Annotated in this window: 95 protein-coding genes, 3 tRNA genes, 1 pseudogene and 1 riboswitch (1 of these 100 only partly in view); of the genes and pseudogenes, 39 read left to right on the top strand and 60 right to left on the bottom strand. The window is 74.9% G+C overall.

The window, feature by feature from the left end; genetic code table 11:
• From ACI769_RS16885 to ACI769_RS16875, 3 genes are all read right to left on the bottom strand, one after another.
• Window positions 1-4,295, bottom strand: the 5' portion of a protein-coding gene (locus ACI769_RS16885; protein WP_409142014.1) for a LamG-like jellyroll fold domain-containing protein. It extends 25 nt beyond the left edge of the window; the window shows 4,295 of its 4,320 coding nt (coding positions 1-4,295); it begins with the start codon at window positions 4,293-4,295; its stop codon lies off the left edge, out of view.
• A gap of 128 nt (window positions 4,296-4,423) precedes the next feature.
• Window positions 4,424-5,161, bottom strand: a complete 738-nt coding sequence (locus ACI769_RS16880) for a hypothetical protein (protein WP_137281434.1) — start codon at window positions 5,159-5,161, stop codon at window positions 4,424-4,426.
• A complete protein-coding gene (locus tag ACI769_RS16875; RefSeq protein WP_285678791.1) occupies window positions 5,158-6,129 on the bottom strand; it encodes a glycosyltransferase in 972 nt (323 codons plus the stop codon). Before ACI769_RS16875 ends, ACI769_RS16880 begins: the two co-directional genes overlap by 4 nt.
• A 214-nt stretch (window positions 6,130-6,343) precedes the next feature.
• Between ACI769_RS16875 and ACI769_RS16870 the strand changes: the two genes are divergently transcribed.
• Genes ACI769_RS16870 through ACI769_RS16855 form a run of 4 tightly spaced genes read left to right on the top strand, consistent with a single transcriptional unit; the run spans window position 6,344 to window position 10,455 of the window.
• Entirely contained in the window at window positions 6,344-7,105 is a 762-nt protein-coding gene (locus tag ACI769_RS16870) for a CDP-alcohol phosphatidyltransferase family protein (RefSeq protein WP_114554039.1), read from the top strand.
• Complete coding sequence (locus ACI769_RS16865; protein ID WP_409142013.1) at window positions 7,102-8,142, top strand: glycosyl transferase; 1,041 nt, start codon at window positions 7,102-7,104, stop codon at window positions 8,140-8,142. Before ACI769_RS16870 ends, ACI769_RS16865 begins: the two co-directional genes overlap by 4 nt.
• The gene (locus ACI769_RS16860; RefSeq protein ID WP_409142012.1) at window positions 8,139-9,458 is read left to right on the top strand and encodes a phenylacetate--CoA ligase family protein; all 1,320 of its coding nucleotides are present in this window, start codon (window positions 8,139-8,141) and stop codon (window positions 9,456-9,458) included. The genes ACI769_RS16865 and ACI769_RS16860 overlap by 4 nt, the downstream gene beginning before the upstream one ends.
• The gene (locus ACI769_RS16855) at window positions 9,442-10,455 is read left to right on the top strand and encodes a glycosyltransferase family 2 protein (RefSeq protein ID WP_409142011.1); all 1,014 of its coding nucleotides are present in this window, start codon (window positions 9,442-9,444) and stop codon (window positions 10,453-10,455) included. Before ACI769_RS16860 ends, ACI769_RS16855 begins: the two co-directional genes overlap by 17 nt.
• Here ACI769_RS16855 and ACI769_RS16850 read toward each other — a convergent pair.
• The 8 genes and pseudogenes from ACI769_RS16850 to ACI769_RS16815 form a co-directional block, all read right to left on the bottom strand.
• Window positions 10,386-11,519, bottom strand: coding sequence for a glycosyltransferase (locus ACI769_RS16850; protein ID WP_409142010.1), 1,134 nt, complete (start codon window positions 11,517-11,519; stop codon window positions 10,386-10,388). The two genes, ACI769_RS16855 and ACI769_RS16850, sit on opposite strands and share 70 nt — an antisense overlap.
• Complete coding sequence (locus tag ACI769_RS16845) at window positions 11,516-12,466, bottom strand: glycosyltransferase (RefSeq protein ID WP_409142024.1); 951 nt, start codon at window positions 12,464-12,466, stop codon at window positions 11,516-11,518. Before ACI769_RS16845 ends, ACI769_RS16850 begins: the two co-directional genes overlap by 4 nt.
• A 216-nt stretch (window positions 12,467-12,682) precedes the next feature.
• Window positions 12,683-13,801: pseudogene (locus tag ACI769_RS16840) on the bottom strand (DUF1972 domain-containing protein); the annotation flags it as partial.
• Window positions 13,802-13,964: 163 nt separating this feature from the next.
• Window positions 13,965-14,567, bottom strand: a complete 603-nt coding sequence (pth, locus tag ACI769_RS16835) for an aminoacyl-tRNA hydrolase (protein ID WP_409142009.1) — start codon at window positions 14,565-14,567, stop codon at window positions 13,965-13,967.
• A gap of 121 nt (window positions 14,568-14,688) precedes the next feature.
• On the bottom strand, window positions 14,689-15,315 hold the full coding sequence (locus ACI769_RS16830; RefSeq protein WP_021482199.1) for a 50S ribosomal protein L25/general stress protein Ctc: 627 nt from the start codon (window positions 15,313-15,315) through the stop codon (window positions 14,689-14,691).
• 349 nt (window positions 15,316-15,664) lie between these two features.
• Window positions 15,665-16,807 (bottom strand): acyltransferase, encoded by a 1,143-nt coding sequence (locus ACI769_RS16825; RefSeq protein ID WP_171468277.1) that lies wholly within the window; start codon window positions 16,805-16,807, stop codon window positions 15,665-15,667.
• Window positions 16,808-16,970: 163 nt separating this feature from the next.
• Window positions 16,971-17,693 carry a GOLPH3/VPS74 family protein gene (locus ACI769_RS16820; protein WP_409142008.1) on the bottom strand — a complete coding sequence of 241 codons (723 nt, stop codon included), beginning with the start codon at window positions 17,691-17,693 and terminating at the stop codon, window positions 16,971-16,973.
• Window positions 17,694-17,761: 68 nt separating this feature from the next.
• Complete coding sequence (locus tag ACI769_RS16815) at window positions 17,762-18,406, bottom strand: SIMPL domain-containing protein (protein WP_409142007.1); 645 nt, start codon at window positions 18,404-18,406, stop codon at window positions 17,762-17,764.
• A gap of 137 nt (window positions 18,407-18,543) precedes the next feature.
• On the opposite strand from ACI769_RS16815, the gene ACI769_RS16810 reads away from it, so the two are divergent.
• Window positions 18,544-21,273: a hypothetical protein gene (locus tag ACI769_RS16810; RefSeq protein ID WP_409142006.1), complete on the top strand. Its 2,730-nt coding sequence runs from the start codon at window positions 18,544-18,546 to the stop codon at window positions 21,271-21,273.
• Between the two features lie 3 nt (window positions 21,274-21,276).
• On the opposite strand, the gene ACI769_RS16805 is transcribed toward ACI769_RS16810, so the two are convergent.
• From ACI769_RS16805 to ACI769_RS16795, 3 genes are all read right to left on the bottom strand, one after another.
• Window positions 21,277-22,260, bottom strand: a complete 984-nt coding sequence (locus tag ACI769_RS16805) for a ribose-phosphate diphosphokinase (protein ID WP_021483711.1) — start codon at window positions 22,258-22,260, stop codon at window positions 21,277-21,279.
• Between the two features lie 67 nt (window positions 22,261-22,327).
• Window positions 22,328-24,007 (bottom strand): bifunctional UDP-N-acetylglucosamine diphosphorylase/glucosamine-1-phosphate N-acetyltransferase GlmU, encoded by a 1,680-nt coding sequence (gene glmU / locus ACI769_RS16800; protein WP_086150907.1) that lies wholly within the window; start codon window positions 24,005-24,007, stop codon window positions 22,328-22,330.
• 30 nt (window positions 24,008-24,037) lie between these two features.
• Window positions 24,038-24,109 (bottom strand) — tRNA-Gln (locus tag ACI769_RS16795).
• Window positions 24,110-24,425: 316 nt separating this feature from the next.
• Between ACI769_RS16795 and ACI769_RS16790 the strand changes: the two genes are divergently transcribed.
• The 9 genes from ACI769_RS16790 to ACI769_RS16750 all read left to right on the top strand — a co-directional run bounded on the left by ACI769_RS16790 (window position 24,426) and on the right by ACI769_RS16750 (window position 33,482).
• Complete coding sequence (locus tag ACI769_RS16790) at window positions 24,426-25,028, top strand: TetR/AcrR family transcriptional regulator (protein ID WP_409142023.1); 603 nt, start codon at window positions 24,426-24,428, stop codon at window positions 25,026-25,028.
• A 166-nt stretch (window positions 25,029-25,194) separates the two neighbouring features.
• Window positions 25,195-25,800 (top strand): hypothetical protein, encoded by a 606-nt coding sequence (locus ACI769_RS16785; RefSeq protein ID WP_163188138.1) that lies wholly within the window; start codon window positions 25,195-25,197, stop codon window positions 25,798-25,800.
• Window positions 25,801-25,905: 105 nt separating this feature from the next.
• Window positions 25,906-26,880 carry an ABC transporter ATP-binding protein gene (locus ACI769_RS16780; protein ID WP_085387443.1) on the top strand — a complete coding sequence of 325 codons (975 nt, stop codon included), beginning with the start codon at window positions 25,906-25,908 and terminating at the stop codon, window positions 26,878-26,880.
• A complete protein-coding gene (locus tag ACI769_RS16775; RefSeq protein ID WP_021482857.1) occupies window positions 26,877-28,085 on the top strand; it encodes an ABC transporter permease in 1,209 nt (402 codons plus the stop codon). Before ACI769_RS16780 ends, ACI769_RS16775 begins: the two co-directional genes overlap by 4 nt.
• A 428-nt stretch (window positions 28,086-28,513) precedes the next feature.
• Window positions 28,514-29,014, top strand: coding sequence for a MarR family winged helix-turn-helix transcriptional regulator (locus tag ACI769_RS16770; RefSeq protein ID WP_021482856.1), 501 nt, complete (start codon window positions 28,514-28,516; stop codon window positions 29,012-29,014).
• A 63-nt stretch (window positions 29,015-29,077) separates the two neighbouring features.
• Entirely contained in the window at window positions 29,078-30,406 is a 1,329-nt protein-coding gene (locus ACI769_RS16765; protein ID WP_144723073.1) for a CynX/NimT family MFS transporter, read from the top strand.
• Between the two features lie 137 nt (window positions 30,407-30,543).
• On the top strand, window positions 30,544-31,491 hold the full coding sequence (locus ACI769_RS16760; RefSeq protein WP_409142005.1) for an ATP-binding cassette domain-containing protein: 948 nt from the start codon (window positions 30,544-30,546) through the stop codon (window positions 31,489-31,491).
• Entirely contained in the window at window positions 31,488-32,309 is an 822-nt protein-coding gene (locus ACI769_RS16755) for an ABC transporter permease (RefSeq protein WP_409142004.1), read from the top strand. Before ACI769_RS16760 ends, ACI769_RS16755 begins: the two co-directional genes overlap by 4 nt.
• Window positions 32,310-32,465: 156 nt before the next feature.
• Window positions 32,466-33,482 carry a TetR/AcrR family transcriptional regulator gene (locus ACI769_RS16750; protein WP_128957435.1) on the top strand — a complete coding sequence of 339 codons (1,017 nt, stop codon included), beginning with the start codon at window positions 32,466-32,468 and terminating at the stop codon, window positions 33,480-33,482.
• Window positions 33,483-33,553: 71 nt separating this feature from the next.
• Here ACI769_RS16750 and ACI769_RS16745 read toward each other — a convergent pair whose 3' ends face one another.
• The gene (locus ACI769_RS16745) at window positions 33,554-34,156 is read right to left on the bottom strand and encodes an NADPH-dependent F420 reductase (RefSeq protein ID WP_144723070.1); all 603 of its coding nucleotides are present in this window, start codon (window positions 34,154-34,156) and stop codon (window positions 33,554-33,556) included.
• Between the two features lie 119 nt (window positions 34,157-34,275).
• On the opposite strand from ACI769_RS16745, the gene ACI769_RS16740 reads away from it, so the two are divergent.
• The gene (locus tag ACI769_RS16740) at window positions 34,276-34,761 is read left to right on the top strand and encodes a MarR family winged helix-turn-helix transcriptional regulator (protein WP_021483746.1); all 486 of its coding nucleotides are present in this window, start codon (window positions 34,276-34,278) and stop codon (window positions 34,759-34,761) included.
• 69 nt (window positions 34,762-34,830) lie between these two features.
• Here ACI769_RS16740 and ACI769_RS16735 read toward each other — a convergent pair whose 3' ends face one another.
• The gene (locus ACI769_RS16735) at window positions 34,831-35,157 is read right to left on the bottom strand and encodes a hypothetical protein (RefSeq protein ID WP_034654213.1); all 327 of its coding nucleotides are present in this window, start codon (window positions 35,155-35,157) and stop codon (window positions 34,831-34,833) included.
• Entirely contained in the window at window positions 35,154-37,007 is a 1,854-nt protein-coding gene (locus ACI769_RS16730; RefSeq protein ID WP_137281449.1) for an ABC-F family ATP-binding cassette domain-containing protein, read from the bottom strand. Before ACI769_RS16730 ends, ACI769_RS16735 begins: the two co-directional genes overlap by 4 nt.
• A gap of 161 nt (window positions 37,008-37,168) precedes the next feature.
• Between ACI769_RS16730 and ACI769_RS16725 the strand changes: the two genes are divergently transcribed.
• Window positions 37,169-38,344 carry a WXG100 family type VII secretion target gene (locus ACI769_RS16725; protein WP_409142003.1) on the top strand — a complete coding sequence of 392 codons (1,176 nt, stop codon included), beginning with the start codon at window positions 37,169-37,171 and terminating at the stop codon, window positions 38,342-38,344.
• 13 nt (window positions 38,345-38,357) lie between these two features.
• On the opposite strand, the gene ACI769_RS16720 is transcribed toward ACI769_RS16725, so the two are convergent.
• From ACI769_RS16720 to ACI769_RS16695, 6 genes are all read right to left on the bottom strand, one after another.
• Window positions 38,358-39,332, bottom strand: a complete 975-nt coding sequence (locus tag ACI769_RS16720; RefSeq protein ID WP_409142002.1) for a carbohydrate ABC transporter permease — start codon at window positions 39,330-39,332, stop codon at window positions 38,358-38,360.
• Window positions 39,322-40,209, bottom strand: coding sequence for a carbohydrate ABC transporter permease (locus tag ACI769_RS16715; RefSeq protein ID WP_228485059.1), 888 nt, complete (start codon window positions 40,207-40,209; stop codon window positions 39,322-39,324). Before ACI769_RS16715 ends, ACI769_RS16720 begins: the two co-directional genes overlap by 11 nt.
• A 2-nt stretch (window positions 40,210-40,211) precedes the next feature.
• Window positions 40,212-41,558, bottom strand: coding sequence for an ABC transporter substrate-binding protein (locus ACI769_RS16710; RefSeq protein WP_051028309.1), 1,347 nt, complete (start codon window positions 41,556-41,558; stop codon window positions 40,212-40,214).
• 54 nt (window positions 41,559-41,612) lie between these two features.
• Window positions 41,613-43,244 carry an FAD-dependent oxidoreductase gene (locus ACI769_RS16705; protein ID WP_034650647.1) on the bottom strand — a complete coding sequence of 544 codons (1,632 nt, stop codon included), beginning with the start codon at window positions 43,242-43,244 and terminating at the stop codon, window positions 41,613-41,615.
• A 48-nt stretch (window positions 43,245-43,292) separates the two neighbouring features.
• Window positions 43,293-44,381 carry a LacI family DNA-binding transcriptional regulator gene (locus ACI769_RS16700; RefSeq protein ID WP_034650649.1) on the bottom strand — a complete coding sequence of 363 codons (1,089 nt, stop codon included), beginning with the start codon at window positions 44,379-44,381 and terminating at the stop codon, window positions 43,293-43,295.
• Between the two features lie 249 nt (window positions 44,382-44,630).
• Entirely contained in the window at window positions 44,631-46,622 is a 1,992-nt protein-coding gene (locus ACI769_RS16695) for a DUF1349 domain-containing protein (RefSeq protein WP_085387435.1), read from the bottom strand.
• A gap of 259 nt (window positions 46,623-46,881) precedes the next feature.
• On the opposite strand from ACI769_RS16695, the gene ACI769_RS16690 reads away from it, so the two are divergent.
• Window positions 46,882-47,910, top strand: coding sequence for an acetylxylan esterase (locus ACI769_RS16690; protein WP_409142001.1), 1,029 nt, complete (start codon window positions 46,882-46,884; stop codon window positions 47,908-47,910).
• A gap of 58 nt (window positions 47,911-47,968) precedes the next feature.
• Here ACI769_RS16690 and ACI769_RS16685 read toward each other — a convergent pair whose 3' ends face one another.
• The 4 genes from ACI769_RS16685 to ACI769_RS16670 form a co-directional block, all read right to left on the bottom strand.
• The gene (locus tag ACI769_RS16685; RefSeq protein ID WP_081600140.1) at window positions 47,969-48,919 is read right to left on the bottom strand and encodes a 4-(cytidine 5'-diphospho)-2-C-methyl-D-erythritol kinase; all 951 of its coding nucleotides are present in this window, start codon (window positions 48,917-48,919) and stop codon (window positions 47,969-47,971) included.
• Window positions 48,916-49,857, bottom strand: a complete 942-nt coding sequence (gene rsmA / locus ACI769_RS16680) for a 16S rRNA (adenine(1518)-N(6)/adenine(1519)-N(6))-dimethyltransferase RsmA (protein WP_051028311.1) — start codon at window positions 49,855-49,857, stop codon at window positions 48,916-48,918. The genes ACI769_RS16685 and rsmA overlap by 4 nt, the downstream gene beginning before the upstream one ends.
• Before the next feature lie 132 nt (window positions 49,858-49,989).
• Window positions 49,990-51,444 carry a transglycosylase family protein gene (locus ACI769_RS16675; RefSeq protein WP_409142000.1) on the bottom strand — a complete coding sequence of 485 codons (1,455 nt, stop codon included), beginning with the start codon at window positions 51,442-51,444 and terminating at the stop codon, window positions 49,990-49,992.
• Between the two features lie 341 nt (window positions 51,445-51,785).
• A complete protein-coding gene (locus ACI769_RS16670) occupies window positions 51,786-52,775 on the bottom strand; it encodes a helix-turn-helix transcriptional regulator (protein ID WP_409141999.1) in 990 nt (329 codons plus the stop codon).
• A 138-nt stretch (window positions 52,776-52,913) separates the two neighbouring features.
• Here ACI769_RS16670 and ACI769_RS16665 point away from each other — a divergent pair, with 138 nt between their 5' ends.
• Window positions 52,914-53,300, top strand: a complete 387-nt coding sequence (locus ACI769_RS16665; protein WP_232322722.1) for a VOC family protein — start codon at window positions 52,914-52,916, stop codon at window positions 53,298-53,300.
• Window positions 53,301-53,319: 19 nt separating this feature from the next.
• Here the strand turns inward: ACI769_RS16665 and ACI769_RS16660 are convergent, their stop codons facing one another.
• From ACI769_RS16660 to ACI769_RS16640, 5 genes are all read right to left on the bottom strand, one after another.
• Complete coding sequence (locus ACI769_RS16660) at window positions 53,320-54,486, bottom strand: ubiquitin-like domain-containing protein (protein ID WP_031316670.1); 1,167 nt, start codon at window positions 54,484-54,486, stop codon at window positions 53,320-53,322.
• Between the two features lie 177 nt (window positions 54,487-54,663).
• The gene (locus ACI769_RS16655; protein WP_085387432.1) at window positions 54,664-55,671 is read right to left on the bottom strand and encodes a TatD family hydrolase; all 1,008 of its coding nucleotides are present in this window, start codon (window positions 55,669-55,671) and stop codon (window positions 54,664-54,666) included.
• Window positions 55,672-55,673: 2 nt separating this feature from the next.
• Complete coding sequence (gene metG, locus ACI769_RS16650) at window positions 55,674-57,467, bottom strand: methionine--tRNA ligase (RefSeq protein ID WP_085387431.1); 1,794 nt, start codon at window positions 57,465-57,467, stop codon at window positions 55,674-55,676.
• 142 nt (window positions 57,468-57,609) lie between these two features.
• On the bottom strand, window positions 57,610-58,914 hold the full coding sequence (locus ACI769_RS16645; RefSeq protein ID WP_241769806.1) for a ubiquitin-like domain-containing protein: 1,305 nt from the start codon (window positions 58,912-58,914) through the stop codon (window positions 57,610-57,612).
• A 281-nt stretch (window positions 58,915-59,195) separates the two neighbouring features.
• Window positions 59,196-60,443 carry a sorbosone dehydrogenase family protein gene (locus ACI769_RS16640; protein WP_171468290.1) on the bottom strand — a complete coding sequence of 416 codons (1,248 nt, stop codon included), beginning with the start codon at window positions 60,441-60,443 and terminating at the stop codon, window positions 59,196-59,198.
• Window positions 60,444-60,656: 213 nt separating this feature from the next.
• Between ACI769_RS16640 and ACI769_RS16635 the strand changes: the two genes are divergently transcribed.
• Window positions 60,657-61,466 carry an SDR family oxidoreductase gene (locus ACI769_RS16635; RefSeq protein WP_409141998.1) on the top strand — a complete coding sequence of 270 codons (810 nt, stop codon included), beginning with the start codon at window positions 60,657-60,659 and terminating at the stop codon, window positions 61,464-61,466.
• Here ACI769_RS16635 and ACI769_RS16630 read toward each other — a convergent pair.
• Complete coding sequence (locus tag ACI769_RS16630; RefSeq protein ID WP_076406254.1) at window positions 61,450-62,634, bottom strand: aminotransferase class I/II-fold pyridoxal phosphate-dependent enzyme; 1,185 nt, start codon at window positions 62,632-62,634, stop codon at window positions 61,450-61,452. The genes ACI769_RS16635 and ACI769_RS16630 overlap by 17 nt on opposite strands.
• 126 nt (window positions 62,635-62,760) lie before the next feature.
• Complete coding sequence (locus ACI769_RS16625; protein WP_409141997.1) at window positions 62,761-63,225, bottom strand: MarR family winged helix-turn-helix transcriptional regulator; 465 nt, start codon at window positions 63,223-63,225, stop codon at window positions 62,761-62,763.
• 84 nt (window positions 63,226-63,309) lie between these two features.
• Here ACI769_RS16625 and ACI769_RS16620 point away from each other — a divergent pair, with 84 nt between their 5' ends.
• A complete protein-coding gene (locus ACI769_RS16620; RefSeq protein ID WP_043656105.1) occupies window positions 63,310-63,909 on the top strand; it encodes an isochorismatase family protein in 600 nt (199 codons plus the stop codon).
• A 48-nt stretch (window positions 63,910-63,957) separates the two neighbouring features.
• Here the strand turns inward: ACI769_RS16620 and rsmI are convergent, their stop codons facing one another.
• Window positions 63,958-64,848, bottom strand: coding sequence for a 16S rRNA (cytidine(1402)-2'-O)-methyltransferase (gene rsmI / locus ACI769_RS16615; RefSeq protein WP_076406250.1), 891 nt, complete (start codon window positions 64,846-64,848; stop codon window positions 63,958-63,960).
• 35 nt (window positions 64,849-64,883) lie between these two features.
• Here rsmI and ACI769_RS16610 point away from each other — a divergent pair, with 35 nt between their 5' ends.
• On the top strand, window positions 64,884-66,650 hold the full coding sequence (locus ACI769_RS16610; protein ID WP_409141996.1) for a phospholipid carrier-dependent glycosyltransferase: 1,767 nt from the start codon (window positions 64,884-64,886) through the stop codon (window positions 66,648-66,650).
• Between the two features lie 51 nt (window positions 66,651-66,701).
• Here the strand turns inward: ACI769_RS16610 and ACI769_RS16605 are convergent, their stop codons facing one another.
• The 3 genes from ACI769_RS16605 to ACI769_RS16595 form a co-directional block, all read right to left on the bottom strand.
• On the bottom strand, window positions 66,702-68,390 hold the full coding sequence (locus tag ACI769_RS16605; RefSeq protein ID WP_409141995.1) for a hypothetical protein: 1,689 nt from the start codon (window positions 68,388-68,390) through the stop codon (window positions 66,702-66,704).
• 94 nt (window positions 68,391-68,484) lie between these two features.
• Entirely contained in the window at window positions 68,485-69,972 is a 1,488-nt protein-coding gene (locus ACI769_RS16600) for a family 20 glycosylhydrolase (protein WP_114554158.1), read from the bottom strand.
• Window positions 69,973-70,077: 105 nt separating this feature from the next.
• Window positions 70,078-71,706, bottom strand: a complete 1,629-nt coding sequence (locus tag ACI769_RS16595) for a hypothetical protein (RefSeq protein WP_409141994.1) — start codon at window positions 71,704-71,706, stop codon at window positions 70,078-70,080.
• 199 nt (window positions 71,707-71,905) lie between these two features.
• Between ACI769_RS16595 and ACI769_RS16590 the strand changes: the two genes are divergently transcribed.
• Window positions 71,906-72,421 (top strand): DUF4190 domain-containing protein, encoded by a 516-nt coding sequence (locus ACI769_RS16590; RefSeq protein ID WP_051028544.1) that lies wholly within the window; start codon window positions 71,906-71,908, stop codon window positions 72,419-72,421.
• A 91-nt stretch (window positions 72,422-72,512) separates the two neighbouring features.
• Here ACI769_RS16590 and ACI769_RS16585 read toward each other — a convergent pair whose 3' ends face one another.
• The 6 genes from ACI769_RS16585 to ACI769_RS16560 form a co-directional block, all read right to left on the bottom strand.
• Window positions 72,513-73,364 (bottom strand): formylglycine-generating enzyme family protein, encoded by an 852-nt coding sequence (locus tag ACI769_RS16585; protein ID WP_409142022.1) that lies wholly within the window; start codon window positions 73,362-73,364, stop codon window positions 72,513-72,515.
• Between the two features lie 233 nt (window positions 73,365-73,597).
• Window positions 73,598-73,670, bottom strand: a tRNA-Ala gene (locus ACI769_RS16580).
• Window positions 73,671-73,734: 64 nt separating this feature from the next.
• Window positions 73,735-74,961 (bottom strand): hypothetical protein, encoded by a 1,227-nt coding sequence (locus ACI769_RS16575; protein ID WP_171468296.1) that lies wholly within the window; start codon window positions 74,959-74,961, stop codon window positions 73,735-73,737.
• A 61-nt stretch (window positions 74,962-75,022) separates the two neighbouring features.
• Window positions 75,023-75,673 (bottom strand): GNAT family N-acetyltransferase, encoded by a 651-nt coding sequence (locus ACI769_RS16570; protein WP_043657664.1) that lies wholly within the window; start codon window positions 75,671-75,673, stop codon window positions 75,023-75,025.
• 166 nt (window positions 75,674-75,839) lie between these two features.
• Window positions 75,840-78,296: a GH36-type glycosyl hydrolase domain-containing protein gene (locus tag ACI769_RS16565; RefSeq protein ID WP_043657662.1), complete on the bottom strand. Its 2,457-nt coding sequence runs from the start codon at window positions 78,294-78,296 to the stop codon at window positions 75,840-75,842.
• 72 nt (window positions 78,297-78,368) lie between these two features.
• Window positions 78,369-80,609: an NTP transferase domain-containing protein gene (locus ACI769_RS16560; RefSeq protein WP_114552968.1), complete on the bottom strand. Its 2,241-nt coding sequence runs from the start codon at window positions 80,607-80,609 to the stop codon at window positions 78,369-78,371.
• A gap of 180 nt (window positions 80,610-80,789) precedes the next feature.
• Here ACI769_RS16560 and ACI769_RS16555 point away from each other — a divergent pair, with 180 nt between their 5' ends.
• Entirely contained in the window at window positions 80,790-81,422 is a 633-nt protein-coding gene (locus ACI769_RS16555) for a 5-formyltetrahydrofolate cyclo-ligase (protein ID WP_034654285.1), read from the top strand.
• Between the two features lie 72 nt (window positions 81,423-81,494).
• Here the strand turns inward: ACI769_RS16555 and ACI769_RS16550 are convergent, their stop codons facing one another.
• Window positions 81,495-84,038 (bottom strand): penicillin acylase family protein, encoded by a 2,544-nt coding sequence (locus tag ACI769_RS16550; protein ID WP_409142021.1) that lies wholly within the window; start codon window positions 84,036-84,038, stop codon window positions 81,495-81,497.
• Window positions 84,039-84,327: 289 nt separating this feature from the next.
• On the opposite strand from ACI769_RS16550, the gene ACI769_RS16545 reads away from it, so the two are divergent.
• The 3 genes from ACI769_RS16545 (at window position 84,328) to mscL (ending at window position 86,170) form a co-directional block, all read left to right on the top strand.
• Window positions 84,328-84,642: an FmdB family zinc ribbon protein gene (locus ACI769_RS16545; protein WP_034654287.1), complete on the top strand. Its 315-nt coding sequence runs from the start codon at window positions 84,328-84,330 to the stop codon at window positions 84,640-84,642.
• A gap of 183 nt (window positions 84,643-84,825) precedes the next feature.
• Window positions 84,826-85,551 carry an SAF domain-containing protein gene (locus ACI769_RS16540; RefSeq protein ID WP_085388671.1) on the top strand — a complete coding sequence of 242 codons (726 nt, stop codon included), beginning with the start codon at window positions 84,826-84,828 and terminating at the stop codon, window positions 85,549-85,551.
• A 130-nt stretch (window positions 85,552-85,681) separates the two neighbouring features.
• On the top strand, window positions 85,682-86,170 hold the full coding sequence (gene mscL, locus ACI769_RS16535) for a large conductance mechanosensitive channel protein MscL (RefSeq protein ID WP_186325306.1): 489 nt from the start codon (window positions 85,682-85,684) through the stop codon (window positions 86,168-86,170).
• Window positions 86,171-86,199: 29 nt separating this feature from the next.
• On the opposite strand, the gene ACI769_RS16530 is transcribed toward mscL, so the two are convergent.
• On the bottom strand, window positions 86,200-86,460 hold the full coding sequence (locus ACI769_RS16530; protein ID WP_144723056.1) for a hypothetical protein: 261 nt from the start codon (window positions 86,458-86,460) through the stop codon (window positions 86,200-86,202).
• Window positions 86,461-86,485: 25 nt separating this feature from the next.
• Entirely contained in the window at window positions 86,486-90,523 is a 4,038-nt protein-coding gene (locus ACI769_RS16525; RefSeq protein ID WP_409141993.1) for a hypothetical protein, read from the bottom strand.
• A 771-nt stretch (window positions 90,524-91,294) separates the two neighbouring features.
• Between ACI769_RS16525 and ACI769_RS16520 the strand changes: the two genes are divergently transcribed.
• Window positions 91,295-92,353 (top strand): hypothetical protein, encoded by a 1,059-nt coding sequence (locus ACI769_RS16520; RefSeq protein ID WP_043654257.1) that lies wholly within the window; start codon window positions 91,295-91,297, stop codon window positions 92,351-92,353.
• An 87-nt stretch (window positions 92,354-92,440) separates the two neighbouring features.
• Here ACI769_RS16520 and ACI769_RS16515 read toward each other — a convergent pair whose 3' ends face one another.
• Window positions 92,441-93,070 (bottom strand): PAS and ANTAR domain-containing protein, encoded by a 630-nt coding sequence (locus tag ACI769_RS16515; RefSeq protein WP_051028106.1) that lies wholly within the window; start codon window positions 93,068-93,070, stop codon window positions 92,441-92,443.
• A 294-nt stretch (window positions 93,071-93,364) separates the two neighbouring features.
• Here ACI769_RS16515 and arr point away from each other — a divergent pair, with 294 nt between their 5' ends.
• The gene (gene arr / locus ACI769_RS16510) at window positions 93,365-93,775 is read left to right on the top strand and encodes an NAD(+)--rifampin ADP-ribosyltransferase (protein WP_409141992.1); all 411 of its coding nucleotides are present in this window, start codon (window positions 93,365-93,367) and stop codon (window positions 93,773-93,775) included.
• Window positions 93,776-93,871: 96 nt separating this feature from the next.
• On the opposite strand, the gene ACI769_RS16505 is transcribed toward arr, so the two are convergent.
• Window positions 93,872-93,944: transfer RNA gene (locus ACI769_RS16505), tRNA-Arg, on the bottom strand.
• A gap of 104 nt (window positions 93,945-94,048) precedes the next feature.
• Here ACI769_RS16505 and ACI769_RS16500 point away from each other — a divergent pair.
• Window positions 94,049-95,053, top strand: a complete 1,005-nt coding sequence (locus tag ACI769_RS16500) for a nucleoside hydrolase (RefSeq protein ID WP_409141991.1) — start codon at window positions 94,049-94,051, stop codon at window positions 95,051-95,053.
• Between the two features lie 17 nt (window positions 95,054-95,070).
• Here ACI769_RS16500 and ehuA read toward each other — a convergent pair whose 3' ends face one another.
• From ehuA to ACI769_RS16480, 4 genes are all read right to left on the bottom strand, one after another.
• On the bottom strand, window positions 95,071-95,832 hold the full coding sequence (ehuA, locus tag ACI769_RS16495) for an ectoine/hydroxyectoine ABC transporter ATP-binding protein EhuA (RefSeq protein WP_034654335.1): 762 nt from the start codon (window positions 95,830-95,832) through the stop codon (window positions 95,071-95,073).
• Window positions 95,833-95,917: 85 nt separating this feature from the next.
• Window positions 95,918-96,559 (bottom strand): ectoine/hydroxyectoine ABC transporter permease subunit EhuD, encoded by a 642-nt coding sequence (ehuD, locus tag ACI769_RS16490; RefSeq protein ID WP_034654309.1) that lies wholly within the window; start codon window positions 96,557-96,559, stop codon window positions 95,918-95,920.
• Window positions 96,556-97,284, bottom strand: a complete 729-nt coding sequence (gene ehuC, locus ACI769_RS16485) for an ectoine/hydroxyectoine ABC transporter permease subunit EhuC (protein ID WP_034654311.1) — start codon at window positions 97,282-97,284, stop codon at window positions 96,556-96,558. Before ehuC ends, ehuD begins: the two co-directional genes overlap by 4 nt.
• Window positions 97,285-97,294: 10 nt before the next feature.
• The gene (locus ACI769_RS16480; protein WP_043654263.1) at window positions 97,295-98,254 is read right to left on the bottom strand and encodes a transporter substrate-binding domain-containing protein; all 960 of its coding nucleotides are present in this window, start codon (window positions 98,252-98,254) and stop codon (window positions 97,295-97,297) included.
• A gap of 233 nt (window positions 98,255-98,487) precedes the next feature.
• On the opposite strand from ACI769_RS16480, the gene ACI769_RS16475 reads away from it, so the two are divergent.
• Window positions 98,488-99,252, top strand: a complete 765-nt coding sequence (locus tag ACI769_RS16475) for a GntR family transcriptional regulator (protein ID WP_409141990.1) — start codon at window positions 98,488-98,490, stop codon at window positions 99,250-99,252.
• A 28-nt stretch (window positions 99,253-99,280) separates the two neighbouring features.
• On the opposite strand, the gene ACI769_RS16470 is transcribed toward ACI769_RS16475, so the two are convergent.
• Together ACI769_RS16470 and ACI769_RS16465 are read right to left on the bottom strand one after the other, a co-directional pair.
• Window positions 99,281-99,820, bottom strand: a complete 540-nt coding sequence (locus tag ACI769_RS16470; protein WP_170982201.1) for a dihydrofolate reductase — start codon at window positions 99,818-99,820, stop codon at window positions 99,281-99,283.
• Window positions 99,820-100,614 (bottom strand): thymidylate synthase, encoded by a 795-nt coding sequence (locus ACI769_RS16465; RefSeq protein ID WP_409142020.1) that lies wholly within the window; start codon window positions 100,612-100,614, stop codon window positions 99,820-99,822. Before ACI769_RS16465 ends, ACI769_RS16470 begins: the two co-directional genes overlap by 1 nt.
• Window positions 100,615-100,874: 260 nt before the next feature.
• On the opposite strand from ACI769_RS16465, the gene ACI769_RS16460 reads away from it, so the two are divergent.
• Window positions 100,875-102,296, top strand: coding sequence for an NAD(P)/FAD-dependent oxidoreductase (locus ACI769_RS16460; RefSeq protein WP_409141989.1), 1,422 nt, complete (start codon window positions 100,875-100,877; stop codon window positions 102,294-102,296).
• Between the two features lie 19 nt (window positions 102,297-102,315).
• Here the strand turns inward: ACI769_RS16460 and ACI769_RS16455 are convergent, their stop codons facing one another.
• Window positions 102,316-103,224: an RNA polymerase sigma-70 factor gene (locus tag ACI769_RS16455; RefSeq protein WP_409141988.1), complete on the bottom strand. Its 909-nt coding sequence runs from the start codon at window positions 103,222-103,224 to the stop codon at window positions 102,316-102,318.
• Between the two features lie 53 nt (window positions 103,225-103,277).
• Entirely contained in the window at window positions 103,278-104,021 is a 744-nt protein-coding gene (locus ACI769_RS16450; RefSeq protein ID WP_409141987.1) for an SDR family oxidoreductase, read from the bottom strand.
• A 167-nt stretch (window positions 104,022-104,188) separates the two neighbouring features.
• Between ACI769_RS16450 and ACI769_RS16445 the strand changes: the two genes are divergently transcribed.
• Genes ACI769_RS16445 through ACI769_RS16435 form a run of 3 tightly spaced genes read left to right on the top strand, consistent with a single transcriptional unit; the run spans window position 104,189 to window position 106,135 of the window.
• The gene (locus ACI769_RS16445; RefSeq protein ID WP_083385178.1) at window positions 104,189-104,707 is read left to right on the top strand and encodes an OsmC family protein; all 519 of its coding nucleotides are present in this window, start codon (window positions 104,189-104,191) and stop codon (window positions 104,705-104,707) included.
• A gap of 22 nt (window positions 104,708-104,729) precedes the next feature.
• Window positions 104,730-105,647 (top strand): hypothetical protein, encoded by a 918-nt coding sequence (locus ACI769_RS16440; protein ID WP_241005809.1) that lies wholly within the window; start codon window positions 104,730-104,732, stop codon window positions 105,645-105,647.
• Between the two features lie 11 nt (window positions 105,648-105,658).
• Entirely contained in the window at window positions 105,659-106,135 is a 477-nt protein-coding gene (locus tag ACI769_RS16435) for an SRPBCC family protein (RefSeq protein ID WP_051028110.1), read from the top strand.
• A gap of 108 nt (window positions 106,136-106,243) precedes the next feature.
• Here the strand turns inward: ACI769_RS16435 and ACI769_RS16430 are convergent, their stop codons facing one another.
• On the bottom strand, window positions 106,244-107,179 hold the full coding sequence (locus ACI769_RS16430) for a PadR family transcriptional regulator (RefSeq protein ID WP_249356028.1): 936 nt from the start codon (window positions 107,177-107,179) through the stop codon (window positions 106,244-106,246).
• A 308-nt stretch (window positions 107,180-107,487) separates the two neighbouring features.
• Here ACI769_RS16430 and ddaH point away from each other — a divergent pair, with 308 nt between their 5' ends.
• From ddaH to ACI769_RS16405, 5 genes are all read left to right on the top strand, one after another.
• Entirely contained in the window at window positions 107,488-108,417 is a 930-nt protein-coding gene (ddaH, locus tag ACI769_RS16425; protein WP_034651230.1) for a dimethylargininase, read from the top strand.
• Window positions 108,414-109,718, top strand: coding sequence for an ornithine--oxo-acid transaminase (rocD, locus tag ACI769_RS16420; protein WP_409141986.1), 1,305 nt, complete (start codon window positions 108,414-108,416; stop codon window positions 109,716-109,718). Before ddaH ends, rocD begins: the two co-directional genes overlap by 4 nt.
• Window positions 109,719-109,728: 10 nt before the next feature.
• Window positions 109,729-111,012, top strand: coding sequence for an aminotransferase class I/II-fold pyridoxal phosphate-dependent enzyme (locus tag ACI769_RS16415; protein ID WP_409141985.1), 1,284 nt, complete (start codon window positions 109,729-109,731; stop codon window positions 111,010-111,012).
• Between the two features lie 253 nt (window positions 111,013-111,265).
• Window positions 111,266-112,267 (top strand): daunorubicin resistance protein DrrA family ABC transporter ATP-binding protein, encoded by a 1,002-nt coding sequence (locus tag ACI769_RS16410; protein WP_034651234.1) that lies wholly within the window; start codon window positions 111,266-111,268, stop codon window positions 112,265-112,267.
• Complete coding sequence (locus tag ACI769_RS16405) at window positions 112,267-113,118, top strand: ABC transporter permease (protein WP_051028222.1); 852 nt, start codon at window positions 112,267-112,269, stop codon at window positions 113,116-113,118. Before ACI769_RS16410 ends, ACI769_RS16405 begins: the two co-directional genes overlap by 1 nt.
• A gap of 48 nt (window positions 113,119-113,166) precedes the next feature.
• Here the strand turns inward: ACI769_RS16405 and ACI769_RS16400 are convergent, their stop codons facing one another.
• Window positions 113,167-114,114 (bottom strand): universal stress protein, encoded by a 948-nt coding sequence (locus ACI769_RS16400; protein WP_076406209.1) that lies wholly within the window; start codon window positions 114,112-114,114, stop codon window positions 113,167-113,169.
• A 186-nt stretch (window positions 114,115-114,300) separates the two neighbouring features.
• Window positions 114,301-115,113, bottom strand: a complete 813-nt coding sequence (locus ACI769_RS16395; protein WP_370670915.1) for a C40 family peptidase — start codon at window positions 115,111-115,113, stop codon at window positions 114,301-114,303.
• Window positions 115,114-115,120: 7 nt separating this feature from the next.
• Window positions 115,121-115,310, bottom strand: a riboswitch (cyclic di-AMP (ydaO/yuaA leader).
• Window positions 115,311-115,343 lie beyond the last annotated feature (33 nt).

The raw sequence follows: 115,343 nt of genomic DNA, 5'->3' as shown, positions 1-115,343 counted from the left end.
TCGTCGAACGACACGCGCGTCGTCGGGTTGGTGGACGCCGAGCTCACGGCCACCTTGATGCTCACCGTGCCGGGCGACTGGAGCGCCGCCGTCGTGTCGGTCGCCTCGAGGTGCCACGCCTGCGCCGGGCCGGCCGCCGTGGGCCACACCTTGGCGGAGAGCGTCGTCGGGGACGTCCCGACCGCCGAGATCGACACCGTGTACCGCGTGCCGGGTGCGTACGTCGCGGGGAGCAGCTGGTTCCCGAGGAGCGTCTCGTCCCGGAGCAGGTACAGCCGCATGAGCCCGTTGGGCTCGAGGCGGACACGCGCGGAGTACGTGCTCGTCCCGACCTGCCGGCCGATGAGCGTGACCGACGTCGTCCCGCCCACCGACGCGACGTCCGACAAGAACGTCGTCTCGGTGCGGGCCCGCGACTCCGAGACCCCCGCCAGGCGCGCCTCGCGCGTCCAGGAGGGCGACATTGTCAACGTGCCGGCCGAGTCCGCGACCGAGAAGGCCGCGGCCCCGCCGAGCGCGGACCACGCCGCGCCCGACGTCGTCGTGCCCCAGCCGGAGGTCACCGCGCGGTCGAACGTGTCGCGCGCGACGACGTCCTCCGCCGGCGCGGTCGCCACGACGTCGTGCGACACGGAGGACGTGCCCCCGCGGTCGTCCGTCACCGTGAGCGTGACCGTGTACGTCCCGGCCTGCGCGTAGGTGTGCGAGGCCGTGGCGCCCTCCGCGGTCGCGTCGTCCCCGAAGCTCCACGCGTACGACGCGATCGTGCCGTCCGGGTCGCTCGACGACGAGCCGTCCACCGCAACGGTGAGGTCCGTCGCGGAGGCCGTGAACGCCGCCTGCGGCTTCACGTTCGGCGCGAGCACCTTCACCGAGGTCGTCGCCGTGGCCGTCGCCCCGCGGTCGTCGGTCACGTCGAGCGTGATCGTGTACGTCCCCGGCGCGTCGTAGGTGTGGGTCGCCGTCGCCCCGGTGCCGGTCGCGCCGTCACCGAAGTCCCACGCGTACCCGGTCAGGGTGCCGTCCGGGTCGCTCGACCCCGAGCCGTCGACCGACACCGTGAGCCCGTCGGCCTGCGCCGTCACGACCGCCTGCGGCGGGACGTTCGGCGTGGTGCCGGAGCCCAGCTGGAAGTGCTGCTTCACCTGGGCCGGCGTGAGCGCGACCGGGTAGACGGCCGCCTCGTCGAGGTAGCCCTTCCAGTAGGTGTCGCCCTCCCAGCCGTTGTCGCCGCCGAGCCGCCAGTAGCCGGTGGTGTTCTCCGGCACGGCCTTGTCGTTCGACCCGACCAGCTCGCCGTCGAGGTAGAGCCGCATGCCCTCGCTCGACTGCGTCGCCACGACGTGGTGCCAGGCGTTGTCCCGGTACGAGCCCGTGGTGCTGAGCACCTGCTGCGCGCCGTCGTACGCGCCGAACTTCACCTTGCCGTCGGCCGACATGTACACGTGGCGGTCGTAGTTGGAGCTCGTGCCCGTCCGGCTGCTGCCGAACCCGATGAGCTTCCCGCCGGTCGTGGTGTCGGTCTTGAACCAGGTCTCGACCGAGTACACCGTCGGGTTGGCGTAGCTGCGCTGGCTCGCGACCAGCCCGCCGTTCCAGGTGCCGAAGATGTTCTTCGTCGGCTGGAAGCGCACCGCCGTGTCCGTCACGCCCGTGAGCGCGCCGGTCTGCGACTTCGTCACGGGGCCGGAGTACGAGCCGTCGGACGCGTCGGGGCCGGAGTCCTTCGCGACCGAGCCCGAGGACTCGCCGAGCCGCCAGTACAGCGTCGGCTCGAGCGAGTAGACCGCCTGGCCGTACGCGTCCTGCGGCGCGGTGGCCCCGGCCGCGGGACGGCCGCTCGCCGTCCAGTGGTCGGCGACCTCGCCGCGGGTGAGCGCACGGTCGTACACGGCGACGTCGGAGATGGTGCCGTTGAAGAAGTTCGAGCTCCCGCTGTTCGGCCAGCCCGACTGGCTGTCCCCACCGACGCGCCAGTAGCCCGAGTAGGACTGCGCCGACGTCGTGTCGCTGCGCTGACCCGCCTTGACGCCGTCGACCCAGAAGGTCATGCCGGAGCCGTCGAGCGTGCCGACCACGTGGTGCCACGCGCCGTCGTTGTACGAGCCGGCGGTCGTGATCTCGCGGACCATCCCCGGGTGGACGCCGAACGTCAGGCGCCCCGAGTTGTTCATGTAGATGTGCCGGTCGTAGCTCGACGACGTGCCGGTCTTGGCGTTGCCGAAGCCGACGATCTTGCCGCCCGACGTCGAGGTCGTGCGGAACCAGGCCTCGACGGAGAACCGCTGCGGACCGGTGGACGCGGTCGGGGTGCTCCCGGAGACGCCGTTGGCGCCCGAGAAGCGCGTCGCCTTCGCCGTCGGCGGGACGTCCTTGCCGTCGACGCCGCGGGTCGTGCCGTTCGTGAGCGCGAGGTCGGACAGCGAGGCCCAGTCGGTCGCGCTGCTCCCGCTCGCCTCGTTCATCGGCCAGTAGCTCACCGGCGAGTCGCCGAGCACCGAGTCGTTGTAGGCCGTGCTCGACCCCTGCGCCGCGATCGTGACCGGCGTCCAGTTCGAGACCGTGGAGTTGCCGTCGCCGTCGATCACCTTGACGCGGTACTCGACCGTGCTGCCCGGCGCGAGGCCGGAGTCGGTGTAGCCCATGGTCGGGCGCACCCAGTACGTGGACGACGCCTTCTGCGTGGAGATCGGCGCGGTCGTGCCGCGGCGGTACAGCTCGTAGGTCAGCTCGGCGTTGTCCTGGTCGATGTTCGCCGGCCAGGAGACGCGGGCGCTCCCGCTGACGAGGGACCGCGTCGAGATGACGTACTGCCCGCCCTGGATCGTCGGGCCGATCTTCGTCGGGGCGACGTCGCGCCGCGCGAACCGCACCAGCCCTTGCTGCCGGGCGCCGGCGACGCGCGTGAACTCGCCGCCATACACGACGTACTTGTCGTTGGCCGTGATGTCCCACCCGGCCTGCGAGATCCCGGACGCGCTGCCCGTGCTCCACGTCGGGTACCAGTGCAGCAGCTTGCCCGCCGTCTGGCCCGTGAAGCTGCGGTAGCCCCAGATGTCCGGCGTGATCTTGCGGTCCGACGGCTCCTTGGCGAAGGCCAGCGAGTGGTTCACCGTCCAGGGGTCCGTCTGCGGGAACTCGCCGATGTTGCCGCAGTAGTGCGCGTGCGTCGCGACGTAGACGGAGTCGCCGGCCGGGTACACGGAGTACGTGTCGCCGTGGCAGTCCTCCATCCAGACGAGCGACCCGTCGGACCAGCTCGCGCGGAACGAGCCCTCGAAGTCGTCCTCCGTCTTGCTGCCGCCGTAGTCGTAGCCCGACCCGTAGACGCTGTCGCCGTCGGACGCGAGCGAGTAGATCGCGGCGTTGTCGCCGCCGTTGCGGATCACGGAGTTGACGGCCCACGGGAGCACGGTGCCCGTCGTCGCGTCGAGGGCCGCCATGCCGCGGCCGGGGTTCGTCGACCCGTTGGTGCTCGTGAAGGAGCCCGCGACGACCACCTTGGCGCCGTCGGGCGAGATCTCGATCGCGCGGCCGCCGTACCCGCCGGCGAGCTCCGGCGCGAAGCCGAGCAGCGCACCGGTGGACGCGTCCAGGGCGGCGATGCGGGCGCGCGCGGTGTTGTTGACGTTGGAGAACTCGCCGGTGATGTAGACCGTGGAGTTCGTCGCCTTGATGTCGTAGACCGTGGAGTTCGTGCCCGGGTTCCAGCTCGAGACGAGCGCGCCGGTCGCGGTGTCGAACGCCGCGAGGCGGTACCGCGTCTGGCCGGCGATCTCGGTGAACGCGCCCGCGACGTAGAGCCGCTTGCCGTCCGGCGACGACGAGATCGCGAGGACGCGGCCGTTCGTGCCCGGGTTCCAGGACCCGTCGAGCACGCCGGTCTCGACGTCGTACCGCAGGATGTTCGCGCGCGGGGTCTCCCCCGTCCCGGCCGCCGCACCCGCGGGGCGTGCCGAGGTGAACTGTCCGCCGGCGTACGCGCGGCCGCCGACGATGGTCTGCGCCCAGACGATCCCGTCGATCTGGGTCGTGGGCAGGGGGTCGGCCGTGACCGGGACGGTCGAGTCGGCCGGGGTGGCGGCCGCGGCGACCGGCGCGTCGGGCGCGACGGCGGCGGGGGCCGCGGCAGGCGCCGCGCTCTCGACCGCGCCGGCCGCCGGGGCGACGAGCGCCGTCGCGACGAGGGCGGCGACGGTCAGCCCGGCGACCCGGCCGACGACACGTCGCCGTCCCGGCGGCGCGCCACGAAGAGAGCCCTGGACGACCGTCCGACTCACATCATTGTTTTTCATGGGTCACTCTCTTCGTCGCGGACCCGCGGAAATGCCGGTCCATCAGCCGGACGTTGTGACTGTAGCGCCGGAGAACCGGCCGCAGAACGGCGCGAGCGGGCGAAATTTACCGCCCCTTCCCGCGCGGGTCAGGACAGATCGCCGCGAAATACCACGGTCGACGTGCCCGGCGCGTACTCCACCGCGACGGTGACGTCGTCGCGGTCGGCCTCGGGGATGGAGAACAGGACGACGCCCGTCCCGCTCTCGCCCGGGGCGAGCTCGCCCTCGAAGGGCCGGCCGCCGGGCTGCACGAGGCGCCCGGCCGGCGCGCGGTCCTCGCCCGTGTAGGCGTTGACCACGGCGTAGGAGAGGTCGAGCGGGGCGTCGGTCCCGTTCGTGACCTCGACGGTGAGGCGGACGGCCGGACCCGAGGTCTCGCCCGCGGCCACGGCCTCGCCCTCGACGTGCTCGACCTGCGCGAGCCGGACGGTGACGCCGTCGGGCGCCTGGACCGTCTGGTCGGGCTCGGCCGGCTCGAGCTCGGGGGCCACGGGCACGACGGCGGGGTCCGCCCCGTCGCCCTCGGCCGTCCCGGCGGTCGCGTCGCCGCCCGCCGCGGCGGCGCCGTCCCCGTCGCCTGCGTCGCCCGCGTCGTCCGCGGTCGCGTCCGCCGAGGCGTCGCCGCTCTCCTCCGGGGAGGCGACCGGCGCGGGCGTGACCGTCCCGCCCGGGGACTGGTCGCCGTCGGACCGCCACGGCTGCAGCACGACGAGGGTGACGGCGACCGCGAGCGCGACCGCCGCCCCGATCACGGCGACGGCACGGCGGGAGGGCCGCCGCGTCGGGGTGGCGCCCTCGGGGGCGCCGTCGTTCTCCGCGTTCATCGTCCGCCTCCGGTCGTGCTCCGTGCCGGCTCGCGCCGGTCCGCCGTCGCGGCGCCCTGCCGGGCCGCCCGCCGGCCGTCGCGCAGCCCGCGCCAGGCCGCCCGCAGCGGGACGACCGGCCGCAGGAACTGGCGTCGGCCGCCGCGCCGCAGGACCGCGCGGGCGTTGCCCGGCGCGCTGCGCCGCCAGCGCCGCACGGACACCTCGTCGAGGTGCAGCGCGGCGAACAGCATCCGGTTGCGGATGTTGTAGTAGTAGTACGTCTCCGACTTGGCCTCCGGCCGCTGCCGGCCGTCGCGGTGGGTCCCGCCCTCGTCGTGGACCGCGACGGCGTCCTCGACGACGGCGACCCGGCCGCCCGCGCGCTGCAGGCGGTAGGACAGGTCGACGTCCTCCCAGTAGAGGAAGTAGGCGTCGTCGAACCCGCCCGTGCGCTCCCAGACCTCCCGGGTGACGAGCAGGCACGCGCCGCTGAGCCACTCCACGCGCGCGGCGCCCGGGTGCTCGTCGCGGCGAGACGGCGCGCGGAACGTGCCGTCGTCGAGGTAGACGTCGAGGCCCCCGAACCAGCGGCGCCCGGCGGGCGTGAGGACGACCGGGGACACGAGGAGCAGGCGGTCGTCCTGGACGGCCGCTCGCAGGGTCCGGACGTCGGCCGCGGCGATCGTCGCGTCGGGGTTGAGCAGGAGCACCTCGGCGGCGCCGGCGTCGAACGCCGCGCGCATCCCCAGGTTGGCGCCGCCGCCGAAGCCCAGGTTCTCGGCCGGGGCGAGCAGGTCCCAGCCGCGCTCGCCCGCCAGGCGGGACGCCCGCTCGCGCTCCGCCGTCGTCGAGCGGTTGTCGACGACGAGCACGCGCGCCTCCCCGACCGCGCCGCGCGCGCCGAGGTTGCGCTCGAGGAGCGCGGCGGAGCCGTAGCTCACGACCACGATCGCGAGGTCGCCGGAGGCGTCCGAGACGTCGTCCACGGTCGTCACCTCCAGGTCCTGGCACGTCGGCCGTCGCGGCGATCCTAAGCCCGCCGTCGGGCCGTGACGCCGGAATTCACCCGGGCGAGATACAACCTCACCCGCTGTTCACCCGCCCCCGCCTGGATACGATTCTCGGCACGGTCGGGGGCGGGCAGACAATCCGTCGCCGCCGCTTCCCAGAAGCTCCCCCCGTCTCTTTCGCGAGGTGCCCATGTCCGAGTTCGGCGCGGCGATGACGCGACTGCACGACGCGCAGAAGTCCTCGAGCGGCGCGGCCGCGTACTCGCGCTTCGTCAACCGCCCGCTCGGCCGCCCGCTCGCCGCAGGCGCGTACGTGCTCGGCCTGACGCCGGACGCGGTGACGCTCGTCAGCGCGGCGACCACACTCGCCGGGATCGCGACCATCGCGCTCGCCGAGCCGACGCTCGCGTCGTCGCTCGCGGCCGTCGTGCTCCTCGTCCTCGGGTACGCCCTCGACTCCGCGGACGGCCAGCTCGCGCGGCTCTCGCGGTCGGGGAGCGCGGCGGGCGAGTGGCTCGACCACTTCTTCGACGCCCTCAAGACGGTGGCCCTGCACCTCGCGGTGCTCGTCTGCTGGTTCCGGTACTACGACGTCGACGCCGGCTGGCTCGTCGTGCCCCTCGCGTTCTGCGTCGTGAGCAGCACGTTCTTCTTCGGGATCGTCGCGGTCGACCTGGTGCGCCGCGCCAAGGGCTCGCCGGGCGGGGCCGCGCACGGGACCGGGGGCCGGCTCCGCGAGCACCCGCTCTACACGCTCGCGGTGCTCCCGACCGACTACGGCTTCCTGTGCCTCTCGTTCGCGCTGCTGTGGCTCCCCTCCGCGTTCCTCGTCGTGTACACCGCGCTGGCCGTCGTGAACGCGCTCGTCCTGCCCCTCGCGGCCGTGCGGTGGTACCGGTCGCTCCAGGCCCTGGAACGCGGCGCGGCGACCACGGCGGGAGTCCCCTCGTGAGGCCCGTGCGGGTGATGCAGTCGTTCCGCGCGCCGCGGCCGACCACGAACCCGTACATCACCCAGCTCGACGCGGCCCTCGCGGCGGAGCCGTCCGTGGAGCACCTGCGCTTCGACTGGCGCACGGCGATCGTGGGCCGCTACGACGTCTTCCACTGGCACTGGCCCGAGGGCAAGCTCGAGGGCACCACGTGGTGGAAGGCCGCCGCGAAGCACGTGCTCGTCGCCGCGATCCTCGTGCGGCACCGCCTGAGCCGCGTGGTCGTCGTGCGGACGGTCCACAACGTCGAGCTGCCCGACGTCCCGCGCGTCTCGCGCTGGCTCCTGGTCCGCGTCGACCGCTCGACGGACCACCGCATCGTCCTCAACGAGACGACCGAGCTGCCCGCGGAGCAGCCGCGCACCACGATCCTCCACGGCCACTACCGTGACTGGTTCGCCCGGTACGCCCGGGACGAGCGGGTCCCGGGACGAGCGGGCTACTTCGGCGGCGTGCGGCGCTACAAGAGCGTGGGCGACCTCGTGCGCGCCTACCGCGAGGCGCGCGCCCTGCGCGAGGACCTGAGCCTGGAGATCGGCGGGCGACCGTCGTCGGCCGAGCTCGAGACCTCGCTGCGCGCGGAGACCGCGGACCTGCCCGGCGTCGAGCTGACCCTGCGCTTCCTCCAGGACGACGAGCTCGTCGCCCTCGCCTCGCGGTCCCAGCTCGTGGTGCTGGCCTACCGGTTCATGCACAACTCCGGGAGCGTGCTCGCCGCCCTGTCGCTCGACCGTCCGGTCCTCGTGCCGCGCAACGCGGTGAACGAGGCCCTCGCGAAGGAGGTGGGCGACGAGTGGGTGCTCATGTTCGACGACCGGCTCACGGGCGAGCGCCTCGTCGGGGCGCTCGCCGAGGCGGCCGCGATCCCGGAGGGCGCGCGTCCGGACCTGTCGCGCCGCGAGTGGACGGACGCGGGGGCGGCGCACGCCCGCGCCTACCGCACCGCGCTCGCAGGCCGCCGGTCGCGCCGCCGCGCCGGGCGGGAGGGAGCCGCGTGATCGCCGAGGCGGCGTTCCGCGCCAAGGCGGCCGTCGTGGGCCGGGACAGCACGGCCCAGCTCGACGCGTTCGTGCGGCACGACGCCCTCCCCGCACCGGCGCTGGAGCAGCTCTCGCGCGAGCGCGCCCTGCGGCACGCCCGGTTCGCGTCCGAGCACAGCCCGTTCTACCGGGACCTCTACCGCGACGCCGGGATCACCGCGGCCGACCTCCGGGACGACGCGGTGCTCGCCGCGCTCCCCCTGGTCGACAAGCCCGCCCTGCGCGAGCACTTCGACACGATCCGCACCGACGAGGCGACGGACCGCACGTCGGCGACGTCGCGCACGGGCGGCAGCACGGGCCTCCCCCTGCACGTGCTGCGCGACCTGCGTTTCCCGGCGCGCGCGCTCGAGTGGCGGCTGTTCCGGTGGTGGGGCGTCGAGCCGTGGGAGGACCGCGGGATCATCACGCGGCACATGCTGGAGGGCCTCGCGCGCGTCCGTCACGACCTGCAGTGGCTCCCGAGCCGCCGCGTGCAGCTCGACGCGTTCCGCATCACCGACGAGACGGTCACCGAGTTCGCGCGCCGCTGGAACCGCCTGCGACCGCCCTTCCTGCTGGGCTACGGCGGGGGCGTGCTGGAGCTGGTCCGGCGCACGGGACGGCTCGGCATCGAGCTCGCGCCGCCGCGCGCGGTCGCGGTCACGGCCGCGCCGCTCGCCCCGGGCGTCCGCGCGGAGATCGCGACGGCGCTCCGGGCGCCCGTCTACGACCACTACCGCAGCGCCGAGGTGCCGTGGATCGCCGGCGAGTGCGCCGAGCAGTCCGGGATGCACGTGTTCTGGGACGTGCGCCGCGTCGAGATCCTCGACGACGACGACCGCCCGGTCCCCGACGGGCAGGAGGGCAACGTCGTCGTCACCGACCTGACGAACCGCGTCTTCCCCGTGGTGCGGTACCGCCTCGGCGACGTGAGCAGCATCCACCGCGAGACGTGCGCGTGCGGGCGCTCCCTGCCCCGGCTCGGCGCGGTCTCGGGCCGGGCCTCCGACGCCGTCCGGCTCCCGGACGGGACGACCATCGCCGGGGCGCTCGGCCACATCTTCGACCACGCGCCGCTCTCGGTGCGGCAGTTCGAGATCGTGCAGGGCAGCGACTACGCCGTGACGCTGCGCTGCATCCCGGCGAGCGACGAGCGCGCCGACATCGAGCGGGCCCTCGCGACGCTGCGCCGCGCGACGCGCGGGCTCGTGCCGGTGACGCTCGAGCTCGTCGACCACATCCCGCAGGTGGGCGGGAAGATGAGGTTCATCCGCAGTGACGCCCCCTCCTGAGCTCCGGCTGGTCGTCGCGGTCCCGACGTTCCGGCGCCCCGCGACGCTCGCCGGGCTGCTCGCGCGGCTGCCCGAGCGGGTGGCCGAGGTGGAGGGCGCCCGGGTGGAGGTGCTCGTCCTGGACAACGACCCCGCTGGGTCGGCGCGGCAGGTCGTGCGGGACGCCCCGCTGCCCGTGCGCTACGTCGTCGAGCCGCGCCCGGGCATCGCCGCCGTGCGCGACCGCGCGCTCGACGAGACGGCCGACGCCGACCTGCTCGCGTTCCTCGACGACGACGAGCGCCCGCGCGAGCGGTGGCTCGCGGCCCTCGTGGACACGTGGCGCGAGACGGGTCGCCCGGCGGCCGTCATGGGCCGCGTGATCTCCGTGTTCGCGCACGAGCCCGACCCGTGGCTGCTCGCGACGGGCGTGTTCCGCCGTCGACCGCGCCCGACCGGGATCGAGATCCCCGTCGCGGCGAGCGGGAACCTCCTGCTGGACCTGCGGCAGGTGCGGTCGCTCGGGACCCGGTTCGACGTCACGCTGGGCCTCGCCGGGGGCGAGGACACGCTCTTCTCGCGCGCGCTCGTCGCCGCGGGCGGCCGGATCGTGTGGTGCAACGAGTCCGAGGCGGAGGACCTCGTCCCGGCCGAGCGCATGACCCGGGCCTGGGCGATGCGGCGCGCGTTCAACGGCGGCAACGGCGCGGTGCAGGTCGAGCTCCGCCTCGCCCGGGGGCCCGCGCGCCGGGCTCTCGTGCGGGCGCGCGCCCTCGTCGGGGGCGCGGGACGCACCGTCGCGGGCGCGGCCCGGCACGTCTGGGGCCGCTGGACGGGCGACCTGGAGAGCGACGCGCGCGGTCTGCGCACGAGCCACCGGGGCCGGGGCATGGTCGCCGGCGCGTTCGGGCACCTGCACCGGCAGTACGCCCGCGACGGCGCGACGCCTCAGGGAGCGACGCCCGCCTCCTCGGCGACCGGCTCGAACGACGAGACCGCGGCGGGGATCTCCGCCTGAGCGACGAGCGCCCGCGTGAGCAGCACGTACCGCGCGACGTAGTCCTCCTGCCGCAGGCCCCGCGCCCGGACGTCCGCGGCGCTCGTCGCCTCCCCCGGGCCGAGCGCGTGCCGCACCGCCTCGGCGAGCGCGGCGGCGTCGTGCGGGGCGACGAGCCGGGCCCGCGTCCCCGCGACGTAGTCGCGCACCCCGCCCGCGTCGGTCACGACGAGCGCGCGGCCCGCCGCCATCGCCTCGACGCACGCCGTCGCGCCGGACGCGTGCCGGTTCTCGCGCAGCGGCACGACGACGACCCGGCAACCCACGTAGAGCCGCGCGAGCTCGGCGCGGCCCGTCGCGGGCGCGACGTCGACCCGGCCCGGGACCGCGACCCGGGCCGCGGCCGCCGACCGCGACGCGACGCGCGCGGTCACCCCGGGCAGCAGGTCGAGCGCGGCGCGCAGCACGTCCCAGTCCCGGTCCCGGTCGTTGCCCACAGCCAGCACCTCGGGCGCGGACGCGACACCGTCGGTCCCGGCCGCAGGCACCTCCCCCGTCGCGGGCGCCGTCCCGAACGGGACGAGGACGACCCGCCGACCGGGCACCCGGTCCAGCGCCACGCGCCGGTTGACGTCGCTGTGCACCGCCTCGACCGCGTGCCCGCGCAGCACGGCCGCGAAGAGACGGCGGCGGGCGCGACCGAGGTCGTCCCACCGGTCCCAGAGCCACACGGACTGCGCGAGGACGGCGGGCCTGCGGCGTCGGGGCAGCGTCGCGCGCACGAGGCCGACCGCGAGGTGCTCGCGCTCGGTGTGCGTCCACACGACGTCGGCGCTCCCCAGGAGCGCGCGGTTGCGCCACGCGTGCACGACGTCGGTCCCGAGCCGCGCCGCGAGCGCGCGCCGCACGCGCGCCACGGACGGCCGCTCGCGGTGGGACACGCTCCACGCGAGGTCGACCGTGCCCGCGGCGAGGTCGTAGCCGTAGGGCGTGCGGTCCAGGGTCTCCCCCGCCGCGTACCGCGCCCGCCACGCCACCGGGTCCTGCTCGTGCGCGAGGTGCACGACGACGCGCGGCCGCGTCACGGGACGAGCCCGCGCAGCCGCTCCACCACGCGGTCCCACTCGTACCGGGCGAGCAGCCGCTCGCGCAGCGCGGCGTCCGGGATCGTCCCCCAGGCGGCGTCCAGCGCAGCCGCGACGTCGCGCGACGGCGCGTCGAGCGGGACGAAGCGCGCGAGGCCGTCGGCGAGCTCGCGGAAGACGGGGGTGTCGGCCAGCACGAGCGGCGAGCCGAAGTGCGTCGCCTCCAGCACCGGCAGCCCGAAGCCCTCGTCGCGCGACAGGAACGCCGTGACGGCGGCGCGGGAGTAGAGCCACGCGAGCTCGGCGTCGTCGATCGCGCCGAGCAGCCGCACCGCACCGCTCGCGAGGAGCGCGTCCGTGCCCGGCGGGAGGTCCGGGGCGACGCCGGAGTGCTCGGCTCCCCCGACGACCAGGAGGGGCGCCTCGGGCCCCAGCCGCGCGGACAGCGGGACGGCGCGCAGCACGGCCTCGAGGTTCTTGCGGACGTTGAGGCGCCCCACGCACAGCGCGAACGGGAGCCCCGGGTCGATCCCCGCGGGCGGGCGCGGGACGGCGTCGGTCAGGGTGCGCGGCACGCCCAGCCCCACGGGCGTGACCGGGCGGCCGGAGCGGCCCTCGATGCGGTCCGCCTCCGTGCGCGACGACGTCGCGACCGCGTCCGCCGCACGCAGGAGCGGGATCATCGGCGCGAAGTACGCGCGCTCCGTCCGCGAGAACCACTCGGGGTGGTCGCGGAACATCACGTCGTGGACGAACGTCACCGTCGGGACCCGCCCGACCGGCGTGTAGTTGTGGGCGACGACGACGTCGGCGTGGACCGTCCGCGCGAGCCGGCCGAGCTCGACCGCGTTCGACACCGCGTGCGGGTACAGGCGCGTCCCGATCGTCCGCGCGCCGGGCGGCAGGTCCGACGGCGCAGCACTCTCCCCGCCGCGGACGGCGAGCACGAGCTCGTCCTGCGGGAACCGCTCGTGCCAGTGGTGGATGAGCGCGCGCTGGACCGCCCGGTTCGAGAACGGCCCCCGGTCCCACCAGTAGGCGTCGAACAGGACCCGGCGGGGCGGGTCACCGAGGGCCGGGTCACCGAGGGCCGGGTCACCGAGGGCCGGGTCGTCGGCGGCTGCGGCGGGGCGAGGCGCGTCCTGCCGGTCCGCGGCAGCGGCGCGACGGCGCGCGGTCCGCCACGGCCCGGGCGTGCGCCGGGCCGCGAGGTCGCGCGCGAGCTGCTCGTACCCGTCGGCGACGTCGTCCCACGAGTAGTCCTCGGCGCGCTTGCGGTTCGCGCGGCCGCGCTCGAGCGTCCCCAGCTCGTCGCGCTCGGCTTCCTCGAGGATCCCGGCGAGGTCGTGCGGGCCGCGGAAGTAGAGGCCGGGGTCGCGCACGACCTCGCGGTTGAAGTCCACGTCGAACGCGACGACGGGCGCGCCGGCGCCGATCGCGCGCAGGAGCGACGGGTTGGTCCCCCCGACGGAGTGCCCGTGGACGTAGGTGAACGCGGACGCGTAGAGGTCGTCGAGCAGCTCCTGGTCCCACACCGCGCCGAGCAGCCGGACCCGCGCGTCCCCCTGCGCGAGCCGGTCGATCCGGTCGGTGTACTCCGCGGAGTACGGCGCCGAGCCGACGACCACGAGGGGCTTCGTCGCGGTGGACCGCACGTAGCCCTCGACGATCTCCTGCACGTGGTTCTCGGGCTCGAACCGCGCGACGACGAGGTGGTAGCCCTCGGGCTCGAGCCCCAGCTCGGCGACGCGCGCGCCGCGGTCGTCGTCGAGCAGCGGGGCGCCGTACGCGATGAGCGACGACGGGACGCCGTACTCGCGCGCGTAGTAGTCCTGGATGCCCCGGGCGTCGGCGATGATCGCGTCGGAGCACCGGACGGCCGTCGTCTCGGCCGCGCGGTAGTAGCGGCGGCCCGTGGGCCCCCACTTCGCGCGCCGCCACTCGAGCCCGTCTACGTGGGTCGCGACCGGGATGCGCGCCGCGCGCAGCAGCGGCAGGAACGGGGCGTTCGCCGCGTTGAAGACGAAGGCCGCGTCCGTGCGGTGCGCGACGAGGTGGGCGACCGACACGGCCGTGTGGCTCAGCGTCTCGAGCGAGCGGCTGCGAAGCGCGCCCGCGGTGACGACCTCCATGCCGAGGTGCTCGCGGACGACGTCCTCGGTGTTCCCCGTGCGCGTGTAGACGCGGACGCGGTGCCCGCGCGCCGCGAGGCGCGAGCCGACCTCCTCGACCGCCGTCTCGAAGCCGCCGTACCGTGCCGGGACGCCGCGCGTGCCCACCATCGCGATGCTCAGCGTCGCCGCCACCGTCACTCCCGCCCTGCCGCCCTGTGCCTTCCTGCGAGGCTAGTGGTGCGCGGGGCCCGCGAGGCCCGGTTCGCCGAGCCTCACCCGGGTGATTTCCGCAGGCGGGACGGGGCGGAGGGGCCTCGGCGGGCGGGACCGGTCAGGCTCGGGCGTGGTACTTGCCCTGTGCGGCGAGCAGCCCCTCGGTGAGCAGCATCTCGACGGCGTCGGCCGCGTCGTCGAGGAGGAAGGGCAGCTCCTTCGCCTCGGTGCCCTTGAAGTCCTTGAGCACGTAGTCGGCGGTGTCCATGCGGCCGGGCGGACGCCCGACGCCGCCCCGGACCCGGACGTAGTCCTTCGTGCCGAGCGCCTTGGTGATGTCGCGCAGCCCGTTGTGGCCGCCCTCGCCGCCGCCGACCTTCAGCTTGACGGTGCCGAAGGGGATGTCCACCTCGTCGTGGACCACGACAACGTGCTCAGGATCGATGCCGTAGTACTTCGCGAGCCCCGCCACGGGCCCGCCCGAGACGTTCATGTACGTCGTGGGCTTCGCGAGCACGACGCGCGGCCCGGGACGCCCGCCGGGCAGCATGCCGAGGCGCGCCTCCGCGACGGCGGCCTGCGCGCGCGGGTGCCGCGCGAACCGGGCGCCGGCCCGGCCCGCGAGGACGTCCAGGACCATGTGGCCGAGGTTGTGGCGGTTGCCGGCGTAGCCGGAGCCCGGGTTCCCGAGCCCGACGACGAGCCACGGCTGGTCGCTCATGTGCACCGTTCCTTCGCTGACGTCCTGCACGGTCCCGGCTCCCGACGCGCACGAGGCGTCCGGCACCAGGGTGCCGGACGCCTCGACGAGAGCGTGGCGCGGACGACGTCCGCGCGGGGGGTCACTCGCCCGCGGTCGCCTCGGCGGCGGCCTCGGAGCCGGCGGCCTGCTCGGCGGCCTCGGCCTCGGCGGCCTCGATGTCCGCCGAGTTGTCCTGCGGCACGGAGATCGTCACGACGACGAGCTCGGGGTCCGTCGTGAGCGTCGCGCCGGAGGGGAGCTTCACCTCGCCCGCCGTGACGGTGGTGCCGGCCTCGAGGCCCTCGATGGAGACCTCGACGGACTCGGGCAGGTGCGTCGCCTCGGCCTCGATGGCGAGAGTCTGCAGGTCGACGAGGTGGATGGTGCCGGGGGCGGACTCGCCGGTGACGGCGACCGGGACCTCGACGGCGACCTTCTCGCCCTTCTTCACGATGAGCAGGTCGACGTGCTCGATGACGTTGCGGACCGGGTCGCGCTGGACGTCCTTGGCGATGGCGAGCTGGCCCTTGCCCTCGAGCTCGATGGAGAAGAGCGCGTTCGAGTGCTTGAGCGCCATCATCGTCTGGTGGCCCGGCAGGGTGACGTGCACCGGAGCGCTGCCGTGGCCGTAGAGGACGGCGGGGATCTTGTCGGCGCGGCGGATGCGGCGCGCGGCGCCCTTGCCGAACTCGGTGCGGGCCTCGGCGGCGAGCTTGATCTCGGACACGTGGATCACTCCTGGAAGATGCGTTGCGGGCCGGCCGCCAGTGGGGGACGGTCGGCTGTCCGGACGGTGAGAGGGCCTCCCGGACGGGCGGTTGCGTCGGCGCGGGACGTGTGACGGGCGCGCAGGAGGACGACCGCCCAGTCGATAACGGAGATCCAACAGGTCTGGCTGACACGTGCGGTCCCGCGCCGCCGGTGTGCTCACCGGTCCAGCGCTGCCGGCCGTCAGACGTCCCTCGCCGAGGCAACCTGATAACTGTACCCGGGCGCGGCGCGAGTCGGAAACCCGCTCCCCGCCGCCGGACCCGGAACCGCGGCCGCGAGGCGTGCGGCCGTCGTCGGGACGGACGTCAGGGCGTCGCGTCGGCGCGGGCCGTCTCGGGACGGGGCGCGGGCCGGCCGGCGAGGCGGCGCGCGAGGCCCCGGGGCAGCTCGTACAGCCAGTAGACCGGGGTCCGGGAGACGACGGCGTACACGCCGACCGAGGCCAGGGTCGCGACGAGCGCCAGCACGGGCGGCGCGAGCGCGGCCACCGGGGCGGGCACGGCGTCGAGCGCGTCGCCGCCGACGAGCAGGATCGCGTGGATGACGAGCATGTGCGTGAGGTAGACGGGCAGCGTCCGCGTCCCGAGCGCGCGCAGCGGCCGCAGCCCGCTCGTCGCGACGCCGAGCACGATGCCCGCGGCCACCCCGAGCACGCACACGACCCACAGCAGGACGCCCGACGCCACGTGCGCCGCGAGCACGCAGCCCGCGACCCAGAGCGCGACGACCCCCGCGCCGGTCCACAGCGTCAGGCGCTCGGTCAGCCCCAGGACGCGGTCGCGCAGGAGGAGGCCGCCCAGGAAGAAGACGAAGTACTTCGGCGCGCTGTCCCAGGCGTTGTTCGGCAGCTCGAGCGCGAACGCGAACGCCGCGAGCGACACGGCCGCCGCGCCGACGAGCTGCACGCGCGGGGACAGCCCCGAGAGCAGCTTCGCGACGACGAAGAACACCGCGAGCGCCCAGAGGAACCACCGGATCCCCGACGGCCACACCCACGCCGAGAGCGCGGCCGCGCCGACCTGCAGGGCGGGGCCGCCGTCGTCCGCCAGGCCGGGCGGGAGCTCCAGCCCGACGAGCGCCTCGTGCACCGGGTCGGGGTCGCCCGCGACGACGGCCCCGAGGAGGTAGCCGAGCGCCCGGACGAACGGCCACAGGAGCAGGAGCCAGGCGAAGAGCGCGACCTTCGAGGCGAGCAGCGCGCGCCAGGGCCCGCGGACCCACTTTCCGGCGAACAGGCCCGCGACGGCGAAGAAGAGCGGCATGCGCATCGTGCCGAGCGCCGCGTTCACCCGGTCCCACCCGGCCAGGACCGTGCCCCAGGCGCCGGAGAGGTCGAGGTCGCCGAGCGCGCGCGTCGCGTGCAGCACGACGACGAGCAGGATCGCGAGGCCGCGCGCGGCGTCGGGCCAGCGCAGGCGCACTCGCTCGGCGGTCTGCTGCCGGGGCACGTCGTCACCTCCGGACGCTGCGGGCGGGACCGCGCGGGCGCTGCCACGACCGGACCGGGAGACCCCCGGCCGTCGGGACCGACGCGGACCGTGCGAACCTACCCTCGCGACGGCGACGGCCACGAGGGCCTCGCCGTCATTTCACCCGGGCGAGATCGTGCGCTCAGCCCGTCGCGGTGGTCGTCGCGACGGTCGTGGCCACGGTCGCGCCGACGAGGATCACCGCGGTCACCTCCTCGACGTACGCGCGCACGGCCTCGCTCGCCCAGCTCCCGCGCGCGATCTCGCGCGCCCGGGCGTCGACGTCGCGACGCCCCGCGGCGGTGCGTCCGGGCCCGCCGTCGGCGTCGCTGCCGCCGGTCGCGAGCACCCGGCCGGCCTGGCCCGTCGCGGCGAGCAGCGCGACGATCGCCGCCGCGCGCGCGTCCGGCACCTGCCCCTCGACGAGGACGCGTCGGAGGTCGGCCCGCACCGCGTCCTCGTGGCGGGAGTCCGCCGCGGGGAAGCGCGTCGTGGGGAAGATGCCGAGCACGCGGCCCTCCTCGCGCCGCAGGACGCCGCGCTCCGCGAGCGCCGCGACCGCGCGGGCGGCGGGCCGGAGCCTGGCGATCGGCGCCACGAGCGCCTTCGGCGTGGAGCCCTCGCGCGCCCGCACGACGTCGAGCGCCTCGTCGAGGAGCGCGTTGCCCGTCGGGGACGCGTCCCGGACGACGATGCGGCCCACCCGGCCGCCGTCGCCGTCGCCCGCGAGGTCGGCCCGGCCGAGGAGCGCGAGCTCGACGAGCAGGGCGCCCGCGGCGACCTGCTCGCGGTACGAGGCGTCGACGACGGCCTTCCCGGTCACGTCGTCGAGCGTGAGCAGCAGGTAGTCCTCGAGGATGAGCATGCGTCCACGCTAGGGCCGGGCGACGGGGCCGGGCACCTGCCGTTTGTCACCGGTGCCCGGTGCAGGTCTCACGCCGTCGGCGACGCCGGGCCCCGCTCCGCCGGGTCGGCGAGCTCCCACCGGACGGTGACGGTCGCGCGGATCTCCTGGCTGCCGGGCTCCACGACGAGCGCGTCGCTCGTCGCCTTCGCCGCGAGGACGCGTGCCACCGGGGCGGGTGCGCCGTCGTCCTCGCGGACCTCGACGACCGGGCCGAGCGAGCGTCCGGCGAGGCGGGCGTACTGCTCGGCGCGGGCGCGGGCGTCGGCGAACGCGGCCTCGCGCGCCGCGGCCGCGAGCGGGGCGGGGTCCCCCACGGCGAGGCTGGTCGAGTCGAGCCGGCCCGCCGGGCCGGCGGCGTCGAGCGCCGCGCGCACGACCTCGCCGCTCGCCCCCACGTCGCGCAGCGTGACGCGCAGCGTGAGGCGGGCGGTCGTGCGGGGGCCGTCCTCGCGCTGCTCGGTCCACGTGGACGTCTGCGACGTGCGCAGGTCGGACGGCGCCACGCCGTGCGCGACGAGCGCGTCCCGCGCCGCGGCGAGCCCGGCGTTGGCGCGGTCGAGCGCGTCCTGGACGCCGGGCGCGCTCGCCTCGGCGCCGAGCTCGACGACGGCGACGTCCGGCGTGGCCGTCACCGCTCCCTGACCGGTGGTCGTCACCCCAGAGCCGTTCATGGCCGTCATGCTCGCACGGACCGCCCGGGGTCGCCCCCGTTTCACCCGGGTGAGCGCGGCACGGACGGCCCGCGGCCTGCCACTCTCGTGTCAGAGGGGCACGACGTCGTGCCCGTCCCCGCACCCGGGAGGTCCGCGTGAGACGTCTCCTCGCTCTCGCCGCGCTGCTCGTCGCGCTCGCCCCGGCCCCGGGCGCGGCCGCCGCGGACGCCGCGGGCACCGACCCGGCCGCCACGACCCCGCGCGCGTGCGCCGACGCGCTCGCGCTGCTCGACGACTCCCGCCCCCGGGACGCGGTCGCGCTGGTCGACGCCTACCGCGCGACGGCCTCGTCCCCCGCGGACCCGGCGGCGCGGGCCACGGCGTGCGCCGACGTGCGGGACGCGGCGGTCGCCGCGCGGGACACCGCCGCGACGCTCGCCGCCGAGGCGGAGGCCCTCGAGCCCGGCGGGGTGCGGCCGACGTCCGGGGAGGCCGAGTCCTGGGCCGCTGCGCGGGCCCGCGCGGAGCAGGCGCTCGCGCTCGACGCGCAGGACGCGCGGGCCGCCGCCGTGGTCCGCGCGGCGCAGGAGGAGGAGACGACGGTCCCGGACCGCGCGGCGTCCGCCTGGGACGGGTTCGTCGAGACGGTGTCGCCCCTGGGCCCGCCCCTGCTCGCGCTCCTCGTCGGCGTCCTCGTGCTCGCCGTCGTCGCGCGGCTCGTCGTCCCCGTGACGCTGCGCTGGCCCGTCCTGTCCGCGGGCGAGCGCGTGCGCGCGGGCGCCGCCGGGTGGGGCGCCCTCGTCGCCGGCGCGGCGCTCCTCGTGTGGGGCCCCGCCGCGGGCGCGAGCACGTGGACGGGCTCCGGCGTCGCGGGCGCGACCCTCGCGGTGGTGGTCCTCGTGCTCGGGTTCGTCGCCGGTGTCGTGGCGGTGGCGCTCGCCCTCGGGCGGCTCGTCGCGCCGGGTGCCCGCCACGACCGCACGCGCTGGTGGGCGTGGGCGACCGCCGTGGCCGGCGTCGCCGCGGTCGCGGTCGTCGTGCTGTCGGCCCGCGCCCTCGGGAGCCCGGGCACTGTCGCGGCAGGGCCCGTCGCGGCGGGGTCCCTCGTGGCGGGGGCCGTCCTGGCGGCGCTCGGCGTGCTCCTCGTCGCCACGGTCCTCGCGACCCGGCTGCGGCTGACGATCGAGGTGACGTCGGGCCGCTCGGGCGACCGGACGACGTCGCACGAGGGGACGGGCGGGGCGCGCCTCGTCGCGCTCCTCGGCGAGCTGGGCGCCGAGCCGCCGCGCGGCCTCGAGGTGCCCCGCGGCACGGACATCAGCGCCCTCAGCGGGTCCGCGCTGTCCGAGCTGCCCCAGGGCGCGTTCGTCAAGGCGGTCGTCAGCCTGGCCCAGGGCGTCGTCGGGTCGGTCCCCTGGCGGGTCACGGTCGAGGAGCGGGACACCGACCACCTGGCCGTCGTCGTCACCAGGAACGGACGGGCCGCGGGCTCCGCCGCGCTCGACCGGGCAGGGCTCCTGCGGTTCGACCCCGAGGACCCGTCGTCGGCCGCCGCCGCGGCGCAGGTCGACCTCTACCGTGCCGCCGCGGCCGTCGTGCTGCTGACGCTGGCACGCCACCACGCGGGCTTCGAGGGGCTGTGCGGGGCGACGTCGTGGCGCAGCCTCGCCCTCCAGTACGTCGCCCAGAGCGACCTCACCGACGCGCCGGACCGGGAGCGGGAGCTCCTCGCGCGCGCCGTCGACGTCGACCCGCGCAACGACCTGGCCCAGGTCGCCCTCGCGCACGCCGAGGGCCGGCACCACACCCTGCGCGAGGACCTCGACGCGTACGGCGACTGGCTCGACCGGTTCGTCACGCGGAGCGAGGGCCGCAGCGGGTACCGCTCGCTGCGGCTGCGGGCCCAGTACTCGCGCGCCGCGACGACGGTCAACGCGTGCTTCGCCCCGGGCCGCGACGGGGACGACCCGGCGGGCAGGCTCGACGCGACCGCCGTCGACGCGGTCCGCGCGCTGCTGGAGGCGCTCGCGGTGGAGCGTGCCGCGGGGCGGGAGGACGCGCTCGTCGTCCGGCTCCAGGACGCCGTCGAGAGCCTCTACCTCCAGGCGGAGGCCGCGGCCCCGGAGCTGGAGCCCGTGTCAGCGCAGCGGGTGCCGGCGGCACCGGGGACGGAGCCGGGCGAGCGGGCCGAGCCGACCGAGCCGAGCGATCTGAGCGAGCCGGCCAGGTCGGCCGAGACGCCCCGGGAGCGCCTGCGGCGCGCCTACCGGGCCGCCCTGGCCCGCGACCCCGACGACGACGACGCGGGCCCGCCCTCTCCCACGACCCCGACCGGCGAGTACAACCTGGCGTGCACGTACGCCGTCCGCACGAAGCCGCTCGGTGCCGCGGACGCGCTCCGCGCGACCGACCACCTGCGGCGCGCGGTCGTGCTCGCCGACCTGCGCGCGTGGCTCCACGACGACCCGATGCTGGCCGCGTACCGCGAGCGGCCGGAGTACGCCGCGGAGTTCGGCCAGGACCCGCTCGACCTGCTCGCGGTCGCCCCGTTCGCCCGGTACGCGCCGGCCCTGCGCGCGTGGGGCCTGACGACGGAGCAGCGGATCGTGGCGGTCCCCCCGCCCGACCTGGCGGCGCTCCTCGGGACGACGCCCGAGGAGGCCGCGAGGGTGCGCGCCGCCGCGCACCTCGCGGCGGACCTCCCGGCGCTCCCGGGCCGCTGCGACGTGCTCGACGTGCTGCTCGCGCACGACGTGGGCGCCCTGCCCCAGGAGGGGCTTCCCGACGGCGTCGCCCGCGCCGTGCGGTCGCGCGTCGTGCGCCTGCGGCTCACCCCGTCGGAGCGCGACCGGCTGCGCACCGCGCTGGCCGGGTGGCTGGGCTGAGCCTCAGCTGTTGCCGTCGAACAGCGAGGTGACCGAGCCGTCGTCGAACACCTCGCGGATCGCGCGCGCGATGAGCGGCGCGATGGAGAGCACCGTGAGCTGCGGGAACTGCTTGTCCGCCGCGATGGGCAGCGTGTCCGTGATGACGACCTCGCTCGCCCCGCACTCGGACAGGCGCTGGGCCGCCGGGTCGGACAGCACGCCGTGCGTCGCGGCCACGATGACCGACCGCGCGCCCGCGGCGAGGATGACGCGCACGGCCTCGGCGATCGTGCCGCCGGTGTCGATGAGGTCGTCGACGAGCACGCAGTCGCGGCCCTCGACGTCACCCACGACGCGGTTCGCGACGGCCTGGTTCGGGCGCGTGACGTCGCGCGTCTTGTGGACGAACGCGAGCGGCCCGCCCCCGAGCTTCGCGGCCCACTGCTCGGCGACGCGGATGCGGCCCGCGTCGGGCGAGACGACCGTGACGTTCGACGTGTCGACGCGCGAGCGCACGTAGTCCGTGAGGATCGGCATCGCCCACAGGTGGTCGACCGGCCCGTCGAAGAAGCCCTGCGTCTGCGCGGCGTGCAGGTCGACGCTCATGAGGCGGTCGGCGCCCGCGGCGGTGAACAGGTCGGACATGAGGCGCGCCGAGATCGGCTCGCGACCACGGTGCTTCTTGTCCTGGCGGGCGTACCCGTAGAACGGCTGCACGACCGTGATCGTGCGGGCCGAGGCGCGCTTCGCGGCGTCGACCATGAGGAGCTGCTCCATGATCCACTGGTTGATCGGCGCGGTGTGGCTCTGGAGGATGAAGACGTCCGAGCCGCGCACCGACTCGCCGAACCGGACGTAGATCTCGCCGTTCGCGAAGTCGTACGCGGTCGTGGGCAGCAGGTCGATGCCCAGCTCCCGCGCGACGTCGTTGGCCAGCTCGGGGTGCGCGCGCCCCGAGGCGAGGACGAGGGACTTCTCCCCGTTGCCGGCGATCGTGCTGCTCATACCAGTGGGTTCCTTCGGTGGGGTTTCCGGGTGCGGGGTAGGTCTGAGGTCGGCTGGCCGGTCGCGGTCAGTCTGTCGTGGTGGCGGGGCGACCGCCACGCAGCGCCTCGAGCGTGTGCTCGAGCTCGGGCGCGGGCGGCGGCGGGGTGGGGCGGTCGGCCGTCGCGGCGGCGCTCTGGTCCGCGAGCTGGGCCTGCGCCTGTGCGCCGAGCGGGGGCGCCTCCGGGTCCGCGGCGCGCGCGGCGGCCGCGGCCTCGGCGGCGGGCGTGCCGGCGCGACGCCGCTCGACCCAGCCCTCGATGTTGCGCTGCTGGCCCCCGCTCACGCCGAGCGCGCCCGCGGGCACGTCGCGGCGGATGACGGACCCGGCGGCGGTGTACGCGCCGTCGCCGACGCTCACGGGCGCGACGAACATGTTGTCCGCGCCGGTGCGGGCGTGCGAGCCGATGACGGTGCGGTGCTTGTGCACGCCGTCGTAGTTGACCGTGACCGACGCGGCGCCGATGTTCGTGTGGTCGCCGATGGTCGCGTCGCCGACGTAGGACAGGTGCGGGATCTTCGACCCCTCGCCGATCTCCGCGTTCTTCGTCTCGACGAACGTGCCGATCTTGCCCTGCGCACCGAGCACGGTGCCGGGCCGCAGGTACGCGAACGGTCCGACGGACGTCCCCGCGCCCAGGACCGCGAGCGAGCCGTGCGTGCGGGTCACGGTCGCGCCGGCGCCGACCTCCGTGTCGGTGAGCGTGGTGTCCGGGCCGACCGTCGCGCCCTCGGCGACGACCGTCGCGCCGTGGAGCTGCGTCCCGGGGAGGAGCGTCACGTCGCGCGCGAGCTCGACGTCGACGTCGACCCACGTCGTGGCCGGGTCGACGACCGTCACGCCCGCGCGCATCCAGTCCTCGAGGATCCGGCGGTTGAGCTCGGCGCGCAGCGTCGCGAGCTGCACGCGGTCGTTGACGCCCTCGACGACCGTCGGGTCGTCCGAGACGAGCGCCCGCACGACGCCGCCCTCGGCGCGCGCCGCGGCGACGACGTCCGTCAGGTAGACCTCGCCCTGCGCGTTGTCGCGGCCGAGCGTGCCGAGCCCGCGCCGCAGGACGGCGGCGTCGAAGACGTAGATCGACGCGTTGATCTCGCGGATCGCGAGCTCGTCGGCCGACGCGTCCTTGTGCTCGACGATGCGCAGGACGTCGCCGGTCGCGTCGTCGCGCACGACGCGGCCGTAGCCCGTCGCGTCGTCGAGCTGCGTCGTCAGCATCGTCACGGCGTTGCCGTCGGCGACGTGCGCCGCGAGGAGCTGGGCGAGGGTGCCGCCGTCGAGCAGCGGGGTGTCGCCCGCGGTGACGACCACGGGGCCCTCGAGGCCGTCGCCGACGCCGCGCCCCTCCTCGCCGTCGGGCACGCCGTGGACGAGCGCCTGCGCGTGCGCCTTCGCGTCGAGCGCGGCGAGCGCGCACTGCACGGCGCGGCCCGTCCCCGGGATCTCGTCCTGGTCCACGACGACCGCGTCCGGGTCGACCGACACGGCGTGCTCGGCGACGCGGTCGCGCTCGTGCCGCACGACGACGGCGAGCAGCGCCGGGTCGAGCGAGCGCGCGGCGACGAGCACGTGCCCGAGCAGGCTGCGACCCGCGAGCGTGTGCAGCATCTTGGGGGTGGACGACTTCATCCGCGTGCCCTCGCCTGCGGCGAGGACGATCACGGCAGCGGGGGCGACGGTGGTGTCGGTGCCCTGCTGAGCTTCCATGGGTGTTCCCCTCGGGATCGGTGGCACGAGCTCCGCCCCCAGGACTCGAACCTGGACCAAGGGCACCAAAAACCCTTGTGCTGCCGATTACACCAAGGCGGACCGGACCCGGCGACGCCGTGCTCTCACGCGCTCGGCACGTGCACGTCACCTGCCCGTCGCCGCGCCCCCGGTTCGACCCGGGCCGCGGCGGGCGGGCCGGGTCCGGGAACAGTCTGCCAGGTCGGTCCCCGTGCCCGACGCCGCGCGTGCCCGTCTCGCCCCATCCGCGCCGGACGCGGGGCGTGGCCCGCACCACACCCGTGCGCACGCCCGCCGACGACGCCCGCGCCGGCGGGCGCGGACCCTCCGGCTGCGGCGAGCGCCCGCACGGCATGATGGACCCGTGGCCGACTCCAGACGCACCCCCCGATCCCGCATGACCGCGAGCCAGCGGCGCGAGCAGCTGCTCGCCGTCAGCCGCAGGCTGTTCGCCGAGAAGGGGTTCGAGGGGACGAGCGTCGAGGAGATCGCCGCGCGCGCCGAGGTGTCCAAGCCCGTCGTGTACGAGCACTTCGGCGGCAAGGAGGGCATCTACGCGGTCGTCGTGGACCGCGAGGTGCAGGCGCTCACCGCGGCGCTGTCGGGCGCGCTCGACGAGGGCGGCCACCCGAAGGTGCTGCTGGAGCGCACCGCGCTGGCGCTCCTGTCCTACATCGAGGCGTCCGAGGACGGCTTCCGGATCCTCGTGCGCGACTCCCCCGTCGCGCAGGCGACGGGCACGTTCTCGAGCCTCATCGGCGACGTCGCGACGCAGGTCGAGCACCTCCTGGCGAACCAGTTCCGCACGCGCGGCCTCGACCCGAAGGTCGCGCCCATCTACGCGCAGATGCTCGTCGGCATGGTCGCCCTCACCGGCCAGTACTGGCTCGACGCCCGCTCTCCCAAGAAGACGGAGGTCGCGGCGCACCTCGTCAACCTCGCCTGGAACGGCCTCGCGGACATGGAGAAGCGGCCCCGCCTCATCACCACGAGGTCCTGACGCAGATCCGCTCCCCGAACCCGCGTCATGACAGCGGGGTCAGCCCGTCTCTCTGGCGGCAGAGCAGAACGACGAAGCGGGGCAGCGGATGCACGGGCACGACCGGTCGGCCGACCAGGGGTACGGCGACCCACGGGACGAGATCCGTCCCACGGTCTGGGGGTACGTGACCTGGACGACCGCACGGTGTCTGCAGGGCGACGTCCCGGGCGCGCCCGCGCGCGTCGTCCAGCGCACCGACGTGCTCGTCCCGGGCCTCACGCCCTACGAGCTCGACCGGGTGCGCCGGCACGCGGAGTGGCGCGCGTCGGTCGACGTGGTGCGGGTCGGTCTCGTCGCGGGCGTGACGACCGCGCTCGCCGCCCTGGTCGCCGGGCGGAACCTCGCGACGCCCGAGACCCTGCTCCTCGCCGCCGTCCTCGGCCTCGTGGCCGCGCTCCTCACCGTCGTGCTCCTGCACGTGACGGGCCCGCGCCTCACGCGGGTCGAGCGTCGCGCGCTGCGCCGGGCCGTGGAGATCCGGCGCGTGCGCGTCGCGCCCCCGACGTCGGCCGTGATGCGCGTGCTCGTCGCGATGAGCGCCGTCGAGTCGGTGTCCGGGCGGCTCGACGAGCAGGACGCCGCGCTCGCCCGCGAGCTGCTCTGGGTCTCGCTCGACGCCGTCCGGCGCGACGACGCCGCAGCCGTCGACGAGGCGACCGGGACGATGCTGCGCCTCGCCGTGCGGGCCGCGCGGACGCTGCCCACGGTGCGCGACGAGCACCTCGGCTGACCGGCGGGGCCCGACCTCGGCAGGGGCGCATCCCCTGCCTCCGCACGGTCAGGACGTGACATCTGTCCCGTGCCGCGCGCGCTCGCGCGTGGTTGTGTGGAGCGCATGGCGACACTCGAGATCGACTCGCTGACCAAGTCCTACGGCGACGTGCGCGCCCTGCGCGGCACGTCGTTCGACGTCCGCGCCGGGGAGATCTTCGGCTTCGTCGGCTCCAACGGCGCCGGGAAGACGACGACGATGCGCATCGTCCTCGGCGTCCTCGCCGCCGACGGCGGCGAGGTCCGGTGGGAGGGCCGGCCCCTCGACCTGGCCGCCCGCCGCCGCATCGGCTACATGCCGGAGGAGCGCGGCCTCTACCCGCGCATGAAGGTCGGCGAGCAGCTCGTCTACCTCGCCCGGCTGCACGGGCTGTCCGCCGCGGCGGCGAAGGACGCGATGGAGCGCTGGACCACGACGCTCGGCGTCGAGGCGCGCCGCGGCGACGAGGTGCAGAAGCTCTCGCTCGGCAACCAGCAGCGCGTCCAGCTCGCCGCCGCGCTCACCCACGACCCCGAGCTGCTCGTGCTCGACGAGCCGTTCAGCGGGCTCGACCCCGTCGCCGTCGACGTCATGAGCGGGGTCCTGCGCGACCGCGCCCAGGCGGGCGTGCCCGTCGTGTTCTCCTCGCACCAGCTCGACCTCGTGGAACGGCTGTGCGACCGCGTCGGCATCATCAAGGACGGCGCGATGGTGGAGGTCGGCACGATCGACGAGCTCCGTCGCACCGAGCAGGAGCGCTGGGTCGTGGACGGCCCGCCCGGCGCCACGTGGATCGGTGCCGTGCCCGACGCGCGGGCCGTCAGCCTGGAGGGGTCGCGCACCGTCGTCGAGCTCGTGCCCGGTGGGTCGACCGGCGACGGGACCGGGGGCGTCCCCGGCGGGCGCGAGCAGGCCGTGCTGCGCGCGGCGCTCGCCGCCGGGCCCGTGCACGAGTTCGCGCTCGTCCGGCCGTCGCTCACCGAGCTGTACCGCGACGTCGTGAGCGCCGAGGAGAAGCCGGCCGCGACGGCCGCCGAGACCGTGGAGGTGGGGGCATGAGCACGGGGACCTCGTTGACGTCCTGGGGCGCGATCCGCCTCGTCGCGGGCCGCGAGATCATGACGCGGCTGCGCTCCAAGTCGTTCGTGTGGCTGACCGTGATCCTCGTCGGCGCCGTCGTGCTCGGCGGGGTCGTGCTCAATCTCGCGAACGGGTCGGGCCCGAGCGCCGAGCGCGTGGGGGTCACGCCGCAGACCGCGGCGCTCGCCGAGGCGATCGAGACCACGGGGAGCACGCTCGGGACCGACGTCGAGACCGTCGACGTCGCGGACGACGCCGCGGGCGAGGCCCAGGTGCGCGACGGCGACCTCGACGCGCTCGTCACCGGGAGCGTCGGCTCCCCCACGGTCGTCGTCGACACCGAGCTGTCGTCGGGCCTCACGGCCGTCTTCACCACGCTCGCCCAGCAGACCGCGCTGTCCGACGCCGTCGCGAGCCTCGGGGGCGACCCCGCCCAGGTCGCGGGCGACGTCGCGACCGCCGCGCCGGACGTGCGCACCATCGGCGAGCCGAGCGAGTTCGACCCGGCGCGCTACGTCACCGGCCTGGTCACCGGCATCCTGCTCTTCATGGCCATCATGATCAGCGGCCAGCTCATCGCGCAGGGCGTCGTCGAGGAGAAGACGAGCCGCGTCGTCGAGCTCCTGCTCTCGACCGTGCGACCGTGGCAGCTCATGGCGGGCAAGGTGCTCGGCATCGGCCTCGTCGGGCTCGGGCAGGTCGCGCTCGTCGTGCTCGCGGGCGTCGGGACCGCGCTCGGCCTCGGCCTCGTCGACACCTCGACGATCGACCTCGGGACCGCCGCGGCCTGGGCGCTCGTGTGGTTCGTCGTCGGCTTCGTCAGCTACGCGCTGCTCATGGCCGGCCTCGGCGCGCTGGTGTCGCGCCAGGAGGACGTCGGCGCGGTGACCACGCCCGTCACGTTCCTCATGATCGTGCCGTACATCGTGGGCGTCTCCGTCGCGCCGTGGGCGCCGGACAACCCGCTCGTCGTCTGGCTGTCGTACGTGCCGCTGTGCTCGCCGCTGCTCATGCCGGTCCGCATCGCGCTCGGCAGCGCCGAGACGTGGGAGGCCCTCGTCGCGCTCGGCCTCTCCGTCGCGGTCATCCCCCTCCTCGTGTGGCTCGCGGCGAAGATCTACTCCAACGCCGTCCTGCGCACCGGCGCCCGCGTCAAGCTCACGGACGCCCTGCGCACGTCCTGACGGCGGGGCACGGCCCCGCCCCGCCGAGATAGAGGCGCGGTTCGTCGAGGTAGAGGCCTGGTCCGCCGAGGTAGAGCCCAGGTTCGGCGAGGTAGAGCCCGGGTCGGACGAGGTAGAGCCGGGGTTCGGCGCGGTGGCCAGGTCCGGTGGCCGACGACGGTGGGTCGCCCCACCCTGTGCTCATGTCGCCCTGGTAGGTGCGCGCCCAGGCACGGCCCGCACGACCACGCCTCTACCTCGGCGGACAGCGGCTCTACCTCGCGGGACCACGGCTCTACCTCGCGGGACCACGGCTCTACCTCGGCGGACAGCGGCTCTACCTCGCGGGGCCAGGGCTCTACCTCGCGGCGACGGGTCTTGCGGCGCGCCGCGGTGACTCCGAGCCGTCAAGAGTCTTGACGTCGAGACACGTCGAGTACCCTCGCGTCATGGACCAGCAGCACGAGGACGAGGTCGACCGCATCGTCGCGGCGTGGCAGCGCGAGCGGCCGGACCTCGACGTCGAGCCGCTCACGGTGTTCTCCCGGGTCGACCGGCTCGCCCGGCACCTGGACCGGGCGCGGCGCACGGCGTTCGCGCGCGGGCACCTGGAGACGTGGGAGTTCGACGTCCTGTCCGCGCTGCGCCGCGCGGGCGAGCCGTACCGCCTCTCCCCCGGGGCGCTCGTCACCCAGACGCTCGTGACGAGCGGGACCATGACGAACCGCATCGACCGGCTCGAGGAGCGCGGGCTCGTCGTGCGCCGCCGCTCGCCCGACGACCGGCGCGGCGTGCTCGTCGAGCTCACGCCCGAGGGCCTGGAGCGCGTGGACACGGCGATGACCGACCTCCTCGCCGTCGAGGCCCGCATCCTCGACGCGCTCGAGCCGGGCGAGCGACCTGCGCTCGCGGCGCTCCTGCGTACAGTCGGAGGACAGTTCGACGACTGACCGACGGCCCGGACGACCGGGCGGGCGTCGCCGCACGCGCCCGCACCCGGAGGTCCCCGCCCGATGCCGTCGTCACGGCTGCCCCGCCCGAGCACGTTCCGCGGCGGGATCGACGGGGTCCTGCTCGTCGCCGTGCTGCTCGTGGCCGTCAACCTGCGGGCGCCGCTCACGGCGCTCCCGCCCGTCGTCGCGGACGTCGCGGCCGACCTCGACCTCACCGCCGCCGCGGCGGGCCTGCTCACCGGCATCCCGGTGCTGTGCTTCGCGCTCGCGACGCCCGCCGTCGCGGGCCTGCTCGGGCGGTCGTCGCTCCGGACGGCGATCGCCGTCGCGCTCACGCTGATCGTCGCGGGGACGGTCCTGCGCTCGGCGGACCTCGCGGCGCTCGGCGCGGCCGGGACGTTCGCGGGCACGGTGCTCCTCGGGCTGGGCATCACGACGGCGAACCTCGCGGTGCCGATGATCGCCCAGCGCGACTTCCCCGGCCACGTCGCGACGGTGACGGGCCTGTACACGGCGGCGATCAACGTCGGCACCGTCGCGACGACGGCGCTCACCGCGCCGCTGGCGGACGCCGTCGGGTGGCGCTGGGCGCTCGCGTCGTGGTCGGTGCTCGCGGTCGTCGCGCTCGTGTGGTGGCTGCGCGCGGTGCCGCGCGAGGCGCGCGAGCCCCGGGACGTGCCGGCGGAGACCGTGCCCGGCCCGGCGGCATCGGAGACGGAGGCCAGGGCGGCCGGGGAAGCGGCCGAGGCGGACGCGCTGGCGGCGTCCGCGGCGGAGGGCGTCACGGGCACCGACCCGACGACGGCCCGCGAGCGCCACGTGCTCGCGACGCCGTTCACGTGGTGGCTGTGCGCGATGTTCGCGCTCCAGTCGTCGAGCTTCTACGCGCTCACGGCGTGGCTGCCGCTCGTCCTGGAGGACCTCGCAGGCATCCCGCGCTCCGCGTCGGGCGGTGCGGCGTCGCTGTTCCAGGGCTTCGCGATCGTCGGCGGTCTCGCGGTGCCGCTCGCCGCGCGCCGCCTCAGCCTGCGGCAGACGTTCGTCGGGATCGCGGTGCTGTGGCTGACGCTGCCGGTGGGCCTGCTCGTCGCGCCGGGGCTCTGGGCGGTGTGGGCGTCCGCGGCCGGCGTCGCCCAGGCGGCGAACTTCGTCGTGATCTTCACGCTCGTCGCCCAGCGGTACCCGACGGTCCGGCGCGGCCGGCAGGCGTCGGCGACGGTGCAGTCCGTCGGGTACTGCCTGGCCGCCGTCGCGCCCACCGCGGCCGGGGCCCTGCAGACGGCGACGGGGACGTGGACGGCGCCGGTCGCCGTCGTGCTGGGCGCGCTCGTGGTGATGACCGGGATCGGGCTGGTCCTCACCGGCGCGCCCCGTCGCCGCACGGGCTGAGCGGCAGCCCTCCCTCGTGGAGCACCTCCTCGACCCTTGACCCCCGCTCGCGCAGGTGTTTATGGTGTACACACAGTTTATGGCGCACACAAGCAGTGTGCGCCGCACACGAACGGCCGACGGAGAAGGAGAAGGCGATGACCGGACCGATGATCGCCGCGCAGGGGCTGGAGAAGTCCTACGGCGACCACGCCGTGCTGCGCGACGTCGACCTGACCGTGCGCCGCGGCGAGATCTTCGCGCTGCTGGGGCCCAACGGCGCGGGCAAGACGACGACCGTCAACATCCTCACGACCCTCGTCCGGCCCGACGGCGGCACGGCCCGCGTCGCAGGCGCCGACGTCGTGCACGACGCCGCCCGGGTGCGCGAGACCATCGCGCTCACGGGCCAGTACGCGTCGGTGGACGAGTTCCAGACGGGCCGCGAGAACCTCGTGATGATGGGCGAGCTCGCGCACCTCCCCCGCCGGGCGGTGCGCCCGCGCGCTGCCGCACTGCTCGAGCGCTTCGACCTCGCCGACGCCGCGGACCGGCGGGTCGGGACCTACTCGGGCGGCATGCGCCGTCGCCTCGACCTCGCGATCAGCCTCGTGGCCGACCCGGCGGTGCTCGTGCTCGACGAGCCGACGACCGGCCTCGACCCGGCGTCGCGCGCGCAGCTCTGGGAGGTCGTGCGGGGCCTCGCCGCCGACGGGACGACCGTCCTGCTGACGACCCAGTACCTCGAGGAGGCCGACCGCCTGGCCGACACGATCGCCGTCCTGCACGACGGCCGCGTCGCGGCGCGGGGCACGGCCGCCGAGCTCAAGGCGCTCGTCGCGGGCGACCACGTGCGCGTGGCGTTCGACGATCCGGAGAGCCTGGCCGCCGCCGTCGGGCTCGCGCCCTCGATCGGGCTGGCCCGCCCGACGGCCGACGCGAAGGACCTCTCCCTCACCGCACCGAGCGACGACCCCGTCCGCACTATCCGCGACGTGCTCGCGGCCGCCGACGCCCACGCGCTCGCGGTCGTGGGGGTCAGCGTCGTGCGGCCGACGCTCGACGACGTGTTCCTCGCCCTGACCCGGAAGGAGGGCGCCCGATGAGCGCCGCACCCACGACCACCCTGCCCCGGCCGCCCCGCACCGCGCCGCCGCGCGTGCGGCAGACCCCGGCCACCGCGGCGCGCGACGTCCGCACGATGGTCGGCCGCGAGACCCGCCGCCAGCTGCGCAGCGTCGACGGGCTCGTCACGGCCTTCGCGCTGCCCGTGATGATCATGCTCGTCTTCGTCGTCATCTTCGGCGGGGCGATCGGCGGGGACGACTACATCGACTACGTCGTGCCCGGCGTGCTCGTGATGTGCCTGGGGTTCGGCTCCGCGACGGCCGCGGTCGGCGTCGCGCAGGACATGACGTCCGGCACGATCGACCGGTTCAAGACCCTGCCGATCTTCGGGCCGTCCGCGCTGTGGGGGCACGTCGTGGCGAGCGTCGTGCGCAACCTCGCGTCCGCCGTCGTCGTCGTGGGGGTCGCGCTCGCGCTCGGCTTCCGGCCCGACGCCGGGCCCGCCGACTGGGCGGGGCTCGTCGCCTTCGCCGTCCTCGCCGTGCTGACGTTCACGTGGCTGAGCGTGGCGCTCGGCCTCGTGCTGAGCGTCGAGGCGTCGCAGTCGGTGAACTTCCTCTTCCTGTTCGTGCCCTACCTCAGCTCGGGCTTCGTCCCGATCGACACGATGCCGTCGTGGCTGCACGGGTTCGCCGAGAACCAGCCGTTCACGCCGGTCATCGAGACGTTCCGCGGGCTGCTCGCGGGCGCACCCGACGCGTCGACGGCCCTCACGGCCGTCGCGTGGCTCGCCGGCTTCCTCGTCGCGAGCTGCACCGCCGGCTCCCTGCTCTACCGCCGGCGGACCGCCCGCTGACCCCCCACGCTCTTCCCCCTGGCCCTCCCGCGCGGCCGAGCAGGTGGTCCTGGTGCGTCCTGCCGACCGGACGCACCACGACCACCTGCTCGCGCCACCGGGAGGGGCTGCTCGGCACCGCTGCCCGGATGCGGCGCCGTCGGGGAGGATGAAGCCATGACGGACGCACCCGACCTCCCGCCCCGGCTCGCGCTCGCGTGGGGCGTGGCCGAACGCCCCGAGCGCGCGCCCAAGCGCGAGCTGAGCATCGAGCGGATCGTCGACGCGGCCATCGAGCTCGCCGACGCCGACGGGCTCGGGGCCGTGTCCATGGCGAAGGTCGCGCAGAGCCTCGGCTTCACGACGATGTCGCTCTACCGGTACGTCACGAGCAAGGACGACCTGCTGCTCCTCATGCAGGAGGCCGCGCTCGACGTCGAGTACCCGCCCGCGCACGAGCCCGCCGACTGGCGCACCGAGCTGCGCGAGTGGGCGCAGTTCACGATGGCGGTGTTCGCGTCGCACCCGTGGTTCCTCGACATCCCCGTGACCGGCGCGCCGCTCACGCCGAACAACCTGCGCGGCGCGGACGCCGGGCTGCGCGCGCTGCGGTCCACGCCGCTCGACGACGAGGAGAAGATGTCCGTCATCCTCCTCGTCAGCGGGTACGCCCGGAACGCGGCGCGGCTGCAGACCGACCTCGCGCGCGCCGTCGCGGCGGCCGGGGGCGACGAGGCGGTCCAGGGCGGCGCGTGGGCCGACGCGCTGCGCGGGCTCGTGGACGAGGTGCGGTTCCCCTACCTGCGCCCGCTCGTCGAGGCCGGCACGTACGCGGGCGAGGGCGAGATCGACGACACCGCGTGGGGCCTGGAGCGGGTGCTCGACGGGATCGCCGTCTACGTCGACGCGCGGGCCGCCGGGGCGCCCGGCGCGGGCCGCGCGCCCGGGCGGCAGCCCACCACGGTCACGGAACCCGCACCGGCGACGGACCCGCGCGACGCCGTCGCGCCCGTCGAGGTCGCCGTGCACGTCAAGGACGCACGGGTCAAGAAGGCGACGCTCCGGCGGCGCGACGCGGAGCGGCGCGTGCGCGAGGCCCAGAAGAAGGTGCGCGAGCTCGAGAAGGCCCTGCGGGACGCCCAGAAGGCGGAGCACGAGGCGGCCCGCGCGGCCGTCGAGAAGGCGCGCGGCTGAGGCTCCGCGCACGACGGCGGCCGGTCACCCCCGCGGGGTGGCCGGCCGCCGTCGTGCGTGAGCGGGCGGGGTCACTCGGCGAGCGCGAAGCCCGTCGTCCAGGAGGTCTTCTCCCCCGCCGCGAGCGTGAGCTGCAGGAAGCCGAGAGCCTCGAGCTCGTGCGCGCGCTTCAGCGAGCCGGCGTCGACGACGCGGACCCCGGACACGGCGCCCGCGAGGGCGGCCTTCGCGTCGGCGTCGTCGCCCGCGACGAGGACCGTCGTCGGGAGCGGCCCGACCTGGCCGGTGGCGAGCGTCGCCGCGAAGTTCGTGTTGAACGCCTTGAGGACCCGCGCGCCCGGGACGCGCTCCTGGATCTGCGCCGCGGCCGACGAGCCGTCGGGCACGACGAGGGAGTCGAACGTCGCGAAGTCGAGCGGGTTGGTGATGTCGACGAGCACCTTGCCGTCGAGGCGGCCCTCGTAGGCGCCGAGGACGTCGTCGAGCGCCCCGTACGGGAGCGCGAGCACGACGACGTCGCCGGTGATCTCGTCGCCGACGGTGCCCGCCGTGACGCGCGGGTCGACCTCGGTGGCCTCACGGGTCAGGACCTGCACCTGGCTGCCCGCGGCGAGCGCGAGACCGGCGATGGCCGAGCCCATGTTCCCGGCGCCGACGATGGTGATGCTGCTCATGGTGGCTTCCCTTCCTCCGCCGGCCCGACGGTCGGCTATTAGTTGTTGCTACAACTAACACCGTACGCCGCTAAAGTTGTACCGTCAACTATGCGGATCGCCGCACCGGAGGAGGCACGATGACGACGGAACCCCGCTGGCTCGACGACCAGCAGCTCGACGCGTGGAAGCGGCTCGTGGCGGTCGTGGAGCTGCTGCCGGGCGTCCTCGACTCCCAGCTCCGGCGCGACGCCGACCTCAGCCACTTCGAGTACTACGTGCTCGCGATGCTCTCCGAGGCGCCGCGGCGCACGCTGCGCATGACCGACCTCGCGGGCGCCACCAACGCCACGCTCCCCCGGCTCTCCCACGTCGTCGCGCGCCTCGAGAAGCGTGGCCTGGTCGAGCGCGTGCCGTGCCCCGAGGACCGCCGCGCGACGAACGCGCACCTCACCGACGCCGGCTGGGAGAAGGTCGTCGCGACCGCGCCCGGGCACGTCGGGACGGTGCGCGACCACGTGATCGACGCGCTCACCGACGAGCAGGTCGAGCAGCTGGACGCCATCGCGGGCGCCATCCTCGAGCGCGTCGACCCCGACGACCGCATGGGCTTCCTGCGGCGCTGAGCCGCACACCCGCGCCCGGCTGGGCCCCGGCGACACGCCCCGGGCGTCCGGACCCGGGTCCCCGCGGGGTCAGCGGGTCCGCACGGGCCCCGCGAGGACGAGCCGCTCGCCCGGCGCGAGCGCGCCGAGCGCGACGAGCGGGTCGTCGACCGCGAGCTCGACCCGCCCGGGCAGGGCGGCGAGCACGTCGTCCCACTCCGGGGCGGCGTCGTCCACCTCGACGCTGTGCCCGTTCACGAGGTCGAACGACACGTACCGGGCGGTGCCGCCCGGGGCACCGAGCGCGAACGCGGTGACGCGGCGCACGTCCGCCCACGGCGCGAGGACGCCGCCCTGCCCGTCGTCGACCTCGACGCCCCGCGCGGACACCGCGACGCGCATCCGGTCGGCCGTCACCCGGCGACCTCGGCCGCCTCGAGCCACGCCGCCTCGAGCTCGTCCTTCTCCGCCGCGAGGGTGCGCAGCTCGGCGTCGAGCTCCGCGACCGCCGCGAAGTCGGTCGCGTTCGCCGCGATCTTCTCGTGCAGCCGGACCTCGGCCTCCGCGATCTTGCTCAGGCGCCGCTCGATGCGGTTGATCTCCTTCTTCGCCGCCCGCACCTCGGCCGCGCTCGGGCCCGGGGCTGCCACGGCCGGCCCCGCGTCCGGCGTCCCGTCGGCGCCGCCCGTAGGCGCGAACCCGGTCGACGCCGCGCCCGCGCCCGCGAGCGCCGCGCGCCGCAGCTCGAGGTACTGCTCGACGCCGCCCGGCAGGTCGCGCACCTGGCCGTCGCCGAGCAGCGCGACCTGGCGGTCCGCGACGCGCTCCAGCAGGTAGCGGTCGTGCGAGACGACGATCAGGGTCCCGGGCCAGCCGTCGAGCAGGTCCTCGAGCGCGGCGAGCGTGTCGGTGTCGAGGTCGTTCGTCGGCTCGTCGAGCAGGAGCACGTTGGGCTCGGCGACGAGCAGGCGCAGGAGCTGCAGGCGCCGCCGCTCGCCGCCCGAGAGGTCGCGCACGAGCGTCTGCGACCGCTCGCGCGTGAAGCCGAGCCGCTCGACGAGCTGGGACGCGGAGAGCTCCTTGCCGTCGACGACGACCGAGCGCTTCTCGTCCTCGATCACCTGGATCACGCGCGCGCCGGCGATGTCGTCGAGCTCGCCGACGTCCTGCGACAGCTCCGCGACGTGGACGGTCTTGCCGCGCTTGACCCGCCCGGAGTCGGGCTCGCGCCGCCCGGCGAGGAGCGCGAGGAGCGTCGTCTTCCCGGCGCCGTTGACCCCGACGACCCCGTACCGGTCGCCGGGCCCCAGGCGCCACGTGACGTCGTCGAGCAGCACGCGCTCGCCCTGACCGTCCTGGCGCGGCACCGCGACCGTCACGTCCTCGAGGTCGAGCACGTCCTTGCCGAGGCGCTTCGTCGCGGTGCGCGTGAGCTCGAGCGTGTCGCGCGGCGGCGGGACGTCGGCGATGAGCGCGGCGGCGGCGTCGAGCCGGAACTTGGGCTTGGACGTGCGCGCGGGCGCGCCCCGCCGGAGCCACGCGAGCTCCTTGCGCAGCAGGTTGTCGCGCTTCTCCGCCGCGACGGCCGCGGTGCGCTGGCGCTCGGCACGCGCGAGCACGTACGCGGCGTACCCGCCCTCGTAGCCCTCGACCTGGCCCGAGCCGTCGCCCCGCACCTCCCACATGCGCGAGCACACGGCGTCGAGGAACCAGCGGTCGTGCGTGACGACCACGAGGGCGCCCTTCGCGCCCGGGCGGGCGAAGCGGTCGCCGAGGTGCGCGGCGAGCCACGCGACGCCCTCGACGTCGAGGTGGTTCGTGGGCTCGTCGAGGAACAGCACGTCGTGGTCGGCGACGAGGAGGGCCGCGAGCGCGACGCGGCGACGCTGCCCGCCGGACAGCGTGTCCGCCGGGGCGTCGAGGTCGAGGTCGCCCAGCAGCCCCGCGTGGACGGTGCGGACGCTCGCGTCCGACGCCCACGCGTGGGTCGCGGCGTCGCCGTGCACGAGGTCGCGGATCGTCGCGCCGGTGCCGACGTCGTCGCGCTGGTCGAGCAGGCCCACCCGCAGGCCGCCCACGCGGGTGACACGGCCGCCGTCGGGCTGCTGCGTGCCCGCGAGGAGGCGCAGGAGCGTCGTCTTGCCGGCCCCGTTGGGGCCGACGATGCCGACGCGGTCGCCGTCGTCCAGGCCGAGCGAGACGTCGTCGAGCAGGGTGCGGGTGCCGACGGTCAGCGAGATGCCGTCGGCGCCGAGGAGATGAGCCACACCGTCGAGCGTAGCGACCTCGGCGGCGTCCTCGTGCAGGGCGCCGGGCGCTCAGCCCGACCGCGCGTCTCGGCCCGATGGGGACTCCTCCCCCTTGCGCCGGGCCGCGCCATGACGAAGGGTGACCGTGACAACCGTCCCCCTGCCAGCAGAGGTTCACCATGTCCTTCTACGGTGCCGACGTCGCCGCGCTGCGCGGGCTCGCCGACACGTTCCAGGGCGAGTCCGCGAAGCTCGAGGCGACGACCTCGGCGCTGCGCGCCGCCGTCACGTCGACCCCGTGGGCAGGTCCGGACGCCGAGGCGCTGCGGGCACGGTGGCACGGCGAGATGGAGGCGGCGCTGCGAGCGGCGTCGACCCTGCTCGACGACGGCGCGCAGAAGCTCCGCGTGCAGGCCGAGCAACAGGACAGCGCGAGCGCCGTCGACGGCGGCGGGAGCAGTGGCGGCGGTGCTGGCGGCGGCGGCGGTGGCGGCGGGATCCCTGGTCTGCCGAGCGATCGCACCCTGCCCGACCTGCCGCCGATGACCGAGCAGCAGGAGCCGCCGACGATCGTCGCGACGGAGCACGTGACGTACGAGCAGGGCATCGGGGCCGGCCCGGGGGAAGGGAGCGCCGGGTTCGAGTACCGCATCGACGAGCTCTCCGACGGGACGTTCCGGGTCACCCAGCTCGCCGGGGGCAGCCTGGGGGTCGGAGAGGGCACCCCGACCCCCTACGTCGAGGGGCACGTGAACGAGCACGGCGTCAACCTCGGCGCGCAGGCGGGCGCCTCGGGCGGGGCGGTGCTGAACGTCGGGAGCGAGTACACCTTCGCGAGCCAGGAGGAGGTCGACGCCTTCCTCGCTTACCAGCAGCGCCAGACGATGCACTACATGGGGCCGGAGCTCGGGTCGTACGTGCCGCCGAGGCCCGACGCCACGATCGTCGAGGCGGGCGCCTACGCGACCGGGTCCGCCGGGGGTGCGGTCGTCCCGCTCGCCGGAGGCAGGGCCGAGGTCGAGGTCGAGGGCCTGGTCGGCACCCGAGTGGACAACAACACGGGCACCACGACGGTCTACGTCCGCGGCGACGCCGGCGCAGGCATCGAGGGCACGGGGATCGTCCCGGGCAGCACGGACCTCGGCGGGCCCGGCGTGTACGCGATCACGTACGACGCGAGCGGCAACGTCGTGCCCAACCCGCCGAGCTCGCTCATCACGACGCCCCCCGGCGGGACGGTCGTGAAGGAGCAGGGTGCCGGGTTCTCCGCCGGGACGCCGCTGCCCGTGGTCGGCGGCGGGAGCGTCTCGGTCGGAGGGTCGCGCACCCGCACCGAGTACCCCGAGCAGGGCTGATCGGCGGCCTCTCCTACTTCAGTCCCGTGTGCGCCAGGCCCTGGACGAACTGCTTCTGCGCGACGAGGAACACCGCGAGGACCGGCAGCACCGTGAGCGTCGTCGCGGCGAGCTGGACGTTCCACATCGGGCCGCCGTAGGCGTCGACGTACTGCGTGAGCGCCTGCGGGAGCGTGAACCGGTCCTTGCTGGACAGGTACACGATCGGCTCGAGGTACAGGTTCCACGACTTGAGGAACGTGAAGATCGCGACGGCCGAGATCGCCGAGCGCGACAGCGGGAACGCGATCCGCCAGAAGATCCCCCACCGCCCGAGGCCGTCCATGCGCCCCGCCTCCTCGAGCTCGCCGGGGAGCCCGAGGAAGAACTGGCGCATGATGAACGTCGCGAGGACGCTCGGCGCCCCGAGGATCGGGATGACCACGAGCGGCCAGTGCGTGTCGATGAGCCCGAGCGAGTTGACCATCCGGAACAGCGGGACGATCGTCACCTCCGACGGCACGAGCAGCCCGACGAGCACGAGCAGGAACAGCGCGTTCGCCCCGGGGAACCGAATGCGCGCGAACGCGTACCCGGCCATCGAGGCCACGAGGATCGTCCCGACCGTCACGACCACGGCGATGTAGAGGCTGTTCCAGTACTGCTGCGCGAACGGCTGCAGCCGGAACACCTCGCCGTAGGCCGCGAACGACGGGTCCTGGGGCCAGAGCGTCGGCACGGCCCGCAGGATCTCGCTCATCGGCTTGAGGCTCGACGTCGCCATCCACCACGTCGGGAAGACGAAGGGCACGCTGAGCACCACGAGCAGCGCCACGAGCGTCGCGCGCCCCCAGCGGCGGCGCGTGCGCGCGCTCCCCGTGCGGCGCGCGGGCCGCCCGCCGCGGGTCGCCGCGCCGTCGGCGCCGCCCGTGCCCGACGCCGCGGGCCGGGCCGGGCCGTCGTCCGCGCCCGGGAGCGTGGCCGGGCCGGGCATCACGTCAGACTTCATGGAAGACCCACCTCTTGCGCGTCTGCCACTGCACGAGTGTCAGGACGAGGACGATGACGAACAGCAGGACGGAGATCGCGCTCGCGTAGCCGAAGTCGTTGAACCGGAACGCCTGCTGGTACAGGTAGTAGACGAGCACGGTGGTCGAGTTCCCCGGCCCCCCGCCCGTGAGCACGGCGATCTGCGCGAACACCTCGAGCGAGCCGACGATCGTGAGGATCGAGACCAGCAGGACGGTCGGGCTGATGAGCGGGAGCGTGATCGACCGGAACCGGCGCCACGCGCCCGCGCCGTCGATGCGCGCGGCCTCCTGGATCTCCTCGGGCACCCCCTGCAGGGCCGCGAGGAACAGGATCATGTTGAGGCCCACGTTCTTGAAGACCTGCACGACGATCACCGAGAGCATCGCCGTCGTCTCGCCGCGCAGCCAGTTCGGGCCGTCGACGCCGAGCAGCGACAGGAACCCGTTGATGCCGCCGTCCGCCTGGAGCAGGAAGCTCCACACGATCGTCCACGCCACGAGGGACACGACGACGGGCGAGAAGAAGAACGTGCGGAACGTCGTCGTGCCGGGGAGCCGCTGGTTGAGCAGCACCGCGAGGACGAGCGCGAGGGAGATGTTGAGCACGACGAGCCCGACGGAGAACCACAGGCTCGCGAGGAGCGAGTCCCGCAGCCCGGGGTCGGCGAGCATCCGCTCGTAGTTGTCCCCGCCCGCGAACGTGAACGTGTTCGCGAGGACGTTCCACTCGTGCAGCGAGTACCAGACGACGGCGACCAGCGGCGCGACGACGAACGCGAGCGCGCCGAGCACGGCGGGCGCGACCATGGTGTAGCCCACGGCCGCGTCCCGTCGTGCGAGTGCGGAGGACGCCACGCTCAGTCCCCGAGCAGGGGCTGGATCGCCGCGCACGTGTCGGCGAGGACGCCCTCGACGTCCGCGTCGGCGGTCCACAGCGCGTCGAGCTGGGCGCGCACCGTGTCCTGCAGCTTGGCGAAGTTCTGGTGCGACGGCTTCGTCACGGCGCCCTGGATGCCGTCGACGACGACCGCCTGGAGCTGCTCCTCGCTGAGCTTCGGGTTGGCTGCCCCGAGCGTCTCGGCGGTGAGCAGCGACTCGCGCGGCGGCGGGAAGTACGCGGCGAGCGTCTCGGCGTTCTCCGGGTTGGTGAACCACGCGAGGAAGTCGGCCGCGACGTCGGGGTGCTCCCCGGCCGCGAAGACACCGATGCCGGCCTGGCCGATGACGTTCTGCTGGCCCGCCGGGCCCGCCGGGAGCGGCACGACGTCCCACCCGAACGAGTCGTCGAGCGACGACGCGCGGCTGATCTGCGTGATCGTCATGGCGGAGTCGCCCGCGAAGAAGTCGGCCGTCGTGCCGGGACCGGGCAGCGCCTTGTCGACGAACGTCGCGTCGTGGACCCACGTGAGCGCGTCGACCATCTCGGGGTCGGTGAACGTGCACTGCGTGCCGTCCTCGCTCCACGGCGCCGCGTCCCAGCCGTCCCAGATCGTCGACAGGTTCTCCCAGACCTTGTAGTCGAAGTCGCGCACCACGAGGCCCTGCTTGCCCGACGTCGCGGCGGCCGCCGCCGCGATCTCGCGGACCTGGTCGTAGGTCCAGTCGCCCGACGCGACGAGGTCGGCCGGGTTCGGCTGGCCCGCCGCGGCGACCTGGTCGGTGTTGACGAACAGCGCGAACGGCGAGTTGGAGAACGGGTAGGCGTAGAGGCCGCCGTCCTTCTCCCACAGCGCGAGCGACGAGTCGAGCAGGTCGTCGTACGCGTACCCCTCGGTCTCCTGCAGCTTCGGGCCGACGTCGACGAGCGCGCCGCTCGCCACGAACTCGGGCGCGTAGCTCTCGAGGATCCACGCGAGGTCCGGCGCGTTGCCGCCCGCGAGCTGCGTCGTGAGGGACGTCGTGTAGTCCTCGAACGGGATGGTCTCGAACGTCACGCCGGACACGAGGTCGGGGTTCTCCGCGACGTACGCGTCGGCGATCTCCTGGAACTGCGAGAGCTGCGTCTCGTCGGCCGTCCAGACCGTCATGCGCAGCTCGACCGGCTCGCTCGGGGTGCTCGGCTCGCCCGCGACGTCGTCGCCGCCGCCGGAGCACGCGGTGAGGACGAGGGCGAGCGCGACGCCGCCGGCGGCCAGGGGTGCGCCGACGAGGCGGCGTCGGCGCGGGGCGGACCGAGGGGCCGACCGTGGGGTGAGGGGGTGCATCAGTTCTCCTTCGGACTGAGGGTGGGCGGGGGTGCCGGGCGCGGGGAGCCCGGGTCAGTAGGGGTGGGCCTCGGCGGGCCAGCGCAGCTCGACGCCCGCCCGGACGAGCTCGTCCTGGTAGTCGGCGAGGAGGTCGGCCTTCGACTGGACGGCGTGCGGCGTGCGCCCGGTCGCGAGGCAGTGGGCCGCGAGGTGGCCGGCGGCCTCGCCGACGTTCCACTCGACGGGGTGCAGGCGGTAGCACCCGTTCGTGATGTGCGTCGTGCCGATGTTCTTGTTGGCGGCGAGCAGGTTGGTCACGCGCTGCGGCAGCAGCGCGCCGAGCGGGATCTCGAACGGCGTCGACGCGACGTCGATGTACGTGTCGCCGCCCGTCGAGGGGTGCAGGTCGATCCGGTACATGCCGACGCCGACCGAGTCGTCGTAGCGCGTCGCGCCGCGGTCGCCGCGCACGGCGTACGAGACATCGTTCTCCGTCACCGTCGTCACGGCGCGCAGGCGGCGGGACTCGCGGTGGTAGGCCGCCTGGGCGAGGCCGTCGGCCGAGCCCATGACGTCGGGCCGCAGGCGCAGGCCCGGGAAGCCGGTCCCGCCGTCGGCGCGCGGCGCCTCGGTCTGCATCCAGTAGAGCATCGAGAGGCTGAGCTGCCGGGCGTCGGCGATCCGGGCCTCCTCCACGTCGCGCGGCACGTCGAGCACGGGCTCGAGGAAGTAGTCGATGCTCGGCCAGTTCACGAGGCACAGGTCGCTCGCGTAGTGGCCCGGCGCGAAGAGGTCGCGGGCCGCGATACGCCGGAACGTCCAGAGGTTCCCGTCGCCGGGGTTCTTCGACTGGTCGGCGTCGACGGCGCGCGGGTCGTCGCCCGGGTTCGGGGTGAACGACCGCACGTCCATCGCGAGCGTGCGCGGGTTGGGCGCCTCCCACGACAGCATCCGGCGCCCGTTCCACGGGCCGGGGGTGTACGTGCTCCAGAAGTCGTAGCGCTCGGGGCGGTCGATCGTGTGGTCGCCGTCCACGTGCTCGACGGCGAAGCACACGCTGAGGGCCTGCACGTTGTCGGGCTGCGCCTCGTCCGGCGCGCTCGGCTCCCCGGTCTCGCGGTTCGACTCGAACCCGGTGACGTACTCGGTGCCCGTCAGCGGCAGGAGCTCGCCCGTCTCGGTCGCGTCGACGACGAACGCCGCGTGCACCGTCACGGCCGCGCCCGCGGCGTCGGCGGTGACCGGGGTGAGCGTCACAGAGGTGACGCGGTCGCCGTCGGTGGTGGCCGCCGTCGGGCGCACGCGCTCGAGCAGGCGGATGCGGCCCGCGGACCGCCACGGGGCGAGCATCTCCTCGAGCACGCCCACCGCGACGCGCGGCTCGTGGCACAGCTTGGAGACCCAGCCCGCGCCGGGGTTGAGGGCATCCCACGTGCGCGCGGCGTCCGTGAGCGGGTAGGAGCGGCGGTAGACGTCGCGGATGCCGTCGCGCAGCGCGCGGTAGCGCGCGGTCACGCCGAACCGCTCGACCCACGGGCTCTCGTCCGGCGGTACCGCCTGGGACGTGAGCTGGCCGCCGATCCACGGGTGCTCCTCGGTGAGGACGACGCGGGCGCCGCGCTCCGCCGCCGCGAGCGCGGCGGCCACGCCGCCGAGCCCGCCGCCGACGACGAGGACGTCTGCCTGGAGGTCTGCATGGGTCACGCTGGGGTTTCCGTTTCTCTGGTGCTCGGTGGTGCGGTCTGAGGTCGGTCAGGCGGGTGCCGCGACACCCGACGGCGCGGCGACGGTCTCGCCGTCGACGTCCACGCACTCGAGGAGCTGGTGGAGCTCGTCCTCCGGGACGGCGACGGCGCGCGACGCGCGGCGGTCCGAGCGCCCCGAGCCGGACTCGGCCGCGACGAGGCGGGACAGCAGCACGAGGGCGCGCGCGCCCATCTCCTCGCGCGGGATGGAGAAGCCCGACCAGCGGCGCCCGCCCGGGCGCCCGTGGTGCGGCTGGCCGAGCAGGAGCACGGAGACGTCCGCCGGCACGCGCACGCCCCGGTCCTCGAGCTCGTCGACGAGCTCCTCCGGGGAGTTCTCGGGCGCCACGACGACGGCGGTGAGCCGCTGGTCGACGATCTCGGCCGCCGTCGCAGGGACGTCGTCCAGCTCGACGAACCGGACGGTCAGGCCGTGCGCCTTCATCGTCGCGCGGTAGGCGTCGACGCGGTCGAGCGTGGGCTGGTCGGTGCCGCGCGGACCGACGTACCCGATGCGCTCGTGGCCGAGCTCGACGAGCCGCTCGACCTGGCGCGCGGTGGCCGCGACGTAGTCGGCGCCGACGTAGGGCAGGCGTCCGCCGTCGCTGCCGCGCTTGCCGATGAAGACGAAGGGGTAGTTCGTGTCCAGCAGGTGCTGGAGCTCGCCGCGGTCCTCGTGCTGGCCGAGCAGCAGGCAGCCGTCGGCGATCCCGAGGCGCTGCCAGCCGTCGCGCGTGAGGCGGCGGCGCCCGTCGACGACGCGTGCGCTCGTGAACAGCAGGATGTCGATGCCGAGCTTCTCGGCCGCGTGCTCGATCCCGACGAGGAACGGCCCGTAGAAGTCGCGACCGGAGCGCGGGAACGTCGCCTCGTAGGTGAAGACGCCGAGGATCTGGTTGCGCCCGCCCGCCAGACGCTGCGCGACGGGGTTCGCCGAGTAGCCCGTGATCCGGATCGCGTCGAGCACGCGCTGGCGCGTCTCCTCGCTGATCCGCACCCCCGCGGGCGTGGAGTCGTTCAGCACGAACGAGACCGTCGCCTGGCTGACGCCCGCCATGGCGGCGACGTCGGCCTGGGTGATGCGGTGCCTCGGCATGGATCCTCCTCGATCACGTCGTCGATGACGTGGAAGGAGTCTCGCCAGGCGAGGCCCAGCCGGTCAACGAGGTAATACGCATTATTACGTCGGGACCCGCGCGGCTCCGCGGGTGGACGGGCGTCGGGTGATCCGCATAATGCCGCACGGTCGTCGCCGTGGCCGGGCGTGCGGCGCGGGACGCACGACGGGCCCGGCGCCGCACCGTGGTGCGTCCCCGGGCCCGTCGCCCCCTGCTTGCGCCGCGCGCTACCCGCAGGTCAGCGCGCCGTAGGGCGCGGTCGTCGTGCCCCGCCCGACGCCGTCCGCCCCCACGACCTCGACCGTCGCCTCCCCCGCCGCGACCGTCGTGGCCCGCGTCGCGAACGACTGGTACGCGCTGCGCCCCGGCGCGACGTCGGCCACGGTGCGCTCGCCGAACGGCGTCGCGAGCCGGACCGCCACCGCGTCGTCGCCCACCGGGCGCGCCGTCACGGCCACGTACGCGCGGCCCGCGAGGCACCGCGTGACGGCCTCGACCTCGACGGCGGGCTCGTCGTCGTCGCACGCCGCCGCCTCCTGGGCGGTCGGCGTCCAGCGGAACCAGTCGAAGGACGCGACGATCTCCGGCGGCGTCGCCGAGCCGCGCATCGCGAACGGACCGACGCCGGTCGCCCGGAGCGCCGCCACGTCGACCGTGCGGCCCCACGGCGCGAACTCGACGCCGTCGACCGACACCGACGCCTGCACGGCGGTCCCGTCGCTCGTCAGGCGCAGCCAGAAGGTGTCGCCGAGGCCCGCAGGCGGGACGACCGAGTCGAAGCCGGTGTTGCGGTCCGTACCGTTCTGGCGCCAGATGAACTCGACCCGCGGGCCGAGCGACCCGTGCACCAGGTCGAGCTTCGCGTAGTTCGCGTCGTCGCGGTACAGCAGGAGACCGCCCTGCTGGAACCGCTCCGTCGGGGACACGGAGACGGCCGTCGTGACCTCCCACGGCCCGGCGGGCACGGCCTGGAGCGGCAGCGCGGCGCCCGCGACGCCGGTCGGGTACGCCGGGACGCGCAGCGCGCCGTCCACGAGCTCGTGCCGGGCCGTCCCCGGCCGGACCACGGTCCAGCGCGCCGGGTCGAGCGTCGTGCCGTCGAACTCGTCGGACGCCGCGCCGCTGCACCGCTCGCGCAGCGGGTCGGGGTCCTGGCCCGGCTCGGGGGGCCGCACGGCGTCGGGGTCGCGCTGCGCCCACGCGATCGTCGCGCCCAGGCGGTCGCCGGACTCGTAGAAGAGGTACGTCTCGTCGCCGTCGGTGACGATCTCGGGGGCCGCGACCCGGCCCGTGTCGTCGCCCACGCCGCTCGCGCGGTGCAGCTCCCACCGCGGGCCGACCTGCGTCATCGTCGGGTCGAGCGTGCGGGCGAACGTGATGCCCGTGGAGCCGTGGTAGATCACGTAGAGCTGACCCTCCCACTCCCACAGGTTGCCGCCGGACACGTTGGTGCCGGTCGCGGCGTCGGGCACGACGAGCGGGTCCGGCCGCACGACCCAGGTCTTGCCGTCGACCGACTCGGCCAGCTTGATCCGCCGGATGTTGTCGGTCCGGTTCTGCATGTACGTCATGGCGAACCGGTAGCCGGACGACGGGTCCGGGTGCTCGACGACGCGCGCGTACGACGTCTCCGTGGTGCCCGCGCCGCTGTCGGCGTTCGTCACGGCGACCCCGGAGTCGTCGAACGCGAGCCCGTCGGGCGACGTCGCCCAGCGCGTCGTGGAGTTCTCGCCGTGGAAGTACAGGAGCACCTGGTCCGTCGCGTCGTCCCACAGGACGTCGGGCGACGAGACGTGCGAGACGCGCTCGTAGAACGGCAGCCACTCGTCCGCGACGATCGGGTTGTGCGTGTACTCCGTCCACGGGCCCTCGAGCGAGTCGGCGTACATGACCGAGATGCCGCCCGGGGAGTCGTGCGGGGCGTAGTAGAGGTACCACTCCCCCAGCGGGTCGTCGAGGTGCGCGCCCGCGTGGAAGACGCTCGGGAAGATGAACTCGTCCGTCGGGTTGTACAGCATCGACTCCTTGTCGGTGACCACGCCGCGGTACTCGAACACGGGCAGGTCGGACGCGGACGGGCCGTCGGTCGTCGCTCCGGTCGTCGCCCCGGTCGTGGTGGCGGCCGTGGCCGCGGGCGGCGGTCCCGCGGCGAGGGCCGTCGCGGGGACGACCGCCCCGGCGGCGAGGACCGCCGTCAGGGTGGCGACCGCCGTCGCCACGGCGCGCGGTCTGCGGCGTGGTGCTGCTGCTCGGGTTCTCACAGGGGGACCTCCGTCGGTTCCTCGCCGGCGGCGTCGTCGCCGCCGGGCGCCACGTCGAGACGTGGGCTGGTGGCAGTGTCGCCGGACGAGCACGGTGAAGGTCAAAGGGATGATGCGCATTATTAGCGTGCTCACGGTGCGCCGGGCCGCGACGCTAGAGTCGTCCCGACCGCACCTGAACGTCGGACATCAGACGTATTGACCGGAGGATCGCCCCGTGCCGCTCTTCGACCTGCCCCTCCCCGAGCTCGAGACCTACGCCCCCGCGCTCGACGAGCCCGCCGACCTCGACGCCTTCTGGGCGCGGACCCTCGCGGAGTCGCGCGAGGCGGGCGGGGACCTGGCTCGGTCGGTGCGGCTCGAGCGCGTGGAGACCGGCCTCGACCTCGTCGTCGTCGACGACGTGACGTTCCCCGGGTTCGCCGGCCAACCCGTCAAGGCGTGGCTCGTGCGGCCCGCCGAGGCCGCCCGCGCCGCCGCGGCCGGCGACGGCGCCCCGCTGCCCGCGGTCGTCGAGTTCCTCGGGTACGGCGGCGGTCGCGGGCTGCCCCACGAGCACCTCGCGTGGGCGAACGCCGGGTACGCGCACCTCGTCGTCGACACGCGCGGGCAGGGCAGCCAGTGGGGCAGCGGCGGCGGCACGCCCGACCCTGCCGGGTCGGGGCCCGCCGTCCCGGGCGTCCTCACGCGCGGCATCGAGGACCCGCACGACCACTACTACCGCCGCGTCTTCACCGACGGCGTGCGCGCGGTCGACGCCGTGCGCTCGGTGCGCGGCATCGAACCCGAGCGCGTCGCCGTGCACGGCGTGAGCCAGGGCGGCGGCATCGCCATCGCCGTCGCGGGCCTCGCCGACGGGCTCGTCGCGGCCCTCCCCGACGTCCCGTTCCTGTGCCACTACCGCCGCGCCGTCGAGATCACGGACCGCGACCCGTACCGCGAGCTGACGCGCTACCTCGCCGTCCACCGCGACGCGGAGGAGACCGTGTTCCGCACGCTGTCCTACCTCGACGGGGCGGTGCTCGGCCGCCGCGCCACCGCGCCGGCGCTGTTCTCCGTCGCGCTCATGGACCAGGTCTGCCCGCCGTCCACCGTCTACGCGGCGTACAACGGCTGGGGCGCGGCCGCCGGGGCGGCGCCCGGCGCCGAGCGCGCGATCGACGTCTACCGCTACAACGAGCACGAGGGCGGCCAGGGCTACCGCTTCGCCCGTCAGCTCGCCTGGCTGCGCGAGCACATCCGGTAGCCGCCCGCGGGTACCGCTCGGACGGCGCCGGACCGGGGCCTTCCGCCAGCAGGCCGGGTCAGTGCGCGACGACGCGCGCGCCCGCCGCGGGGGCCGTGGTGCACCACACGGTGTCGCACGCGTCGTTCGCGGTCCACGAGGCCGCGATCGCGAGCGCGTGCTGGCGGCTGCGGGCCAGCGCGGCGACGGTCGGGCCGGAGCCGGACACGATCGCACCCAGCGCGCCGGCCTCCGTCGCGACGTCGATCGTCCGCTGGAGCTCGGGCCGCAGCGCGAGCGCCGGGCCCTGGAGGTCGTTGCGCAGCACCTGCCCGAGCCCGACGGCGTCGCCCGCGCGCAGGGCCTGCATGAGCGCGGTGTCCTCCGCGAGGTCCAGCTCGGCGGGCCCGCCCACGGTCTCGTCGAAGGTGCGGTAGACCTGCGCGGTCGACAGGCCCTCGGCCTGGACCGCGAACACCCAGTGGAACTCCCCGCGCGTCATCGCGGGGGTGAGCACGTCGCCGCGCCCCGTCCCGACGGCGGTGTGCCCGACGAGCCCGAACGCGACGTCGGCCCCGAGCCCCGCGGCGAGGCGGACGAGCTCGGCGCGCGGCACGCCCGCGTCCCACAGCGCGTCGCACGCGACGAGCGCGGCGGCGGCGTCGGCCGACCCGCCGGCCATGCCGCCCGCGACGGGGACCTCCTTGTGGATCTCGAGCCGCACGTCTGGGTCGAGCCCCACGTGCTCCGCGAGCGCGACGGCGGCGCGCCACGCGAGGTTCGTCTCGTCGGTCGGCACGGCGTCCGCCTGGAGGCCCGAGACGCTGAGCGAGACCCCGGAGCCGGGCGGCACCTGGTGCGCGACGACGTCCTCGCTGAGCCCGACGGCCTGGAAGATCGTCACGAGCGGGTGGTAGCCGTCGTCCTGCACCGCCCCGACGCGCAGCGAGAGGTTGACCTTGCCGGGCGCGCGCACGCGGACGGACGGGGGCGGCGCGAGGGAGATGCTCGGCGGGCGCGGGGGTGTCACGCGTCCACTGTGCCAGGTCGGCCGGTGGGCCGCCCCGCGGCGGGGGCGGCGCCGCGCGCCGGACGGTCGGCGAGTCCGACGCGACGGACGAGCTGCTCGGCGACGCGCGCGAAGGCCGCGACGTCGAGCACCTCGCCGCGCGCCTGCGGGTCGACGTCCGCGGCCTCCAGCACCTCGGCCGCGACGCTCGCCGAGCCGGCGAGGCCGGACAGCGCCGAGCGCAGCATCTTGCGGCGCTGCGCGAACGCGGCGTCCACGACGGCGAAGACCTGCTCGCGGGTCGCGGCGGTGGCGGGCGGCTCGCGGCGGTCGAGCGCGACGAGGGCCGAGTCGACGTTGGGGACGGGCCAGAACACGGAGCGCCCGATCGTGCCCGCGCGCCGCGCGTCGGCGTACCAGGCGGCCTTGACCGACGGCACGCCGTACGTGCGCGACCCGGGGGGCGCGGCGAGCCGGTCCGCGACCTCCGCCTGCACCATGACGAGCACGCGCTCGAGCGAGTCGAAGCGCTCGAGGAACGTGAGCAGCACGGGCACCGCGACGTTGTACGGGAGGTTCGCGACGAGCGCGGTGGGCGGCTCGCCGGGCAGCGACGTGACCTCGAGCGCGTCGGCGCCCACGACCTCGAGCCGGTCGCCGACGTCGGGAACGTGCGTCGCGACCGTGTCCGGGAGCTGCCGCGCGAGGACGGGGTCGATCTCGACCGCGACGACGCTCGCGCCCGCCTCGAGCAGCCCGAGGGTCAGCGAGCCGAGCCCGGGCCCGACCTCGACGACGCGCTCGCCCGGGCGGACGTCCGCCGCGCGCACGATCTTGCGGACGGTGCCGCCGTCGTGCACGAAGTTCTGGCCGAGGGTCTTGGTGGGGCGGACGCCGAGACTCCCTGCCAGGTCACGGATCTCGGCCGGACCCAGCAGGGCGCCTCGGGTATCGCTCATGGGACGCAAGCCTACCGACCCGGCGCCGACCGCCCCTCGCCGGGGACGACGAAGGGCGGGACGCCGTGCGCCCCGCCCTTCGTCGTCGTCCACCGGTCCGCCCTCAGGCGGCCGGGTGCGTGCCGTGCAGGCTCAGAGGAGCCCGAGCTTGCGCGCGCACGCGGGCCACTGGCCCCAGCCCGAACGGGCCTGGAGCGCCTGGGCACGCTGCGTCTGCTCGGCCGCCGAGGCCTCCGACGGGAGGCCGGAGCCGCCCATCGCCCGCCACGTGGGGAGCGAGAACTGGTAGAGGCCGTAGTAGCCGTTACCGGTGTTCGTCGCGGGGTTGCCGCCGGACTCGCACTGCGCGAGCGCGGACCAGACCCCTGCCGGGGCCGACCCGAGGTCGGCGGCCGGGGCGGGCGCCGGGGCGGAGGAACCGCCCGACGAGGAGCCGCCCGACGACGAGGACGACGAGCGCTGCGGCGCCGCCGGCTTGGGCTCCGGCTTGGGGCGCTCCTTGGTGCCCTGCACGAGGATCTTGTTCACCGGCGGCGTCGTGACGCCCTCGGAGACGAGCTCGCGGGACTCCTCCACGCCGTCGACCGTCGTGACGCGGTGCACGGTCGTGTGGACGCCCTCGGCGCCCTCCTGCTTGACGACCGGGTCGAGGTCCTTGAAGCGGTCGGCGTCCTCCTCGGTGACCGTCTCGAACGGGACGGCCGCGTCGGTGGCCACCTCCTCGACCTTGACGCGCTGCACGACGAGCGAGACGGGCGCGGCGTCCGCCGCGGCCTCGGTGTCCTCGGACGTCGCGACGGCGGCCGGCTCCTCGGTGGCGGCCGCGTCGGCGGCGGCCGCCTCCTCGGCCGGGGCCGTGGCGGCCTGGGCCGCCTCGACCTGCTCGGTCTTCTCGACGTGGACGCGGTCGAGCTCGCCGAGCTGGACGCCCTGCTGGTCGAGGATCGCGTCGATGCCGATGCTGCCGTCGGGGGCGACCTTGGTCTCGCCGTCGACGACGACGTTCACGGGGCCGTCCGCGTCGAGGCGGATCGGGAGGGAGGCGCGCTCGCCGGAGCGCGACGCCACGAGGCGCACGTCGCTGCCGCGCGAGGCGAGGGTCGTGAGCGCCTCGTCCGCGTCGAGCGACGTGAGCCACACGGAGGACTGGGAGCCGTCGACCTGCACGGGCACCTCGCGCCCGTAGCGCACGACGACGTCGCCGCCGCCGCGCAGGGCGGAGTCGACGTCCGGGACGACGAGGTCGCGGTCGCCCACGGCGACGTCCTGCTCGGCGAGCAGGCCCTCGACCGAGCCGGCGAAGGTCGTGACGGTGGTGATCTGGCCGTCGACGTCGAGCTCGACGGTCTTGCGCGCCTGGCCGTAGGCGACGGCACCGGTCGCGAGGAGCACGACGGTGGTCGCGCCGGCGACGAGCGGCCAGCGGCGGCGACGGTGCGCGGTGGTGGTCGCGGGGCTCTGGGGGCTCTCCGCGAGGGTCTCGGTGGTGTCGGGGGTGATGTCGGCGCCCTCGGGGGCGCCGGCCGCGTCAGCGGTCCGGTGGAAGGGGTTCTTCACTCGGGTCCAGTCGTCGTGCGTCCCGGGCACGGAGGCTCGACGGCGCGTGGCACCACCCGTGGCCCACGGCGGACTGACGTCCTCCGCGGCGGGCGCACACGTGCGACCACGGGTCTCGAGCGGCCGATCCGGCTGCCGGCGCCACCCTCGGCACCCCTTCCCCAGGGCCCGTCGACGGCGCACCGCTCGCGTCGGTCCGGGCACGTCCCGCCGGTCCGAGTGGACCGTCGGAGCACGCCGTTCACGCGCGAGCGACGATCGACCGTAACCGATCTGTTATCGAAGTCCAACCCCTGGGGGGATACGCTGGCGAGTTCTGTCCGGATTTCGGCGTGAATGTCGTGCGCTCTCCACGAGTCCCGCACGCCGCCTCACGCGCCCTCCCCCTCCCCGTGCTCGTGCCCGTGCGCGCGCCCGGCGCGCGCGCCGCGCGCCCCGAGCCGCGCCAGGACCGTCGCGAGCTCGGGCGGGTCCAGCACGGTGACGTCCACGTCCAGGCTCAGCAGGAACCCCGCGACCTGGGCGAGCGACGTGCCCCCGGTCTCGAGCACGCACGCGTCGGGGCCGTCGTCGGCGAGGGCGCCCGCGACCGGGGAGAGCCGCTCCGCCACGACGCCCGCCGGGGCGTGCAGCCGCACCCGCACGGGCCGCGCCCACGCGGCGGAGCCGACGCCCCGCACGACGTGCGCGACGGCGTCGCCGCCCGGCACGGGGCGCAGGACGAACCGCGGGCCGCCGGGCGTGCGCAGCGTCAGCCGGTCCACGCGGAAGGTGCGCCAGTCGTCCCGGTCGAGGTCGAACGCGAGCAGGTACCAGCGGCGCCCCACGTGGACGAGGCGGTGGGGCTCGACGGCGCGGGACGTCGTCGTGCCGTCGTGCGCGCGGTAGTCGAGGCGCAGCCCCGTGCGCGCGGCGACCGCCGCCGCGACGTCGGCCAGCACCTGCGCCCCGACGGCGGGACCACCGCCGGGTGCGCTCGCGACGGCGGCGCGCAGGGCGTCCGCCCGGACGCGCAGGCGGGCGGGCAGGACCGTGTCGAGCTTGACGAGCGCGCGCGCCGCGACCTCCTCGACCCCGGCGATCGACCCGGTGGCCGCGGCGCGCAGCGCGACCGCCACGACGGTCGCCTCCTCGTCGTCCAGCAGCAACGGCGGCAGCGCCGCCCCCGAGCCCAGCCGGTACCCGCCCGCCGCCCCCGGGGACGACCGCACCTCGTAGCCGAGCAGGCGCAGGCGCTCGACGTCGTTGCGCACCGTGCGGGTCGTCACGCCCAGGCGGTCGGCGAGCTCGGGCCCGGACCAGGACGCGCGCGCCGGCAGGAGCGCCAGGAGGCGCAGGAGCCGGACCGAGGTGTCGAGCACGTCCCCATCGTGCCGCACGATGCGGAACCGCACGTTCCGCAGCGGGGTCTACGGTCGACGTGTCGGCCCCGCCAGGGGCGACGGGAGGACGGGACCGGGCACCGCCCGACGACGGAGGAGACGACGATGCTGCGTGGGATGGCGACGCTGAACCTGTGGGCCGACGACCTCGAGGCCGCGGCCGCGTGGTACGCGGAGGTGCTCGGGACCGAGCCCTACTACGTGGTGCCGGGCGGGTACGTGGAGTTCCGCGTCGGCGACCGGCAGGACGAGCTGGGCATCATCGCCCGGTCGTGGTCGCCGCGCCCTCAGCCGGGCACGCCGGGTGGCGCGATCGTGAACTGGCACGTCGACGATGTGCGGGCCGCGTTCGCCCGCCTCCTCGCCCTGGGCGCGACGGAGTACGAGGGCGTCGTCGAGCGCGGGCAGGGCGAGGGCTTCGTCACCGCCTCGGTCGTGGACCCGTTCGGCAACGTCCTCGGGATCATGCAGAACCCGCACTACCTCGAGATGCTCGGGCGGTAGCGGCGCGACTGCGGAGCGGTCAGTACCAGCCCTTGGCGACGGAGTGGGACCACGCGGAGCACGGCGTGCCGTAGCGGCCCTCGATGTACCCGAGGCCCCACGTGATCTGCGTCGCCGGGTTGGTGCGCCAGTCGGAGCCCGCGCTCGCCATCTTGGAGCCGGGGAGCGCCTGCGGGATCCCGTACGCGCTCGAGCTCGGGTTGTCCGCGTCGACGCGCCAGTTGCTCTCCTTGGTCCAGAGCTTGTCGAGGCACACGAACTGGTCGTCGCCCCAGCCGCGCTGCGCGGCGAGGGAGCGGCCCACCGCGCGCGCCGAGCCCGGGTCCACCGAGACCGAGACGTCCATCGTCCCGACCTTGATGACCTCGTTGCGCGGCTCCGTCGTGACCGTGCGCGTGAGGACCGTGCGCGACACCTCGGCCCCGCCGAGCGTCTGCACCGAGTAGGTCGTGACCGCCTCGCCGACGCGACCGGACTGCACGACGACGCGGTGGCCCTGCGGGAGCGTCGGGTCCTCGCGCTCCTCCGTCTCGAACGGCAGGACCTCCGTGACCGTGTCCGCCGTGGCCGCCGCGCGGCTCACGAGCACGAGCATCCCGTCCACCGCCGCGGCGTCGAGCGGCGCGGAGGTGCCGTCGCCCTCCGCCAGCACGATGCCCGCGGTCGCGAGGACCCCGCGCACCGTGGGCTCGGCCGTCGTGATGGGCATGACGGCACCGTCCACCGCGACGTGGACCGTCTTGAGCGTCGAGACCCGGATCGGCTCGCGCCCGAGGGCCTGCGTGCGCGACACCTCGGTCACGGCACCCTCGGCGCGCGGGCCGAGGTAGGTGAGCAGCTCACCGACGGTGCGGGCCGTCGTCGGGATCGTCTGCACCTGGCCGTCGATCTCGACGGTGACGTCGTGGCTCGTGCGCACGACGATCGTGCCGCCGTCGCGCGCCGGGTCGGCGAGCGCGGGCTCGACGAGGTCCTGCTCGCCGACCGCGACGCCCTGGTAGTCGAGCACCGCGGCGACCGTGCGCCCGTACGCGGAGACCTGGTGCAGCTCGCCGTCCACGTCGAGCGTGACGTCCTTGTGGAGCGTGGCGAACGCGCCGGTGACCCCGACGAGGCTCGCGACGACGAGGCCCTGGGCCGCGAGGCGCTGCACGCGCCGCCGGCCGGTTCCGTCAGGTGCGAGCACGCGGGCGGTCCCTTCTGCGGGAGGACGCCCGCCGGCGAGCGCCGGGGGCGAGGTGCGGGACGTCGTCGGCGCGGGGCGCACGACGCACGGACCCGACCGTAGCCGAAACGTGACCTGGGGCGAAACCTCGCAGCCCTCGCGCACCGGACGCGGTCGTCCCGCCCGGGTGCGCGGTCGTCACCAGGGGCCGTACACCGCGACGGAGGTCGCGGTCAGGCGCTCGCACACGTCCGCGAGCGGTCGGTCCACGACCTCGGCGAGGGTACGGACCGTCGTCGGCAGGACGTACGGCGCGTTGGGGCGCCCCCGGTACGGGTGCGGCGTGAGGTACGGCGCGTCCGTCTCGACGAGGACCTGCCCGAGCGGGACGGCGCGCAGCGCAGCCCGCAGCTCGTCGTTCGCGCGGAACGTCACCGGGCCCGCGAACGACAGGTACCAGCCCTGCTCCGCGCAGAACTTCGCCATCGCGGCGTCGCCCGAGTAGCAGTGGAAGACCGTCCGCTCGGGGGCGCCGTCGCGCGCGAGGACGTCGAGCACCTGCGCGTGGGCGTCGCGGTCGTGGATCTGGAGCGCGAGGCCGAGCTCCTTCGCGAGCGCGACGTGCGCGCGGAACGCCTCGCGCTGGACGGCCTCGCCCCGGGCACCGGTCCGGAACAGGTCCATCCCGGTCTCGCCGATCGCGCGCACGCGGTCGTTCGCGCGCGCGATCGCCGCGATCTCCGCGACCGCGTCGTCGAGCGGCACGTCGTGGTGGGGCCGCGGGTCGGGATCGAGCCCGTCCGGCCCGACCTCCCGCACCCCGCCGTGCAGCACGGCCTCGTTCGGATGGATGGCCACGGCCCCGAGCAGCCGCCCGACCCCCGGCGCCCCCGCGCCGCCGACCAGGTGGTCCTGGCTCGTCCCCGCCTCAGCACGCGCCGGATCCGCCTGTTCGCGACCCCAGACCGCCTGGTCGCCGCGCAGGAGGGCGTCCGTCCAGCGGGCCGCAGGCAGGTCGCAGCCCACCTGCACGACCCGGTCCACGCCGACAGCCGCCGCCCGGGTGAGGTGGTCCGCGACGGTCGGGGCAGGGGTGCCCTCGGGGAGGACGTGCGCGATCGAGTCGAGGTGCGCGTGGTTGTCCACCACCGGGACCGGCAGCGGCTCCGGGTCCGGCGGCCAGCCGCGCTCGCGCTGCTTGGCCACCGTCAGGCGTCCTCGCGCAGGCGGTCGAGCTCCTCCTCGACGATCGAGTCGTCGAGCTTGGTGAACACCGGCGTCGGCTTGCCGACCGGGGTGCCCGGCACGACGGCCTTCGGCTCCCACGTCGCCAGGCCGTCGGCGCGGTAGTCGCCCGTGATGACCGGGTAGTGGCGCGAGTCGTCGTCGAGGTCGGTCACCTCGTCGATGCGCGGCTGGGCGGCGAACGTGCCCGTGCCGCCGAACGCCTCGTGCACCTGCTGCGCCGAGTGCGGCAGGAACGGCGACAGGATCGTGTTGAGGTCGCTCACGGCCTGGGTCACGGTGTGCAGCACGGTCGCGAGCCGGTCCGGGTCGGTCTTGAGCTTCCACGGCTCGGTGTCCGACACGTACTTGTTCACCTCGCCGACCGTCTTCATCGCCTCGGCGACGGCGGCGCGCTGGCGGTGCGTCGCGATGAGCTCGCCCACGCGCCCGAACGCGGTCGTCGTCGTCGCGAGGACGCCCTCGTCGATCGGCTGGCGCTGCCCCGGCTCCGGGATCGCCCCGAAGTTCTTGTGCAAGAGGTTCGCCGTGCGGTTCACGAGGTTGCCCCAGCCGGCCACGAGCTCGTCGTTCGTGCGGCGCTGGAAGTCGGCCCACGTGAAGTCGACGTCCTGCGTCTCCGGACCGGCGGACGCCACGTAGTACCGGAACGCGTCCGGCTGGTAGCGGGCCAGCATGTCGCGCACGTAGATGACGACGCCGCGCGACGACGAGAACTTCTGGCCCTCGACGTTGAGGAACTCGCTCGACACGACCTCCGTCGGGAGCTGGAGGTTCCCGTAGGCCCCCGGAGCCCCGCCCTTGCTCCCCCGGCCGTCGTAGCCGAGCAGCTCCGCCGGCCAGATCTGGGAGTGGAACGTGATGTTGTCCTTGCCCATGAAGTAGTACGACCGCGCCTCCGGGTCGTTCCAGAACGCGCGCCAAGCGTCCGGGTCGCCGCTGCGCCGCGCCCACTCGATCGACGCCGAGAGGTACCCGATCACCGCGTCGAACCACACGTAGAGGCGCTTGCTCGAGTTCTCCTCCCACCCGGGCAGCGGGACCGGGATGCCCCAGTCGATGTCGCGCGTCATGGCGCGCGGGCGCACGTCGTCGAGCAGGTTGAGCGAGAACTTCAGGACGTTCGGACGCCACGCGGTGCGCGTGCGCAGCCAGTCCCCCAGCGCGTCGACGAACGCGGGCAGGTCGAGGAAGAAGTGGTTCGACTCGACGAACTTCGGCGTCTCGCCGTTGATGCGGCTGTGCGGGTTGATGAGGTCGATCGCGTCGAGCTGGTTGCCGCAGTTGTCGCACTGGTCGCCGCGCGCGCCGTCGTAGCCGCAGATGGGGCACGTGCCCTCGATGTAGCGGTCGGGCAGCGTGCGGCCCGTGGAGGGCGAGATCGCGCCCATGGTCGTCTGCTCGACCATGTACCCGTTCTTGTGGACCGTGCGGAACATCTCCTGCACGACGGCGTAGTGGTTGCGCGTCGTGGTCCGCGTGAAGAGGTCGTACGACAGGCCGAGCTGGTGCAGGTCCTCGACGATGACGCGGTTGTACCGGTCCGCGAGCTCCTGCGGGCTCACGCCCTCCTTGTCGGCCTGGACGAGGATCGGCGTGCCGTGCTCGTCGGTGCCCGAGACCATGAGGACGTCGTGACCCGCCATCCGCATGTGCCGGCTGAAGACGTCCGACGGGACACCGAAACCTGCGACGTGGCCGATGTGGCGCGGCCCGTTGGCATACGGCCACGCCACGGCCGAGAGGATGTGGGTCATGGTGCCCGATCCTAGTCGGGCAGCGCCGCGCCCTGCGGCGGCGTCCACCGCCGGGGAACGAGCGCCGCCGAGCACGGGGTTGTCGACCTTCCTCAGCCTGGGAAGGTCGGCAACCCCGTGCTCGGCGGGAGCGCGCTCGTGCTCAGTACCAGTTGACGGCCTGCGAGTGCGACCACGCGCCGCACGGCGAGCCGTAGGAGCCGGCGATGTAGTCGAGGCCCCAGGCGATCTGCGTCGCGGGGTTGGTCGCCCAGTCGGCGCCCTTGCTCGCCATCTTCGAGCCGGGCAGCGACTGCGGGATGCCGTAGGCGCTCGACGTCGGGTTGTCCGCCGTCGGGTTCCAGTTGGACTCCTTGGTCCACAGCTTCTCGAGGCACGTCCACTGCGAGCCGGTCCAGCCACGCTCGGCGGCCATGGCCTGCCCGATCGTGCGCGGGTCCTTCGGGCGCTCCTTGGTGCCGGTCGTGACGACCTCGTCCACGGGAGCGGTCGTCACCTCCTGCGAGAGCTGCTCGCGCGACTCCTCGACGCCGTCCACGAGGGTGACCTCGAACGTCGTCGTGGTGACGCCGTCGGCACCCGCCTGGGTGACGGCCGACTCGTCCGTGTACTTGGCGTCGTCGGGCTGCTGCACGGTCCCGTGCGGCACGGGCGTCGTGGTCTGCTGCTGCTCGACGACGACGCGCTGCACGACGAGCGACACCGCCGGCGCACCCGGCTCGGGCGACTCGACGCGCTGGACGCTCACGCGGTCCAGGTCGCCGAGCTCGATGCCCTGCTGGTCGAGGATGGCGGGGACGCCGATGCTGCCGTCGGGCGCGACCTTCGTCTGCCCGTCGGCCACCACGTTCACGGGGCCGTCGGCGTCGAGGCGCAGGTCGAGCGACGCGCGCTCGCCGGACCGCGACGCGACGAGGCGGACGTCGCCGCCGCGCTCCGCGAGGGTGTCGAGCGCCTCGTCGGCGTCGAGCGCGGTGAGCCAGACGTCGGACTGCGCGCCGTCGGTCTGGACGGTGACCTTCTTGCCGAGGCGCACCACGACGTCGTCGCCGTCGCTGAGCGCGGAGCCGGGGTCGGGAGCGACCTGGTCGCGCGCACCGACCTCGACGCCCGCGGCGTCGAGCGCGCCGCCGACGGAGCCGGCGAGCGTGCTGACGGTGGTCGTCTCGCCGTCGACGTCGATCGTCACGGTCTTGCTGGCCTCGCCGTAGGCGACGGCACCGGAGCCGACGAGCGCGACGGCGGTGGCCGCCGTGACGATCGACCAGCGGCGTCGGCGCGTGGAGCGCAGGGTCCGGGCCGCGCGGGCGGACCGACGGGTGGCGTTCTCGGGGTTCTCGGGGCTCTCGGGGCTCTCGGCGGTCGGCACCGCCTCGGGCGTGGTCTGGGGGGTGTGCGCCGTGACGTCGGCCGTCTCGGGCGCGCGGGAACGGAAGGGGTTGTGCACAGTGGTCCAAGTCGTCGGGGGCTCCCGGGCACGGGGGTCGACGGCGCGCACGCGCCCGCGGGGTGCTCCGCAGCGTGGCGGGCGCACCCGGTTCGACCAGCCGATCCGGCGTCCTGCGGCCCTCGGCGCCCTGGGCGCCCGGGAGAGGCCGCGTCCCACGGCCGGCCATTACACCTGTCCCCGGTGAGCGGCTACGCGAGACACTCGACCGTAACCGATTCGTTATCGCACACCAAACCGCCTGGTCAGCTCGCGCGTCCGGCGCGCACACTCCCGGGCGCTCACCCCGCCGGCGTCACCGTGACCCGGAGCAGCCGGTCGTCGCCGTCGCGCGGCTCGCCCCGACCGTCGGTGTTGCTCGTCAGCACGTAGAGCACCGCGCTCCCGTCGTCGCCGGGCGGCGTCGCCGGGTCGACGAGGACCGCGCGCAGCCGCCCCCGGTCCGTGAGCACCGCGTGCGGCGCGCCGAACGCCGCGGCGTCGGTGCCGCCGTCGGGCGAGGCGAACGGCACGCGCCAGAGCCGCTCCCCGCGCAGCCCCGCGAGGTACACACCCTCACGGGTCACGGCGATCCCGCTGGGCGAGGCGTCCGACGTCGGCCACGTCGCCACCGGGTCGACGAACCCGGCGTCCGCCCCGCCCGTGCCCTCGACGTCGGGCCAGCCGTAGTTCCCGCCGGGCACGACGACGTTGAGCTCGTCGAACGTGTCCTGGCCGAACTCGGACGCGAGCATCCGGCCCGTCGCGTCCCACGCGATCCCCTGGACGTTGCGGTGCCCGAGGCTCCACACCGGCGAGACCGGGTCCGGATTGCCGGGGGCGGGGTCGCCGTCCGCCGTGACGCGCAGGATCTTGCCCGCGAGCGCACCCGGGTCCTGCGCCGCCCCGCGCTGCTGCGCGTCGCCCGTCGTGACGTAGAGGTGGCCGTCGGGTCCGAACGCGAGCCGTCCGCCGTCGTGCGTGGAGGCCGCAGGGACGCCCTCGACGACCGGCGTCAGGGCGGAGAGCTCGCGCCCCGCGAGCGTCCCCCGCAGCACCTCGTTGCCGTCCGGCGCGGTCCGGTACACGAACACCTCCCCCGCCGCGGCGCCACCTGCCGGGCCCACCGCGACGCCGAGGAGCCCCGACTCCCCGCGCGCGACCGTGCCGTCGCGCAGGTCGTCCGCCCCCGGCCCGGTCACCGGCTCGACGGCTCCCGTCGCCGGGTCGACGACGACCAGCCGGCGCTCGTCGCGCAGCGAGACGAGCAGCGTGCCGTCCGCGAGCGCCGCGAGCCCCCACGGCGCCGGGAACCCGGTCGCGACCTCCGCCACGTCGACGCGCACCTCCGGCACGACGAGCAGGCCGTCGGCGGCCGGTGCCTGCGACGAGCCCGACGCGTCGGGCGTGCCGGGGTCGGCCGGCGCGGACGTGGCGGTCGTGACCGACGGCGCGGGGGCGGGCGCGTCGTCCGGCGCCCCGCCCGAGCACGCGCCGAGCACGACGGCGAGCCCGACGGCGAGCACAGGCCCGCCGGCCCGCGCGGGCACGGGGGGACCTCGCCGGGCGGCCCGGGTTCCGTGGTGGCGTCGCACCTGCCCATCGTCACCCGGGGCGGCGGCTCGCGCCGGGTGACCGCCGGCGGGGGACGACGGACCTTCGGCCCGCGCCGCCGGTCCTTCGGCGGCCACCCGGGCCGGGACGGCGAGGCATGCTGGAGGTGTCCCCGAGGTCCGGGGACGTGGGCGAGGAGGCGTGTGCACATGTCGCGGACGTACGTGGTGACGGGATCGGCATCGGGCGTGGGGGCCTGCGTGGCCGGGTTGCTGCGCGAGCGGGGCGACCGGGTCGTCGGCGTGGACCTGCGCGACGCCGAGGTCCAGGCGGACCTCAGCACCGACGAGGGCCGCGAGCGTGCGGTCGAGGAGGTGCTCGCCGCGACGGACGGCACGGTCGACGCCGTCGTCGCGTGCGCCGGGATCTCCGCGCCCGTCCCGACGACGGTCGCGGTGAACTTCTTCGGCGTCACCCGGTTCCTCACGGGCCTCCTGCCCGCGCTCGAGCGCTCGCAGGCGCCGCGCGTCGCCGTCGTGTCGTCGATGGCGACGCTCCAGCCGGTGTCCGAGGCGATCGTGGACGCGTGCCTCGCGGACGACGAGGACGAGGCCCTGCGCGTCGCCGGCACGCTCGCCGAGCAGGGCCCGCAGGTCGGGTACCTCGCCTACCCGTCGTCCAAGCGCGCGCTGTCGCGCTGGGTGCGCCGCGAGTGCGTGACGGCGGCATGGGCCGGGCGGGGCGTCCCGCTCAACGCCGTCGCGCCCGGGACGGTGCTCACGCCCATGACGACCCAGCTCCTGTCGACCCCGGAGTCGGTCGCGATGGTCGACGCCGCGGTGCCGATGCCCCTCAACGGGCACCAGTCGCCCGAGTCGGTCGCGTCGCTCCTGCTGTGGCTGACCGACGTCGCGAACACGCACGTCACGGGGCAGACGATCTACGACGACGGCGGCGCCGACGCCGTGCTGCGCGGCGACGACGTGTGGACGGGGACGGTCCCTATCCCAGTCGCGTGAGCCCGCGGCGCAGGCCCCGGACGGCCTGACCGATGCGGTGCTCGTTCTCGATGAGCGCGAACCGCACGAACTCGTCGCCGCCGGGGCCGAACCCGACGCCCGGGGACACCGCGACGTCGCACTCCTCGACGAGGTGCGTCGCGAACTCGATCGAGCCCATGTCGCGGTACGGCTCGGGGATGCGGGCCCACGCGAACATCGTGCCGCCGGGCTTGTGGATGTCCCAGCCGATGCGCTGCAGGCCGTCGTACAGGGCGTCGCGCCGGGACTCGTAGACGGACGAGATCTCCCGGGGGAACTCCGTCGCCTCGTTGAGCGTGACGGTCGCGGCGATCTGGATCGGCTGGAACGTGCCGTAGTCGAGGTAGCTCTTGAGCTTCGCGAGCGCCCCGACGACGTCGCGGCGCCCCACGAGGAACGCGACGCGCCAGCCCGCCATGGAGAACGACTTCGTCATCGAGTACAGCTCGACCGCGACCTCGCGCGCGCCCTCGCACTCCATGATCGACGGCGGCTCGAACCCGTCGAACGTCATGTCGGCGTACGCGAGGTCGTGCACGAGTACGACGTCCTTGTCCCGCGCCCAGTCGACGAGGCGCTGGAGGTCTTCCTTGGTCGCCACGGTCGTCGTCGGGTTGTGCGGGAACGACAGCACGACGACGCGCGGCTTGGGCCAGCCGAGCTCCCACGCCTCGATGATGCGGTCGATGTACCCGGCGGCGTCGGTCCCGTCGCCGATGGGGACCTGGCGCGCGTCGGCGCCCGCGAAGTAGGGCCCCCAGATGTGGATCGGGTAGCTCGGCGTGGGGACGAGCGCGACGTCGCCCGGCTGCAGCAGCACCCACATGAGGTGGCTGAAGCCCTCCTTGGCGCCGATGGTCGAGATGATCTCCGTGTCCGGGTCGAGGCTCACGCCGAACCGGCGCTGGTACAGCCCGGCGACGGCCTCGCGGAGCTTGGGGATGCCGCGCGACGCGGAGTACCGGTGGTTGCGCGCGTTCTGCGCGGCCTCGGCGAGCTTGTCGACCGCGACCTGCGGGCTCGGCAGGTCCGGGTTGCCGAACCCGAGGTCCACGACGTCGCGCCCCGCTCGGCGTGCCTCGATCTTGAGCCCGTCGATGATCGTGAAGACGTAGGGCGGCAGACCGGGGATCCGGCGGAACTCCATCGCAGTGCTCCAGCTCTGTGCGGCGCTCCCGGGCGCGGGGGTGCGCACGGGTCGCGGGTCTCGCAGGGTACGCCTGCCGCCGGACGACGTGACACCGCGTCTCGCGACCGGCTCACCGGCCGCGGGTCAGCCGGACCAGCCGAGGTTGCGCGCCATGCGCTCGAGCGTCGCGACCGTCCGCGCGTACTCCTCGCGGCTCACGCCCTCCGCGACGCGCTCGCGCGCGACCGACACCGCGTCGAGCAGGTCGTGGTACGCGTGGTTGCCCGCGACCGTCACGGACAGGCCCTGGTCGCCGCGCGCGACCCAGCCGCGGCGCACGAGGTCGTCGATCTCCGCCGTCACAGCGCTCGCGCCGCCCGCCCCGGCACCCGTGAAGGGTGACAGCACGCCGTCGACGCTCGTCTCCTCGCTCACGCCGTCACGGATGGTGTTGAGCACCTGCCAGTGCCGGCGCGTGAGGCCCGAGTGCTGGAACACGGCGTCGAGGTTCTCGTCGATGAGCCGGTCCACGAGCTTGAGCCAGTACCCGAGGGGGCGTCCGGCGTCCGTGCCGGAGGTCGTCGTGGGCGTTTCCTGGTCCTCGGTCATGGCTGCCTCCCGGTCGGATCACGGCTGGGCCCCACTCTCGCACCCGCGCTCCCCCGGTGCCCGCCGGGGTGGCAGAGTGAGCGCATGACCGAGAGCACCCCCGCGCCGCGCCGCGCGCTGATCGTCGTCGACGTCCAGCCCACGTTCTGCGAGGGCGGCGAGCTGGGCGTCGAGGGCGGGAACGCCGTCGCCGAGCGCATCGCCGAGCACGCGCGCGACCACCGCGACGCGTACGACCTCGTCGTGACGACCCAGGACTGGCACGTGGACCCGGGACAGCACTGGAGCCCCGACCCGGACTTCGTCGACACGTGGCCGCCGCACGGGATCGCGGGCACCCCGAACGCCGAGCTGCACCCGGCGCTCGCCGACCTCGCGCCCGACGCCGGGGTGAAGAAGGGCGAGTACCAGGCCGCCTACTCGGGCTTCGAGGGCGTGGACGTCGCGGGCCGACCGCTCGCGGACCTGCTGCGCGACGCCGGGATCGAGGCGGTCGACGTCGTCGGCATCGCCGAGTCCCACTGCGTGCGCGCGACCGCGCTCGACGCGCACGCGCTCGGCCTCGCGACCCGGGTCCTCACCGACCTCACCGTGCCGGTGACGCCCGAGCTCGGTGCCGCCGCGCGCGAGGAGCTCGCCGCGGCGGGCGTCACGCTCGTGGCGAGCGACGCCGTCGGGCGCTGAGGACCGCGGGCACGGGCCGGGCGACCCCGCGGGGCGCCCGGCCCGCCCTCACCCGCGGCGCGCGTCGAGCGCCGCGGCGTACAGGTCGCGCTTGGGCACCCCGGCGCCCTGGGCGACGTCCGCGACCACGTCCTTGAGCCGCTCCCCGCCGTCGACGCGCGCCAGGACGGCGGGCACGAGCTCCGCGAGCGGGACGGGCCCGCGCGGCGGCGCGCCACCGACGACGACGCAGATCTCCCCGCGCAGCTGCTCCTCGGCGGCGCGCTCCGCGAGCTCGGCGAGGGGGCCGCGCAGCACCTCCTCGTAGGTCTTGGTGAGCTCGCGCGCGACGGCGGCCGGCCGGTCCGGGCCGAACGCGCCCGCCATCGCGGCGAGCGTCTCGGCCACGCGGTGCGGCGCCTCGAAGAACACGAGCGTGCGCGGCTCGTCGACGAGCGCCGCGAGCGCGCGCGAGCGGTCCCCCGCCTTGCGGGGCAGGAAGCCCTCGAAGCAGAACCGGTCCGTCGGGAGCCCCGAGAGCGCGAGAGCGGTGAGCACCGCGCTCGGCCCGGGCGCCGTCGTCACCGGGAGGCCGCGCTCGACCGCGCGGCCCACGACGCGGAAGCCCGGGTCGGACACGCTGGGCATCCCCGCGTCCGACACGACCAGCACCGTGCCGCCGCCGTCGACGACGTCGAGCAGGTCGTCGGCGCGCTCCGCCTCGTTGTGCTCGTGGAAGCTCACGACCCGCCCCCCGACCTGGACGCCGAGACGGCCCGCGAGCGCGTGCAGGCGCCGCGTGTCCTCCGCCGCGACGACGTCGGCCTCCGCGAGCAGGCGGCGCAGGCGCGGGCTCGCGTCCTCCGCGTTCCCGATGGGCGTGCCGCCGAGCACGAGGTGCCCGGCCTCCCGCCGGGTCGTGGGCGCGTCGGGGCCGGGGACGTCGGTCGAGGAGGACATGGCTCCCAGGGTTCCACACGTGCGCGGCCCCTACGATGGCCAGCGTGTCCCAGCCGCCCGCCGACGCGACCCCCGGCCCCCGCCCCCCGGCCGACGCCACCGACGCGCCGCCCGGCCCGGGCGACGACGCCGAGCCCCGGCCGGCGCCCGACCTGCCGGTCGACGAGCCGGCCGCAGGTCACGACGGCGCACCGCGGTCGGACGTGACGACGGACGACGGCCCCGCGCCGAGCCACCGCGAGCGGCTCCTCCTCGCGCTGCTCGGCCCGCGGCGCCTCGCGCTCGGCGCGACGGCGCACGACCGGCTGTGGGGGTGGCTCGGCGTCGCGATCGTCGCCGTCGTCGCGGCCGTGCTGCGGCTGTGGAACCTCGGTCGGCCCGGCACGCTCGTGTTCGACGAGACGTACTACGTCAAGCACGCGTGGACGCTGCTCCAGGTGGGGTACGAGGCCGACTGGCCCGAGGAGCCGAACCCGGCCTTCGAGGCCGGGGACGTGAACTCGTACCTCCCCACGGCCGACTACGTGGTCCACCCGCCGCTGGGCAAGTGGATGATCGCGCTCGGCATGAAGGCGCTCGGCGGGGCCGAGAACCCGTGGTCGTGGCGGATCGCGTCCGCCGTCGTCGGGGTCGTCGCGGTCGTGCTCGTCGCGCGCATCGCGCGCCGGTTGTTCGCCTCGACGGCGATGGGGATCGTCGCGGGCGCGCTCATGGCCGTGGACGGGGAGGCGATCGCGCACTCGCGCACCGGCCTGCTCGACAACATGCTCATGCTCTGGGTACTCGTCGCGTTCGGGTGCCTCCTGCTCGACCGCGAGCAGGCCCGGCGACGCCTCGCCGAGCGCTGCGGGGCGATCCTCGACGCGGGCGGACGCATCGGCCGCTACGGCCCCGGGCTCGGGTGGCGGTGGTGGCGCTTCGCCGCGGCCGTCGCGCTCGGGCTCGCGTGCGGGGTCAAGTGGTCCGGCCTGTACTTCCTCGCGGTCCTCGCCGTCGTCTCCGTGCTCTGGGACGCGACGGCGCGGCGCACCGCGGGCGTCGGGCGCTGGTGGGAGGACGCGCTCGTGCGCGACGCGATCCCGGCCGCGCTCGTCATGCTCCCCACCGCTGCGCTCACCTACGTCGCGACGTGGACGTCGTGGTTCCGCTCGCCCGGCGCCTACATGCGCCAGTGGGCCGTCGATCACCCTAGCGAGGGCGTCCAGTGGCTGCCCCCGGCGCTGCGGTCGCTGTGGGAGTACCACCTGAAGATGTGGGACTTCCACACCGGGCTCACGTCCGAGCACACGTACGAGGCGCACCCGTTCGGCTGGATCCTCCAGTGGCGGCCCACGTCCTTCTACTGGCGCTCGTACGAGGCCGGCGAGGCGGGCTGCGAGGTCGAGCGGTGCGCGCGGGCGATCACGTCGCTCGGGAACCCCGTCCTGTGGTGGGCGGCGGCGCTCGCGATCCTCGTCGCGCTCTACGCGCTCGTGCGGTTCAAGGACTGGCGCGCGCTCGCCGTGCTCAGCGGGATCGTCGCCGGGTGGGCGCCGTGGTTCCTCTACGCCGAGCGGACGATCTTCACGTTCTACTCGATCGTGTTCCTGCCGTGGGTCGTGCTCACGCTCGTGTACGCGATCACGCTCGCGCTCGAGCGCACGGAGGGCCGGGCGGTCGCCCGGGCCCGCGTGCGCGTCGGGATCACGGTGCTGCTCACGACGATCGGCGCCGTGAGCGTGTTCTTCTACCCGATCTGGACGGCGTGGCAGGTCCCGTACTGGTTCTGGCGGATGCACATGTGGCTGCCCACGTGGATCTGACGCGCTGACCCGGCGCGCCGACCGGGCGCCCCGGAGCGAGCCGCGCCGGCGTCACTGGTAGCTGACGAAGTCCGGGGTCGGGCTGATGCCCCACGTCTGCTCGGGCGTGAGCATGGGCGCGTCCTCGTCGTAGAAGTTCTTCCAGCCCCAGAACAGCCCCGCCGGCGCGTCCTGGTGCAGCGTCGACCACGTGGCCGCCTTCGCCTCCTGGCCGCCCTGGCCGTCGGCGTGGACGACGGTCGCGAGCTCGGGGTGGGCGGTGTCGAGGCGGGCGCGGTCGGTGATCATCGACGTCCGGAACTGGTGCAGCAGGAAGACCTTCTGCGGCAGGTCGCGGTCGCGCACGAGGCCCGCGAGATAGTCGCCGACGGCGTTCACCTCGTCGACCCCGACGGAGCCGATCTGGGCGAGGTGCACCTGGTCGGGGCCGAGGCGCCACTCCGGGTCGAGCGCGACGCCGACGTGCGGCTGCGCGACGAGGTCCTCGTACGCGCGCACCTGCGTGAGGAAGTCCGTGCGGCCCGGCTGGAAGTCCAGCACGACGTACACCCCCGCCTCGCGCGCGGCGTCCACGTAGGGCCGCACGAGGTCGGCGGCGCGCTCGTTCGAGTAGTTGCCGTCGGAGCCCGCGGACCCCGACGCGACCGTCGTGATGATCTCGAGCGTCGGCACCACGGGCTCGTCCGTGAAGCCCTGGTACCAGGCCGCGTGCTCCTGGGCGCGCGCGATCGTCGCGGCGACGTCCTGCTCGCCGAGCACGCCGAGCACCGGCGCCCCCGGCGACCCGTAGAGCGCGACGTAGCGCTTGCCGGGCAGGGCGAGCTGCCCGCCGCCGGGCAGCTCCGTGCCCGTAGCGGCCGCCTCGACGCGCCACCCGAGGTCGTCGGGGCTGCCGAACGACGCCCCGAGGCCGACGGTCGCCGTCGCCCCGGCCGCCGCGACCGCCTGGACGGCCTCGGACGTGGTGCGCGGGTCGCCGCCGGGGGCGTCGACGACCGTCGCGCCCGACGCGCGGGCCGTCGCGGCCGCCGGTCGGGCCGCGGCCCCGGCGTCGGGGTCCGTCAGCGCGAGGACGCCGGTCGACGTCTGGGCGTCGCCCGACGCCGGGAGGTCCTGGACCGCGAGGTCGGCGGCGCCCGCGAGCGACTCCTCGTCGACGGCGCCGTCGGGCGCGACGGCCGCCGGGTCGACGTGCACCGTGGTCACGTCGTCGAGGCCGGGGACGCTCGTCCCCTCCGGCGCGACGACGACCGCCTCGGCGGCGTCGAGGCGGGTCAGCTCCTCGGCGAGCGCCGCGTCGTCCCCCGCGACCAGGACGGGCGCGACGACCCGCTCGGCGAGCGCCGTGGCGACGCCGACCGCGGTCGCGTCCTCGGCGGCGTCGGCCGGCACGACGACCGCGACCGGCGCGGTCGCGAAGAACGTGCGGCTCGCCGCGAGCGCGAGCGCGGCGGGGCCTTCCTCGGTGAGGGTGAGGACGCCCTCGGGCGTCGCGGCGCGGGCGCCGTCGGGCTCGGGCTCGGCCTCGGTGCCGGCGGCGGGCCCCGTGCTGCTCGCGGCGGGGTCCGGGTCGCCGCCCGTGCACGCGGCGAGCGCGGTCGCCAGGGCCAGCGTCGCGGCGAGCGCGGCCGCACGACGGCGCGGGCCGCTCCGGCGCGCGCGGGAGCCGGGGCGTGGGGTCGAGGAGGGAGTTCCGGACGGGTCGTCGTGGCGGGCGGCGGAGAAGGTCACGAAGGCCATCGATCGATGGTCCGTCAGCGGCCGCCCGCCTCGCGACCGCTGGAGGGGTTTTCCCCGGTGACGTCCACCACCCCGCGGGCGTCGCCCGCCCGCGTCACCAGTCGACCTGCACCGAGGGATGGAAGGGGGTGCCCGAGCGGCGCCACGCGTGCGCCTCGCGGGCGACGCGTCGGCGGTAGTCGTCCCAGTCCTTGCGGTCGGGGGCCGTCCAGGCGACCTCCGCGACGGCGCTCAGGCGCGGCAGGAGCATCGTGAACAGCGCGTCGAGCGTGGGGATGCGCTCCGTCCAGACCGCGGCCTCCACGCCCTCGATCGAGTCGGCCGGGAGCCCGGGGACCACCTGCTCGGGCTCCCAGTCGTACGCGTCGCGGACCTCGACGAGCCCCGCCCACTCCTGCCCGAGCGGGAAGTCGGCCGTGTACTTCATGTCGAGGTAGACGCGGTTCGCGGGCGACATGATGACGCGCGCTCCCGCCCTGGCCGCGTCGACGAGGTACGTGAGGTCCATGGGGTGGGTGTCCCAGTACTGCACGAGGGTGCCCGGGCGCAGGGGCGCCTTCGCCGCCTCCTGCCACGCGACCGGCTTCTTGCCCGCCTCCAGGATCAGCCGCTCGCACAGCTCGACGAAGCGCGCGTACTCGGCGGGCTCCATCTTCAGCACCTCGTCGCCGCCGAGGTGCACGTGCTCGCCGTCGGTCGCGTGGGCGAGGTCCGTGAAGACGTCGCGCAGGAAGGGCTCGGTGGCCGGGAGGTCGAACGTCAGGCGCGAGAAGCCCACCTCGATGCCGTGGTAGGCGTCCGTGGGGACGCCGTCGGGCATGAGGTCGCCGTACACGTGGGTCGCCGCGTTGATGTGGCCCGGCACGTCGATCTCCGGCACGACGCGCACGAAGCGTTCGGCCGCGTGGTCCTGCAGGGCGCGGAAGTCGGCGAGGGACAGGTGGCCGCCCGTCCCGCCGGACGTGTCGCCGCCCGAGGAGAGCTTGGCGAGCTCGGGCCGCGACGGCGACTCGATGCGCCAGCCCTGGTCGTCGGTGAGGTGCAGGTGCAGCACGTTGAGCTTGTACGCCGCCGCGACGTCGACCACGGCCCGCAGCGCGTCGAGCCCGAAGAACGTGCGGGCCACGTCCACGGAGAGACCGCGCCAGGGGTAGCGCGGCGCGTCGTGCACGACGACGTGCGGCACCCGCGCGGACGCCCCGTCACCCGGCGCGACGACGAGCTGGCGCAGCGTCTGCACCGCGTGGAGCAGCCCGGCCGGCCCGGGCGCCGTGGCGGTGACGCCGGCGGCGTCGACGACGAGGCTGTAGCGCTCGGGGCTCGTGGAGCCCTCCGGCCCGGCCGCCCCGTCGACGCGCAGGACGAGCGCGGTGCGCTCCCCGTCCGTGGCGGGAACCGCGACGGCGGCGGGGTCGTCATGGGTCGCGGTGACGCCGTCGAGGCCGGAGAGGACGCTCGCGGCGAGGTCGGCGAGCCAGGGGGCGGCGCCGTCGAGACCGACCGCGTGGACCTCCAGGGCACCGACGGGCACGTGGCCCTCACCGGGCTCGACGTGCAGGGGCTGGGGGATGATCGAGACCATCAGGTACCTCGTCGTCTAGGTCTGGTCGAATCGATTCGGCTTTTGCGAGCGACACACCCTAACCCGCGCGCACGGGACCGACCAAGTGCCCTGCGGAGCGGATCGTCAGCGCGACGGCGCCACGTAGCGCGGGCTCGGGTCGAGCGACAGGACGCCCTCGACGTCCCGCGCCGGGTCCGCCGAACCCGTGGTCCAGCCGCCCACCACGCCTGCCGGCACATTGTCGAGCAGCGTGCCCCACTCGCGTGCGCGGGCGCCGAACCCCGCCTGCCCCGTCGGCTGCAGCACGACGGCCGCCTCGCCCGCGCCCACGTCGAGCGCGGCGGCGTCGAGCACCGCCTCGGCGTCGGGTCGCTGCACGACGACGAGCTTCTGCGGCAGGCCCTGCGTGCGCACGACCTCCCCGACGGCGCCGATCGCGGCGCTGAGCTCCGCCGCGCCCACCGTGCCGGCCCGGGACCCCTCGCCCGCGCGGCGCGCGTCGACCGCGAGCGCGACGCCCACGGTCGGGCGCGCGAGCAGGTCCGCGTACTCGGCGACCTGCTCGTCGAAGCTCGCGCGGCCGGGCTCCAGGCGCAGCACGACGAGCACCCCCGCGGCGGCCGCGGTGTCGACGAGCGGGACGAGCTCCTCGGCGGGGATCTCCGTCGAGTAGTCGCGGTCCGCGCCCGGGTTCGACGACGCCCGCGTCGCCGGCACCTCGAGCACCGGGACCACCACGTCGTCCGGGGCGGCCTCGGCGTACGCCGCCGCCGCCTCCTGCGCACGCTCGACGGCCTCCGTCGCCGAGCGCTCCCCCACCGCGACGAGGCCCGACGTCACGGCGTCGGCCTCCACCGCGACGTACCGGACGCCGTCGGCCAGGACGAGCTGCGAACCGCTGGGGAGCAGGTCGCCCGCCTCGGCCGACCGCAGCCGCCACGTGAGGTCGTCGGCCGTGCCGAAGCTCGCGCCGATACCGACGACGGCGAGCGCCTTCGCCGCCGAGATCGCGTCCACGACCTCGGCGGACGCCCGCGGGTCGCCCTGCGGCACCTCGAGCGGCACGGCGCCCGCGGCGCGCGCGGTCGCGATGGCGGCGGACTGCGGTCCGCCCGGCACCGCGAGGCTGCCCGGCTCCGTGAGGGCCAGGACCTCGGTCAGCGTCTCCGGCTCGCCCCGATCGGGAAGCGCGGCGCGGACCTCGTCGAGGTCGCGCTCGTCGAGCGTCCCGTCGGGAAGGAGCGCCCCGACCTCCAGCAGGACGCGCTCGACGCCGTCGACGTCGCCCAGGGTCGCGCGCGCGGGCTCCTCGCCCGCGTCCTCCTGGCCGGGGGGCGCGGGCGGCTCGCCCACCTCGACGACGGCGACCGTGCCGAGCCGGCCCAGCTCCGTGCGCAGCCCGCCGTCCGAGATGGCGCCACCCACGAGCAGCACGGGCGCGGCGAGCTCGATGGCGGCCGCGGCCGCGGTCGCGCGCGCGGCCTCGTCGTCCGCCGTCGCGAGCACGACGACCGGCGCGTTGGTGAAGAACGCCTGGCTGCTCGTCAGCGCGAGCTCCGCCGGCTCGGTCGAGCCGAGCACGAGGACGCCGTCGCTCGGCTCGGCGGCACGGGCGACGAGCCCGGTCTCACCCGAGGACGGCCCGTCAGCCTTCGCCGTCTCCGCGGCACAGCCGCCCAGCGCCACGACGGCACCGAGCGAGAGGACGACGGGGAGGGCGACAGGGACGAATCGGACCTTCCGAGTGTTCACGCCCCCCATCATCGCGTACCCGGCGCGGCTCGCCGACCGAGGGATGTGAGGGACTCGTGATGGTCGGACCCGGCCGGCCGCGGGGTGGCGTGACCCCCGCCACCCGGACCAGCCGCCGGGCGCGCCGCGGAATCACAGGGCGGGCGGCGCCCCCGACCGGCATACTGGGCAGGCCCTGACCGAACGCCGAGGAGATCGCATGTCGACCCCCGACCAGCCCGACCAGAACCCGCAGCAGCCCGGCGGGACGCCGTCCGGCCCGCCCGCCTACGGCGCGCCGCAGCCCGGCGAGCCGCAGCAGCCGCCGCAGGCCCCGCAGTACGGCGCCCCGCAGGCCCCGCAGTACGGCGCCCCGCAGGCGCCCCAGTACGGCGCACCGCAGGCGGGCGCCCCGTCGTACTCCGCCCCGGGCCAGGACCCGGGCAAGACGATGGGGATCGTCGGCCTCGTGCTGTCGTTCCTCGGCTGCCTCTCGATCGTCGGCCTGATCCTCAGCATCGTGGCCTTCAACAAGTCCAAGAAGGCGGGCTACAAGAACGGCCTCGCGCTCGCCGGCATCATCGTCGGCGCGATCGTGCTCGTCCTGACGATCATCGGCTCGATCGTGTTCTTCAGCACCGTCGGCGCCGTGACGCAGGAGGTCCTCGACGCGTGCTCCGGCGTGCCCTCGGGCACGGTCGTCGAGGTGCGTGGCGAGCCCGTCACCTGCCCCTGACCTCGTCGCGGCCACGCCGCTCCGCGAAGGCCCTCACCGCTCGGTGGGGGCCTTCGTCGTCCCCGGGCGCCAGCGGGTCACCGACCCGCGGTCAGCGGACGTCCGCGGCGCAGCGGAACCCGAGGTGCGTCGTCGCGCTGTCGTCGGACTGCGCGGACCGCGCCGCGGGCCGGTAGCGGCGACAGTACTCGGGCGCGCACAGGTACGAGCCGCCCTTCGTCACGCGCAGGACCTCCGGCGACGTCGTGGGGCCCAGCAGGTTCGGTCGTCCACCGGCGTCGGGCCCGCGCGTGCCCGGGACGACGTGGCGCGGCGTGAACGTGTCCGCCGTCCACTCCCACGTGTTCCCGATCAGGTCCACGAGCCCGTACCCGTTCGGCTCGTACGAGCCGACGGGCGACGTCCCGCCCCAGCCCGCGTCGTCGTACGGGAACCGGCCCTGCCACGTGTTGGCCATCAGGCGTCCGCCCGGTGCGAGCTCGTCGCCCCACGCGTACTCCGCGTCGTCGAGACCACCCCGTGCGGCGCGCTCCCACTCGGCCTCGGTGGGCAGACGCCGCCCCGCCCACTCCGCGTAGGCCGAGGCGTCCTCGAACGCGACGAGCACCACCGGGTGGTCCGGCCGGTCGTCGACGCCCGACCCCGGCCCCTGCGGCGACCGCCACGACGCCCCGGGCTGCCACCGCCACCACTGCCGCCAGTCGCGCAGGTCGACCGGGCCCGCCGTCGAGGTGAACACGAGACCCCCGGGCACCAGGTCCGCCGGGTCGGCCCCCGGGAAGTCAGCCGGGTCGAGCGGACGCTCCGCGACCGTCACGTACCCGGTGTCCGCGACGAACGCCGCGAACTGCGCGTTCGTCACCGCGTGCCGCTCCAGGAGGAACGGCTCCACCTGCCGGTCGTGGGCCGGACCCTCCTCCGGGTAGTGCCGGTCCGAGCCCATGCGGAACGTCCCGCCGGGGACCGGGACCAGCACGGTGAGGGTCACGTCGCCAGGATAGGTGCGGCGCGCACCGGCGGCACGGCGGCCACCGCGCTCGCCTCGCTCGCGCGCCGCGAGGTCCACTCGACGTCGGCGGCAGCGCGAGGGCCGCGATCAGGGCAGGGGGCCCCGAGAAAAAGACGAGACCCTCGCCGTCTCAGGTCGTCGACCTGGTCTGGCGAGGGTCTCTCCGGTGGAGCTAGGGGGATTCGAACCCCCGACCTTCTCATTGCGAACGAGACGCGCTACCAACTGCGCCATAGCCCCTCAAGCGAGGAACAGATTAGCACCCCGAGGGCGGGGTCTCGCAAACCGGCCGCCCCCAGGGGGTCTACTGCCCTGCCGCCCGACGGCGCGCCAGGATCTCGTTGAGGTCCAGGCCGAGCGTCTCCGTGGACGGCTTGCGCTCGTCGCCCGCGGCCGGGGTCGGGGCGCCGGACCGGGCGTCGGCGGCCACCACCGGCTCGACGCGGGCCGGCACCGTGGGCGAGACGACGTCGTCGTCCGTGAGCGGGGCGGGCTCGCGGCGGGGCGCCGTGGGCTTCATGGTGTACGTCGGCGGGGGCACGGGCACGGGGTCCCACGCGCGGCCCGTCGGGACGCGCTCCGCGTCGACGGCCTCGACCTCGACGACCGGGGTCGTCTCGCGAACGGTGGTCGGGTCGTCGGCCGCTGGGGCGGGCTCCTCGGACGCGGGACCCTCGGCCGGACCGGACGCGGTGGCCCGCTCGCGGGACGACGCGCCCGTCGTGGTCGGCGCGCCGGCGTCCGCGGAGGCCGCGGCGTTCGCCCGCGCGAGGTCCTGCGGCGTGACGCGCGGGATCATCTGCGTGCTCACCTGCGACCCGTGCACGGCGCGCCCGGTGACGCGCGGGCGCGCACCCCGGGGGGCGGGCGGTGCGCCGAGCACGGCGCCGCGCGCCGCGCGGGCCGCGGCACGACGCTCGGCCAGCCACGCGGCGTCGGACCGCTGGGCGGCGAGCACCGCACGACGGCCGAGCACGAGCACGAGCCCGAGGAACGCCGTCGGGACCACGCCCGCCCACCACGGGACGAGCCCGAGCGCGACGACGACCCACACCCCGACGGTCGCGAGGAGCAGCACGACCGTGAGCGCGAGACGACGGCGCGCGGCGGCGGCGCGCCGCTCGAGGAGCTCGAGGCGGGACTGCTCGGAGGCCGGCTGACGGCGCGGCGGTGCCCCGCGCGAGGGTGACGCGCTGACGGTGCTCCCCATGGCGTGCGTTCCCTCCTCGTCGTGCGTCCGGCCCTCGGGCCGGCTCTGCGTCCCGGCTGCCCCGAGCAGGGGGCGCCCGCCGGCTCCGGCGGGACCGGAGGCGATCGCCGCGACGGTCGTGACGCCGTCGAGCCGGGCGTCCCAGCGGTCGAACCCCCCGCCGCCCGGGCCGGCGACGGCCAGGACGCGCAGGGAGCCGGAGAAGCGGTCGTCCGTGCGCGCGTCCAGCAGCTGCTGCCGGTGACGCACCCGGTGCGGGACGTAGAAGCCGACCCACAGCAGGAACACCGCGAGCGCGACGATCCCCGAGGCCGATTCCACATCACGACCGTAGGCGAGGCCTGCGGCCACGCTCCGCACGCGCCCCGGCGTGTCGGGCGGCTCAGATGCTCTCGCGGCGTGTCGCCTGCCAGCGCGCGAGGAGGCCGTCCGGGACCTCCTCGCTCGTGACGGCGAACGTCCGGTGGTCGCGCCACTCCCCCTGGATGTGCAGGTAGCGCTCGCGGACCCCCTCGTCGCGCAGCCCCAGCTTCTCCACGACGCGCAGGCTCGGGCCGTTCTCCGGGCGGATGTTGATCTCGATCCGGTGCAGGCCGAGGATCGTGAAGCAGTAGTCCGTGGCCATCGCGACGGCGGTCGGGATGACGCCGCGGCCCGCGACGTGCTCGCTCACCCAGTAGCCGATGCTCGCGCCGCACAGCGAGCCGTACGTGATGGACGACACGGTGAGCTGGCCGACGAGCTCGTCGTCCAGCTCGACGGCGAACGGCAGCGACGACCCGGCGCGCGCCTGCGCCGAGAGGACCCGGACGTACTCCGCGAACGTGGGCGGCCCGCCCGGCGTGCCGGGGCGCGGCGACGTGCCCTCCCAGCGCTCCAGCCAGTCCGCGTTGCGCGCGCGCAGGCGCATCCACGCGTTCGCGTCCCGGCGCCGCAGCGGACGCAGGACCACGGACCCGCCCAGGGTGTCGTCCCGCAGCGTCACGGGCCACGGCTTGGCGACGGTCCAGCCGCGCGCGATCTTGTGGGTCATGCGGCGGTGTACCGTCCTCGGCCTGTCGGTGGGCTTGGCGACGAGGACCGGCGGTGCGCCCGGCCCTCGGTGCACAGGGTGACACCACCGGGCGCCCGCGCGCCACCGACCGGTGACGCGGGCATCCGGTGGTGTCCCCCTGCTCAGACCCCTGCTCGGCCCGTCCTCAGCCCAGCGTGACGACGACCTTCGCCTCCGTGCCCGCGGGCAGCGCCGGGATCGGGGTCGCCGGGTCGTGCTCGACGCCGTCGACCGTCACCGAGCGCACGCCCTTCGACACGTGGTCCGGGTTGCGGACCTCGATGTCGTAGACGGCGCCGCGCCACTCGCGACGCACCTCGAACCCGTCCCAGTCCTTCGGGATCGACGGGTCGACGACCAGGCCGTCGAGCGCGAGGCGGACGCCGAGCACGTACTTGGTCACGGCGGTGTACATCCAGCCGGCCGTGCCCGTGAGCCACGGGTTCTGCGCCTTGCCGAACCACTCGTGGTCGCGGCCGTAGAGGAACTGGACGTACGCGTAGGGCTCCGCCCCGCGGACCTCGATGTTGTCGTTCTGGTGGTACGGCAGGATCGCGTCGTAGAACTGCACCGCCTCGTCGCCGCGGCCCAGCATCGCCTCGGCGATGATCGGCCACGCGTTCGGGTGGGAGAAGATCGCGGCGTTCTCCTTGATGCCCGGGTACACGCGCGTCACGAAGCCGACCGTGTCGTCGACCTTCGTGAACGCCGGCCAGTTGAGGTGGTTGCCGTACTCGGAACCGAGGAGCTCGCGCACCGCGTCCATCGACGCCTCGCCGCGCTCCTGGCTCGTGATGCCCGCGATGACGGGCCACGCCTGGTGCTCGAGGAAGATCTTGCCCTCGTCGTTCTGCGCCGAGCCGATCTTCACGCCGTCGCGCGTGTACCCGCGGATCCACCAGCGCCCGTCCCAGAGCTGCGAGTCCGCGACCTTCGCGATGCGCTCGCGCTCCGCCGTGAACCGCACGACGTCCGCCTCGGCGCGCTCGTCGCCCGCCGCCGCGAGCGGCTCCGCGACCTCGAGGAACGCGCCGATCGCCCACGCGTGGAGGAACGTCACGAGCGACGTCTCGCCGCCGCCGAGGTTGAGGCAGTCGTTCCAGTCGGCGCGCAGGCCAAGCGCGACGCCGTTCTGGCCCACCTGCTCGGCGGAGAACTCGAGCGCGCGGACGAGGTGGTCGTAGACGGTCGCGGGCGTGCCCTCGGCGAACGGGATCTCCAGGTCGAGGAACGCGCGGTCGCCCGTCTCCTTGACGTACTCCACGACCGACGGCACGAGCCACAGGTGGTCGTCGGAGCACGTGTCCTCGAGGCCGTGGATGAGGTCCTTCGGGTCGACCGTCGGGACGATCGTCGGCGACGGGACGTCGGGCAGCTTCTCCGCGTCGGGGTCGAACGCCTTGGGGTCGAACAGGTGCAGGCCGTAGCCGGCCTCCGTCTGGGCCCGCAGGAGCTCGACGATGCGCTGCCGCGTCTTCGTTGGGTTCGAGTGGATGACGCTCATGACGTCCTGCGCCGTGTCCCGGTAGCCGAGCCCGGCGCGTCCGCCCACCTCGACGAACGACGCGAACCGCGACCACACGACGCACGTCTCCGCCTGGAGCAGCGTCCACGCGTTGATCATCGTGTTCATGCCCTCGTGGGGCGTGCGGATGCGCAGCTTGTCCTGCTTGGCGCGCCAGTAGTCGCGCAGGCGCTCGCGCTCGTGGTCGACGGCCGCGACGTCCGAGTACTTCGCCTGGATCGCGCGACCGGCCGCGTCGCGCGAGCCGTAGCCGAGCATGAAGACGAGGCGCTTGGTCTCGCCCGGCGCGAGCGTCACCTTGTGCAGCAGCGCGCCGCAGTGGTTCTGCGTCGTCGCGCTCGCGTTGGAGCCCTCGCCCCGCTCGATCGCGACCGGGTTGCTCTCGGTGCGGTACGGGCCGATGAAGCTGTCGCGCAGCGAGTCGTACGACGACGGCGTCTCGCTCGACGCGAAGTAGTGGTACGTCCAGGGCTCGTAGTAGAAGTCGTACTCGATGATCCCGTCCTCGTACGAGGAGCCGGACGCGTAGAGCGACATCTGCAGGTTCTGGTTGTCGATCGTGATCGTGTGGAACGAGAACTCCACGTACGACCCGACGGTGAGCTCGCGCACCTCGTCCGTCGTGTTGGTGACGCGCACGTCCCACAGCTCGACGTCGTCGTCGAGCGGGATGAAGACCGTCTGCTCGGCGTCGATGCCCTTGTACTCGGAGCGGAAGGTCGTGTAGCTCAGGCCGTGGCGCGTGGTCCAGCGCCCCGCGCCGCCGGCCGGGTCGAGCTCCTCGTCCGGCCCGACGAACGGCTTGCCGACCGGCTGCCAGGACACCGACCAGTAGTCGCCGTCCGCGTCGTCGCGCAGGTAGACGTAGTGCCCGGGGCGGTCGAGCGGCACCCCGTTCTGGCGGAAGCGCGAGATGCGCCCGTACTGCGAGCTCTTGTAGTACGAGTACCCGCCGCCGTGGTGCGACAGGACCGTGCACATGTCCCGGGTGCCGAGGTAGTTCGTCCACGAGACGGGGACGTCGGGGCGCTCGACGACGTACTCGTCGTGCGCGGTGTCGAAGTGGCCGTAGCGCATCGTTGCTCTGGTTCCTGTCTGGGGTGGGGCTGGGGGCTGGGTGCGGCGGGGTGCCGGGTGGGGGCGCGGGCGTCAGACGCCCGCGGTGACGAACCCCTGCAGCCACTCGAGGAGCTCGGCGGCCTTCTCGGGGGTGTCCGCCTCGACGAACATGCGCAGGACGGGCTCGGTCCCGGAGAACCGCAGGAGCGCCCAGTTGTCGTTCTCGAGGAGGATCTTGGTGCCGTCGAGGTGGGAGACCGAGACGACCGGGTACGGCCCGACGTGCGTGAGGGGCTGCGCCTCGAGCCGGCGCGGCACCTCGACGCGCATCTCCGGGGTGGCCGGCACGCCCGCCTCGAGCGTGTACAGGCGACCGGTGATCTCGTAGAGCATCGCGCGCAGCTCGGAGATCCGCTTGCCCGTGCGCGCCAGCATCTCGGCCACGAGGGCGCACGCGAAGATGCCGTCCTTGCCGAGGATCCAGCCGCGGATCGTCAGGCCGCCGGACGACTCGCCGCCGAGCACGGCGCCGATCTCCGCCATGCCCGCGGTGACGTGCTTGAACCCGACCTTGACCTCGCGCGACTCCTCGCCGAAGTGCGCCGCGAGCCGGTCGAGCAGGTGCGTCGTCGCGAGGTTGCGCACCACGCCGCCCTTCTCCCCGCGCACCTCGTGCAGGTACCAGTACAGGAGGAGGAGCAGGTCGTTCGTCGAGATGTACTCGCCCGTCTCGTCGACGATCCCGATGCGGTCCGAGTCGCCGTCCGTCGCCATGCCGAGGTCGTAGCGGCCGCCGCCCTGCTGGATCATCGTCACGAGCGTGCTGAGGCGCTGGAGGTCCGGTGCCGGCGCGACGCCCCCGAACAGCGGGTTGTGCGCCGCGTGGATGAACTCCGACCGCACGCGCATGTCGGACAGGATGGTGCCGAGCGTGAGCTGGCTCGTGCCGTACATCGGGTCCACGACGACCTGCAGGTCCGAGCCGCGCACGGCCTCGACGTCGATGATCCGCTCGATCGCGTCGACGTACGGGTCCGTGAGCGACCGGTCGACGACGACGCCCGTGCGGCGGGCCACGTCGATGTCGAGCGTGATGACGTCGTCGACCGACAGCGCGTTCGCCTCGTCCTGGTAGCGGTCCGTCTCGTCGTCGAGCGGGAGCGAGCCGTCCTGGCGGAACACCTTCATGCCGTTCCACTCGGGCGGGTTGTGGCTCGAGGTGACGATGATGCCGTAGGCCGCCCCGAGGTAGGGCGCGGCGAAGGTCACGAGCGGGGTCGGGACGTCGTCGGGCAGGAGCGTCACGGCGATGTTGTTGCCCGCGAAGACCTCGGCCGCGGCGATGGCCGACTCGCGCGAGAGGAAGCGGCGGTCGCCGCCGATGACGACGCCCTTCCCGTCCAGCCCGCGGCGGATCGTCTCGTTCGCGATGGCCTGGCACAGCCGGCGCACGTTGGCGAGCGTGTAGCCCTCGCCGATGACCGCGCGCCAGCCGCCGGTGCCGAACACGATCTTCGTGTCCGTGTTCTTCTTCGGCACGAACAGGCGCTTGAGGACGATGTCCGCCGCCTGGGCTAGCTCGTCCGGGGTGTTGATGCCGCGGACCTCGTCCACGTCGACGATGCGGTACGACGAGATGCGCTTGCCCGCCCCGATGACGCGGCGCGCGAGCTCGGTGAGCCGGTGCTCGCCGTCGGCCGCCATGCGCTCGAGCTCGCCGAACAGCAGGCGGGGCGCCGCGACGTACGCGCCCACGTTGATCTCGGTGCGCGGCTCGGGCGCGGCGTCGGCAACCTCGGACGACTCGAGGATCGCCGTGATCTCGCCCCCGGCGCGGACCACGCGCCCGTAGCCGTCCGGGTCGTCCACGACGGCGGAGAGCAGCGACAGGTCCGCGCCCGTGAGGGTGTGGCGCGTCAGCAGCCCGAGCAGCGACTCGGAGCGCAGCAGCGGCGTGTCCGCGTAGGCGACGAGGACCGGCTCGTCGACGCCCGGCCCGAGCACCGACGCGATCGCCTCGCGCGCCGCGAGGACCGCGTCGCCCGTGCCGAGCGGCGACTCCTGCTCCACGTAGACGACGTCCTCGCCGAGCAGCTCGCGCACGGTCGGGTCGTCGGGCGACACGACCACGACGATGCGGCCCGCGTCGACGACGCGGCGGACGTTCGCGACCGCCAGCTCGACGACCGTCGCGTCGCCCAAGGGCCGCGACAGGAGCTCGCGCGACGCGTCGTCGTGGCCCGCGGCGAGCACGACGGCGGCACGACCGGTCCTCGGGTGGGCGCCCCCTCGTGGGGTGGTCTCGGTGGGGTTCGCGGTCGTCGCGGTCATGGCGTCCTCACTGTCGGCACCTCTGTCGGACGGCGACCCATTTGTCAGGAGTCCGAACTACTGGCTCCCTCCGATCATAGGCACCCGGGACGCGTCCGCGGAACCCGCTCCGGGCCTCCGGGGCCGAAGGTCACCCGCGCGGCGTCGGCGCGGACGCGCGCGCCGGGTGACAATAGGGACATGAGTGGCCCGGTCCAGCCATACCCCCTGCACGGAAGCATCGAAGCCGAGGACGCGAAGGAGATCCTCCGCAAGGCCATCCGCACCCACCGTCAGGCGCGGTCGGAGCGGCTCCGCAAGGAAGCGGACGCCGCCATCGCCGACGTCGTCGAGACCATCCCCGAGGTCGCCGCCGCCACGTGCGTCGCAACCTACGCCGCGCGCCCGGGTGAACCCGGCACGTCGGCGATGCTCGAGCGCCTCGCCGCGCGCGGCGTCCGCCTGCTGCTCCCCGTGCTCGGCGCGGGGCTCCAGCGGGACTGGGCGGTCTACGACGGGCCCGCCGACCTCCAGGTCCGCGCGCCCGGGCGCCCGCCCGAGCCCGGCACCCCGACCCTGGGTCCGGAGGCCATCGCCGAGGCCGACGTCGTCGTCGCGCCCGCGCTCGCCGTCGACTCGCGCGGCGTCCGGCTTGGCCAGGGCGGCGGGTGGTACGACCGCGCGCTCGAGCACGTGCGCCCCGGCACCAAGGTCGTGGCCGTCGTGTTCCCGGAGGAGGTCTACGACGCGAGCGACCGACCGCTCCCGGTCGAGCCGCACGACCGCACGGTCGACGCCGTCGCGACGCCCCTCGGCTGGCGCTGGCTGCCGTAGCGGGCCGCGCCGTCCGCCCTCACGCCGTCCGCCACCGCGCCCGCGCACGGGGCGGAGGCGCCGGCGGCTCCGCTACGGCACGAGGGTGAGCTCGTCCTTGCTCGCCTCGGCGACCGCCTCGGTGGAGAACGGCCACGCGTACGTCTCGCCGCGGGACCAGGTCTTCAGCTGGTCCGCGTAGTGCTTCGACGCCGGGTGCCCGGAGGTGCCCGTGACGGTCACCCACGTCGAGCGGTCGAGGTCGCCGAGGTCGACGACCATGCGCATCGACGGCCCGGCCGTCACGTCGAACGACCCGGACGCGGCGTCCCATGCGGTCGCGTTGACGATCGACGACCCACCGGGCATGCCGACCGGGGTCGGGTTGACGTAGTCGCGCACCGGCCCCGGGATCGACTCGCCGCCCAGCACGGGGTGCTTCAGGGCGAGCACGTGGATCTTGCCCCACGCCCAGTCCGACGGCTGCTTGCTCTGCTCGACGGTGAGGTCGAGGCGCGCGGAGACGAGCGCCTGCGTGAGCACCTCGTCGCGCGTCTCGACGACGCTGACGGTCTGGCGGTCGTCCCAGAACGGGTCGGTCGGGTTCTCGAGGAGGTTCTGCACGACGGCGAGCCAGCGGCTGCCGCCACCCGGCCGCGCCGACTCGGGCAGGTCGTCCCAGAAGGTGAGCTGGAGCAGGTTCCGCCACACGGCCGCGAAGTACGCCGCCGCGGCGGAGTCGGTGTCGGTCCGGTAGTCCCAGTCCGCGAGGAGCTGCTGGCCCTCGGCGGCGAAGTCGTCGTCGATCTCCTGCTCGAGCAGGGCCTGGACGAGCACCTCGGCGTACGGGCTGCGGTCGTCGACCTGGATCTCGTTCATCGTGTCGACGTCCACGGTGCGCCCGGCCGAGATCTCGGCCTCCAGGAGCTGGCGGATGCGCTGCGAGCGGTACCCGTAGTCCCAGTCGGTCGTGAGGAACGGCGCGACGCCGTCCGGCAGCACCGCCTGGTTGGCGGCCACGATGAAGCCCTCGGCCGGGTCCACGACGCGCGGCATCTGCTCGCTGGGGACGTAGCCCTGCCAGTCGTAGCGCTCGTCGGAGCCGTCGCGCGGCCACGTGCCGTCGGAGGGCACCTCGGCGTCGGGGACCGCCTGGCGGACCGGGATCTTCCCGGGCGCCTGGTAGCCGATGTGGCCGTCCGCCGTCGCGAAGACGATGTTCTGGGCGGGCACCTCGAAGAGCGCGGCGGCCGCCTGCATGTCCTCGGCGTCCTGCGCGAGGTTGAACGCGAAGACGGCGTCGGCGGTGCGGCCCGGCTCGAGCGCGGTCCACTGGAGCGCGACGGCGTACTCCCCCAGCCGCGTGTCCAGCGCGGGCGTGTCGACGGCCGCGTCCGTCGCCGGGATCGCCTCGGAGACGATCGGCCCGTGGAGCGTCGAGCGGACCTCGATCTCGATGTCGTCGCCCCCGGCGACGCGCAGCGTCTCGGTGCGGGACTCCAGCGGGACCCACTCGTCGCCGCGGAGGTAGGTGTCGTCGCGCACGCGCTCGACGAAGAAGTCGGTGACATCGGCGCCCATGTTCGTCAGGCCCCAGGCGAGCTGGGCGTTGTGCCCGATGACCACGCCGGGGAAGCCGGCGAACGAGAAGCCCGCGACGTCGAACCCGCACGCCGGGGAGACCTCGTTGCAGTGCAGCCCCACCTGCGCCCAGATACCGGGTGCCCCGAGGGCGAGGTGCGGGTCGTTCGCGAGGATCGGCTTGCCCGACGCCGTGTGCTCGCCGGAGACGACCCACGAGTTCGAGCCGGTGCCCTCGCCGCGCCCGATGAGCACGGGGACGGCGCCGAGCGCGCGGTCCGCGGCCTCGAGCGCGGCCTGGAGGTGGTCGGAGCCGTACTCGGCGCGGGCCTGCGGGCCCAGGTCGAGCGCGACCTCCTGCGGGTTCTCGAGCTCGCCGGGGTCGAGGATCGGCGCGTTGAGCTCGGACGGGTAGGCGGGGAACAGCTCCGCGACGCGCGCCGTGTCCTGGAGCGTGCCGTAGGCCAGCGCGCGGTCGAGCTCGTCGTCGTAGTTGCCGCGCAGGTCCCAGGCCATCGCCTTGAGCCACGCGAGCGAGTCGACCGGGTCCCAGGGCTCGGGCTCGGCGACGTCGACTTGCAGCCCCAGCACCGTGTACTCGAGCGCGATCTCCGACGGGCTGCGGTCCTCCAGGTAGGCGTTCACGCCCTCCGCGTACGCCTGCAGGTACGCCTTCGTCTCGGGGGAGACGACGTCCCACTCCTCCTCCGCGACCTGGCGCCAGCCGAACGTGCGCGTCACGGTGTCGGCGGCGATCGCGTCCGGGTTGTCGCCGACGAGCTCGGCGAGCCGCCCCGACGTGACGTGCCGGCGGTAGTCCATCTCGAAGAAGCGGTCCTGCGCCTGGACGTAGCCCTGGGCGCGGAAGAGGTCCTCGGGGGTGTCGGCGTAGATCTGCGGCACGCCCTGGGCGTCGCGCAGCACGGTCACCTCGCTGCCGAGGCCGGGCACGGAGATCTCGCCGGACGCCTGCGGGAGCGGGCGCCGGACGGTGACCACGACGAACGCGGCACCTGCGACGAGCGCGACGACGAGCAGTGCCGCCACGCCGATCAGGACGCGCCGTCGCGTGGACCGGCGACGGCGCCGCGGCGGGGCCGCGGCCTCGCCCGGGGTCGCGGGGTCGGCACCGGTGGCGGGGTCACCGGCGGGGGCCTCGGCGGGTTCGTGCGCAGACACGGATGCGAGACTACCCCGGCCCTGCCCGGGCGCCGGTCCGCGTATGATTAGCACTCGGAAGTTTCGAGTGCCAGGCGGTGTTGACACCGTCGACCAGGCCGAGACCGTCCCGATCCCGACCCGCCGGTGGCCGCCTCGACGGCCGTCTCGTGAACGAGGAGAACCCGTGCCCACCTACGCCTACACCTGCACCGCCTGCGGTCACGCCTTCGACATCCACCAGTCGTTCAGCGACGACGCCCTCACGGTGTGCCCCGAGTGCTCGGGCCGCCTGCGCAAGGTGTTCTCCTCCGTGGGCGTGACGTTCAAGGGTTCCGGCTTCTACCGCACGGACTCGCGGTCCGGCGGGAAGACGTCGACGGCGCCCGCCGCCTCGACGTCCAGCACGTCCTCGTCCTCGTCGTCGTCGGCGGGGTCGTCCTCGTCGTCGGGCGGCACGGGCTCGGGCGGCGCGTCGAGCAGCTCTGCCGCGTCGTCCTGACCTGACGCGGCGCCGTCGGGTCGCTCTCCCCTGACGCGCCCGGGCTCCGTCGTGGCACCGCACCGGTGCGCGGCCGACCACAGCGGGTCGGTCGGCTCACGGTGCGCGGCCCGCGTGCCGCGTCGTCCACAGACCGCCGCGCACCGCGGCCACCGGCTCGCCGCGCGCGGCTACGGTCGCGCCATGCCTCGCTCCTCCCGCCCGCCCGACCCGTCAGCCCACCCCGGCCGCGCCGCCGCCCGACGGCGGCTGCTGCACGGCCTGTGGTGGCGGTCCCGGTTCGTGGTCGCCGCGCTGTGCTGCGGGCTCGCCGCGTCGGTCGTCGTCGGTGCGCTGCGGCCCCCACCCCCGCCGACGGCTCCCGCCGTCGTGACGGCCCGCGCCGTGCCGCCCGGCACCACGCTCGCGGCACCCGACGTGCGGGTGGACCACGTCCCGGCCTCCCTCCTGCCCGCCGGGGCACCGGCCCGGGCCGACGACGTCGTCGGACGCCGCGCGACCGTCGCCCTGCCGGAGGGCACGCTCCTCCAGGACGGCCTCGTCGGCGGAGGAGAGCTCGCCGCCGGGGCGCCCGACGGGACCGTGGTCGCCCCCGTCCGGCTCGACCCGGGCGTCGCCGCGCTCCTCGAGCCGGGCGACCGCGTCGACCTGCTGGCCGCGGGCGACCCCGCGCTCGCCCCGGCACCCACGGAACCCGCGGAGACGGGGTCCGCTCCCCCGGACGACCCGTACCTGGCCCGCGCCGCGGTCGTCGTGCCGGCACCCGAGCCCGACGACGGCGGCGGCCTGCTCGGCACCGGTGGGTCAGGCTCCGACGTCGTGACCCTCGTCGCGGTGCGCCCCGAGGAGGCCGTCCGGCTGGCGGCGCGGTCCGGGCACGCCCCGGTCACGGCCGTCCTGGTCCCGTGACGACTCCGTGAGACCGCCGACCCGCCGGGCGAAGCCGTTGCCGGTCGCCGCGCCCGTTGGCAGGATCACGCGTGCACGTGTCGTGGCGCCGCCGCCACGCGTGCCCGTCGACAGGAGAGGGAAGCAGCACATGAAGGGCGTGTTCCAAGGGTTCAAGGAGTTCGTGCTCCGCGGCAACGCGATCGACCTGGCGGTCGGCGTCGTCATCGGGGCCGCGTTCTCCGGGGTCGTCACGGCGATCGTCGAGGACTTCATCAACCCCCTCATCGGGGCGATCTTCGGCAAGCCCGACCTCACCGGCCTGTGGGACATCACGCTGCGCGCGGGGAACGAGGCGAAGGACATCCCGCCCTCCGTCATCTCCGTCGGCGGGGTCCTCAACGCGATCCTCCAGTTCCTCATCATCGCCGTCGCCCTCTACTTCGTCATCGTCCTGCCGATGAACAAGCTCGCGGAGCGCCGCAAGAAGGACGAGGAGCCCGAGCCCGAGGCACCTGCCGAGGACGTGCGCGTGCTCCAGGAGATCCGCGACCTTCTCGCCGCCCAGGCCGGCAGCGGCCCCGGCGCGGCGCCCGGCGGGACGACGCCCGGCGGGCCGACGCCCCCGCGGCACCTCTGACGCCGCTCAGCCGGTCGCCCGGCGAGCCGTCAGTGGCGCCCGTAGTGGGGCGGCACGTCGCCCAGCAGGCGGTCGTCGTTCTCGCCCGGCACGCCGCGGCGGGGGGCTGACTCGTCGCCCCAGCCCTCGGCCCGCTCGTCGGCGCTCGTGCCGGGCACCACCGTGCTCTCGGTCCCCCGCCGCACGGCCCGCCGCGGACGCCGACGGCGCCCGGCCTCGGGCTCGGGACGGTCGCGCCCGTCGTCGGGTAGGTGCGACGGGTTGGGGCTCGGGTCGGCGGTCGTGCTCACGCGTCCCATGGTCCCACCGGCGGGGTTACAGGTCCTCGTCGCCGTGCTGCTCGTCGTCGTCGATCACCGGCACGACGACGATCCGGTCGCCCCCGCCCGTCTGCGCGACGCCGCCCGTCTCCGGGAGCCGCGCGTCGCGCACGGCCTGCACGACCCGCCGGATGCGCTCGGCCTCCTTGGCGGGGTCGAGGAACGCGGCGGCGGACCAGACCTGCGCGACCGTCCAGCCGATGCGCTCGAGCCGCTCGGCGACCTGCCGGTCGCGCACGCGGACGCTGCGCTCGGCGACGTAGGCCGCGTCGTCGGTGAGGACGGCGACGAGGAGCTCGCCGGGCAGGTCCGGGTGGCCGACGACGAGCGGGATGCGGTCGCCGTCGCCGATGCCGTAGTCGGTCTCGACGACGAGCCCCGCGCGCCAGAGCCGCTCGGCGAGGTCCAGGACGAGCCGGTCGGGGCTGCCGCCGAGGTCGACGCCGTTGCCCAGCGTGACCTGGTCGGCGGCGCCGCTGCGCTGCTCGGCCAGGTCGAGCACCTCGGCGAGCAGCCGGGCGCCCGCGCCGCGCAGTCGCTCCGGGTCGAGGTCGCCCGCCGTGAAGCACGAGACGACGTGGAGACGCCGGCGTGTCGCCCCGACGGCGTCGAGCAGCATGGCCTCGGCGCCCGGGGTGTTGAGGATGCCGAACCGGTGCAGCACGCGGCCGTGCGGGGTCTTCCCGAAGCCGACGGACAGCACGATCGTGTCGCGCACGAGCCCGGCGACGCCGGAGACGTCCGCGACGACGACCGGCTCCGCGCGGGCGCCGGAGAAGAACCCGGCGAGCGCCGGGTTCTGCCGGACCTCGACGAGGAGCGCGTCGCGGATGCGGTCGGCGTGCAGGGGCGTGACGGTGACGATCGCGAGGGACTCGTCCGGCCGGGTGAGCGCGTGCTCGATCGCGACCTCGACGACGCGGTCGACCTCGGCCTGCGTGCTCTCGACCGCGCCGGACGCCGTGTCGGGCATCCCGGCGCCGTCGACGACGTCGAGCTGGACGAGGACCTCCGCGCGCGGCAGCGGCGACGGGCGCAGGACGCCCGCGTAGCCGTGCTCGGCGAGGAACGTGGTGACGAACGGGTCGCGTCGCGAGCCGTCGGCGAGCAGCGCGACCGTGGGCAGGAGCTCGGCGAGCTCGCGCACGGTGTCCGTGGACGCCGCCCGCGGGTCGCCGACGGCGACGACCTGGCGCCCGCGCGCGAGCGCCGACAGCACGAGCTCGACGGGCGTGTGCTCGATCGCGTCGAGCACCACGAGGTCGACGGTGCGGGTCGCCGGCACGAGGTGCGGGACGAGCGTCGGCGTGGCGACGAGCACGGGGCGCAGCCGGCGCAGCACGGCCGGGTGCTGCTCCGCCGTCTCGCGCAGGCTCACGAGCCGCCCTTCGAGCAGCTCGGTGAAGAGGGCCTCCGCCTCGTCACGGTGCTCGCGCATCGCGGTCCCGAGGTGGTCGCGGACCGCCGCCCGGACGGGCGCCGCGAGGGACGCGACGTGCGCGCGGTCGAGCTCGCGGAACCTGCGCGCGAGCGCGTCGAGGCCCGCGCCGTCCTGCCCGGCGAGCGCCTGGTCCTGCGCGAGGATCTGCTCGAACACCGAGCTCCACCAGGCGAGCTCCAGCTCGGGGCCCACCTCGTCGGGCTCGACGCGGCGCGCCGCGAGGTCGGTGAGGAGCTCGCCGAGGCCGAGGTCGGTGAGCCGGTGCTGGATCGCGGTCCGCGCCGGGAGCGCGTCGAGCGCGGCGGCGTCCTCCGCGAGCGCGTCGAGGCGGGCGGCGAGCGCGTCGAGCGGCGTGTCGAGCAGCCCGCCGCCCGCAGGCGTGCCCGCGAGCACCGGCTCCAGCTCCTCGGCGTCGATCCGGACGGCCTCGTGCGTGTCCTCGATGGCCGACAGCCCCTCGGGCAGCACGGGCCAGCCGCCACGGGGGCACTGCTCCTGCCAGACGGCGCGCTGCGCCTGGACCTCGACGAGCGCGGCGTGCAGGTCGGGCACGCGGACGCCCGGCCGCACCATGTCGCGTGCCTGACGGCGCAGCCGGCGACGCGCGAACCAGCCCATCTCGATCCCGTGCTGCTCGCGCCACTGCTTCGTCGCGGTGGCCTCCACCATGTCCTGCGCGGTGCGCTCGAAGATGAGCGGCTGGAACACGTCGAGCGTCCCGCGCATCCCGCCGAGCATCGTGAGCTGGTCGCCCCACTGGCGGAGCGTCGTCGCGGTGTTGAGCCCGGTGCGCTCCGCGACCTGCTCGACCTGTGCGCGCAGCTGCGGGAGCGTGTGGGCGCGCAGCCGCTCCACGCGCACGAGGGCGTCGTGCGCCTCCTGCGGCGTCGTGAGCGCGGCGCCGTGCCAGGGGGTCGACGTCGCGCGCGCGGTGAAGGCGCCGAGCATCGCGGCCTCGCGCAGCTCCGCGGCGACCCGCTCGCGCTGCGGCCCGACGCCGAGCACGACCTCCGTCGAGAGGCGCACCCGCGTGTCCGGCGCCGGTCGCTCGGCGGTGAGCCGGGCGAGCGCCTGGAGCGCGTCGTAGGCCGACACGCCCCACGGGTCGCGGACGAGGTGCAGCGCCTCGATGTACCCGGCGAGCCGGGCGCGCGCGCCGAGCAGGGCGTCGCGCGTGCGCACGAGGTCGTCGTCCTCGACCGGCTCCGGCTCCGTCGCCATCGCGGCGAGCAGGCGGTGCGAGGCGGTCTCGCGCCACGTCGGCTCGGGCGCGACGTCGAGCGCGAGCCCGCCGAGGCCCAGCGCGTCGAGGCGGGCCAGCAGCGCGTCGGCGGCGCGGCGGTGGCCGGGGACGTAGAGGACGTGGCGTCCCGACGCCGCAGCCTCCGCGACGACGGCGGCGAGCGTGCCCGCGACGTCGGACCCGGTGGGGGCATCGACGAACAGGTGCGAGCCGGTCGCGAGGACGTCGACGACGTGCCGCTGGGACGGGTCGAGGTCGCCCGCGCCGCGCTCGAGCACGGGGTCGGCGTCGCCGACGCGCGGTGCGGGAAGGTCGGCCCGCAGCGCAGCGGCGGACCGCTCGTCCCCGGCGAGCGCCGCGACGACCTCGTGCCGCTCGAGCGCGGGTGCGAGCTCGTCGAGGTCGTCGACCAGCACCTGGCCCGGGTGCACGAACGTCCCGACGAGGACGCGGTGGGTGAGGTCGAAGTCGTCGAGGACCGCCTGCCCCAGGGCCGCGATCCGCCGGGTCGCGTCGCCCGGGTCGAAGCCCGCGCCGGTGAACGTGGACCGTGCCAGCGTCACGGGGTCGAGGAGCGCGCCGTGCGCCCGGAGCGTGCGCGCGAGGAGCGGGTTGATCTCGGCGGTGGGCTCGAGCGTGAGCTCGTAGTCCGTCTCGCCGTCGCCCCGGGGCGTGACGGTGAGCGGGCGCAGCAGGACGGGCGCGCGCACCGTCCGGGGTGCGGGCTCCTCCTCGGGGCCCGGCACGCCGTCGGACGGGTCGCCGGGGCGCACGAGCAGCGCGTCGGCGGCGTCGGGTGCCGACGCCGCGGGCTCGACGTCCGCCGGGCCGCTCGCGTCGCCGTCGGCGGGCACCACCGTGGGCGCGCGGCCGGCGACGCGGGCGAGCGCCGCGACGTCGTCCTCGGCGAGGGGCGCCGTCGGGCTCTGGGTCCAGGTCGCCACGCCGATCGCGAGGTACGTCGGGGCGACGCCGTAGCGCTGCGCGTGCTCGGCGGCCCGCACGACGACGGCGCGCGCCCGCCGGCGGGCGGCGGGCAGGGAGCCGCCCTCCCGGAAGAGGTTCGACAACCGGGTCGGCCGCCCCGCGAAGAGCTGGGCGACGCCGGAGGGGTGCGCGGCGGTGAGGTCGACGACGGCGTCGCCGAGGAGGGAGACGTCGGCGAGCGACGACCCTCCGGCGAGCTCGACGAGCCCGGCGCGCCAGCGGGCGACCGCCTCCTCGACGAGGTCGGACGTCGTGGGCTCGGGCACGAGCACGGGGCGCGACGGCATCACGTCGGCGGCCTCGGCGTCGGGCTGGTCGGTCCCGCCGGGAGGGGTCGAGGGCAGCCGAGCAGGATCGGCCACGCTCCGGGCGGCTGAGCTGGTGCGGGCTGCGGCATTCACCCTCCGACGCTAACCGTCCGCCTCCCGCCGCTCGACGCGGCGCGCCGGGGAGGACGCGACCCGCTGCGCCGCACGGCGCCGGGCCGCGACCACACCTGGGCGCGGGCCGGCGCGAGAACGACGAACGGCCTCGGATCACGAGAATTCGTGTTCCGAGGCCGTCGTTTCCGAGCAATTCCGAGATGTTCTCCCGGAGAAGTGTGAAACAGCGCGCACCGCGCAGGGGGCAGGCGATGCGCGCTGTCGAGAACTATCTTGCACGGCGCGCAGCCCAGGCGTCAACACGGCTCGGGGCCCTGGACGCACGACTACCCGGCGAGCCGCACAAACGCCTGAGAACGACCTGGACGGGCGTCCACCAGAAGGCGCGGCATTCCGCGGGTCTCAGGCCGCCGGCCCGCCGTCGAACCGTGTGGTGCGCATCACACGGCGCCCTGCTCGGCGGCCGCCGCACGATCATGACGACTCCCGGCAGGATACGACCCTCCCCGCCGTCCGGCGCACCAGGGGCGCTTGGGGTCCGGCGGGTGCGGCGTCCGGGGCGCTGACCGGCGGCGTCACAGGATCTTCCCGGTTCCTCTGAGGGCCGGGCACGGCCCCCGTGAGCGAGGTCCACACGGACGTCCTACCGTGGAAGGACGCCCGTGGCCCGACGCCGGTCCCTGGCGCGCGGCCGTCACGGCCGGTGGCGGCGGGCGGACCAGCCCGCCGACGACCGGAAACCAGCACCACGTGACCACGCCCTCCGAGAACCCCCGCCTCGACCGCGACGCCCCGCGCGTCCCGCGCGACGAGCCCGGCCCCGACGCCGGACACCCCGCGGGACGCACCACCGCGGAGCCGGCTCCCGAGAAGGAGCGCGAGGCCCCGGCCCGCCTCTCGCTCACCCAGGTCATCGCCAGCGCCCTCGCCGCGGTGAGCACCACCGTGCTCCTGTCCTACTTCGGGACCGCCGGGACGATCATCGGCGCCGGCATCGCCAGCGCGCTGACCGTCGTCGCGAACTACGTCTACACGCGCTCGATCCAGAAGACGCGCGAGCAGCTCGTGCCCGTCGTCGGCAAGGTCGTGCAGGCCACCGCAGGCACGGGCACCACCCGTACCCGCACCACCACGGCGGTCGCGTCGGTGCCTCGCGGGGCCGTCGAGCCCGACGCGCGGGCGGACAGCGTCGAGACGGCGGTGGCCACCGCGGTCGGCTCGGCAGGGGCCGACGGCGAGGCGGCCGGGGCGGCCGGGACGGACGACTCCGAGGGTGGGCAGAACCGCTGGCTGCGGCTCATCGACCGGTACGGGCGCGGCCGCGTGCTCACCGTGACGGCGCTCGCGCTGTTCGTCGCCGTGATGGGCGTGGTCCTCGTCGTCGAGCTCGTCCTCGGCAAGCCCCTCGCGGACGCCGTCCGCGGCGTCGAGGGGTCGGGCACGACGATCAGCCACCAGCGGACCCCGAGCACCGAGGACCCGACGACGCCGGCGCCCAGCACGCCCTCGCAGGGCCCCGCGACCGTGCCGACGCCGGGCCCGAGCCCCTCGCCGTCGACGACGCCGTCCGACGAGCCGTCCAGCACGCCCACGCCCACCCCGGAGCCGACCGTGGACCCCACCCCCGACCCGACGACGCCGGAGGAACCCGCCCCGACGCCCTCGACGGGCCCGGGCGAGGGGGCCGGGGGCACCGGCGGCGGTACCGAGTCCGAGGCGGAGACCGGCACGGGCGACGGGAGCACCGGGACCGCGCCGACGCCGTCGACGCCCGGTAGCGCGCCCGCCCCGACGCCCGCGTCGGCCTAGCCGGACCGGGGGCGACCCGACCGCGTCCGCACGCGCGAGAGCCCCGCAGTCCCGTCCGGGAGTGCGGGGCTCTACCGTCTGCGGCGCCTACCGCAGGATCGCGTCGATGCGCTCGGCGCAGTCCCCGCCGGCGCGTCCCGCCTCGTCGACGACGACGGACGCGAGCTCGCGCAGGCGGACGTTCTTGTCGTTCGAGACCTGCTTGAGGCGGGCGAACGCCTCGTCGGCGCTCACGCCGTGCGCGGCGATGAGGATGCCCTTGGCCTGCTCGATCGGGCCACGACCCTCGGCCGCCGCGGTGATGTCCCGGCGCGCACGCTCCTGCGCGCGCCCCGCGACCGTCGTCGTGATGTCGACGAAGTAGCCCAGCAGCTCGACGACCTCACCCGACTCGCGGTCCCGGCGCCCCTGCCCCACGAGGACGACGTACCGCTCGACGCCGTGGGCGTCCATGATGCGGTGCACGCTCGAGAAGGGCTCGCCCGTGGCCTCGGCGTGGTCGAGGACCGCACGGACGTGCTCGCGGTCGTCGGGATGCTTGTGCGCCAGGACGAGCTCGGTGGTCGGCACCACGTCGCCCGGCTCGAACCCGTGGACCCGGTACGTCTCCGACGACCACCACCAGGTGCCGGTCTTCAGGTCGAGGCGGTACTGGCCGATCTTCTGGCCCGTCTCGCGGGTCAGGGATGGGTCGATGGCATGGTCGTCTACGGACATGTCGGTGCTCCGTCTTCTCCAGAGGATGAGGAGCCAGGTCCAGACTCAACCCTTCGACCGTACTCCCGAACCGTGAAGTCCGACAGGTGGCGAGCACGGGGAGACGGTTCTTAGGGTGTCCTTGCGGCCGAGGTGCCGCAGGGGGCACCGGCCCGTGAAGAAGCCCGCAGCCGGTGCGCCTCTGACCGGCCAGCGCTCGACCAGAGGTCGAACGGCGGCCGTCGCCCAGGCGGGCTCCGCGTGCGCCGCACCGGGACGCGCACGACCGGCCCCGGTGCTGTCTACGCTGAGCGGGTGAACCACGTGCCGGACGAGGGACCGTTCTTCCACGGGACGAAGGCCGACCTGCGGGCAGGTGATCTGCTGACCGCGGGGTTCCGGTCGAACTACCGGCCCGAGATCGTCATGAACCACGTCTACTTCACCGCGCTCGTCGGCGGCGCCGCGCTCGCCGCCGAGCTGGCGGCCGGCGACGCCGCCCCGCGTGTCTACGAGGTCGAGCCGACCGGCCCGTTCGAGGACGACCCGAACGTCACCGACAAGAAGCTCCCGGGCAACCCCACGCGGTCCTACCGGAGCAGCGCGCCCCTGCGGGTGGTCCGTGAGGTCGCCGAGTGGCCACGCCTGAGCCCCGAGGAGCTCGCGAGCTGGCGCGCGCGCCTCACGGTTCTGCGGACCGAGGAGCGCGGCGAGATCATCAACTGACCAGAGCGTCGTGCGGATGACGACCGGGCCGACGTCCCGCAGCACGCGCACACCTGCCAGGGTCGGTGACGGGCGTTCGACCTCTGTCCTGCTCGGTGCGCCTGGCCAGATTCGAACTGGCGACACCCGCTTTAGGAGAGCGGTGCTCTATCCCCTGAGCTACAGGCGCGTGGCCCCGGGTCAGGGCCGCAGCACAGCCTAGCCGTCACGGGCGCCCGGAGGCGAAGCGCCCCGGCGGCCGCCCCGGCCCCGGGGACGCGCGAGGATGGGTCGATGTCCGCTCACGTCCCGGCCCAGCCCGTCCCGCCGACCCCTGACTCCCGCACGACCCCGCCCCGCCGGATCGTCCTCGACTGCGACCCCGGCCACGACGACGCGATCGCGATGCTCCTCGCGCACGGGAGCCCCGCCGTCGACCTGGTCGCGGTGACGACGGTCGCCGGGAACCAGACGCTCGAGAAGGTGACGCGGAACGCGCTCGCGGTCGCGGAGCTCGCCGGGATCGACGTCCCGGTCGCGGCCGGGTGCGACCGTCCGCTCGTCCGGCCCCGGATCGTCGCGCCGGACATCCACGGCGACTCGGGCATGGACGGGCCGGTGCTGCCCGCCCCGCGGCGCGCCGTCGACGACCGGCACGCGGTGGACCTCATCATCGAGACGGTCCTGGCGGCCGAGCCGGGCGAGATCACGCTCGTGCCGACGGGCCCGCTGACGAACGTCGCGATGGCGGCGCGCAAGGAGCCGAGGATCGTGCCGCGCGTCCGCGAGGTCGTCCTCATGGGCGGCGGGTACCACGTGGGCAACCGGACGCCGGTCGCGGAGTTCAACGTCCTCGCGGACCCGGAGGCGGCGCACGTCGTGCTCACCGAGGCGTGGCCGGTGACGATGGTGGGTCTCGACCTCACGCACCAGGCCGTCGCGACGGCGGACGTGCGCGACGGCATCGCCGCGCTCGGCACCGCCCCGGCCCGATTCGTCGGCGAGCTGCTCGACTTCTACGGCACGACGTACCGCACCGCGCAGGGTTTCCCCTCCCCGCCCGTGCACGACCCGTGCGCGATCGCGTACGTCGTCGACCCGTCGGTCATGACGACGCGCCGCGCGCCACTGGACGTCGAGCTGCACGGGGGCCTGACGACCGGCATGACCGTCGCCGACCTGCGCGGCGACGAGCCCGGCCCCGAGGAGTGCCGCACACAGGTCGCGGTCACCCTCGACCACGCCCGATTCTGGGACCTCGTGCTCGACGCGCTCGGGCGCGTCGGCGAGCCTGCCTGAGCCGGGTCGCCGACTGCTCAGGCCCCGAGGACGGCGCGGAGGAACTCCTGGGTGCGCTCGTGCCGCGGCGAGGTGAACATCGTCTCGGGGTCGGCCTCCTCGACGATGCGACCGTGGTCGAACATGAGCACCCGGTGCGAGACGTCGCGCGCGAACTGCATCTCGTGCGTGACGATGAGCATCGTGATGTCCGTCGTCTCCGCGACCTCGCGCAGGACGCCGAGCACGTCGGCGACGATCTCGGGGTCGAGAGCGGACGTCACCTCGTCGAGGAGGAGGATCTCCGGGTCCATCGCGAGCGCCCGCGCGATCGCGACACGCTGCTGCTGGCCGCCGGACAGCTGCGTGCAGCGGGCGTCGCGCTTGTCCGCGAGCCCGACCTGCTCGAGCAGCTCCTCCGCACGGACCGTCGCCTGCGCGCGGGTGAGGCCGAGCACGTGCATCGGCGCCTCGACGATGTTCTCCAGCACGGTCATGTTCGGGAAGAGGTTGAACTGCTGGAAGACCATGCCGACGCGGCGCCGGATCGGGCGCCGACGCTTCTCGGGGATCGCGACCCGCTTCCCGTTCCGCATCTCGTGCGTGTACGGGTCGCCGTCGACGAGGATGATCCCGCCGTCCGCCTCCTCGAGGGTCATGAGGAGCCGCAGGATCGTCGTCTTCCCGGACCCGGAAGGCCCGATGAGCGTGACCCGGTCGCCGCGCGCGACACGGAAGTCGAGCCCGTCGAGCACGGTGTTGTCGCCGAAGCGCTTGACGACCCCCCGGAACTCGATCATGGGGACCACGTCGGGGTCGACGGAGGCCGTCTGGGCGGGGGACGTCGCAGGGACCGGCGTGCGGGCACCCTCGGGCGCGGTGGTCTCAGGCAAGGCGATTCTCCAATCTGCGGACGAGGAGCGAGGTCGGGTAGCTCGCCAGGAGGAAGAGCAGGCCGACCATCGTGAGCGCCTCGGTGTAGACGAACGTGCGGGCCCCGAACTGCTGCGCGGCGGTGAACATCTCCACGACGCTGATCGCGAAGAGGAACGGGGTCTCCTTGAACATGGAGACGGCGTAGTTCCCCAGCCCCGGCAGCGTCTTGCGGATCGCCTGCGGCAGCACGACCGCGCGCCACACGCGCGACCGCGGCAGGTCGAGCGCCTTCGCGGCCTCCCACTGGCCGCGGGGGACGGCGTCGATCCCCGCCCGGTAGACCTCCGACATGTAGGTCGCGTAGTGCACGCCGAGCACCGCGCAGCCGACCACCAGCGCCGGGACGCCCGGCAGCATGAGATAGACGAACACGAGCTGCACGAGCAGCGGCGTCGACCGGACGAACTCCACGACGAGGCCCACGGGGGCGCTGACCCACCGCGACGGCGAGCGTCGCACCAACGCGACGAGGAGTCCGAGCACCGCGGCGATCGCCGTGCCGACGACCGTCGCGAGCAGCGTGATGCGAAAGCCCTCCAGGATCGGCGGGAGCGCCTGCGCGGCACGTTCCCAGCTCCAGACGTCGTTCACGCGGCACCTCCCCTCGCCGTGGCCGGGACCGGTGCGAGGCGGAGCACCTCACGGAGCGACGGTCCGCGGCCGAGCCGGTGCTTCGCCCGGACCTCGAGGGCGTTCATGCCGAGCGTCAGCGCGTAGGCGAGCGCGAAGTAGACGAGCAGGCCTACGGAGTAGGAGAAGAACGTGTCCTGCGTGCCGCGGCGGAGCTGCTCGATGAAGTAGTTGACGTCGTGCAGCAGGATGTAGGTGGCGAGCGCGGACCCCTTGAGGAGCTGGATCAGCAGGTTGGTCAGCAGCGGGATCATGAGCGCCCACGCCTGAGGCAGGATCACGCGGCGCAGCCGGTGCACGGGACCGAGGTCGAGCGCGACCGCCGCCTCCCACTGCCCGCGCGGCACGGCGTTGATCGACCCGCGGACCACCTCGGCGCCGTACGCGCCGTAGTTGAGCCCGAGCGCGAGGATGCCGCACGCGAGGGACTCCATGCGGAAGCCGAAGACCGGCAGGACGTAGAAGAGCCAGAAGAGCTGGACGACGAGCGACGTGCCGCGGAAGAACTCCACGACGACGCGTGACGGGCCACGGACCCACAGGCGGTGCGCACGCGAGCCGAGACCGAGCAGCAGCGCCAGGACGAGAGCGAGCGCGGCACCGCCCAGCGTGAGCTGGAGGGTGACCAGCACGCCCTCGCCGAGCCGCGGCAGCGCGTCGAGCAGCGTGCTGAGGTTGTCGGACACCCGGCGTCCCTCAGGAGCCCGCGCCGAGCTCCGGGGCGAGCTCGGTGGCGAGGGCGTCGAGGTCGCCGGCGCAGAGCTTCTCCGTGGTGAGGCCCTCCACGGGACGCTCGGCCGCGGTGAAGCCGAACTCCCCCACGATCTCCAGATAGCGGTCCTCGTCGGCGACGATCTCGGCGAGCTTCTCGTTGTACGCCTCGAGCAGCGCGGTGTCGCTCGTGCGGAAGACGGTCCCGCCGGCACCGATCTGGGGGACGCCGTCGATCTCGGCGACGAACGACTCGGTGACCTCCACCGGGGCGTCGGAGCTGTCCGCGAGGTGGTTGAGCGAGATGCCGGTGAGGGCGAAGGCGTCCGCGCGCCCGGCGACGACGGCGTCGAGACCGTCCTGCGGCGAGCCGACCTCGAGGTTCTCGATGCCGAGCTCTCGGGCGTAGTCGCCCTCGATGGCACCCGTCATCGTTGCCAGCCGGACACCCGCGTCGGCGGCGGACTGCATGTCCGTCAGGCCGTCGGGGTTCCCCGCGGGCGTCATGAACGCGGTGGTGTACATGAACTCCGGCTCGCTGAAGGCGGCTTGCGCGCAACGGTCCGGGAGGATCGACATCCCGGCGCTGACGGCGTCGAACCGGTTCGCGGTGAGCCCCGGGATGAGGGAGCCGAACTCGGTGTTCACACCCTCGACCGTCTCGATCCCCAGCTCGGCGAAGATCGCGCGGTGGAGCGCGACGGTCGCCCCGGTGAGCTCCCCGCCCTCCTCGTAGCTGTAGGGGGCCTCCCCGGCGAAGCCGACGGTGATGGTGCCGCGGTCCTGGAGCGCCTCCAGCGCGCCGCCGTCCGCGGACGCGGTCCCGGGCTCGCCGGCGCCACCCCCGTCGACGCTCGTGCAGGCTGCGGTGGCGGCGAGGAGGACGACGGTGCCGGCACCCAGCAGGGCGCGGCGCCGGTGCGCGGTGGTTCGCGTGGAAGTCATGGTTCCCTTCGTGCCCGTCGACGCCGGGGCGTGACGGTCGTGGCTGGTTGGACGGTCGACCACGTTAGCCTTCTGTCGACCGTTCGACAATCGAACGGTCAGAGCGTCTGATTGTCTACAATCGATGCCCACGTGCGCGTTCGTCCGATCGAGCGTCGCCGACAGGGGATGATGTGATACCCGATCGTGACCTCGATCGACCGCACGACCACGACCTCGGAGGGAGAGAGCCGATGAGCCCGGCCTCGCGCGCACCGCTCACCGCACCGTTCCTCTCGCCGGTGACCCGACCGTCGACGGTCGACCTCATCGCGCGCGAGCTGCGCGACGCGATCTACTCCGGCGCGCTGCGCGTCGGCTCACCCATCCGCGAGGTCGAGATCGCCGGGCAGCTCGGGGTGAGCCGCGGCCCCTTCCGCGAGGCGGCCCAGCGGCTGGTCCAGGAGGGCCTGCTCACCGCGACGCCGGGACGCGGCCTGAGCGTCGTGACCATCGGGCGCGACCGCATCCCCGCGCTCTACGCCGCGCGCACCAGCGTCGAGACTGCCGCGGCGCGGCTCGCCGTCGCCCGCGCCTCCGAGACCGACGTCGCGTCCGTCCGCACCGCGTACGACGCGCTCGTCACGGCCGGAGCCTCCCAGGACCCTCGCCGCATCGGCGACGCCGACCTCAACCTGCACTGGGCGCTCGTCGCGGCGGGAGGGAACCCGTGGCTCCTGCGGTGGATGACCACCCTCATCGTCGAGGTGCGCGTCGCCAGCTTCACCGTGAGCGACGAGTACGCCGTGCGTGCCGACTCGGCGGCGTCCCACGAGGAGATCGTGACCCGCCTCGAGCAGCGGGACGCCGACGGCCTGGTCACGGCGATCACCGCCAACCTGGACGCGGCGGTCGCGCGGCTCACCGCCCCGCAGGACGCCCACGTCGAGACGCTCGAGGAGCCCCACCCCGTCCCGCCGCCGCGCCTCGACCCCATCGAACCGACCGGCCTGCTCTGAGCCGCACGCTGCGGTCGCGCGGGTCTGATCAGCGAGACACGACGACGACGCGGTACCGCGTGCCCGTCTGCGAGACCTGCCACTCCCCGACGTCGCGCACGCTGCCCGCGGGGATCTCGGGCGCGTACGTGTCACCCTCGACCACGGTGTCGATCTCGGTGACCACGCACCGGTCCGCGTCGGCGACGGTCGCGGCGTAGAGCTGGGCGCCGCCCATGACCCACACCTCGTCGGAGCCGCTCGCGCGGGCCGCGGCGCGAGCGTCCGCGAGCGCCGCGTCGACCGACCCGGCCACGCGCACGGGCGCGCCGCCCTCGCCGGCGGGGTGGCCGCCGTCGGGCACCCACGACTCCTGGCGCGTGACGACGACGTTGAGGCGCCCGGGCAGGGGCCGGAACCGCGGCGGGAGCGAGTCCCACGTGCGGCGGCCCATGACCACGGGGTGGCCCGACGTGACGCGCCGGAAGTGCGCGAGGTCCTCGGGCAGGTGCCACGGCATGGTGCCGCCCGCGCCGATGACGGGCCGCCCGGCGGCGTCGCGCGCCTGGGCCCAGATCAGTCCGAGCATCAGACCGCGATCGGCGCCTTGATCGTCGGGTGGTGCTGGTACCCGACGACCTCGATGTCCTCGTACTCGTAGGCGTCGATCGAGTCGCGGGGCGCGAGGCGCAGCGTCGGGTACGGGTACGGCTCGCGCGTGAGCTGCTCGCGCACCTGCTCGACGTGGTTGTCGTAGATGTGCACGTCGCCGCCGGTCCAGACGAAGTCGCCGACCTCGAGGCCGGTCTGCGCGGCGACCATGTGGACGAGCAGCGCGTACGACGCGATGTTGAACGGCACGCCGAGGAAGAGGTCCGCCGAGCGCTGGTAGAGCTGGCACGACAGCTTCCCGTCGGCCACGTAGAACTGGAAGAACGCGTGGCACGGCGGCAGCGCCATGTTCTCGATCTCCCCGACGTTCCACGCGGAGACGATGTGCCGCCGCGAGTCGGGGTTCGCCTTGATCTGCTCGATCACCTGCGCGACCTGGTCGACGTGGCGGCCGTCCGGCGTCGGCCACGAGCGCCACTGCACGCCGTAGACGGGTCCGAGCTCGCCGTCGGCGTCGGCCCACTCGTCCCAGATGCGCACGCCGCGCTCCTGCAGCCAGCGCACGTTCGAGTCGCCGCGCAGGAACCACAGCAGCTCGTACGCGACGGACTTGAGGTGCACGCGCTTGGTCGTGACGAGCGGGAAGCCCTGCGCGAGGTCGAACCGGAGCTGGCGGCCGAACACGCTGCGCGTGCCGGTCCCCGTGCGGTCGCCCTTGGGCGTGCCGTGCGCGAGGACGTCGCGCAGGAGGTCCTCGTACGGGGTGGGCACGGGCCCGGGCGCGCTGCCCGACGGCGCACGCTCGCCCTCGGTCGCCACGGCAAGGGTCGAGGAGGGTGCGTCGGGGGCCACGGTCGCCAGTGTCGGTCGTCGCCACGGGGTGGGTCAAACACCGCGGCCGGCCAGTCCCCACGTCGACGGTCCGCGACCTCGCGGCCGGCGTGACGCACGTCATGTCACGCGACGACGTCCGGATCGGTCGGAGGGGTAGGGACGTCGGAGAGGCGCCCACAAGCACCAGGAGGCTCGTGATGGAACGGATCGTCGTCGTCGGCGGGGGCTACGCCGGGTTCACCGTGGCCCGGGAGCTCGAGAAGGACCTGCGGCGCGAGCTGCGGCGCGGCGAGGTCGAGCTCGTCCTGGTCGACCCCCGCCCGTACATGACCTATCAGCCGTTCCTGCCCGAGGTGGTCGCGGGCTCGGTCGAGGCACGCCACGCAGCGGTCTCGCACCGACGCCACCTGCGCCGGACGCGCCTCGTCGACGGCACGGTCACGCGCATCGACCACGCGGACCGCGCGGTCGTCGTGCAGCCCCGGTCCGGTCCGGCGTACCGGCTGCCGTACGGCACCGTGGTCGTCACCGCAGGCGCGGTGACGCGAGTCTTCCCCGTCCCGGGCGTCGCAGAGCACGCGATCGGCCTCAAGCACGTCGAGGAGGCCGTCGCCGTCCGAGACCGCCTGCTCACGTCGTTCGACCGTGCCGCGAGCCTGCCGCGGGGTCCGGAGCGCGAGCGCCTGCTCACCGTGACGTTCGTCGGCGGCGGGTTCTCCGGGGTCGAGGGCTTCGCCGAGCTCCTGTCGCTCGCGCACGACCTCCTGCACCTCTACCCCGAGATCGCGGCGCCCGAGGTGCAGTTCCACCTCGTCGAGCGGAGCCCACGGATCCTGCCCGAGGTCACCGACCGCCCCGGCCGCTGGGTGGTCGGCCGGCTCGAGGCCCGCGGGGCGCACGTCCATCTGGGCGCCGGGCTCGAGTCGGCCGAGGGCGGCGTCGTCCGGCTCTCGACCGGGGAGGAGTTCGCCTCGGGCCTCCTCGTGTGGACGGCGGGGAACGCCGCGAACCCCGTCGTCGCGACGCACACCGACCTGCCCGTGGACGCTCGGGGGTACGTCGTCACGCGAGCGGACCTCCGGGTCGGCACCGGCGACGAGCTCGTCCCGGACGCCTGGGCCGCGGGAGACGGGGCAGCCGTGCCGGATCTCTCGACCGCCCGACCGGGTGCGCTCACCGTGCCCAACGCGCAGCACGCCGTGCGGCAGGGGCGACGCCTCGCGCGCAACCTGGTCGCCGTCCGACGTGGGCGCCGGACCCACCCCTACCGGCACGGCAGCCTCGGTGTCGTGGCGACGCTCGGGATCGGGACGGGCCTGTTCGAGTACCGCGGGCTCGTCGTGCGCGGCGCGCTCGCCTGGCTCGCGCACCGCGGGTACCACGTGCTCGCGATCCCCACCTGGGAGCGGAAGGTCCGGGTCCTGGCGGTCTGGCTGACCGCGGCGATCTTCGGACGCGACGTCGTCTCGCTCAGCGCCGTGCAGCGTCCGCGCGCCGCGTTCGTCGCAGGCGTGCCGCGGGCGGACGTCGGCTCCACCGAGGCGAGCACCGCCGGGCACGCCGACGCCGCGCCACGGGCTGCGGCGACGCACGGCGACGAGCCGGCTCGCGTCGCCTGAGGCGGTACGCGGCCGCGCGTCAGCCCGCGGCCGCGTAGCCGCCGAGCTTCTCCGGGTTCACCTGGAGATACACGTGCTCGATCCCGCGCGCCGTCACGTCGAGCGACACCAGGGCGAACGGCGCGTCGTCGACGACGACGAGGAGCGCGGGGCGACCGTTCGCCTCGACGACGTGCACCACGGCGTCCGCCCAGTACTTGCGCCACACGTTGTCGAGGAACAGCGACACCCGCGCGAGCCCGACGAGCTCGACGCGCGACGCGTGCACCTTCCCGCCGCCGTCGGGGCGGGCGACCACGTCGTCGGCCAGGTACCGCTCGAAGCGGGCCAGGTCGCCGTCGTGCGCGGCGGCCACGAACTCGTCGAGCAGCCGACGGTGCTCTCCGGGGTCCACCGGGACCGCCGGGCGCGCGCCGAGCCGCTCCCGCGCCCGACGCGCGAGCTGCCGGGCGTTCGCCTCCGTCAGGCCGAGGATCTCCGCGACGCGCCGGTACGGGTAGTCGAACGCCTCGCGGAGCACGTAGACGGCGCGCTCGACCGGCGCGAGCCGTTCGAGGAGCACGAGGGTCGCGATCTCGAGCGCCTCGGCCCGCTCCGCGCCCAGCGCGGGGTCGTCCGAGGTGTCGACGGGCTCGGGCACCCACGGACCCACGTACGTCTCGCGGCGCGCACGGGCGGACGTCGCGGCGTTGATCGCGAGCCGCGTCACCGTCGTCGTGAGGAACGCCGCCGGGTTCCGCACCACGGACCGGTCCGCGCCCTGCCAGCGGACCCACGCCTCCTGCACGACGTCCTCCGCCTCCGTCGCGCTGCCGAGCATGCGGTAGGCGATGCCGAAGAGCCGGGACCGGACGCTCAGGAACGCGTCGAGAGCCCCCTCGTCCTCCCGGACGACGGGGCTCTCGGGCGTTCGTGGGCCGAGACTCATGCAGCCACGCTACGACGCGGACCAGGCTCGCGCGGCCCTGCCGCACGACGACGTCACGCGACGCGCTCCGCGTGCTGCGCGAAGGTCGTGGCACCTCGCAGGGACTCCCCCCGGGGCACGAGCGCGTCCTCGACGAGCTGCGCCACGAAGTAGGTCGCCTCCGGGTCCGCGACCACCTCCCGGTCGTCGCCCTGCGCCGCGAGCGCCTCGCGGACGAACTCGTCGAAGCGGAACCGCTCCGGCCCCGCGAGCTCGACGACGTCCGCGAGCGGCACACCCGTCGCGACGTCGGCCACGGTGCGCGCGACGTCCGCCGAGGCGACGGGCTGGAACGCGACGGGCGGGATGTGCACCACGCCGTCGACGGTCGCGCCGTCCGCGATGGAGCGCGCGAACTCGAAGAACTGCGTCGCGCGCACGACCGACCACCCGTGCCCGGAAGCACGCACGAGCCGCTCCTGGGCGACCTTGGCCCGCAGGTAGCCCGCGTCGGTCCGGTCCGTGCCGACGATCGACAGGACGACGTGGTGCCCGATCCCGGCGCGGGCCTCCGCGTCGAGGAGCGTGCGGGTGGACGTCTCGAAGAACCGCAGGACGTCGTCGTCCGCGAACGACGGCGAGTTCGACACGTCGACGACCACGTCCGCACCCGCGAGCGCCTCGTCGACACCCGCGCCGGACAACGTGTCCACGCCGGTGCTGGGCGCGGCGACGACCACCTCGTGCCCGGCGTCGCGCACGTCCTGCACGACCTGGCTCCCGATCAGCCCGGTGCCTCCGACGACGACGACTCTCATGATGTCTCCTCTCTCCGGCGCGGCGGGTGCCGCGCACCACCCTCACGACCGGACGACCGTCCCCGGTGTGACAGGCACGCGCGCGCGGGAATCGCGCGCGCCCGCCGCACGTTCCCCGGAGGGCGGACGCCCCGACGCCGCGACCCGACGAGTGCGAGGATTCACGCATGACGACGCAGCCTGCCGAGAGCTCCCTGAACGCCGCCGACGAGGCCGCGCACGACGTCCCCGCGCCGTCGCCCGCCCCGGCCGACGCGCTGTGGGTCGAGCGCACAGGCACCCGCACGTACACGGGCCGGTCGGCGCGCGGCGCCGAGGTCTCGATCGGCCCGGCGAGCGAGGGTGCGGTGTTCACGCCCGGCGAGCTGCTGAAGATCGCCCTCGCCGCGTGCGCGGGCATGAGCACGGACCGCACGTTCGCCCGCCGCCTCGGCGACGACTACGCCGTGACGATCCACGTCCAGGGCGACAAGCTCCTCGAGGAGGAGCGGTACCCGAAGATCACGGGCACGTACGACATCGACCTCACGTCGCTCGACGACGACGCGCGCGACCGGCTCGTCACTGTCGCCGCGCGAGCGATCGACAAGGCGTGCACGGTAGGACGGACGGTCAAGGCCGGCGCCGAGGTCGAGTACCTGTTCCAGCCGGAGGGTGCCGGCCGCGAGGTCGAGACCCAGGACTGACCGCGGGATGACGGGAGGCGCCATGGCGTACCAGCAGGACCCCTCGAGAAGCCCCGTGCCGCGCGGCGGCGTGCCCGAGTACGGGACCCCGCCCCCGGACGCCGGGCGCAGGGACCTCTCGACGCAGGACGCGGTCGAGTGGTCCGCCTACCGGCCGACGCCGCTGCTCGACGCCGCGCTCGACAAGGCGGTGACGATCCCGTCGCACGTCATCCGGGCGCACGTCGACTCCGTGCGCCGTCGCAACCCCGAGGCGAGCCCCGCGCAGATCGTCCGGATCCTCGAGCGCGAGTACCTGCTCGTCATCCAGACGGCGGGCGGCGCCGTCGGCGCGGCAGCCGCCTTCCCCGCGGTCGGGACGGGCGTGGGGATCGCGCTGACGTCGAGCGACGTCGCGACGTTCTTCGCGTCCTCGGCGGCCTTCGCGCTCGCGGTGGCGGACGTGCACGGCATCGCGGTGGACGACGTGGGCCGCCGTCGGGCGCTCCTGCTCGCGACCGTGCTCGGCGAGAAGGGCGCGCGCGACGTCGAGCGCGCGACCCAGGGGTCGGGCCTCGCGTGGGGCAAGGTGCTCCTGACGAGCATGCCCGCCGGGACGCTCGTCAAGGTCAACAAGGCGCTCGGCAACCGGTTCCTGCGCACCCAGCTCGCGAAGCAGTCCGGCCTCGCGCTCGGTCGGCTCGTGCCGTTCGGCGTCGGCGCCGTCGTGGGCGTGGCGGGGGCGCGGGCGCTCGGGCACGGCGTGATCGCCCAGTCGCGGCGCGCGTTCGGGCCGCCGCCGTCGGTGTTCGGCCGGCTCCTCGAGGTCGTGGAGTCGCCCGTGCAGGACGCACCGCCGCGGCTCGTCCCCGTCCCCGAGGACGCGGAGCCGCGCCGCCGTCGTCGGCTGCTGCCGGGGCGGGGACGGCGCGACCGCTCCCCCGCCCGCGACGCCGAGTGACGACCCGGGGCGTGCGGCGCGTCGCCGTCGCGCGCGAGCTCGACGTCGACGCGTCCGTCGCGTTCGCGTGGGTCGCGGACCCGCGGACCCACCCGCGGTTCATCCCCCTCACCGTGATGACGACCCCGGCGGGCCGGGGCCCCGAGGTGGGCGACCGGTTCACCATGGTGAGCGGCCCGCTCGTCCGGCGCACGGGCCGCGGATTCCCGGACCGCATGGTCGTCGAGTCGCTCGACCGCCCGTCCGTGGCGGCGGGCCGCCCGGGCAGCACGCGGATCCGCAAGCTGGGCCCGGCGCTGCTCGGCGACGCGGGCTTCGAGGTCGTGCCGCTCGGCACGGGCCGCTGCCGGGTCGTGTGGTGGGAGGAGGCGTACCTCGCCGGTCCCGTCCCCCGCGGGATCACGGCGCCCCTCGTCGGGGTCGCGCTGCGCGTCATGATGCACGTCTCGCTGCGCCGCCTCGACGCGCGCCTGCGCGCCCGCCGGTAGCCGCGAGCGGCCTGGCTGCCGGGCCGCGCCCCGCGCACGCGACGGACCGGGGCCCCACGGGACCGACCAGCGTCGGTACCGCGCGACCCCGGGTCCGGGGTGGTGGGTTCAGGCCGTCGGCCCGTCCTCCACCGGGGCGTCCTCCACCGAGGTGTCCTCCGTCGGGCTGCCCGACGGCGCACGGTCGCCCGCGGCGGTCGTCGTGGCACCCGGCGCAGCGCCGGGCGAGGTGCCGGGCACGGCCGGGCCCGCGAGGATCAGGTAGAGCTCGCGACGCGTGCGCTCCAGGAGCTCCGCAGCGGCCGTCGTCTGCTCGTCGGTGCCGGTGCGGGCGACCTGGTGGACCGCCGCCGCCACGGCCTCGACGCCTGCGCGCAGCTCGCGCCGCGGGCGGCCGCCGCGACCGGCGGCGTCGGCGAACGGGTCGCCCAGCTCGTCGGCGTGCTCCGCGACGTACGCGGTGCCCGCCTCGGTGAGCGTCGCGAGGCGGCGCCCGCCGTCGGCCGAGAGCTCGACGAGCCCCTCGTCCTGGAGCAGGTTCAGGGCCGGGTAGACCGCGCCGGGGCTCGGGCGCCACTGGCCCTCGCTGCGCTCCGCGATCTCCTGGATGACCTGGTACCCGTGCATGGGCTGCTCGGCGAGGAGCAGCAGGACGGCGGCGCGGACGTCGCCGCGGCCGGCGCGCCCGGGGCCGCGACCGCGGCCCCCGTGCCGGCGACCGCCGTGACCGGGGCCGAAGCCGGGCCCGCCCGGGCCGAACCCGGGGCCTCCCGGGCCGAACCCGCGACGGTCGTCGGCCGGACCGCCGGGGCCGAAGCCCCGGCCGCCGTCGGCCGGTCCGCCGAACCCGCGTCCGCCACCGCGGCGGGCTCCGCCGCGGCCACGGGGGCCGTCGCCGCGGAACCAGCCCGCGTCGTCGGGCACGGGCGGGAAGCCGTCGCGACGACGGCGGTCCGGGCGCGGCCCGGGTCGCTCGCCGAACGGCTGGGACATGTTCTGGACGTTCTCCGGGGTCCTGCCCCGGTGCTGGTGTGCGTGGTGCATGAGAGGTGTCTCCTGTACGTGGATGTTCGAGGGCTCCGGGTGATCCGCGGAGCGTGGCGGGCCGGTCCGGCCGCGCGGTCGTCGCGAGCCGCGTCTCGGGCTCAGCGATACGGTAACGATATATCGATAGAATATCGCTGTCAACACCCCCGCCGCTCGCGTGCCGTCCCAGGACGCGCCCACCTCCCGGACGTACGCTGACTTCCAGCAGCCAACCGGCAGCCACCAGCAGCACCGGACGCATCCCCCGTCCGGCACCCACCCGGGCCGCACCACCCCGGCGGCCCGGCTCCCGCGAGGAGGCGGCGATGCGCCCAGGCCAGCCCCGGCACTACCTGATGTGCCGGCCGACGTACTTCACCGTCAGCTACGAGATCAACCCCTGGATGGACCGGCGCACACCGGTCGACACCGCGCTCGCGGTCGCGCAGTGGGAACGCCTGCGCGACACCTTTCGCGACCTCGGCCACACCGTCGAGACGATCGACCCCGTCCCCGGCCTGCCGGACATGGTCTACGCGGCCAACGGCGCGACCGTCGTCGACGGCCTCGTCTACTCCGCGCGCTTCACCCACCCCGAGCGCGGGCCCGAGGGCGCCGCCTACCTCAAGTGGTTCGCCGACCACGGGTACGTCACGCACCTCGCGGAGCACGTCAACGAGGGCGAGGGCGACCTGCTGCTGGCCGGCGACGTCGTGCTCGCCGGCACCGGCTTCCGCACCGAGCGCGCCGCGCACGCCGAGGCCGCGGCCCTGTGGGGCCGGGAGGTCGTGACGCTCGAGCTCGTGGACCCGCGGTTCTACCACCTGGACACGGCGCTCACCGTGCTGCGCGGCAACGAGGGCACCGCCGGCACCCCGGGGGCCGACGACGGCGCGCACCTCGACGACGCCGCCCACCCCGCGCTCACCGGCCCGCCGGCCGTCGACGTCGTCTACCTGCCCGCCGCGTTCTCCCCCGCCGCGCAGGAGGTGCTGCGCGAGCGCTACCCCGACGCGCTCCTCGCGACCGAGGAGGACGCCGCCGTGCTCGGCCTCAACGCCGTGAGCGACGGGACGCACGTCGTGCACTCGCCGCGTGCGGGCCGGCTCGCCGCGGCGCTGCGCGAGCGCGGCTACGAGACGGTCGCGGTGGACACGTCGGAGCTCCTGCGCGGCGGCGGCGGGGCGAAGTGCTGCACGCTCGAGATCCGCGAGCCCGCCGTCCACGCCGCGGCGCCGGCCGGGAGCGCGTCGTGACCGCCCAGGAGGTCCGCGCGTCGGACGGCGGCACGGGCGCAAGCAGCCCCAGCGACCCGCTCGACAGCGGCCGGTCGGCCGACGGCAGCGGCGGCGGCGCGCTCGCGAACAACTACCACCCGCTGCCCGTGACGGTCGCGAGCGCCGAGGGGTCGTGGGTCACCGACGTGACCGGTCGCCGCTACCTCGACCTCCTCGCGGGGTACTCGGCGCTCAACTTCGGGCACCGGCACCCCGCGCTCGTCGACGCCGCCACGCGCCAGCTCGGTCGCGTCACGCTCACGTCGCGCGCGTTCGACCACGACCTCCTGCACCCGTTCGCCGAGGCGCTCGCCGCGCTCGTCGGGCCGCTCACCACGGGCGGGGCCGACTCCCTCGTGCTCCCGATGAACACGGGCGCGGAGGCCGTCGAGACCGCGATCAAGACGGCGCGCAAGTGGGGCTACGACGTCAAGGGCGTGCCCCCGGGCGAGGCGACGGTCGTCGTCGGCTCCGGCAACTTCCACGGCCGCACGACGACGATCGTGTCGTTCTCCGACGACCCCGACGCCCGGCGCGGGTTCGACCCGTACACGCCGGGGTTCCGCCTCGTGCCGTACGGCGACGCCGACGCGGTCGCCGCCGCGATCGACGACACGACCGTCGCGGTACTCCTGGAGCCGGTGCAGGGCGAGTCGGGCGTCGTCGTGCCGCCCGACGACTACTGGCCGCGCCTGCGCGCGATCACGACCGCGCGGGACGTGCTCCTCGTGGCCGACGAGATCCAGTCCGGCCTCGGGCGCGCCGGGACGACGCTCGCGACCGAGACGTGGGGCGTGCGGCCCGACCTCGTGACCCTCGGCAAGGCGCTCGGCGGCGGGATCGTGCCGGTCTCGGCCGTCGTCGGGCGGCGCGACGTGCTCGAGGTGCTCACGCCCGGGACGCACGGCAGCACGTTCGGCGGCAACCCGCTCGCGTGCGCGGTCGGGCTCGCGGTCGTCGAGCTGCTGCGCACGGGCGAGCCGCAGCGACGCGCGCGCGAGCTCGGCGCCGCGTTCCAGGACCGGCTCACCGGGCTCGTCGACGCGGGCCTGCTCGACGGCGTCCGCGGCCTCGGCCTGTGGGCGGGCCTCGACCTCGACCCGGCGCGCGGGACGGGCCGCGACCTCTGCGAGGCGCTGCTCGCGCGCGGCGTCCTCGCCAAGGACACGCACGGCTCGACCATCCGCCTCGCTCCCCCGCTCACCATCGCGGCCGAGGACCTCGAGACCGGGCTGTCCGCCCTGGAGGACGCCCTGACGGACCTGGCGCGGGGTCGGTAGAGTCCGGAGGGTGACCACGCCCGAGCCCACCGCACCCGGTACCACCACCCTCGCGTCGTCCCTCGACGACCTGCGTCGCGCGTACGCCGACCTGCAGGCGCTGGGGCTGAAGCTCGACCTCACGCGGGGCAAGCCCTCGGCCGAGCAGCTCGACCTCTCCGAGGCCCTGCTCGCGCTCCCGGGCGAGGGCGTGCACACGGACGCCGACGGCACGGACGTGCGCAACTACGGCGGCCTCGAGGGGCTGCCCCAGCTCCGGCGCATCTTCGCCGAGCTGCTCGGCGTGCCCGTCGAGCAGCTCCTCGCGGGCGGCAACGCGAGCCTCACGCTCATGTACGACACGCTCGTGTACGCGACGCTCTTCGGCGTCCCCGGGTCCGAGCGCCCGTGGGGCCGCGAGGAGAAGGTCCGCTGGATCTGCCCCGTGCCCGGCTACGACCGCCACTTCTCCGTGTGCGAGGCGCTCGGCATCGAGATGGTCACCGTCCCCATGACGGCGGACGGCCCCGACGCCGCGGCCGTCGCCGCGCTCGTCGCCGACGACCCGACGATCAAGGGCATGTGGGTCGTTCCGACGTACGCGAACCCCGACGGCTCGGTCGTCACGGAGGAGGTCGCGCGGGCACTCGTGTCCGTGCCCGCCGCCGCCCCCGACTTCCGCATCCTCTGGGACAACGCGTACGCCCTGCACCACCTCACCGACGACGAGGTCCGCAGCGCCGACGCGATCGCGCTCGCCGCCGAGGCCGGCCACCCGGACCGCGTGATCCTCTACGCCTCGACGTCGAAGATCACGTTCGCCGGCGCGGGCGTCGCGTTCCTCGCGTCGTCCCCCGCGAACGTCGCCTGGTACAAGAAGCACCTGTCCGCCCAGTCCATCGGCCCGGACAAGGTCAACCAGCTCCGGCACGCGCTGTTCTTCGGCGACGCCGACGGCGTACGCGCCCACATGCGCAAGCACCGCGACATCATCGCCCCCAAGTTCGACGCCGTGACGAGCATCCTCGCCGACCGCCTCGGCGGCACGGGCGTGGCGTCGTGGACCGAGCCGAAGGGCGGCTACTTCGTCAGCCTCGAGGTCGTGCCGGGCACCGCGTCGCGCGTCGTCGAGCTCGCGAAGGCCGCCGGCATCGCGCTCACGCCCGCGGGCGCCCCGTTCCCGTACGGCAAGGACCCGGAGGACAAGGTCCTCCGCCTCGCCCCGACCCTCCCCCCGATCGAGGAGGTCCGCGTCGCGATGGACGGCGTCGCGACGTGCGTCCTCCTCGCGGCCGCGGAGCACGCCGCGGAGTAGAGGGCCCCGGACCCGCGAGGTAGAGCCTCCGGTCGCGACGTAGAGCCCCCCGGGTTCTCCCTCGCGGCCGGGGGCTCTACCTCGTTCCGGCGCGTCTCTTCGCTCCTGGCGCATCGCGCTGGTCAGCCTCCCCTCGTCCGGCGCACGATGGAGGAGGTGCACGACCGATGAGTTCTGCCGGCCCGGGCGGTCGGTGGGTGCGTGGGTGGCCCGGACGCTCCGGGCGGCCCGTCGGCAACGGCCAGGAGGGGACATGACCGAACCTGCACGCGGCGACCTCGCCGTCGAGGCGCGCGGCCTCGTCAAGCACTTCACGACCGGGAAGTCGGTGACCAAGGCGGTCGACGGCATCGACCTCCTCATCCCCGAGGGCACCGTGTTCGGCGTCCTCGGGCCGAACGGCGCGGGCAAGACGACCGCCGTCCGCATGCTCGCGACGCTCCTGCGCCCCGACGCGGGCACGGCGCGCGTCCTCGGTCACGACGTCGTGCACGACGCCGACAAGGTGCGTTCCGTCGTCGGGCTCACCGGGCAGTACGCGTCGGTGGACGAGGACCTCACGGGCACGGAGAACCTCGTCATGCTCGCGCGGCTGTACGGGTTCCTGGGTGGCACGGCACGCGGTCGCTCGGCCGAGCTGCTCGACGCGTTCGGGCTCGGGGACGCGGGCGACCGCCAGGTGAAGACGTACTCGGGCGGTATGCGGCGGCGCATCGACCTCGCGGCGAGCCTCGTCATGAGCCCGCGCGTCATCTTCCTCGACGAGCCGACCACCGGACTCGACCCGCGCAGCCGCAACCAGGTGTGGGACATCGTGCGCGTGCTCGTCGCCGACGGCGCGACCGTGCTGCTCACGACCCAGTACCTGGAGGAGGCGGACCAGCTCGCCGACCGCATCGCCGTGATCGACCACGGCAAGGTCATCGCGGAGGGCACCGCGACCGAGCTCAAGCGGTCGGTGGGCGAGGGCGCGGTCCACCTGCGCCTCGCCGACGCGACGCAGCGGGGCCGGGCCGCGGAGGTCGTGGGCGCGCTGCTCGGCACGGACATCACGCTCGCGAACGACCCGTACGCCTTCACCGCGCGCGTGCCCGACGACGGCGCGGCGGACGTCGCGCGGATCCTGCCCGCCCTCGGCGACGAGGGGATCGTGGTGCCCGAGTTCACGCTGGGGCAGCCGAGCCTCGACGAGGTCTTCCTCGCCCTCACCGGTCAGCCCATGGACGACGACGAGACGATCGAGGAGGTGGCCTGATGGCCGCGGACCCCACGACCACCGCCGCGGAGCTGCGCGCCCCGGAGGCGAACGCGCTGCGCGCGGCGGTCGCGCTCGACCGGCGACCGGACCGGCCGTCGCCCGTCTCGGCGACCCTGACGTACACGTGGCGCGCGCTGCTCAAGATCAAGCACGTGCCCGAGCAGCTGTTCGACGTCACGGTCTCGCCGATCATCTTCACGCTGATGTTCACGTACCTGTTCGGCGGCGCGCTCGCCGGCGACGTGCAGAGCTACCTGCAGTTCCTGCTGCCCGGCATCCTCGTGCAGGCGGTGCTCTTCACGACGATCTACACGGGCTACACGATGAACACGGACATCAGCAAGGGCGTGTTCGACCGGTTCCGGTCGCTGCCCGTGTGGCGGCCCGCGCCGATCGTCGGCGCGCTGCTCGGCGACACCGTGCGCTACACGATCGCCTCGGTCGTGACCCTCGCGCTCGGCCTCGTGCTGGGCTTCCGCCCGCCGGGCGGCGTCGTCGGCGTGGTCCTGGGGATCGTGCTGCTGCTCGTGTTCGCGTTCGCGCTCAGCTGGGTGTTCACGGCCCTCGGGCTCGTGCTGCGCTCCCCCAACGCCGTCATGGGCACGTCGATGCTCGTGCTCATGCCGCTCACGTTCGCGTCGAACATCTTCGTCGACCCGTCGACGATGCCCGTCGTGCTGCAGCGTTTCGTCGACGTCAACCCGGTCACGCACCTCGTCACCGCGGTGCGCGGGCTCATGGCGGGCGAGCCCGCGACGGAGGGGATCGTGTGGGTCCTCGTGGCGTCCGTCGTCCTCACCGCGATCCTCGCCCCGATCACCATGCGGCTGTACCGCAACCGGAGCTGACCGCGCGCCTGGGCACCTGGCGCCGTGGTGCCCAGGCGTGCCGGCGGCTCAGCCCTCCTGGGCCGCCGGCTCGTCGTCCTCGCACTTCTTGGTCACGACCATGACGGGGCACGCGGAGTGGTGCAGCACTGCCTGGCTCGTGGAGCCCAGCAGCAGGCCGCGGAACCCGCCCCGCCCGCGCGAGCCCACGACGATGAGGTCGGACGCCGTGGAGAACTCCGTGAGGAGCTCCGCACCCGTGCCGTCGAGCACGATGCGCTTGATCGTGAGCCCGGGGTGCTCCGCCTCGTGGCGGTCGATGATGACGTTCAGCCCCTCGGTGACGTCGGCCAGGACCTGCTCGTGGTCGATCGACGCGGGGAGCCACGCGAGGAGTCCCGCACCGGCGCCGACGGGGACGCCGGCGACCGCGACGAGCTCGGCGTCCCAGGCCCGGGCCTGACGGATCGCGTGCCGCAGCGCGATCTCGGCGGACGGCGACCCGTCCACCCCGACGACGATCCGGCGCAGGTCCCGCACCGGCGGCAGCTCCTGCGCGCCGCCCTCGTCGTCCTTCCCGCCCGCGCGATACGGCACGACGACCGTCGGGCAGTGCGCGTGCGCGGGCAGCGCGGAGGAGACGGTGCCGAGCAGCCGCTCGGTGAAGCCGCCGCGCCCCCGCGTGCCGACGACGACGAGCGCGTGCTCGCGCGACATCTCGACGAGGACCCCCGCGGCGTCGCCGGTCGTGACGGTCGCCGTCGTGCGGACGCCGGCGCCCTCGGCGCGGGCGCGAGCCTCTTCCAGGACGGCGCGCGCGCCCTCCTGGATGGCCGAGTCGTCGAGGGCCGCGTAGCCGCCGTCGAGCGACGCCGCCGTGAACGACGGCAACGAGTAGGTGCACACGATGTGGAGGGGCCACCCCACGCGCAGCGCGTACGCCGCGGCCCAGTCCAGGGCGTGGAGGCTCGGCGCCGAGCCGTCGACACCGACGAGGACGGATTCCGTGCGGGTCATGAGCGACTCTCCTCTCGACGGCCCGGTGCCATCGGACGACCAACCTAGCCGAGACCAGGCCCGGCCGTCGTCTGCCACGAGTCACGAACACGTCAAGAATGCCACGAACCCCGCCCGCTCGCGCAGAGTGCGAGCGGACGGGGTTCGTCCAGCCAGTGACCGCGGGGGTCCTGATCGGCTGAGCGATCAGGCCACGCGGATGAAGGTGGGGTTCGACTGCCAGATCTGGCGGAACTGGACCGACTTCCCGGGACGCGGGGCGTCGATCATCATGTTGTCGCCCGCGTAGATGGCGATGTGGCCCGGCGTCCAGATGAGGTCGCCCGGCTGCGCCTGGTCGCGCGACACCTTGGTGCCGACCGAACCCTGGGCGCCCGACGTGCGCGGCAGGTTGATGCCGACCTGCGCGTAGACGTAGCTGGTGAAGCCCGAGCAGTCGAAGCCGTCGGGCGTGGTGCCGCCGTAGACGTACGGGACGCCCACGTAGCGGGCCGCGATCGAGACGATCGACGAGCCGTGCGCCGACGCGGGGGCGCCGACGGACGCCTCCTGCTGGGCCGAGGCCTGCGACTCGTCGGACGACGACGACTGCGTGGACTGGCGCTCCTGCGTGCGGCTCGTCTGCGTGGTGCGGACGGGCTCGGGCTCCGGCTCCGGCTCCGGCTCGGGGGCCGGGGTCACGGTGACCGGGGCCTCCTCGATGGTGAACGCCGCGTCGGCCGCGACGGTCACGGCCGGGGCGGCCTCGAGGGCCTGGCGGGCCTGCGCGGTGAGGGCGCTGAGGTCGACGGCGTTGAGCTTGCCGGACTCGTTGTCGACCGGGGCGGCCGTCGCGGGGGCGGCGGCGCCGATCATCGAGACGATGAGGCCGGAGGACGCGGCGACGACGGCGGTACGACGACCGACGCTCGACATCTGGTCCGATGCGGCCTGGGCGATGGTGCTGAGTGGCGTCACGGGACGCCGCGCCGCGCGGTGGCGGGCGCGAGTCGTGCTCACGGTCACTGTTGCCTCTCCTGGACGCCTGCGAGGTCAGCTGTCGGGTTCGGGTGGAAGAGTCACCCGGCCTGGCGGACCGGAGTCCGTCGGGCTTCACCCCAAGGGCGCTGTCTCCAGCACCCGGAAGTGGGTCCCCCGTCCCTGTCATCGGGTCGTCGTGGGCCTCTCGCGGTGACAGGGTTAGGCGTTCCGCGCGAGGTCTCCGCCAGATGGGTATCCCGACGGAGCAG

The sequence above is a fragment of the Cellulosimicrobium sp. RS genome, from assembly GCF_046159675.1.
GTDB lineage: Bacteria > Actinomycetota > Actinomycetes > Actinomycetales > Cellulomonadaceae > Cellulosimicrobium > Cellulosimicrobium funkei.
Note: the sequence above shows the minus strand (reverse complement) of the source record. Positions and strands in the feature narration are given on the sequence as shown.

Coding starts and splice junctions, on each gene's coding strand:
- ACI769_RS16430 (WP_249356028.1), bottom strand. CDS start 107,179: ATGCACCACGCACACCAGCACCGGGGCAGGACCCCGGAGAACGTCCAG.
- ACI769_RS16600 (WP_114554158.1), bottom strand. CDS start 69,972: ATGGTCTCGATCATCCCCCAGCCCCTGCACGTCGAGCCCGGTGAGGGC.
- ACI769_RS16805 (WP_021483711.1), bottom strand. CDS start 22,260: ATGAGCAGCACGATCGCCGGCAACGGGGAGAAGTCCCTCGTCCTCGCC.
- ACI769_RS16760 (WP_409142005.1), top strand. CDS start 30,544: ATGACCGGACCGATGATCGCCGCGCAGGGGCTGGAGAAGTCCTACGGC.
- ACI769_RS16870 (WP_114554039.1), top strand. CDS start 6,344: ATGTCCGAGTTCGGCGCGGCGATGACGCGACTGCACGACGCGCAGAAG.
- ACI769_RS16570 (WP_043657664.1), bottom strand. CDS start 75,673: ATGACCCACAAGATCGCGCGCGGCTGGACCGTCGCCAAGCCGTGGCCC.
- ACI769_RS16585 (WP_409142022.1), bottom strand. CDS start 73,364: ATGGGCTCGGACCGGCACTACCCGGAGGAGGGTCCGGCCCACGACCGG.
- ACI769_RS16780 (WP_085387443.1), top strand. CDS start 25,906: ATGGCGACACTCGAGATCGACTCGCTGACCAAGTCCTACGGCGACGTG.
- ACI769_RS16710 (WP_051028309.1), bottom strand. CDS start 41,558: ATGCACCCCCTCACCCCACGGTCGGCCCCTCGGTCCGCCCCGCGCCGA.
- ACI769_RS16740 (WP_021483746.1), top strand. CDS start 34,276: ATGACGACGGAACCCCGCTGGCTCGACGACCAGCAGCTCGACGCGTGG.
- ACI769_RS16820 (WP_409142008.1), bottom strand. CDS start 17,693: ATGCTCATCCTCGAGGACTACCTGCTGCTCACGCTCGACGACGTGACC.
- ACI769_RS16700 (WP_034650649.1), bottom strand. CDS start 44,381: ATGCCGAGGCACCGCATCACCCAGGCCGACGTCGCCGCCATGGCGGGC.
- ACI769_RS16610 (WP_409141996.1), top strand. CDS start 64,884: ATGGCCAGCGTGTCCCAGCCGCCCGCCGACGCGACCCCCGGCCCCCGC.
- rsmA (WP_051028311.1), bottom strand. CDS start 49,857: ATGAGCGATACCCGAGGCGCCCTGCTGGGTCCGGCCGAGATCCGTGAC.
- ACI769_RS16665 (WP_232322722.1), top strand. CDS start 52,914: ATGGCGACGCTGAACCTGTGGGCCGACGACCTCGAGGCCGCGGCCGCG.
- glmU (WP_086150907.1), bottom strand. CDS start 24,007: ATGGAAGCTCAGCAGGGCACCGACACCACCGTCGCCCCCGCTGCCGTG.
- ACI769_RS16790 (WP_409142023.1), top strand. CDS start 24,426: ATGACCGCGAGCCAGCGGCGCGAGCAGCTGCTCGCCGTCAGCCGCAGG.
- ACI769_RS16775 (WP_021482857.1), top strand. CDS start 26,877: ATGAGCACGGGGACCTCGTTGACGTCCTGGGGCGCGATCCGCCTCGTC.
- ACI769_RS16605 (WP_409141995.1), bottom strand. CDS start 68,390: ATGGCCTTCGTGACCTTCTCCGCCGCCCGCCACGACGACCCGTCCGGA.
- ACI769_RS16630 (WP_076406254.1), bottom strand. CDS start 62,634: ATGGAGTTCCGCCGGATCCCCGGTCTGCCGCCCTACGTCTTCACGATC.
- ACI769_RS16750 (WP_128957435.1), top strand. CDS start 32,466: ATGACGGACGCACCCGACCTCCCGCCCCGGCTCGCGCTCGCGTGGGGC.
- ACI769_RS16540 (WP_085388671.1), top strand. CDS start 84,826: ATGCCTCGCTCCTCCCGCCCGCCCGACCCGTCAGCCCACCCCGGCCGC.
- metG (WP_085387431.1), bottom strand. CDS start 57,467: ATGACCCACATCCTCTCGGCCGTGGCGTGGCCGTATGCCAACGGGCCG.
- ACI769_RS16880 (WP_137281434.1), bottom strand. CDS start 5,161: ATGAACGCGGAGAACGACGGCGCCCCCGAGGGCGCCACCCCGACGCGG.
- ACI769_RS16450 (WP_409141987.1), bottom strand. CDS start 104,021: ATGAGAGTCGTCGTCGTCGGAGGCACCGGGCTGATCGGGAGCCAGGTC.
- ACI769_RS16815 (WP_409142007.1), bottom strand. CDS start 18,406: ATGAACGGCTCTGGGGTGACGACCACCGGTCAGGGAGCGGTGACGGCC.
- ACI769_RS16460 (WP_409141989.1), top strand. CDS start 100,875: ATGGAACGGATCGTCGTCGTCGGCGGGGGCTACGCCGGGTTCACCGTG.
- ACI769_RS16720 (WP_409142002.1), bottom strand. CDS start 39,332: ATGAAGTCTGACGTGATGCCCGGCCCGGCCACGCTCCCGGGCGCGGAC.
- ACI769_RS16560 (WP_114552968.1), bottom strand. CDS start 80,609: ATGACCGCGACGACCGCGAACCCCACCGAGACCACCCCACGAGGGGGC.
- ACI769_RS16565 (WP_043657662.1), bottom strand. CDS start 78,296: ATGCGCTACGGCCACTTCGACACCGCGCACGACGAGTACGTCGTCGAG.
- ACI769_RS16455 (WP_409141988.1), bottom strand. CDS start 103,224: ATGAGTCTCGGCCCACGAACGCCCGAGAGCCCCGTCGTCCGGGAGGAC.
- ACI769_RS16480 (WP_043654263.1), bottom strand. CDS start 98,254: ATGACTTCCACGCGAACCACCGCGCACCGGCGCCGCGCCCTGCTGGGT.
- ACI769_RS16470 (WP_170982201.1), bottom strand. CDS start 99,820: ATGCTCGGACTGATCTGGGCCCAGGCGCGCGACGCCGCCGGGCGGCCC.
- ddaH (WP_034651230.1), top strand. CDS start 107,488: ATGCGCCCAGGCCAGCCCCGGCACTACCTGATGTGCCGGCCGACGTAC.
- ACI769_RS16755 (WP_409142004.1), top strand. CDS start 31,488: ATGAGCGCCGCACCCACGACCACCCTGCCCCGGCCGCCCCGCACCGCG.
- ACI769_RS16405 (WP_051028222.1), top strand. CDS start 112,267: ATGGCCGCGGACCCCACGACCACCGCCGCGGAGCTGCGCGCCCCGGAG.
- pth (WP_409142009.1), bottom strand. CDS start 14,567: ATGAGCGACCAGCCGTGGCTCGTCGTCGGGCTCGGGAACCCGGGCTCC.
- ACI769_RS16475 (WP_409141990.1), top strand. CDS start 98,488: ATGAGCCCGGCCTCGCGCGCACCGCTCACCGCACCGTTCCTCTCGCCG.
- ACI769_RS16725 (WP_409142003.1), top strand. CDS start 37,169: ATGTCCTTCTACGGTGCCGACGTCGCCGCGCTGCGCGGGCTCGCCGAC.
- ACI769_RS16440 (WP_241005809.1), top strand. CDS start 104,730: ATGGCGTACCAGCAGGACCCCTCGAGAAGCCCCGTGCCGCGCGGCGGC.
- ACI769_RS16500 (WP_409141991.1), top strand. CDS start 94,049: ATGTCCGCTCACGTCCCGGCCCAGCCCGTCCCGCCGACCCCTGACTCC.
- ACI769_RS16400 (WP_076406209.1), bottom strand. CDS start 114,114: ATGACCCGCACGGAATCCGTCCTCGTCGGTGTCGACGGCTCGGCGCCG.
- ACI769_RS16410 (WP_034651234.1), top strand. CDS start 111,266: ATGACCGAACCTGCACGCGGCGACCTCGCCGTCGAGGCGCGCGGCCTC.
- ACI769_RS16515 (WP_051028106.1), bottom strand. CDS start 93,070: ATGTCCGTAGACGACCATGCCATCGACCCATCCCTGACCCGCGAGACG.
- ACI769_RS16765 (WP_144723073.1), top strand. CDS start 29,078: ATGCCGTCGTCACGGCTGCCCCGCCCGAGCACGTTCCGCGGCGGGATC.
- ACI769_RS16635 (WP_409141998.1), top strand. CDS start 60,657: ATGTCGCGGACGTACGTGGTGACGGGATCGGCATCGGGCGTGGGGGCC.
- ehuA (WP_034654335.1), bottom strand. CDS start 95,832: ATGATCGAGTTCCGGGGGGTCGTCAAGCGCTTCGGCGACAACACCGTG.
- ACI769_RS16590 (WP_051028544.1), top strand. CDS start 71,906: ATGTCGACCCCCGACCAGCCCGACCAGAACCCGCAGCAGCCCGGCGGG.
- ACI769_RS16625 (WP_409141997.1), bottom strand. CDS start 63,225: ATGACCGAGGACCAGGAAACGCCCACGACGACCTCCGGCACGGACGCC.
- ACI769_RS16445 (WP_083385178.1), top strand. CDS start 104,189: ATGACGACGCAGCCTGCCGAGAGCTCCCTGAACGCCGCCGACGAGGCC.
- rsmI (WP_076406250.1), bottom strand. CDS start 64,848: ATGTCCTCCTCGACCGACGTCCCCGGCCCCGACGCGCCCACGACCCGG.
- ACI769_RS16620 (WP_043656105.1), top strand. CDS start 63,310: ATGACCGAGAGCACCCCCGCGCCGCGCCGCGCGCTGATCGTCGTCGAC.
- ACI769_RS16555 (WP_034654285.1), top strand. CDS start 80,790: ATGAGTGGCCCGGTCCAGCCATACCCCCTGCACGGAAGCATCGAAGCC.
- mscL (WP_186325306.1), top strand. CDS start 85,682: ATGAAGGGCGTGTTCCAAGGGTTCAAGGAGTTCGTGCTCCGCGGCAAC.
- ACI769_RS16745 (WP_144723070.1), bottom strand. CDS start 34,156: ATGAGCAGCATCACCATCGTCGGCGCCGGGAACATGGGCTCGGCCATC.
- ACI769_RS16770 (WP_021482856.1), top strand. CDS start 28,514: ATGGACCAGCAGCACGAGGACGAGGTCGACCGCATCGTCGCGGCGTGG.